Annotated in this window: 109 protein-coding genes and 3 pseudogenes (1 of these 112 only partly in view); 61 read left to right on the top strand and 51 right to left on the bottom strand. The window is 59.7% G+C overall.

Annotation, left to right across the window (positions count from 1 at the left end; translation table 11 throughout):
- From recB to HBO41_RS27260, 5 genes are all read left to right on the top strand, one after another.
- Positions 1 to 537, top strand: the 3' end of a protein-coding gene (gene recB / locus HBO41_RS27280; RefSeq protein WP_169988475.1) for an exodeoxyribonuclease V subunit beta. It extends 3,138 nt beyond the left edge of the window; the window shows 537 of its 3,675 coding nt (coding positions 3,139-3,675); the start codon falls outside the window, past its left edge; the stop codon is at positions 535 to 537.
- Positions 534 to 2,603 carry an exodeoxyribonuclease V subunit alpha gene (recD, locus tag HBO41_RS27275; RefSeq protein ID WP_169988473.1) on the top strand — a complete coding sequence of 690 codons (2,070 nt, stop codon included), beginning with the start codon at positions 534 to 536 and terminating at the stop codon, positions 2,601 to 2,603. The genes recB and recD overlap by 4 nt, the downstream gene beginning before the upstream one ends.
- Positions 2,604 to 2,745: 142 nt before the next feature.
- Positions 2,746 to 3,312: a YfiR family protein gene (locus HBO41_RS27270; protein WP_099549471.1), complete on the top strand. Its 567-nt coding sequence runs from the start codon at positions 2,746 to 2,748 to the stop codon at positions 3,310 to 3,312.
- Positions 3,309 to 4,571: a diguanylate cyclase domain-containing protein gene (locus tag HBO41_RS27265; protein ID WP_017137979.1), complete on the top strand. Its 1,263-nt coding sequence runs from the start codon at positions 3,309 to 3,311 to the stop codon at positions 4,569 to 4,571. The genes HBO41_RS27270 and HBO41_RS27265 overlap by 4 nt, the downstream gene beginning before the upstream one ends.
- Positions 4,572 to 4,575: 4 nt before the next feature.
- The gene (locus HBO41_RS27260) at positions 4,576 to 5,067 is read left to right on the top strand and encodes an OmpA family protein (protein ID WP_017137978.1); all 492 of its coding nucleotides are present in this window, start codon (positions 4,576 to 4,578) and stop codon (positions 5,065 to 5,067) included.
- Positions 5,068 to 5,360: 293 nt separating this feature from the next.
- Here the strand turns inward: HBO41_RS27260 and HBO41_RS27255 are convergent, their stop codons facing one another.
- The 3 genes from HBO41_RS27255 to HBO41_RS27245 all read right to left on the bottom strand — a co-directional run bounded on the left by HBO41_RS27255 (position 5,361) and on the right by HBO41_RS27245 (position 9,140).
- Positions 5,361 to 5,651 carry a DUF3077 domain-containing protein gene (locus tag HBO41_RS27255; RefSeq protein ID WP_138449622.1) on the bottom strand — a complete coding sequence of 97 codons (291 nt, stop codon included), beginning with the start codon at positions 5,649 to 5,651 and terminating at the stop codon, positions 5,361 to 5,363.
- Positions 5,652 to 6,278: 627 nt separating this feature from the next.
- Positions 6,279 to 8,075, bottom strand: a complete 1,797-nt coding sequence (locus HBO41_RS27250) for a glycosyl hydrolase family 28-related protein (RefSeq protein WP_169988471.1) — start codon at positions 8,073 to 8,075, stop codon at positions 6,279 to 6,281.
- A 117-nt stretch (positions 8,076 to 8,192) separates the two neighbouring features.
- On the bottom strand, positions 8,193 to 9,140 hold the full coding sequence (locus tag HBO41_RS27245) for a LysR family transcriptional regulator (protein WP_138449619.1): 948 nt from the start codon (positions 9,138 to 9,140) through the stop codon (positions 8,193 to 8,195).
- Between the two features lie 350 nt (positions 9,141 to 9,490).
- Between HBO41_RS27245 and HBO41_RS27240 the strand changes: the two genes are divergently transcribed.
- Complete coding sequence (locus HBO41_RS27240; protein WP_017137972.1) at positions 9,491 to 11,008, top strand: CoA-acylating methylmalonate-semialdehyde dehydrogenase; 1,518 nt, start codon at positions 9,491 to 9,493, stop codon at positions 11,006 to 11,008.
- Between the two features lie 15 nt (positions 11,009 to 11,023).
- Positions 11,024 to 11,911 carry a 3-hydroxyisobutyrate dehydrogenase gene (mmsB, locus tag HBO41_RS27235; RefSeq protein WP_169988469.1) on the top strand — a complete coding sequence of 296 codons (888 nt, stop codon included), beginning with the start codon at positions 11,024 to 11,026 and terminating at the stop codon, positions 11,909 to 11,911.
- Positions 11,912 to 11,959: 48 nt separating this feature from the next.
- Here the strand turns inward: mmsB and HBO41_RS27230 are convergent, their stop codons facing one another.
- Positions 11,960 to 13,210, bottom strand: a complete 1,251-nt coding sequence (locus HBO41_RS27230) for an OprD family porin (RefSeq protein WP_017137970.1) — start codon at positions 13,208 to 13,210, stop codon at positions 11,960 to 11,962.
- Positions 13,211 to 13,315: 105 nt separating this feature from the next.
- Positions 13,316 to 13,660, bottom strand: a complete 345-nt coding sequence (locus HBO41_RS27225) for a cupin domain-containing protein (protein ID WP_003230905.1) — start codon at positions 13,658 to 13,660, stop codon at positions 13,316 to 13,318.
- Positions 13,661 to 14,032: 372 nt separating this feature from the next.
- Here HBO41_RS27225 and kynB point away from each other — a divergent pair, with 372 nt between their 5' ends.
- Positions 14,033 to 14,683 (top strand): arylformamidase, encoded by a 651-nt coding sequence (kynB, locus tag HBO41_RS27220; protein ID WP_017137969.1) that lies wholly within the window; start codon positions 14,033 to 14,035, stop codon positions 14,681 to 14,683.
- Positions 14,680 to 15,537 carry a tryptophan 2,3-dioxygenase gene (kynA, locus tag HBO41_RS27215; RefSeq protein WP_017137968.1) on the top strand — a complete coding sequence of 286 codons (858 nt, stop codon included), beginning with the start codon at positions 14,680 to 14,682 and terminating at the stop codon, positions 15,535 to 15,537. The genes kynB and kynA overlap by 4 nt, the downstream gene beginning before the upstream one ends.
- Positions 15,538 to 15,714: 177 nt before the next feature.
- On the opposite strand, the gene HBO41_RS27210 is transcribed toward kynA, so the two are convergent.
- From HBO41_RS27210 to antA, 4 genes are all read right to left on the bottom strand, one after another.
- Positions 15,715 to 17,118, bottom strand: coding sequence for an amino acid permease (locus HBO41_RS27210; RefSeq protein ID WP_017137967.1), 1,404 nt, complete (start codon positions 17,116 to 17,118; stop codon positions 15,715 to 15,717).
- A gap of 71 nt (positions 17,119 to 17,189) precedes the next feature.
- Positions 17,190 to 18,197, bottom strand: coding sequence for an anthranilate 1,2-dioxygenase electron transfer component AntC (antC, locus tag HBO41_RS27205; protein WP_169988467.1), 1,008 nt, complete (start codon positions 18,195 to 18,197; stop codon positions 17,190 to 17,192).
- Between the two features lie 116 nt (positions 18,198 to 18,313).
- Positions 18,314 to 18,805, bottom strand: a complete 492-nt coding sequence (gene antB / locus HBO41_RS27200) for an anthranilate 1,2-dioxygenase small subunit (RefSeq protein WP_056858366.1) — start codon at positions 18,803 to 18,805, stop codon at positions 18,314 to 18,316.
- Positions 18,805 to 20,196: an anthranilate 1,2-dioxygenase large subunit gene (antA, locus tag HBO41_RS27195; RefSeq protein ID WP_099549424.1), complete on the bottom strand. Its 1,392-nt coding sequence runs from the start codon at positions 20,194 to 20,196 to the stop codon at positions 18,805 to 18,807. The genes antB and antA overlap by 1 nt, the downstream gene beginning before the upstream one ends.
- Positions 20,197 to 20,509: 313 nt before the next feature.
- Between antA and HBO41_RS27190 the strand changes: the two genes are divergently transcribed.
- Positions 20,510 to 21,502, top strand: a complete 993-nt coding sequence (locus HBO41_RS27190; RefSeq protein WP_017137963.1) for a helix-turn-helix domain-containing protein — start codon at positions 20,510 to 20,512, stop codon at positions 21,500 to 21,502.
- 133 nt (positions 21,503 to 21,635) lie between these two features.
- Here the strand turns inward: HBO41_RS27190 and HBO41_RS27185 are convergent, their stop codons facing one another.
- Positions 21,636 to 22,511, bottom strand: coding sequence for a LysR family transcriptional regulator (locus tag HBO41_RS27185; RefSeq protein ID WP_017137962.1), 876 nt, complete (start codon positions 22,509 to 22,511; stop codon positions 21,636 to 21,638).
- Between the two features lie 114 nt (positions 22,512 to 22,625).
- On the opposite strand from HBO41_RS27185, the gene HBO41_RS27180 reads away from it, so the two are divergent.
- Genes HBO41_RS27180 through catA form a run of 3 tightly spaced genes read left to right on the top strand, consistent with a single transcriptional unit; the run spans position 22,626 to position 25,027 of the window.
- Positions 22,626 to 23,753 carry a muconate cycloisomerase family protein gene (locus HBO41_RS27180; protein ID WP_169988465.1) on the top strand — a complete coding sequence of 376 codons (1,128 nt, stop codon included), beginning with the start codon at positions 22,626 to 22,628 and terminating at the stop codon, positions 23,751 to 23,753.
- A 12-nt stretch (positions 23,754 to 23,765) separates the two neighbouring features.
- Positions 23,766 to 24,056: a muconolactone Delta-isomerase gene (gene catC, locus HBO41_RS27175; RefSeq protein WP_169988463.1), complete on the top strand. Its 291-nt coding sequence runs from the start codon at positions 23,766 to 23,768 to the stop codon at positions 24,054 to 24,056.
- A gap of 41 nt (positions 24,057 to 24,097) precedes the next feature.
- Positions 24,098 to 25,027, top strand: coding sequence for a catechol 1,2-dioxygenase (catA, locus tag HBO41_RS27170; RefSeq protein WP_169988461.1), 930 nt, complete (start codon positions 24,098 to 24,100; stop codon positions 25,025 to 25,027).
- 109 nt (positions 25,028 to 25,136) lie between these two features.
- Here the strand turns inward: catA and HBO41_RS27165 are convergent, their stop codons facing one another.
- Entirely contained in the window at positions 25,137 to 25,610 is a 474-nt protein-coding gene (locus tag HBO41_RS27165) for an Lrp/AsnC family transcriptional regulator (RefSeq protein ID WP_003176072.1), read from the bottom strand.
- 145 nt (positions 25,611 to 25,755) lie between these two features.
- Between HBO41_RS27165 and kynU the strand changes: the two genes are divergently transcribed.
- Positions 25,756 to 27,006 carry a kynureninase gene (gene kynU, locus HBO41_RS27160; RefSeq protein WP_169988459.1) on the top strand — a complete coding sequence of 417 codons (1,251 nt, stop codon included), beginning with the start codon at positions 25,756 to 25,758 and terminating at the stop codon, positions 27,004 to 27,006.
- Positions 27,007 to 27,143: 137 nt separating this feature from the next.
- Positions 27,144 to 28,550: an amino acid permease gene (locus HBO41_RS27155; RefSeq protein WP_017137956.1), complete on the top strand. Its 1,407-nt coding sequence runs from the start codon at positions 27,144 to 27,146 to the stop codon at positions 28,548 to 28,550.
- Here HBO41_RS27155 and HBO41_RS27150 read toward each other — a convergent pair.
- The gene (locus HBO41_RS27150) at positions 28,496 to 29,386 is read right to left on the bottom strand and encodes a LysR substrate-binding domain-containing protein (protein ID WP_169988457.1); all 891 of its coding nucleotides are present in this window, start codon (positions 29,384 to 29,386) and stop codon (positions 28,496 to 28,498) included. The genes HBO41_RS27155 and HBO41_RS27150 overlap by 55 nt on opposite strands.
- A gap of 190 nt (positions 29,387 to 29,576) precedes the next feature.
- On the opposite strand from HBO41_RS27150, the gene HBO41_RS27145 reads away from it, so the two are divergent.
- From HBO41_RS27145 to HBO41_RS27130, 4 genes are all read left to right on the top strand, one after another.
- Complete coding sequence (locus HBO41_RS27145; RefSeq protein ID WP_169988455.1) at positions 29,577 to 30,341, top strand: sulfite exporter TauE/SafE family protein; 765 nt, start codon at positions 29,577 to 29,579, stop codon at positions 30,339 to 30,341.
- Between the two features lie 49 nt (positions 30,342 to 30,390).
- Entirely contained in the window at positions 30,391 to 31,287 is an 897-nt protein-coding gene (locus HBO41_RS27140) for a LysR family transcriptional regulator (RefSeq protein WP_169988453.1), read from the top strand.
- Between the two features lie 103 nt (positions 31,288 to 31,390).
- Positions 31,391 to 32,284 (top strand): NAD-dependent epimerase/dehydratase family protein, encoded by an 894-nt coding sequence (locus HBO41_RS27135; RefSeq protein WP_017137952.1) that lies wholly within the window; start codon positions 31,391 to 31,393, stop codon positions 32,282 to 32,284.
- Between the two features lie 197 nt (positions 32,285 to 32,481).
- On the top strand, positions 32,482 to 33,927 hold the full coding sequence (locus HBO41_RS27130; protein ID WP_169988451.1) for a SulP family inorganic anion transporter: 1,446 nt from the start codon (positions 32,482 to 32,484) through the stop codon (positions 33,925 to 33,927).
- Here the strand turns inward: HBO41_RS27130 and HBO41_RS27125 are convergent, their stop codons facing one another.
- A complete protein-coding gene (locus tag HBO41_RS27125) occupies positions 33,928 to 34,320 on the bottom strand; it encodes a lysozyme inhibitor LprI family protein (RefSeq protein WP_138450800.1) in 393 nt (130 codons plus the stop codon).
- A 247-nt stretch (positions 34,321 to 34,567) separates the two neighbouring features.
- Between HBO41_RS27125 and HBO41_RS27120 the strand changes: the two genes are divergently transcribed.
- From HBO41_RS27120 to HBO41_RS27105, 4 genes are read left to right on the top strand one after another with little or no spacing between them, the layout of a single operon-like run.
- Positions 34,568 to 35,917: a gluconate:H+ symporter gene (locus HBO41_RS27120; RefSeq protein ID WP_225933009.1), complete on the top strand. Its 1,350-nt coding sequence runs from the start codon at positions 34,568 to 34,570 to the stop codon at positions 35,915 to 35,917.
- Between the two features lie 26 nt (positions 35,918 to 35,943).
- Positions 35,944 to 36,804, top strand: a complete 861-nt coding sequence (locus tag HBO41_RS27115; RefSeq protein ID WP_169988449.1) for a MurR/RpiR family transcriptional regulator — start codon at positions 35,944 to 35,946, stop codon at positions 36,802 to 36,804.
- A gap of 1 nt (position 36,805) precedes the next feature.
- Positions 36,806 to 38,269: an amidohydrolase family protein gene (locus HBO41_RS27110; protein WP_169988447.1), complete on the top strand. Its 1,464-nt coding sequence runs from the start codon at positions 36,806 to 36,808 to the stop codon at positions 38,267 to 38,269.
- Between the two features lie 29 nt (positions 38,270 to 38,298).
- Entirely contained in the window at positions 38,299 to 38,667 is a 369-nt protein-coding gene (locus tag HBO41_RS27105) for a glyoxalase superfamily protein (RefSeq protein ID WP_017137946.1), read from the top strand.
- 204 nt (positions 38,668 to 38,871) lie between these two features.
- Here the strand turns inward: HBO41_RS27105 and HBO41_RS29940 are convergent.
- Together HBO41_RS29940 and HBO41_RS29935 are read right to left on the bottom strand one after the other, a co-directional pair.
- Positions 38,872 to 39,465, bottom strand: a pseudogene (locus HBO41_RS29940) (methyl-accepting chemotaxis protein); the annotation flags it as partial.
- Between the two features lie 309 nt (positions 39,466 to 39,774).
- Positions 39,775 to 40,791, bottom strand: a pseudogene (locus HBO41_RS29935) (methyl-accepting chemotaxis protein); the annotation flags it as partial.
- Positions 40,792 to 41,055: 264 nt separating this feature from the next.
- Here HBO41_RS29935 and HBO41_RS27095 point away from each other — a divergent pair.
- The gene (locus tag HBO41_RS27095; protein WP_017137944.1) at positions 41,056 to 41,673 is read left to right on the top strand and encodes an FKBP-type peptidyl-prolyl cis-trans isomerase; all 618 of its coding nucleotides are present in this window, start codon (positions 41,056 to 41,058) and stop codon (positions 41,671 to 41,673) included.
- Positions 41,674 to 41,864: 191 nt separating this feature from the next.
- On the opposite strand, the gene HBO41_RS27090 is transcribed toward HBO41_RS27095, so the two are convergent.
- The 3 genes from HBO41_RS27090 to HBO41_RS27080 form a co-directional block, all read right to left on the bottom strand.
- Positions 41,865 to 42,122, bottom strand: coding sequence for a hypothetical protein (locus tag HBO41_RS27090; protein WP_003194088.1), 258 nt, complete (start codon positions 42,120 to 42,122; stop codon positions 41,865 to 41,867).
- Between the two features lie 159 nt (positions 42,123 to 42,281).
- Positions 42,282 to 42,623, bottom strand: coding sequence for a zinc ribbon domain-containing protein YjdM (locus HBO41_RS27085; protein ID WP_003230858.1), 342 nt, complete (start codon positions 42,621 to 42,623; stop codon positions 42,282 to 42,284).
- Between the two features lie 211 nt (positions 42,624 to 42,834).
- Entirely contained in the window at positions 42,835 to 43,803 is a 969-nt protein-coding gene (locus tag HBO41_RS27080) for a polyprenyl synthetase family protein (protein WP_099549439.1), read from the bottom strand.
- 239 nt (positions 43,804 to 44,042) lie between these two features.
- On the opposite strand from HBO41_RS27080, the gene rplU reads away from it, so the two are divergent.
- The 7 genes from rplU to HBO41_RS27045 all read left to right on the top strand — a co-directional run bounded on the left by rplU (position 44,043) and on the right by HBO41_RS27045 (position 49,628).
- Entirely contained in the window at positions 44,043 to 44,357 is a 315-nt protein-coding gene (gene rplU / locus HBO41_RS27075) for a 50S ribosomal protein L21 (RefSeq protein WP_007950961.1), read from the top strand.
- A gap of 34 nt (positions 44,358 to 44,391) precedes the next feature.
- On the top strand, positions 44,392 to 44,649 hold the full coding sequence (gene rpmA / locus HBO41_RS27070; protein ID WP_003176049.1) for a 50S ribosomal protein L27: 258 nt from the start codon (positions 44,392 to 44,394) through the stop codon (positions 44,647 to 44,649).
- 193 nt (positions 44,650 to 44,842) lie between these two features.
- Entirely contained in the window at positions 44,843 to 46,066 is a 1,224-nt protein-coding gene (gene cgtA / locus HBO41_RS27065) for an Obg family GTPase CgtA (RefSeq protein WP_016976186.1), read from the top strand.
- A 109-nt stretch (positions 46,067 to 46,175) separates the two neighbouring features.
- A complete protein-coding gene (gene proB, locus HBO41_RS27060; RefSeq protein WP_026013771.1) occupies positions 46,176 to 47,294 on the top strand; it encodes a glutamate 5-kinase in 1,119 nt (372 codons plus the stop codon).
- A 16-nt stretch (positions 47,295 to 47,310) separates the two neighbouring features.
- The gene (locus HBO41_RS27055; protein WP_017137940.1) at positions 47,311 to 47,775 is read left to right on the top strand and encodes a CreA family protein; all 465 of its coding nucleotides are present in this window, start codon (positions 47,311 to 47,313) and stop codon (positions 47,773 to 47,775) included.
- Positions 47,776 to 47,876: 101 nt separating this feature from the next.
- Complete coding sequence (locus HBO41_RS27050) at positions 47,877 to 48,359, top strand: glutathione peroxidase (RefSeq protein WP_017137939.1); 483 nt, start codon at positions 47,877 to 47,879, stop codon at positions 48,357 to 48,359.
- Between the two features lie 165 nt (positions 48,360 to 48,524).
- Positions 48,525 to 49,628 (top strand): NADH:flavin oxidoreductase, encoded by a 1,104-nt coding sequence (locus tag HBO41_RS27045; RefSeq protein WP_017137938.1) that lies wholly within the window; start codon positions 48,525 to 48,527, stop codon positions 49,626 to 49,628.
- A 107-nt stretch (positions 49,629 to 49,735) separates the two neighbouring features.
- On the opposite strand, the gene HBO41_RS27040 is transcribed toward HBO41_RS27045, so the two are convergent.
- Both HBO41_RS27040 and cysZ read right to left on the bottom strand, forming a co-directional pair.
- Positions 49,736 to 50,914 (bottom strand): glycosyltransferase family 1 protein, encoded by a 1,179-nt coding sequence (locus tag HBO41_RS27040; RefSeq protein WP_099549440.1) that lies wholly within the window; start codon positions 50,912 to 50,914, stop codon positions 49,736 to 49,738.
- A 54-nt stretch (positions 50,915 to 50,968) separates the two neighbouring features.
- On the bottom strand, positions 50,969 to 51,733 hold the full coding sequence (cysZ, locus tag HBO41_RS27035; RefSeq protein ID WP_169988445.1) for a sulfate transporter CysZ: 765 nt from the start codon (positions 51,731 to 51,733) through the stop codon (positions 50,969 to 50,971).
- A 292-nt stretch (positions 51,734 to 52,025) separates the two neighbouring features.
- On the opposite strand from cysZ, the gene trxB reads away from it, so the two are divergent.
- The gene (gene trxB / locus HBO41_RS27030) at positions 52,026 to 52,988 is read left to right on the top strand and encodes a thioredoxin-disulfide reductase (RefSeq protein WP_017137935.1); all 963 of its coding nucleotides are present in this window, start codon (positions 52,026 to 52,028) and stop codon (positions 52,986 to 52,988) included.
- Positions 52,989 to 53,176: 188 nt separating this feature from the next.
- Here trxB and HBO41_RS27025 read toward each other — a convergent pair whose 3' ends face one another.
- The 6 genes from HBO41_RS27025 to HBO41_RS27000 are packed head-to-tail and all read right to left on the bottom strand — an operon-like array spanning position 53,177 to position 56,101.
- Entirely contained in the window at positions 53,177 to 53,515 is a 339-nt protein-coding gene (locus tag HBO41_RS27025) for a HopJ type III effector protein (protein WP_169988443.1), read from the bottom strand.
- Complete coding sequence (locus tag HBO41_RS27020) at positions 53,508 to 53,804, bottom strand: DUF1244 domain-containing protein (protein ID WP_017135092.1); 297 nt, start codon at positions 53,802 to 53,804, stop codon at positions 53,508 to 53,510. Before HBO41_RS27020 ends, HBO41_RS27025 begins: the two co-directional genes overlap by 8 nt.
- A 16-nt stretch (positions 53,805 to 53,820) precedes the next feature.
- On the bottom strand, positions 53,821 to 54,192 hold the full coding sequence (gene folX / locus HBO41_RS27015; RefSeq protein WP_017135091.1) for a dihydroneopterin triphosphate 2'-epimerase: 372 nt from the start codon (positions 54,190 to 54,192) through the stop codon (positions 53,821 to 53,823).
- Between the two features lie 2 nt (positions 54,193 to 54,194).
- Entirely contained in the window at positions 54,195 to 54,755 is a 561-nt protein-coding gene (folE, locus tag HBO41_RS27010; protein WP_017135090.1) for a GTP cyclohydrolase I FolE, read from the bottom strand.
- Positions 54,756 to 54,775: 20 nt separating this feature from the next.
- Entirely contained in the window at positions 54,776 to 55,486 is a 711-nt protein-coding gene (folM, locus tag HBO41_RS27005) for a dihydromonapterin reductase (protein ID WP_099549443.1), read from the bottom strand.
- Between the two features lie 57 nt (positions 55,487 to 55,543).
- Positions 55,544 to 56,101 carry an antibiotic biosynthesis monooxygenase gene (locus tag HBO41_RS27000; protein ID WP_138452468.1) on the bottom strand — a complete coding sequence of 186 codons (558 nt, stop codon included), beginning with the start codon at positions 56,099 to 56,101 and terminating at the stop codon, positions 55,544 to 55,546.
- A gap of 211 nt (positions 56,102 to 56,312) precedes the next feature.
- Between HBO41_RS27000 and HBO41_RS26995 the strand changes: the two genes are divergently transcribed.
- Positions 56,313 to 57,272, top strand: a complete 960-nt coding sequence (locus tag HBO41_RS26995) for a MerR family transcriptional regulator (protein ID WP_169988441.1) — start codon at positions 56,313 to 56,315, stop codon at positions 57,270 to 57,272.
- 2 nt (positions 57,273 to 57,274) lie between these two features.
- On the opposite strand, the gene HBO41_RS26990 is transcribed toward HBO41_RS26995, so the two are convergent.
- Positions 57,275 to 57,880, bottom strand: coding sequence for a hypothetical protein (locus HBO41_RS26990; RefSeq protein ID WP_017135086.1), 606 nt, complete (start codon positions 57,878 to 57,880; stop codon positions 57,275 to 57,277).
- 58 nt (positions 57,881 to 57,938) lie between these two features.
- Positions 57,939 to 58,406, bottom strand: coding sequence for a PAS domain-containing protein (locus HBO41_RS26985; RefSeq protein ID WP_017135085.1), 468 nt, complete (start codon positions 58,404 to 58,406; stop codon positions 57,939 to 57,941).
- Between the two features lie 129 nt (positions 58,407 to 58,535).
- Here HBO41_RS26985 and HBO41_RS26980 point away from each other — a divergent pair, with 129 nt between their 5' ends.
- The 7 genes from HBO41_RS26980 to HBO41_RS26950 all read left to right on the top strand — a co-directional run bounded on the left by HBO41_RS26980 (position 58,536) and on the right by HBO41_RS26950 (position 68,448).
- Entirely contained in the window at positions 58,536 to 58,991 is a 456-nt protein-coding gene (locus HBO41_RS26980) for a flavodoxin (RefSeq protein WP_099549446.1), read from the top strand.
- 276 nt (positions 58,992 to 59,267) lie between these two features.
- On the top strand, positions 59,268 to 60,050 hold the full coding sequence (locus HBO41_RS26975) for a class II aldolase/adducin family protein (protein WP_169988439.1): 783 nt from the start codon (positions 59,268 to 59,270) through the stop codon (positions 60,048 to 60,050).
- Positions 60,050 to 60,952, top strand: coding sequence for an alpha/beta fold hydrolase (locus tag HBO41_RS26970; protein ID WP_169988437.1), 903 nt, complete (start codon positions 60,050 to 60,052; stop codon positions 60,950 to 60,952). Before HBO41_RS26975 ends, HBO41_RS26970 begins: the two co-directional genes overlap by 1 nt.
- Positions 60,953 to 61,125: 173 nt before the next feature.
- Entirely contained in the window at positions 61,126 to 62,037 is a 912-nt protein-coding gene (locus HBO41_RS26965) for an SDR family oxidoreductase (RefSeq protein WP_017135080.1), read from the top strand.
- 482 nt (positions 62,038 to 62,519) lie between these two features.
- Positions 62,520 to 64,310, top strand: a complete 1,791-nt coding sequence (locus HBO41_RS26960; RefSeq protein WP_099549448.1) for a DUF1302 domain-containing protein — start codon at positions 62,520 to 62,522, stop codon at positions 64,308 to 64,310.
- Between the two features lie 26 nt (positions 64,311 to 64,336).
- Entirely contained in the window at positions 64,337 to 65,695 is a 1,359-nt protein-coding gene (locus tag HBO41_RS26955) for a DUF1329 domain-containing protein (protein WP_169988435.1), read from the top strand.
- A 257-nt stretch (positions 65,696 to 65,952) separates the two neighbouring features.
- Complete coding sequence (locus HBO41_RS26950) at positions 65,953 to 68,448, top strand: LuxR C-terminal-related transcriptional regulator (protein WP_169988433.1); 2,496 nt, start codon at positions 65,953 to 65,955, stop codon at positions 68,446 to 68,448.
- On the opposite strand, the gene HBO41_RS26945 is transcribed toward HBO41_RS26950, so the two are convergent.
- Complete coding sequence (locus HBO41_RS26945; protein ID WP_169988431.1) at positions 68,445 to 69,320, bottom strand: helix-turn-helix domain-containing protein; 876 nt, start codon at positions 69,318 to 69,320, stop codon at positions 68,445 to 68,447. The two genes, HBO41_RS26950 and HBO41_RS26945, sit on opposite strands and share 4 nt — an antisense overlap.
- Positions 69,321 to 69,457: 137 nt before the next feature.
- Between HBO41_RS26945 and HBO41_RS26940 the strand changes: the two genes are divergently transcribed.
- Positions 69,458 to 70,360 carry a DMT family transporter gene (locus tag HBO41_RS26940; RefSeq protein WP_017135075.1) on the top strand — a complete coding sequence of 301 codons (903 nt, stop codon included), beginning with the start codon at positions 69,458 to 69,460 and terminating at the stop codon, positions 70,358 to 70,360.
- 95 nt (positions 70,361 to 70,455) lie between these two features.
- Here HBO41_RS26940 and norR read toward each other — a convergent pair whose 3' ends face one another.
- A complete protein-coding gene (gene norR, locus HBO41_RS26935) occupies positions 70,456 to 72,000 on the bottom strand; it encodes a nitric oxide reductase transcriptional regulator NorR (protein WP_169988429.1) in 1,545 nt (514 codons plus the stop codon).
- Positions 72,001 to 72,147: 147 nt separating this feature from the next.
- Here norR and hmpA point away from each other — a divergent pair, with 147 nt between their 5' ends.
- The 8 genes from hmpA (at position 72,148) to queC (ending at position 80,462) form a co-directional block, all read left to right on the top strand.
- Positions 72,148 to 73,329, top strand: a complete 1,182-nt coding sequence (hmpA, locus tag HBO41_RS26930) for an NO-inducible flavohemoprotein (protein WP_169988427.1) — start codon at positions 72,148 to 72,150, stop codon at positions 73,327 to 73,329.
- 197 nt (positions 73,330 to 73,526) lie between these two features.
- Positions 73,527 to 74,033: a disulfide bond formation protein B gene (locus HBO41_RS26925; RefSeq protein WP_017135072.1), complete on the top strand. Its 507-nt coding sequence runs from the start codon at positions 73,527 to 73,529 to the stop codon at positions 74,031 to 74,033.
- 793 nt (positions 74,034 to 74,826) lie between these two features.
- A complete protein-coding gene (gene cyoA / locus HBO41_RS26920) occupies positions 74,827 to 75,768 on the top strand; it encodes a ubiquinol oxidase subunit II (RefSeq protein ID WP_026013527.1) in 942 nt (313 codons plus the stop codon).
- Positions 75,769 to 75,771: 3 nt separating this feature from the next.
- A complete protein-coding gene (gene cyoB, locus HBO41_RS26915; RefSeq protein WP_017135070.1) occupies positions 75,772 to 77,790 on the top strand; it encodes a cytochrome o ubiquinol oxidase subunit I in 2,019 nt (672 codons plus the stop codon).
- A 3-nt stretch (positions 77,791 to 77,793) separates the two neighbouring features.
- Positions 77,794 to 78,420 carry a cytochrome o ubiquinol oxidase subunit III gene (locus tag HBO41_RS26910; protein ID WP_010206435.1) on the top strand — a complete coding sequence of 209 codons (627 nt, stop codon included), beginning with the start codon at positions 77,794 to 77,796 and terminating at the stop codon, positions 78,418 to 78,420.
- Positions 78,420 to 78,761 carry a cytochrome o ubiquinol oxidase subunit IV gene (gene cyoD, locus HBO41_RS26905; protein WP_010206434.1) on the top strand — a complete coding sequence of 114 codons (342 nt, stop codon included), beginning with the start codon at positions 78,420 to 78,422 and terminating at the stop codon, positions 78,759 to 78,761. Before HBO41_RS26910 ends, cyoD begins: the two co-directional genes overlap by 1 nt.
- An 11-nt stretch (positions 78,762 to 78,772) precedes the next feature.
- Entirely contained in the window at positions 78,773 to 79,660 is an 888-nt protein-coding gene (cyoE, locus tag HBO41_RS26900) for a heme o synthase (RefSeq protein ID WP_017135069.1), read from the top strand.
- Positions 79,661 to 79,763: 103 nt separating this feature from the next.
- On the top strand, positions 79,764 to 80,462 hold the full coding sequence (queC, locus tag HBO41_RS26895; protein WP_017135068.1) for a 7-cyano-7-deazaguanine synthase QueC: 699 nt from the start codon (positions 79,764 to 79,766) through the stop codon (positions 80,460 to 80,462).
- A gap of 128 nt (positions 80,463 to 80,590) precedes the next feature.
- Here queC and HBO41_RS26890 read toward each other — a convergent pair whose 3' ends face one another.
- On the bottom strand, positions 80,591 to 81,469 hold the full coding sequence (locus HBO41_RS26890) for a queuosine precursor transporter (RefSeq protein ID WP_017135067.1): 879 nt from the start codon (positions 81,467 to 81,469) through the stop codon (positions 80,591 to 80,593).
- Positions 81,456 to 82,061, bottom strand: a complete 606-nt coding sequence (locus tag HBO41_RS26885) for a helix-turn-helix transcriptional regulator (protein ID WP_017135066.1) — start codon at positions 82,059 to 82,061, stop codon at positions 81,456 to 81,458. Before HBO41_RS26885 ends, HBO41_RS26890 begins: the two co-directional genes overlap by 14 nt.
- A 274-nt stretch (positions 82,062 to 82,335) precedes the next feature.
- On the opposite strand from HBO41_RS26885, the gene glyA reads away from it, so the two are divergent.
- Positions 82,336 to 83,691: a serine hydroxymethyltransferase gene (glyA, locus tag HBO41_RS26880; RefSeq protein WP_169988425.1), complete on the top strand. Its 1,356-nt coding sequence runs from the start codon at positions 82,336 to 82,338 to the stop codon at positions 83,689 to 83,691.
- A 96-nt stretch (positions 83,692 to 83,787) separates the two neighbouring features.
- Positions 83,788 to 84,867 (top strand): pyridoxal phosphate-dependent aminotransferase, encoded by a 1,080-nt coding sequence (locus HBO41_RS26875; protein WP_099549452.1) that lies wholly within the window; start codon positions 83,788 to 83,790, stop codon positions 84,865 to 84,867.
- A gap of 117 nt (positions 84,868 to 84,984) precedes the next feature.
- On the opposite strand, the gene HBO41_RS26870 is transcribed toward HBO41_RS26875, so the two are convergent.
- Both HBO41_RS26870 and HBO41_RS26865 read right to left on the bottom strand, forming a co-directional pair.
- The gene (locus HBO41_RS26870) at positions 84,985 to 85,704 is read right to left on the bottom strand and encodes a hypothetical protein (RefSeq protein WP_017135403.1); all 720 of its coding nucleotides are present in this window, start codon (positions 85,702 to 85,704) and stop codon (positions 84,985 to 84,987) included.
- Between the two features lie 71 nt (positions 85,705 to 85,775).
- The gene (locus HBO41_RS26865; protein WP_169988422.1) at positions 85,776 to 86,279 is read right to left on the bottom strand and encodes a DUF6622 family protein; all 504 of its coding nucleotides are present in this window, start codon (positions 86,277 to 86,279) and stop codon (positions 85,776 to 85,778) included.
- 199 nt (positions 86,280 to 86,478) lie between these two features.
- Here HBO41_RS26865 and HBO41_RS26860 point away from each other — a divergent pair, with 199 nt between their 5' ends.
- On the top strand, positions 86,479 to 88,494 hold the full coding sequence (locus HBO41_RS26860) for a c-type cytochrome (protein ID WP_169988420.1): 2,016 nt from the start codon (positions 86,479 to 86,481) through the stop codon (positions 88,492 to 88,494).
- Here the strand turns inward: HBO41_RS26860 and HBO41_RS26855 are convergent.
- The gene (locus tag HBO41_RS26855) at positions 88,491 to 89,741 is read right to left on the bottom strand and encodes an aspartate aminotransferase family protein (RefSeq protein WP_099549456.1); all 1,251 of its coding nucleotides are present in this window, start codon (positions 89,739 to 89,741) and stop codon (positions 88,491 to 88,493) included. The genes HBO41_RS26860 and HBO41_RS26855 overlap by 4 nt on opposite strands.
- 223 nt (positions 89,742 to 89,964) lie before the next feature.
- On the opposite strand from HBO41_RS26855, the gene HBO41_RS26850 reads away from it, so the two are divergent.
- The gene (locus HBO41_RS26850) at positions 89,965 to 90,981 is read left to right on the top strand and encodes an amino acid ABC transporter substrate-binding protein (protein WP_169988418.1); all 1,017 of its coding nucleotides are present in this window, start codon (positions 89,965 to 89,967) and stop codon (positions 90,979 to 90,981) included.
- A gap of 331 nt (positions 90,982 to 91,312) precedes the next feature.
- On the opposite strand, the gene HBO41_RS26845 is transcribed toward HBO41_RS26850, so the two are convergent.
- The 8 genes from HBO41_RS26845 to HBO41_RS26810 form a co-directional block, all read right to left on the bottom strand.
- Entirely contained in the window at positions 91,313 to 92,326 is a 1,014-nt protein-coding gene (locus HBO41_RS26845; RefSeq protein WP_099549457.1) for a sensor domain-containing diguanylate cyclase, read from the bottom strand.
- Between the two features lie 190 nt (positions 92,327 to 92,516).
- Positions 92,517 to 92,825 (bottom strand): XRE family transcriptional regulator, encoded by a 309-nt coding sequence (locus HBO41_RS26840; RefSeq protein ID WP_169988415.1) that lies wholly within the window; start codon positions 92,823 to 92,825, stop codon positions 92,517 to 92,519.
- A gap of 10 nt (positions 92,826 to 92,835) precedes the next feature.
- Positions 92,836 to 93,177, bottom strand: a complete 342-nt coding sequence (locus tag HBO41_RS26835) for a type II toxin-antitoxin system RelE/ParE family toxin (protein WP_017135409.1) — start codon at positions 93,175 to 93,177, stop codon at positions 92,836 to 92,838.
- A 191-nt stretch (positions 93,178 to 93,368) separates the two neighbouring features.
- Positions 93,369 to 95,267 (bottom strand): alkaline phosphatase D family protein, encoded by a 1,899-nt coding sequence (locus HBO41_RS26830; protein ID WP_169988413.1) that lies wholly within the window; start codon positions 95,265 to 95,267, stop codon positions 93,369 to 93,371.
- Positions 95,268 to 95,375: 108 nt separating this feature from the next.
- Positions 95,376 to 95,573 carry a hypothetical protein gene (locus HBO41_RS26825; RefSeq protein WP_017135411.1) on the bottom strand — a complete coding sequence of 66 codons (198 nt, stop codon included), beginning with the start codon at positions 95,571 to 95,573 and terminating at the stop codon, positions 95,376 to 95,378.
- A gap of 142 nt (positions 95,574 to 95,715) precedes the next feature.
- Entirely contained in the window at positions 95,716 to 97,944 is a 2,229-nt protein-coding gene (locus HBO41_RS26820; RefSeq protein ID WP_169988411.1) for an ATP-binding protein, read from the bottom strand.
- Positions 97,941 to 98,555, bottom strand: a complete 615-nt coding sequence (locus HBO41_RS26815) for a biliverdin-producing heme oxygenase (protein ID WP_169988409.1) — start codon at positions 98,553 to 98,555, stop codon at positions 97,941 to 97,943. The genes HBO41_RS26820 and HBO41_RS26815 overlap by 4 nt, the downstream gene beginning before the upstream one ends.
- 194 nt (positions 98,556 to 98,749) lie before the next feature.
- Complete coding sequence (locus tag HBO41_RS26810) at positions 98,750 to 99,130, bottom strand: response regulator (RefSeq protein WP_017135414.1); 381 nt, start codon at positions 99,128 to 99,130, stop codon at positions 98,750 to 98,752.
- A 181-nt stretch (positions 99,131 to 99,311) separates the two neighbouring features.
- On the opposite strand from HBO41_RS26810, the gene HBO41_RS26805 reads away from it, so the two are divergent.
- A complete protein-coding gene (locus tag HBO41_RS26805) occupies positions 99,312 to 99,686 on the top strand; it encodes a cytochrome c family protein (RefSeq protein ID WP_169988406.1) in 375 nt (124 codons plus the stop codon).
- Here the strand turns inward: HBO41_RS26805 and HBO41_RS26800 are convergent, their stop codons facing one another.
- The 3 genes from HBO41_RS26800 to HBO41_RS26790 all read right to left on the bottom strand — a co-directional run bounded on the left by HBO41_RS26800 (position 99,687) and on the right by HBO41_RS26790 (position 103,660).
- A complete protein-coding gene (locus tag HBO41_RS26800) occupies positions 99,687 to 101,708 on the bottom strand; it encodes an LTA synthase family protein (RefSeq protein ID WP_169988403.1) in 2,022 nt (673 codons plus the stop codon).
- A 72-nt stretch (positions 101,709 to 101,780) separates the two neighbouring features.
- Entirely contained in the window at positions 101,781 to 102,392 is a 612-nt protein-coding gene (locus HBO41_RS26795) for a hypothetical protein (protein WP_169988401.1), read from the bottom strand.
- A complete protein-coding gene (locus HBO41_RS26790; RefSeq protein WP_099549462.1) occupies positions 102,392 to 103,660 on the bottom strand; it encodes an exo-alpha-sialidase in 1,269 nt (422 codons plus the stop codon). Before HBO41_RS26790 ends, HBO41_RS26795 begins: the two co-directional genes overlap by 1 nt.
- A 218-nt stretch (positions 103,661 to 103,878) precedes the next feature.
- On the opposite strand from HBO41_RS26790, the gene HBO41_RS26785 reads away from it, so the two are divergent.
- The gene (locus HBO41_RS26785) at positions 103,879 to 104,541 is read left to right on the top strand and encodes a response regulator (protein WP_017135419.1); all 663 of its coding nucleotides are present in this window, start codon (positions 103,879 to 103,881) and stop codon (positions 104,539 to 104,541) included.
- Positions 104,538 to 105,911: an ATP-binding protein gene (locus HBO41_RS26780; RefSeq protein ID WP_099549463.1), complete on the top strand. Its 1,374-nt coding sequence runs from the start codon at positions 104,538 to 104,540 to the stop codon at positions 105,909 to 105,911. Before HBO41_RS26785 ends, HBO41_RS26780 begins: the two co-directional genes overlap by 4 nt.
- 197 nt (positions 105,912 to 106,108) lie before the next feature.
- Here the strand turns inward: HBO41_RS26780 and HBO41_RS26775 are convergent, their stop codons facing one another.
- Together HBO41_RS26775 and HBO41_RS26770 are read right to left on the bottom strand one after the other, a co-directional pair.
- Positions 106,109 to 106,366, bottom strand: a complete 258-nt coding sequence (locus tag HBO41_RS26775; RefSeq protein WP_169988399.1) for a colicin E3-like toxin immunity protein — start codon at positions 106,364 to 106,366, stop codon at positions 106,109 to 106,111.
- A 6-nt stretch (positions 106,367 to 106,372) separates the two neighbouring features.
- Positions 106,373 to 107,524, bottom strand: coding sequence for a colicin E3/pyocin S6 family cytotoxin (locus HBO41_RS26770; protein ID WP_099549465.1), 1,152 nt, complete (start codon positions 107,522 to 107,524; stop codon positions 106,373 to 106,375).
- A gap of 191 nt (positions 107,525 to 107,715) precedes the next feature.
- Here HBO41_RS26770 and HBO41_RS26765 point away from each other — a divergent pair, with 191 nt between their 5' ends.
- From HBO41_RS26765 to HBO41_RS26750, 4 genes are all read left to right on the top strand, one after another.
- Complete coding sequence (locus HBO41_RS26765; RefSeq protein WP_017135424.1) at positions 107,716 to 108,186, top strand: helix-turn-helix domain-containing protein; 471 nt, start codon at positions 107,716 to 107,718, stop codon at positions 108,184 to 108,186.
- Positions 108,183 to 108,758: a PIN domain-containing protein gene (locus HBO41_RS26760; RefSeq protein WP_099549466.1), complete on the top strand. Its 576-nt coding sequence runs from the start codon at positions 108,183 to 108,185 to the stop codon at positions 108,756 to 108,758. Before HBO41_RS26765 ends, HBO41_RS26760 begins: the two co-directional genes overlap by 4 nt.
- A gap of 474 nt (positions 108,759 to 109,232) precedes the next feature.
- Complete coding sequence (locus HBO41_RS26755; RefSeq protein ID WP_017135426.1) at positions 109,233 to 109,541, top strand: DUF3077 domain-containing protein; 309 nt, start codon at positions 109,233 to 109,235, stop codon at positions 109,539 to 109,541.
- 535 nt (positions 109,542 to 110,076) lie between these two features.
- The gene (locus tag HBO41_RS26750) at positions 110,077 to 110,712 is read left to right on the top strand and encodes a LysE family translocator (RefSeq protein ID WP_169988397.1); all 636 of its coding nucleotides are present in this window, start codon (positions 110,077 to 110,079) and stop codon (positions 110,710 to 110,712) included.
- Positions 110,713 to 110,718: 6 nt separating this feature from the next.
- On the opposite strand, the gene HBO41_RS26745 is transcribed toward HBO41_RS26750, so the two are convergent.
- Positions 110,719 to 111,342, bottom strand: coding sequence for an NBR1-Ig-like domain-containing protein (locus tag HBO41_RS26745; RefSeq protein WP_262380540.1), 624 nt, complete (start codon positions 111,340 to 111,342; stop codon positions 110,719 to 110,721).
- 203 nt (positions 111,343 to 111,545) lie between these two features.
- Between HBO41_RS26745 and HBO41_RS26740 the strand changes: the two genes are divergently transcribed.
- Entirely contained in the window at positions 111,546 to 112,193 is a 648-nt protein-coding gene (locus HBO41_RS26740) for a LysE/ArgO family amino acid transporter (protein ID WP_169988394.1), read from the top strand.
- Here the strand turns inward: HBO41_RS26740 and HBO41_RS26735 are convergent.
- The gene (locus HBO41_RS26735) at positions 112,143 to 112,472 is read right to left on the bottom strand and encodes a hypothetical protein (protein ID WP_017134664.1); all 330 of its coding nucleotides are present in this window, start codon (positions 112,470 to 112,472) and stop codon (positions 112,143 to 112,145) included. The two genes, HBO41_RS26740 and HBO41_RS26735, sit on opposite strands and share 51 nt — an antisense overlap.
- Before the next feature lie 299 nt (positions 112,473 to 112,771).
- Positions 112,772 to 113,022, bottom strand: a pseudogene (locus HBO41_RS29420) (hypothetical protein); the annotation flags it as partial.

Raw genomic sequence — 113,022 nt, 5'->3', positions numbered from 1 at the left:
CTCAGCAGCCTGCAGCACTACCAGATCGAAATGGAGTTCTGGTTCGCCAGCCACAAAGTCGACGTGCTGGCCCTCGACAAGCTAGTGTGCCAGCACACCCACAACGGCGTGTCCCGAGTGGCCGCCGAACCGGTGCTGCTCAACGGTATGTTCAAGGGTTTTATCGACCTGACGTTCGAACACGACGGCCGTTATTACGTGGCCGACTACAAATCCAACTGGCTCGGCCCTGACGATTCGGCCTACACGCAGGACGCCATGGAACAGTCGATCCTCGAGCATCGGTACGACCTGCAATACGTACTTTACCTGCTGGCCCTGCACCGCCAGTTGAAGGCACGCCTGCCGGATTACGACTATGACCGCCATGTCGGCGGTGCGCTGTACCTGTTCCTGCGGGGCACCCAGGCCACCAGCCAGGGCGCGTACTTCACCCGGCCGCCACGTGAGCTGATCGAAGGCTTGGACCTGCTGTTCCAGGGCAAACCCATACCGCCCAAGGTTGAGCCCGCCTGGGAACAAGGAGTGCTGCTATGAGCCTGTCGCCCTTACCGCTTGAGGAGTTGATGCCACTCAGTCGCGCCGCCGACCTGTTGCAGTTGTTGGAACGCTGGGTTGAGCGTGGCTGGCTGCGCGCATTGGACAAAGCCTTCGTCGGTTTCCTCCACGAACTCGACCCGCAGGCCGACCCGCTGGTATTGCTGGCCGCCGCACTGACCAGCCACCAATTGGGCCATGGCCACGTCTGCCTGGACTTGTTCGAAACCCTTAAAGCGCCAGACTTTGCCCTGTCATTGCCACCCGAAGGCGACCTGCAAACCGGCGCCATGTTGCTGCCCTCGCAATTGCTCGACGGCCTTGATGGCGCCCACTGGTGCCAGGCGCTGGCCGCCAGTCACTTGGTCGCGCTGGCTGTTGATGGCACTGAATCGGCCCAGAGCCGCCCGCTGGTGCTGTCCGGCAAACGCCTGTATTTGCGCCGCTACTGGACCTACGAACGGCGCATCGACACGGCGTTGCGCCTGCGCCTGGCCACCCAGGAAACCGTCGGCACTGACTTGCCGCAGCGCCTGAACACCTTGTTCGATCAACCGCCGCCGGACGGCGTGATCGACTGGCAAAAACTCGCCTGCGCCCTGGCCACACGCGGTGCCTTCAGCATCGTCACCGGCGGCCCCGGCACCGGCAAGACCACCACTGTAGTGCGCCTGCTCGCGCTGCTGCAGGCCCCGGCGGTAGAGGCCAACAGCCCATTGCGCATCCGCCTCGCGGCGCCCACGGGCAAAGCCGCCGCACGCCTCACCGAATCCATCAGCCAGCAAGTACTCTCGCTGAATGTGCCGGACAGCGTGCGGGAAAAAATCCCCACCCAGGTCACCACGGTTCACCGCCTGCTTGGCAGCCGCCCCGGCACGCGACATTTTCGGCATCACCTCGGCAACCCGTTGCCATTGGATGTGCTGGTGGTGGACGAAGCCTCGATGATCGACCTGGAAATGATGGCCAACCTGCTGGACGCGTTGCCGCCCCACGCACGCCTGGTATTGCTCGGGGACAAAGACCAACTCGCTTCGGTCGAAGCCGGCGCCGTGCTCGGCGACTTATGCCGTGATGCCGAAGCCGGCTGGTACAGCCCCGACACGCGCCAATGGCTGCAAGCGGTCAGCGGCGAAGACCTCAGTGCCAGCGGCCTGCAGGAAGATCTCGATGGCAGTCATCCGCTCGCCCAGCAAGTGGTCATGCTGCGCTATTCGCGACGCTTCGGCGAAGGCAGTGGCATCGGCCAACTGGCGCGTTGGGTTAACCAGCAAAATGCCGAAGAGGCGCGCAGACTGCTTGCCGCGCGCAGCCACAACGACCTGTTCTGCCTCAGCCTCAAGGGCGAACACGATCACGCGCTTGAGCGCCTGGTGCTGGACGGGCAGGGCGACGACGCCCAGGGTTATCGCTATTACCTCAACCTGCTGCACAGCGCGCGCCCGGCCCTCGACACAGCGCGCGAAGACGCCGCCTGGACCCACTGGGCGCAACAACTATTGCAAGCCTTCGACGCCTTCCAACTACTCTGCGCCGTGCGCAAAGGCCCATGGGGCGTGGAAGGTTTAAACCAGCGCATCACCGCCGCCTTGCGCAAAGTGCGGCTGATCGAAGGCGATGACCAATGGTACGAAGGCCGCCCGGTATTGATGACGCGCAACGACTACGGCCTGGGCTTGATGAACGGCGACATCGGCATCGCCCTCAAACTGCCCGAAAGCGACGGCGGCCCACAGGTGCTGCGTGTGGCTTTCCCACGCAACGATGGCCAGGGTGGGGTGCGTTTTGTACTGCCCAGCCGTCTGAATGATGTGGAAACCGTGTACGCCATGACCGTGCACAAATCCCAGGGCTCCGAATTCACTCACACGGCGCTGATCCTGCCCGATGCGCTGAACCCGGTGCTGACCAAAGAGCTGATCTACACCGGCATCACCCGCGCCAAACGCTGGTTCAGTTTGATCGAACCGCGAGGCGGGGTGTTTGAAGAAGCGGTGCGGCGCAAGGTCAAACGCCTGAGCGGGTTGATGCTGGAGTTGGATGCCGCCCTCGATAAAACTGACTGATTGGTCATTAAATATTTCTGGTTTAGTTGTCTGATTTTTCTGAAAATATAGCGGGCTTTGATAAACCCCCAGTTCGTGGGGTTTTCCGCCGCTGTGCTATCGTTGCGGCATCACCCTGTAAAATATTTGAGAGAATTGCTGCATGAACGTGGCTGTCTCGCCCACAGAGCGCAGTTTGAGCTGGAGACGCATGTTACTGGTGGCGGTGCTATGCCTGCTCGCCCCGCGTGTATTTGCGCAGACGCCCAGCCTGGCGGATCACCGCGCCCAGGCGGTCACCCAAGTGGTACTCGGCATCCTCAGTTATGCCCGTTGGCCGGTGGAGCCTGCACAACTGCGCTTGTGCATCGTCGGCCCCACCCAATACACCGACGACCTTGTCAAAGGCACCACCCAGGCCACTGGCCGCCCGGTGGTGGTGCAGCGCCTGCTGGCCGATAATCCCGATATCGTCAGTGCCTGCGACGCCATTTACATCGGCAAACTCACCGCCGATGAACGCAGCCGCCTGTTCACCTCATTGATCGGCCACCCGGTGCTCAGCATCAGCGAAGGCGGCGACCAATGCACCGTGGGCAGCCTGTTCTGCCTGCGCGTGGGCGATGAGCAAGTGTCGTTCGAGGTCAACCTGGATTCCGTCGCCCGTAGCGGCGTGCGCATCCACCCCAGTGTGTTGCAACTGTCCCGACGTCGAGCGCCAGCGCCATGAGAACCGCTAAAGCGCGGCCGACCTTGCGTTCGGTCATTGGCCGTGGGCATTTGATCCTGGCACTGGTGGCCGTGACCCTGGCCAGTGTATCGCTGACCCTGCTCGGTGTGCTGGCGCTGCGGGTGTATGCCGAACACAACCTGCACCTGATCGCGCGCTCCATCAACTACACCGTGGAAGCTGCGGTGGTGTTCGATGACAGTGCCGCCGCCACCGAAGCGCTGAGCCTGATTGCATCGACTGAAGAAGTGGCCCAGGCCGAAGTCTTCGACGCCAACGGCAAGCTGCTGGCGCAATGGGTACGGCCCGAAACCGGCATGCTCTCCAAGGTCGAGCTGGCGGTGGCGCACACCCTGCTCGAACAGCCTATCAGCCAGCCGGTCCTGCACCAGGGCCAGCCCGTCGGCAGCATTCACTTGGTCGGCCATGGCGGCAGCCTGCTGCGCTTTTTGCTCAGTGGCCTGGCCGGGATTCTGATTTGTACCGCGCTCAGCGCCTGGGTTGCGTTGTACCTGGCGCGGCGTCTGTTGCAAGGCATCACCCAACCGCTGCAAAGCCTTGCCGCCGTGGCCCACGCCGCCCGCAGCGAGCGCGATTTCGACCGCCGTGTGCCACCGGCGCAGATCGCCGAACTCGATAGCCTCGGCAGCGACTTCAACGCCTTGCTCGGTGAGATGGAAGCCTGGCAAAGCCACCTGCAAAGTGAAAATGAAACCCTCGCCCACCAAGCCAGCCACGACAGCCTCACCGGCTTGCCCAACCGCGCGTTCTTCGAAGGCCGCCTGATTCGCGCACTGCGCAGCGCCGCCAAGATCAATGAGAAAGTGGCGGTGTTGTTCCTCGACAGCGACCGCTTCAAAGACATCAACGACAACTTTGGCCACGCCGCCGGCGATGCCGTGCTGGTCGCCGTCGCCGAACGCGTGCGTGCGCAGCTGCGTGAGGATGACCTGGTGGCGCGCCTGGGCGGTGATGAATTCGCGATCCTGCTGGCGCCGCTGCACAAGGCCGAGGATGCCCAGCGCATTGCCGACAAGATCATTGCCAGCATGGACAAACCAATCCCGTTGCCCGGCAATACCCAGGTGCTGACCTCCCTCAGTATCGGCATCGCCATCTACCCCGATCATGGCGCCACTCCCGGCACCCTGCTTAATGCCGCCGACGCGGCCATGTACCAAGCCAAGCGGCTGTCTCAAGGCGGCCAGCAAACGGCGGAGGCGGAGCCTACCGCTGCCAACGTTCAACACAGGAGTTGATCCCTTGTTCTCGAAAACGCGTGTTCTGTTTATCACTTTACTGGTGGCCTTCCTGGCCCTCGGCGGCTGCCAGACGCCGCCGCCCAAAGGCCTGACCCCGGCGCAAGTCGCGGTCCTCAAACAACAAGGCTTTGAACTCACCGACGAAGGCTGGGCCTTCGGGTTATCCGGCAAAGTGCTGTTCGGCAGCGACGTCGAAAGCCTCAACAAAGCCAGCACCGACATCGTCGAACGCATCGGCAAAGCCCTGACGGGCGCCGGTATCGACCGCGTGCGCGTAGACGGCCACACCGACGCCTCGGGCAAAGAAACCTACAACCAGCAACTGTCCCTGCGCCGCGCCAAAAGCGTGGGCAAGGTGCTGACCAGCGTGGGCATGAAAGAAGAAAACATCCAACTGCGCGGCCTGGGCAGCAGCGAACCGGTGGCGTCAAACACCACCGTGGCAGGCCGCACCGAGAACCGGCGCGTGTCGATCGTCGTGATTGCCGACTAAGCACCACACTCAGTTCCAAAGTGGCAATGCGGACAACTGTGGGAGCTGGCTTGCCTGCGATAGCGGTGTATCAGCAGTAGATAAGCTGCCTGACCCACCGCCATCGCGGGCAAGCCAGCTCCCACACTTATTTGTGCCAGACCTGAATCCTGTGCCCGCCGTAGTTCAAGTGTGGGAGCGGGCTTGCCCGCGATGGCGGTGGTTCAGACAATGATTTACTCACTGACCCTCCGCTTTCGCGAGCAAGCCCGCTCCCACATTTTGTTTTGCAGTGTGCTTGCTGGCGTGTTCGCTTAGCTGCTCGGCGTCATCGCTTGCGTCAGGTCATCCACCACGGCTTTGCCCATCTCACACAGGTAGTGTGCGGCCCAGGCGTATTGTTCGCCGCGTACATCCATGGCGGCTTCCATGGCGAGTTTTTTGGAGTAGAACAGCAGGGTGGACGCATGTTCCAGGGCTTGCTCGATGGGCATGCCGGAGTTGACGCGGAACAGCGGTTTTTGGTTTTCGCCGTAGTCGCCGAAGGTGACAACGCCGAGGGTGGTGATAGAGGACAGCGGTGGATCGGGGACGATTTTTGACATGATGTTTCCCAAATTTGCAGTAGGGGTCACCACGGCATGTCGCTAAACATGAAGAGGTGGCAGCTGTACACGGGTTAGCGAACCGGTAAATTTGGGAACCCGGCAGACCCGAAGGTCTCCCGCGTACAGCCGCCATAAAACGGTAAAGACAGGCAAGAAGCCTGGCAATACTTTGGCATCACATCCCAACTAATCCGAGTCGCTAAACCCGATCGCTGATGAGCAGCGAAGTCAGGAGGCTAGTGACCCAAACGGTAAGGCGCAATAGGGTAGAGAGTCTCTAGGAAATGTCCTGCAAATTAAAGCGAATCTTCGCTGATGGCCTTTTAATCCGCAGGACCACAACCTCCGCGTTTCTTTGCTAAGCGACGCGTATTCCTACTTCGCTTGCTCTTCTCACCAAGCAGTATCACTATAGGCATAACCGCACCTTTTTGTGCGGTGACAGTGAGATCCACATCGTCCATTTTTTCTAAGAGAGTCTGATAGGTCGATGGTTAAATAAGCATGGTTGCCATCAGTTTGTTCCACCTTGCCCCTGAGTTCTTTCGAGCAGTTGCGCTTATGTCTATAAAAAAGCAAGCCAGCCCTCGAGGTTTTCAGGGGCAAGCCTATTGTCACTTGACCTTAAGTGGGAGAGGCACTCTTAAAACTCAATCGAGTAGAAGATACAAGTAAATCAAGTGCGGTGGATGTATCTTGGAATACTTGCATACTTACCTGGTCTCCTTTATTTAAAGAAAGTTCAACGGTTAAGCCGAGGTAAGTGTTGTTTCCACCTCCGGTAGCATTTTTAGATTCATTCATTACCTCCACGCCATTCACGTTGACTCTAATTAATCTTGTGCCAATTGAGTTGGCAGTAAAGTTGGCGTTGGCAGTTACCGTGTACCTATTGGTGATAGGGGCGGTGATGTAAGTTGCGTGTGTTGGATCGTGTAGGGCGCTTGGATCAAAAATGGCCGCAGTGAAATCGACATCGGTCAGCACGCCCTGAGTAATTGATTGCTTAGTATTTAGACCTATCACACAACTGAAGTGCTCTTGTTGTGGAATGGCTTCGATATCATCTTGGAAGAGGTTGCCTTCAGCGTGAAAGTTATAGGCGTTCATGTTGTCAAGGCCGAATTTAATATAAGGGCGGCCACTGGATGCAGCGTAATTCCCATACCCTTTAAAGCCAGATGAACGCACATTCAGCTTCTGCTTACCAGCAACAGAAGACGTGAACGTAGCAAAGATGTTAGTGATGGTGAAGTTTTTATCGCTGACTCTGTTGAATGAGCAAGAGTCTATATTGTGAACGCAATGGTTAGGGTTTAAAGTAGCATCCGGTGCATTGCTCGCGCTTACCCACACATCAGCAATACCATTGTTCTGCTCAAAGTAGACGCCGTTAAGGTTAGCACCTACGCCACCTTGCACACCGCAGTCCTGGAACAATAGGCCGAAACCTTTACCGTCTCCATCGATTCCGTTACCTTCTATATCCCCGCCGTAGAAGTTAATGCAAGAACCTTTAACAAAGGCGGCACCATACGTTTTATTGCCAGCAATTTGGCAGCCAATAAAGTCAAGTCCATTGGGGGCTGTACTATTGATAAGCCTAGGGCTACGCTGTTCAGCAATAAGCCCTCTGTTATTCCAATGGATAATAATTTTTTGAAATGAAGAGAAGTCCGCATCCAGAAGCTTTAAACCAAAATCCAGCAGGGTGAGTTCAATGTCTTGCATGAACATATGCTGGCAAGTGTCTTGGTAAAAGCCAATAGATCCAGATACCTGATTGCCCTTAATGGCGAATCCGGAAAATACTTGAAACATTTGCGATGGGATTGCTCCAGAACCGGTGCCGCCAGTAACCTTTATACAAGCGTCGGTGCCCGTAAATTCAAAGCGGCACGTTTGGATGCCGCTTCCGCGCATATCGATTTTGCGGGTGTCAGTGAATTCGGTGGAACCACTAAGATCAAAGTTTAGAGTTTTGCTAATAAGGTATTTGCCGGAAGGGATACGGATTTCAATACCGGCTGTTATTGCAGCGTTAATGCAGTTTTGAAATGCAACTGTATCGTCTGTTTTTCCATCACCTTTGCAACCGAACTGACGTGGATTGTAGAAAGGAAGACTCGACGCTTTCCACCGTCCACCATCGGTTGGATTAACCAGGATTGTTCCTCCATTATCAGCGGAAACAGTATCGGTTGGATCCAGTTGATAATCTACGCCACCGCCACCCGTAAAGGAAGTCGTACCATAGTCAAATGTACGAGCGTACGGTGCGCCGGTATTAGACAATTGGCGAATAGCAGTTGCGCTTTTACTGGGCAGAATGACATTTAGTGACTCTGAAGTTCCTGGGGTGCCTTGTGGTTCTAGGGAGCCTGGTTCTCCATTTGGAGAAAAAACAGATGAATCTGTCATGCTATACATCCTGTAGTAATTTGATATTGAATATAAAGCAACCTTTCTTGAGTAAACAAGAAGAAAGCTCGTTATGTGTCACCTATATATTGCTTCGAGCAAGATCAACTGCGCACCTCAGTCCGAAAACTTCATCTCCCTTGTCGTTCCCATCAACAACCCCGCGTTCTGCTCCGTCACTTCCCTGATGTAATCCCACAACAGCGTAATCCGCTTCAGCTTCCGCAAATCCTCCCGGCAATACATCCAAAACTGCCGCGTTATCGCAATCTGCTCGCCCAGCACCGGCAACAACCGTGGATCCTGCGCCGCCAGAAAGCACGGCAAAATAGCCATCGACCGGCCCTGCTGCGCCGCCACGTACTGCGCGATCACGCTGGTACTGCGCAAACTCGCGCTGGCGCCGGGCACCACGTTTGCCAGGTACAACAGCTCCGAACTGAACGCCAGATCATCCACATAGCTGATAAATGGATGCTCGGCCAAATCTGCCGGTTTGCGGATCGGCGGGTGTTGGTCGAGGTAGTCCTGGGTCGCGTACAGCTGCAGCTTGTAGTCGCACAGTTTGCAGCACACATACGGCCCGTGTTCCGGGCGTTCCAGGGCGATCACTATGTCGGCTTCGCGCTTGGACAGGCTGATGAAGTGGGGCAGGGGCAAAATATCCACCGAGATTGCCGGGTAAGTGTCGACAAAGTGGCTGAGCTGCGGCGTGACAAAAAAGCTGCCGAAACCTTCGGTGCAGCCCATGCGCACATGGCCGGACAGCGCCACGCCAGAGCCGGACACCTGCTCGCAGGCCATGTGCAGCGTGCTTTCGATGGACTCCGCATACCCCAGCAAACGCTGGCCTTCGGTGGTGAGCACGAAGCCGTTGGTCCGGGATTTTTCGAACAGCAATGTGCCGAGCGACACTTCCAACGAACTGATGCGCCGCGACACGGTGGTGTAGTCCACCGCCAGGCGCTTGGCGGCGACGCTGGCCTTGCGGGTGCGGGCCACTTCGAGGAAAAACTTCAGGTCATCCCAGTTCAGGGAGCCCAATGACGTGATGTTTTTTTGCATATTGGACCGGCTTTTATGTGCGTTCTTATTAGAGATTTGCACATCTATACTCCAAAAACAGTCCGAACGCCTCATTCTTCAAGGCGATAGGGGTGTGCTCTCAATAGATGGCGGATCGCGTTGGAGCTGTGATTGTGTCAGGCAAGGCGCGGGACGAAGAGGATGCTTCTGCCTCTTCAAGTCCCGCAACGCAGACTGGCGCGATCACAGCTCCAACCCGCAGGGCCAAGTCCCAAATGAAAGTGTTAGGGATGAACCGGATTTACGCTGGGACGCAGGCGCGACCGTCAGCTATTGAGAGCACACCCCTGGCCTTGGTTCTCTGCACAAATATAAGATTTGGAGACCACATGAACGCTTCTGCCAATATTTCCGTGCAACAGGTCAAGTTGCTGATCAAGGGTGAATGGGTCGAATCCAAGACCACCCACTGGCAAGACATCGTCAACCCGGCCACTCAAGAGGTGCTGGCCAAAGTCCCTTTCGCCACCGCCGATGAAGTCAACGCCGCCATCGACGCTGCCCATCAAGCTTTTCAAACCTGGAAGCTCACGCCGATCGGCGCACGCATGCGCATCATGCTCAAGCTGCAAGCCTTGATCCGCGAACATTCCAAGCGCATCGCCGTAGTCCTGAGCGCCGAGCAGGGTAAGACCATTGCCGACGCCGAAGGCGATATTTTCCGTGGCCTGGAAGTGGTCGAACACGCGTGTTCTATCGGCACCTTGCAGATGGGCGAGTTCGCTGAAAACGTCGCCGGTGGCGTCGACACCTACACCCTGCGCCAGCCGATCGGCGTGTGCGCAGGCATCACTCCGTTCAACTTCCCGGCGATGATTCCACTGTGGATGTTCCCGATGGCGATTGCCTGCGGTAACACTTTCGTGCTCAAACCGTCCGAACAAGACCCTCTGTCGACGATGCTGCTGGTAGAGCTGGCGCTGGAAGCCGGTGTGCCGGCCGGCGTGCTCAACGTGGTGCACGGCGGCAAGGATGTGGTGGATGCGCTGTGCACCCATAAAGATATCAAGGCAGTTTCTTTCGTCGGTTCGACCGCCGTTGGTACCCACGTGTACGACCTGGCCGGTAAACACGGCAAGCGCGTGCAGTCGATGATGGGCGCCAAGAACCACGCCGTGGTGCTGCCGGACGCCAACCGCGAACACACCTTGAATGCCCTGGTCGGTGCCGGTTTCGGCGCGGCAGGCCAGCGTTGCATGGCCACCTCGGTGGTGGTGCTGGTGGGCGCGGCCAAGCAGTGGCTGCCGGATTTGAAAGCGCTGGCGCAAAAACTCAAGGTTAACGCCGGCAGTGAAGCGGGCACGGATGTCGGCCCGGTGATCTCCAAACGCGCCAAGGCCCGCATTCTGGAACTGATCGAAAGCGGCGTGAAAGAAGGCGCCAAGCTGGAGCTGGACGGCCGCGACATCAAGGTGCCGGGCTTCGAACACGGCAACTTCGTCGGCCCGACCCTGTTCTCGGGCGTGACCACTGACATGCAGATCTACACCCAGGAAATCTTCGGCCCGGTGCTGGTGGTGCTGGAAGTCGCCACGCTGGATGAGGCCATCGCGCTGGTCAACGCCAACCCGTTCGGCAACGGCACTGGCCTGTTCACCCAAAGCGGTGCGGCCGCGCGTAAGTTCCAGAGCGAAATCGATGTAGGCCAGGTCGGTATCAACATCCCGATTCCGGTGCCAGTGCCGTTCTTCAGCTTCACCGGTTCGCGCGGTTCCAAGCTCGGCGACCTCGGCCCGTACGGCAAGCAAGTGGTGCAGTTCTACACCCAGACCAAAACCGTCACCAGCCGCTGGTTCGACGACGACACGGTCAACGATGGCGTCAACACCACCATCAACCTGCGCTGATTTGGGGATACGACCATGAAGATTGCATTTATCGGCCTGGGCAACATGGGCGCGCCCATGGCCCGCAACCTGATCAAGGCTGGCCATGCGCTGAACCTGTTTGATTTGAACCAGACAGTGCTCAAGGAGTTGGCCGAACTGGGCGGCACCATCAGCGACTCGCCGCGTGATGCGGCCAGCGGCGCGGAGCTGGTGATTACCATGCTGCCGGCCGCTGCCCATGTGCGCAGCGTGTGGCTGAATGAAGATGGCGTGCTTGCTGGCATCGGCAAAGGCGTGCCGGCGGTGGATTGCAGCACCATCGACCCGCAAACCATTCGCGATGTGTCTGCCGCGGCGGCAAAACAAGGCGTGGTGGTGGCCGACGCACCCGTCTCCGGCGGCACGGGTGGCGCGCAAGCCGGGACGCTGACCTTCATGGTCGGCGCCACCCCGGAACTGTTCGCCACCCTGCAACCGGTGCTGGCGCAGATGGGCCGCAATATCGTGCATTGCGGCGATGTCGGCACCGGCCAGATCGCCAAGATCTGCAACAACCTGTTGCTCGGCATCAGCATGGTCGGCGTCAGCGAGGCCATGGCCCTGGGCGATGCGCTGGGCATCGACACGCAAGTGCTGGCCGGGATTATCAACAGCTCCACCGGGCGCTGCTGGAGTTCCGACACTTACAACCCATGGCCGGGCGTGATTGAAACTGCGCCGTCGTCCCGTGGCTATACCGGTGGTTTCGGCGCCGACCTGATGCTCAAGGACCTGGGGCTGGCCACCGAAGCCGCACGCCAGGCCAAGCAACCGGTAATCCTCGGCGCCGTGGCCCAGCAGTTGTATCAATCGATGAGTCAGCGTGGGGAAGGGGGTAAAGACTTCTCGGCGATCATCAACAGCTATCGCAAACCCAAGTAGGGGCGTTTCCGAGAGCCCGCGTCGGGCGGGCTCTCGGGTTTTTGCCGGTTACCACAGTGGCTTTTCGTAGCTGACGATCAAGCGTGTTTCGTCTATATCGCTTTCAAAGTTGGAGCGCATCATTGCGTTGCGTAAGCGGACTTTGACGTTTTTCAGGGTCGGATTCTGGAAGGCATAGCTCACATCGATATCCCGTTCCCACTCACGCCCGTCCGAACGGCCCGGCCCTCGGTCGACGTTGCTGCCCGATGCATAGCGCGTGAACATGGAAAGGCCGGGAACGCCCAGCGCGGTGAAGTCGTAGTCGTAGCGTACTTGCCAGGATTTTTCATCCTTATTGGCGAAGTCGCTGTACTGCAGAAAATTCACCAGTGTGGGATAGCTTCCTCTTACAGCTGCGTGGCCTGTGTTGCCTGACATGGTTTGGTAGGCCCCACCCAATTTATGCGCCCCCCATGCGTAGGTCAGCATCGCACCCACTGCGGTGTTGTCGATGTTGGTTTGGCCGTTATCGAGAGAGCGCGTGTAACGCAATTCACTTTTCAGGCTTTGGTCCTCGGCAACTGGATAGGTATGTTGAAGGCTGCCCGCGTGCTGGGTGTAGAGGTTGTCCAGCGTGCTGTAGTAGTAGCTGGCGGTGAGTTGTTTGTTGACGGCGTAACTACCGCCTGCAAAGTCGAATGCATTCGATTGATTCTTCCCACGAACCACGATATTCCTGCGTGCGCCGGTGGCGACCGCCAACGCTTCATAGTTGGTTGAGTCGACCTGGTTGACGTGGGTAATTCTGCCCACGTCCAGCGTCAGGTCTTTGAGTTCCTGGGAGCGCAGGTGCGCGCCCTTGAAAAGCTGCGGCTGCAAGCGGCCGACGTTTTTTTCCAGTATCGGTAGCGCTGGTGGGGCCAGCGCACCGATTTTCAGCGTCGTTTGGGAAGCCCTGAATTTTGCCGTAAAAGCGGCTTCGCCATAGCTGTCTTCGGCTTTGCCGGATTGACGCACCGGCAATAAGCCGGAGCGGGTTCGGTCTGCACTTGAATCAAGCTTGAAGCCCGCCATGGCGAGGACATCGACGCCAACACCCACGGTGCCTTCGGTGTACCCGGACTCAATTTGCAACGCGAAACCTTGTGCCCATTCTTCGCGCTTGGACTGCGTGGCATTGGGCTCACGGTAGTCACGGTTGAAGTAAAAGTTCTTCAGCTCAAGCTTGCCGGTGCTGTCACTGATGAAGTCAGCGAGGGCAGAGGGTGCGAGAAAAACACAGATGTTTAACACACATACTTTGGTCAGGACGTTCAATTGGGCAGCCTGCGTGAGTGGGAAGACTCATCGCAGGGTGCTTTAAAGGGGCCGGACTCACGCTAGGGAAAAACTGAAGCAGGCCGAGGATTTATCTGATGCTGCTTATGCAAACACAAAATACTTACGCACGGTCTCGACCACTTCCCACGTGCCCTTCATACCGGGTTCCACCACAAAGATATCCCCAGCCCGCAAGTGAATCGGCTCCATGCCTTCTGGTGTGATCACGCAGTAGCCTTCCTGGAAGTGGCAATATTCCCACTTTACGTATTCCACGTACCACTTGCCCGGCGTGCAGATCCAGGTGCCCATGATCTTGCTGCCGTCTTCGCTGGTGTAGGCGTTGAGGTTGACGGTGTGCGGGTCGCCCTCGAGCTTTTCCCATTTGCAGGCATCCAGGACAGGTAGCGGGTGGGTGTCACGCAGTACGGTGATGGGCTTGGACATGATGGCTCCGAGGCAGGGAAGGGAAAGATGAACCCTAAGGCCTTGGGCGTTGTGTCAGTGGTCTGAACTCGACATCGGGATGCCCAGAAGCGCAGCCGAATGCGATCTCTCAGACACTGTGCAGTCCATGTGGGAGCGGGCTTGCCCGCGATAGCGGAGTGTCAGGTACTGGAGATGCAGCTGTGCCGCCGTCATCGCGGGCAAGCCCGGCTCCCACAGGGAAAGGAGGCGCTCTTGAGTGATAGGTTTGTGCGGTAAAGCGCTATTTCCCCGCAGTAACTGCGAAAAATTTCCCGTGTTGCGCAGGAATTAGCAAGAAAATGCACGGCTGGCCCTCGTATCATTCACCCAAGAACGAGTGAGAGCCTTGCAATGAACCCAATAAAAACGTGGTGGGATATCAGCCCGCCCTTGAGCACGGCGACGCCGACCTGGCCGGGCGATACGCCGTTCCAGGAAGAGCGCGTGTGGCAGTTTGGCCCGGAGTGCCCGGTGAATGTGGGCCGCGTGACGTTTTCGCCGCACACTGGCGCCCATGTGGACGCGCCGCTGCATTACAGCGCCGACGGTGCGCCGATCGGCGAGGTGTCGCTGGATGTGTACATGGGCCCGTGCCGGGTGTTGCATTGCCTGGGCAGCGGCGCGCTGGTGCAGCCGCATCAGTTGCAAGGGCGTGTGGATAACTTGCCTGAGCGTGTGCTACTGCGCACTTATCCACAAGCACCGCTGACCGAGTGGGACTCGAACTTCACCGCCATCGCACCACAAACCATTGAGCTGCTCGCCAGCCTGGGCGTGCGTCTGATCGGTATCGACACACCGTCCCTGGACCCGCAACAGTCCAAGACCATGGATTCGCACAACGCCGTGGCCCGCCATGGCATGGCGATTCTCGAAGGCATCGTGCTTGATGATGTACCGGAGGGCGACTATGAGTTGATCGCGCTGCCGTTGCGTTTTGCCAACCTGGACGCCAGCCCCGTCCGTGCCATTCTCCGCCCGCTCAAGGAGCCCACGCGATGAGCCAGTGTCCCTTTTCACCTGATTACCAGCCGCCGGAAGAATGGCATAACGCCGAACTGAATTTTTCCGAGTCCATGAGCTACGGCGACTACCTGGACCTGGGCAAAGTCCTCAGCGCCCAGCACCCGCTGTCGCCCGATCACAACGAAATGCTCTTTATCATCCAGCACCAGACTTCAGAGCTGTGGATGAAACTGATGCTCCACGAACTCAAGGCCGCCCGCGAGCACGTGCGCCTGGGCGAGTTGCCGCCGGCATTCAAGATGCTGGCGCGAGTGTCACGGATCTTCGATCAACTGGTGCATGCCTGGGCCGTGCTGGCGACCATGACGCCGTCGGAGTACAAGGCGATTCGCCCGTTTCTGGGGCAGTCGTCGGGGTTCCAGTCGTTCCAGTACCGTGAGATCGAATTTATCCTTGGCAATAAAAGCGCAGCGCTGTTGCGGCCGCACGCGCATCGGCCAGAATTGTTGAACGAGTTGAAAGTGGCGATTGCCACGCCGTCGCTGTACGACGAGGCGATTAATCTGATGGTTAAAGCCGGGTTGGCGATTGACCCCAAGCGCGCCGAACGCGACCCGACGGCGGCCACGGTTCACGATGAGTCCGTGGAGGCGGCGTGGCGCGAGGTGTATCGCGACCCGAGTCGGTATTGGGATTTGTATCAGTTGGCCGAGAAGTTTATCGACCTGGAAGACTCATTCCGCCAGTGGCGCTTTCGGCATGTGACCACGGTGGAGCGCATCATTGGCTTCCAGCCCGGCACCGGTGGCACCGAAGGCGTGGGTTACCTGCGCAAGATGCTCGACACGGTGCTGTTCCCCGAACTGTGGCGAGTGCGTTCCACGCTCTAAACAAAAAGCCCCGGAATCCCGGGGCTGATCGTTCCCACGCTCTGCGTGGGAATGCCGCTTTGGACGCTCTGCGTCCGCTTCATGTGGGAGCTGGCTTGCCTGCGATAGCGGTCTGTCAGCCAGCTCATCCACTGACTGACCCACCGCCATCGCGGGCAAGCCCGGCTCCCACAGGGATCACCGTGCGTTCACTACCGCGTTGCTTTTTCTAATCCGCAACCGGTAGGCAATGTAGATAATCCCCACCCAAACCGGCATCGCATACACCGAGTTGTTAATCCCCGGAATCGCCAGCATCACGCTGATGATCATCACCATGAACGCCAGGCACAGGTAGTTGCTGAACGGGAACCAGAAGGTCTTGAACGACGGCGTCACGCCTTGCTCGCCCATGGCCTTGCGGAACTTGATGTGGGTGAGGCTGATCAGTGCCCAGTTGATCATCAGCGAGGCAACCACCAGCGCAAACAGCAGTTCCAGCGCACTGTGCGGCGCGACGTAGTTGACCACCACGCACAGCATCGTCACCAGCGCCGAAATGGCCAGGGCGCGAATCGGCACGCCTTGTTTGTTGAGTTTCATCAGCGCTTTGGGCGCATCGCCTTGCTCGGCCAGGCCGAACAGCATGCGGCTGTTGCAGTACACGCCGCTGTTGTACACCGACAGCGCCGCGGTCAGCACCACGAAGTTGAGAATGTGCGCGGCGGTGTCGTTACCGATCAGCGAGAAGATCTGTACAAACGGGCTGCCGCTGTAGGCATCGCCCGACGCGCCGAGTGTTTGCAGCAGTTGGTCCCACGGGTACAGCGACAGCAGCACGGTCAGCGCGCCGACGTAGAAAATCAGGATGCGGTAGACCACCTGGTTGATCGCCTTGGGGATCACTTTGCGCGGCTCGCTGGCCTCGGCTGCGGTGATACCCACCAGCTCCAGGCCGCCGAACGAGAACATGATGAACGCCATCGACATCAACAGCCCCATGCCGCCATTGGGGAAGAACCCGCCGTGGCTCCACAGGTTGCTCACCGAGGCTTGCGGGCCACCGGTGCCGCTGAACAGCAGGTAACAACCGAGCACGATCATGCCGACAATCGCCACCACCTTGATGATCGCGAACCAGAACTCGGCTTCACCGAAGAACTTCACGTTGAGGGTGTTGATCAGGTTGACCGCGACAAAGAACACCAGCGCGCTGACCCAGGTCGGAATCTCCGGCCACCAGAACTGGATGTATTTGCCCACGGCTGTCAGTTCGGCCATGCCCACCAGCACGTAGAGCACCCAGTAGTTCCAGCCCGCGAGGAAACCTGCGTAACCGCCCCAGTATTTGTGGGCGAAGTGGCTGAAGGAGCCGGCCACCGGCTCTTCGACGATCATCTCGCCAAGCTGGCGCATGATCAGGAACGCGATGAAACCGGCAATCGCGTAGCCCAGGATCATGGACGGCCCCGCCGACTTGAGCACCCCGGCCGAGCCAAGGAACAACCCTGTGCCAATCGCCCCTCCCAAGGCGATCAGCTGAATGTGCCGGTTCTTCAGGCCACGCTTGAGGCCCACCGGGTTAACCATGTCATCCGCCATTAACATTCCCTTCTACTTGTTTTTCTTGAGGGTGAGTGCACGCCGCATCAGCCCCTCAGAACTGCTGAGGGTCAGATATTACTCTGCGTAAACTTTTCGTAATACAGCTGAACGCCATCAAGTGTCTGATCCGCCAGCCATTGTTGGATGGATTCGACCATTGGAGGGGGGCCGCATACGTACATATCGGCCGAACTGTCCCGCAATTCGGCCAGGTCGAAATGTTCGGTGAGGTAACCGCGTTTGCCAGGCCACTCGGGTGACGGGGCGCTGAGCACTTCGGTGTAGCGAAAGTCGGGGATTGTCGAGGTGTAGGCTTCGATGCGTTGTGCTTCGCACAAGTCCTCGGCCCCGCGCACGCCGTAATACAAGTGGACCGGCTGGTTGCAGCCGTTGGCAGCCAGCTCATCGAGCATACCCAGCAAGGCCGACAAGCCAGTGCCGCCGGCCACCAGTATCAGCGGCCGGGTGACATGCCTGAGGTAGAAGGCACCCAATGGCGCCTCCATCAGCACTTGATCACCGACCTGGCAGCGCTCGCGCAGGTAGTTGCTCATGACACCATCGGGCAGCAGGCGCACCAGAAACTGCAGTTGATTACCCGGCCGGTTGGCGAAGGAGTACGAACGCCAACTGTCGGTGCCGGGCACCGCCAGGCGGGCGTATTGGCCGGGCAGGAAGTCCAGCGGGTTGTCCAGGGTCACCTGCAAAATCGCGGTGCTGGCCGACACCTGCTGCACTTCGCTGACCTTGCCGCGCACGTGTACCGGCCCCGGCGCGTTGCACAGGCTCGAATCAAAATCGAAGTAGAACGTAGCGTCGGACTGCACCCGCGTCTGGCAACTGAGCATCTTCCGTTGCTTGAGGTCGAGGCTGGAGAGGGCTTCGTCGTCGACATAATCCTGGGTGTAATCGCCGGACTCGCAACGACCCTGGCAGGTGCCGCACACGCCTTCGCGGCAATCGAGCGGGATCTTGATGCCGTTGCGCAATGCCGCATCCAGCAGGATTTCATTCGCGCCTACCGGGAAAAACAGGGTCTTGCCGTCGGCAAAACTGAAGGCCACTTTGTGATTCATATGTTGTTCTCCGCGCGCATAACCTGTGGCGAGGGAGCTTGCTCCCGCTGCGCACTGGAGCGCCAGCCCGGTCAACCGGGAGCAAGCTCCCTCGCCACAGTGGGTGGTGTGTTGTATTAGAGGTGATAGAAATCCAGCACCGAGTTGATGGTGTCGTTGAGCAACAGTGCGTGCTTGCGGGTGATCAGCCAGCTGTCCCCATCCGGCTTGAGGTGGTAAGTGGCAGGCCCGTAAAACTGCTCTGAGGTGGCCAGGCGATAGAACAGCGTGTGCCAGTTCAGCTTCACCTCCAGCGTGCCGTCTGCCTGCTCGGCGATCCGCACGTTATTGATCAAGTGCAAGGTGCGCGGCATCGGCGTGGCCGACGCCGCCTTGCCGGTGCGCAAACGGAACACGCGGTCTTCCAGGCCCGAACGGTTGGCGTAGTAGATCAGCGACATTTCGCGTTTGGGGTCGCGGGTGTACACGTGCTCCGAGTCCCATTGCGGCAAGTGAAACTCGCTCTGCGGGTCGAACAGCTGCACATAGGCGTCCCAGTCCTGGGCGTCGCACAGCTCGGATTTGCGGTAGAAGAATTGCTCGATCCGGTACTGCAATTGGGCATCCATCACTTCACCTCCCGCAGTGTCAGCGCTTGCTGGTCCAGGCCTTTGAGCAGAAATTGCTGCCAGTTGCGATGCTGGTTCACATACAGGCCTTCGTGGGTGAATTCGGTGCCGGTCATGGCCGGTTGAATGCCGATGGCTTCGCTGTTCGGCGTAGGGCCGGTTTCCCAGCGATGGCTGCCCCGTGAGATATCGCTCCAGCGCTCCAGGCGGCCCTGGAAACCGCGCTGGGCTTCGCGAAACTCCACCAGATCATCCGGCGTGCCCATGCCCGATACGTTGAAGAAATCCTCAAACTGGCGAATGCGGTTTTCGCGGTCGGCATCCGACTCGTTTTTCACGCCCAGGCACTGGCTGATGATCTCCGTCTTGTTCCACGCCACCGGGCGGATGATGCGCAGCTGCGAGCTGATCTGGTCGAGAAAGAACAGGCTAGGGTAGATGTTCAGGTTGCGCAGGCGGTGCATCATCCACTCGGCTTTCTGCTGGCCGTGTTCTTCCACCAGGCGCGGCATGATGGTGGCGTAGCCCGAGCGCACGCTGGGGTTGGGCATGTCGCTGAACAGCACGCTGTGGCCGTTGTTGAAGGCGAACCAGCCGTCATCGGTATTCGCGTCGCCGGCGCCGAGTTTGCTGTAGTCCAGTGTGCTGGCGGACGCGCTGCCGTTTTCGGTATTCACCTGCTGGCGATGCTGCACCGTGGCCACGTAGTTGTAGTGCACGGTGCTGACGTGATAACCGTCCAGGCCGTTTTCGTTTTGCAGTTTCCAGTTGCCGTCGTAGGTGTAGGCGGATTTGCCCGGCAACACTTCCAGCTCACCGGTGGCCGACTGCGCGACCATCATGTCGAAGAACACTTTGGCGTCACCGAGGAAGTCTTCCAGGCTGTCGGTGCCTTGCACGTTGAGGCTGATGAACACAAAGCCCTTGTAGCTTTCGATACGGGCTTTTTTCAGGCCGCGTGTGGCGTTGTCGAAACCTTCCGGGTACTCGCCCGGCGCCTTGACCTTCACCAGCCGGCCGTCGCTCTTGTAGCACCACGCGTGGAACGGGCAGGTAAAGGTCGATTGGTTGCCCTTGCCGACGCGGGTCAGTGTGGTGCCACGATGCTGGCAGGCGTTGATCAGCGCATTGAGTTGGCCTTCGCCGTCGCGGGTGATGATCATCGGCTGGCGCCCGGCGCGCATGGTCACGAAGTCGTGGTTATTGGCCAGTTCGCTTTCGTGGCAGGCGTAGATCCAGTTTTTTTCGAAGATCAGTTCCATCTCCAGGTCGAACAGTTCGGGCTCGGTGAACATGTCGCGGGCGATGCGAAACACTTCATCCACCGGCCGAAAGTCCAGGCAACCTTCGATAAACGTTTTCCACTGCTCGACGCTTCTTGCACCACTCATGGGAGGCACCTTTTTAGATAGGGGCTAATCGGTGGGTTATTAGAGGCAGTGGGGCAGGGCGCGGGCTATCCGCTTAATGGGTGAAGGCAGGCCGCAAAATTGGGCAGCAAATACCCAGTTCAGTGCGCCCAGGTGACGCCATGCGCTACTGTCATACCAAAGGAAGGTCGCAAATGCCTGCGGCTTATCCACATAGTCGACGCTTGCTATCCACCCGGTTGCATTCAGGCGGGCGTGGCGTAGAACTTGCTGTCGATTGCCAACGACGCGCCGCCAGAGCGCGCAACCGCCTAACCGCCGTGGGTGCACCCTGATGAGTAGCCATACACGCGAGATCCATATTCAACGCTTCGACCTGGAGGGCGCCTGCAGCTGGATGTCCGGCATCTGCGGGCCGCACCGCCTGGCGACAAGCACGCCCGAGCGCCTGCGTTTTCACCACAGCGCCAATGTGTTCAAGTCCCGCGCCACTACCTTGGGCGTGATCGAGTACGGCACCGATGTGACCATTGATATCGAAGACGCCGAGCACTTCAGCAGCTACAGCCTGAGCCTGCCGTTGGTGGGCGAGCAGGAATTGAGCAAGAACGGCGAGCGCCTGAGTTCCAACCGTGACCAAGGCGTGATTTTGTCGCCTAACGAGCATCAGGTGCTGGCGATTTCCGGTGATTGTCGCAAGTTGCAGGTGGTGATTACGCGGGCGGCGATGAGTGAGTCGCTGGAAGGGTTGCTGCAACGGCCGATTGAAGCGCCACTGCGGTTTGAGTCGGTGATGGATGCGGTGGACGGTGCTTCGGCATCGTGGTGGCGCATGGCGCGCTACTTTATTGCGGAGCTTGAGTGCAGCAGCGAGTTGTATGAGCAGGCGGCGTTTACGCGGGATCTGGAAAGCTCGTTGATCAAGGGTTTGATCCTGGCCCAGCCGAACAACTATTCAGAAGAATTGCGCGACGTGCTCGGCGTGAAGCTGCCGCATTACCTGATTCGGGCGCGGCAATACATCCACGACAACGCCCGCGAGGCGATCCATTTGGAAGACCTGGAAGCGGCTGCGGGTGTGTCGCGGTTCAAGCTGTTCGATGCGTTTCGTAAATACTTTGCGCTGTCGCCGATGGCGTATTTGAAGAAGTACCGACTGGGTGTCGTGCGCCAGGAAATCCTCGAGCATGGTTCAATCCGCACCATCTCCGAGATCGCGCTGGGCTGGGGCTTTACCCACTTGGGACGGTTTTCGGCGGAGTACCGCAAACTCTTCGATGAATCCCCCAGCCAGACCCTGCAGCGCAAACGCCTGCGCAGTCTCTGAACTGTATGAAGATCAAACTGTGGGAGCTGGCTTGCCTGCGATAGCGGTGGACCCGTTGGCATCCTGGTTAACTGACCCACCGCTATCGCAGGCAAGCCAGCTCCCACAGGGGAATTGCGGTGTTTGGAGGGTTTCAGATCAACTCCTCAACCAACTGCAAACAATGACTCAGCCCTGGCGACTGATCATTCACTCGCCTGCTCAGGATAATCGGCGAGGTCGCAGTGGCTTCCACAATCGGCGTGTAGCCGATATCCGCCCGGTGCAACACCTGCACCGAGGCCGGCACCAGCGTCACGCCCATTCCCGCGCCCACCAGCCCGATGGCCGTCTGCAACTCGTTGGTCCACTGCACCACCTTGAGGCTCAAGCCATGGGCGTCGAACAGCGCGATCACATGGTCGGCATAGCTGGGGCGCGGGTTGCCGGGGTAGAGCACAAACGGCTCTGCGGCCAATTGCGCGAGGGTGGCGGGCGCGCCCAGCAGCGAGTGGCCGGCGGGCAATACGGCCACCAGTCGATCTTCCACCAGCACGCGCTGGACGATGGCCGGGTCGTCGATGCGAATGCGCCCGAAACCCACATCAATGCGCCCGGCCTTGAGCGCCTCGACTTGCTGCAGGGTGGTCATCTCCGACAAGCCCAATTCCAGCTCCAGCGCCTCATGGTTGCGCAGCCGCCGTATCAACTCCGGCAGCACGCCATACAGGGTCGATGGCGCAAAGCCGATGCCCAGCCAGGTCTTTTCGCCCTGGCCGATGCGCCGCGTGGTATCGCAAACCTTGGCCAGTTGTTCCAGCAGCACATTGGCGTGCTCATAGAAAAATCGCCCGGCTTCGGTCAGCCGCAACGGGCGGCCGCGTTCCAGCAACATCACGCCCAGTTCATCTTCCAGTTGCTGGATCTGCCGGCTCAATGGCGGCTGGGCGATGTGCAGGCGTTCGGCTGCGCGGGTGAAGTTGAGGGTTTCACCCAGCACCTGGAAATAGCGAAGATGACGCAGTTCCATGACGGTTCCTTTTATACCTTGAGGGTATCGTGCGAGACCCATTCTATATTGGAAGCCTTTAAAGATACGGCACAGAATCGGCTCAAATCTATAAAGAACCCAACGGGTATAGCCATGCCGATTTGCGCCATCGAGTCGATCGAGACCATCATCGTCGACCTTCCCACCATTCGCCCGCACAAGCTGGCGATGCACACCATGCAAAACCAGACGTTGGTGATCATCCGCCTGCGCTGCGCCGACGGCATTGAAGGCATCGGCGAGTCCACCACCATCGGCGGTTTGAGCTATGGCAACGAAAGCCCGGACAGCATCAAGGTCAACATTGACCGTCACTTCGCGCCGCTGCTGATCGGCCAGGACGCAAGCAATATCAACGCGGCCATGTTGCGCCTGGAGCGCAGCATTCGCGGCAATACCTTTGCCAAATCCGGCATCGAAAGCGCCTTGCTCGATGCACTGGGCAAACGCCTGAACCTGCCGGTAAGCGAGCTGCTCGGCGGGCGTGTGCGCGATGCGTTGCCGGTGGCCTGGACCTTGGCCAGCGGCAACACCGAACAGGACATTGCCGAGGCCGAAAAGATGCTCGACCTGCGCCGCCACCGTATCTTCAAGTTGAAGATCGGCGCCGGTGAGGTCAGCCGCGACCTGGCCCATGTGATCGCGATCAAAAAAGCCCTGGGCGAGCGCGCCAGCGTGCGTGTCGACGTCAACCAGGCCTGGGACGAGGCCGTGGCCCTGCGCGCCTGCAAGGTGCTGGGCGATAACGGCATCGACCTGATCGAGCAGCCTATTTCGCGCAATAACCGTGGCGGCATGGCCCGGCTCAACCTGTCGAGCCCGGCGCCGATCATGGCCGATGAATCCATTGAATGTGTCGAAGACGCCTTCAACCTGGCCCGCGAAGGCGCGGCTTCGGTGTTCGCGCTCAAGATAGCCAAAAACGGCGGCCCACGGGCGGTGTTGCGCACCGCCGCGATTGCCGAGGCGGCGGGCATCGGCTTGTACGGCGGCACCATGCTCGAAGGCGGCATCGGCACATTGGCGTCGGCGCATGCCTTTCTCACGCTGAACACGCTGGTGTGGGGCACCGAATTGTTCGGCCCACTGCTGCTCACCGAAGACATTCTCACCGAACCGCCGGTTTACCGCGATTTCGAGCTGCATGTCTCCACCGCACCGGGCCTGGGCCTGGCCATCGATGAAGAGCGCTTGGCGTTCTTGCGTCGTGACACACACTAAGAGGCGCCTGCCATGTTGTTCCACGTAAAAATGACCGTGAATCTGCCGCTGGACATGAACCCCGAGCGCGCCGCCAGCCTCAAGGCCGAGGAGAAAGCCCTGGCACAGCGCCTGCAACAAGAAGGCCAATGGCGCCACCTGTGGCGCATCGCCGGGCACTACGCCAACTACAGCGTGTTCGATGTCGACAGCGTACAAGACCTGCACGACCTGCTGATGCAACTGCCGCTTTTCCCCTACATGGCCATCGAAGTGAACGCCCTGTGCCGCCACCCTTCGTCGATCCATGAGGACGACCGTTGAGCCTGCTTTGCACCCAATAATTACAAGATGAGGATTGCACCATGTCCATCCGACTGTCCCAGACTGCCCATGCCCAGGCGTTTCTCGAAGAAGCCAGTGGCAACCATAACGACGGCGGCAACCCGCGCGCCAAGGCGCTGATCTACCGGATCCTGCGCGATACGGTAAACATCATCGAAGACCTGGAAGTGACCCCGGAAGAGTTCTGGAAGGCGGTCAATTACCTCAATGAATTGGGTAAAAGTCAGGAAGCGGGTTTGCTGGCTGCCGGCTTGGGCCTGGAGCATTACCTGGACTTGCTGATGGACGCTGCGGACGAAGAGGCCGGTAAATCCGGCGGTACGCCCCGCACCATCGAAGGCCCGCTGTACGTGGCCGGCGCGCCGCTGAGCCAATACGAAGCGCGGCTGGACGATGGCAAGGACGACGCAGTGCCGCTGTTTATGCGCGGGCAAGTGCGCGACACCGACGGCAAGCCGTTGGCGGGTGCGATTGTGGATGTGTGGCAGGCCAACACGGGTGGCACCTATTCGTGGTTTGACCCAACGCAATCGGAGTTCAACCTGCGTCGGCGCATTGAGACCGATGCCCAGGGCAACTATCGTTTTCGTAGCATCGTGCCGTCCGGTTATGGCTGCCCGCCGACCGGGCCGACTCAACAACTGCTCGACCAGTTGGGTCGCCACGGACAGCGGCCGGCGCATATTCACTTCTTCATCTCGGCGCCGGGGCACCGGCACCTGACCACGCAGATCAACCTGTCGGACGACCCGTACCTGCATGATGATTTTGCCTACGCGACGCGCGATGAGTTGATCGCCGAGATTCGCTTTAGTGACGATCAGCAATTGGCGCGCGAGTTTGGGGTGCAAGGGCGGTTTGCGCAGATTGATTTTGACTTTGAGTTGCAGTCGTCTGCTGCGCCGCAAGAGCAGCAACGTATGCAGCGCGTTCGTGCCCTCGAAGACTGATTAAACGCGGTCAAAAAAATGTGGGAGCTGGCTTGCCTGCGATAGCAATGGTGAATGCACCACCGCTATCGCAGGCAAGCCAGCTCCCACAGGTTTTGTAGTGTTGCGGTTATTTGCGCACCACCAGATCCAACACCTCATCCCGGTCCTTGATCTTCTGCAACACAATCTCCGAACGAATATCCATCACCCCGGCCGTGCGGTTCAGGTGGTTCACGATAAAGTCGGAAAAGTGCTTGAGGTTGCGCGCCTGCACACGCAACACATAGTTGCTTGCACCCGTAATTACATAGGCACTGGCCACCTCCGGCCAGCCTTGCACCTTCTTGATAAACGTCTCGTGCCAGTCCTCCACATCCTGGCGCAACGACAGGTGCACGATGGCCTCAAGCTCAATCCCCAGCTGCTCGGCATTCAACACGGCGCGGTAGCCGCTGATGATTCCTTCGCTCTCCAGCAGGCGCAAACGGCGCAGGCAGGCGGAGGGCGAGAGGGCGACTTTTTCCGCCAGTTCCTGGTTGCTGATGCGGCCATCCTGTTGCAAAAAATGCAGGAGGCGCAGGTCGGTGGCGTCGAGAATCATGGTTAGAATAAATCCGCGTATTTGGGGGTTAAATTCGAATTTCCTACAGCTTAATTAGCCTGTTACCCACCACTTTGCACGAAAATTCTCTAAAACTTCGTTCATTATTTGGTCCATCTTTACTTATAAAAAATCAGGACAACCCATGACCACCCGAAGCCACTGCCAAGCCCTCGATGCCCAGGACCCGCTGGCGCCACTGCGTCAGCAGTTTGCCTTGCCTGCGGGCGTGATCTACCTCGATGGCAACTCTCTGGGCGCCCGCCCGGTGGCGGCGATGGCGCGCGCCCAGCAGGTGATTGCCGAGGAGTGGGGCAATGGCTTGATTCGCAGCTGGAACAGCGCCGGTTGGGCGGATTTGTCCCAACGCCTGGGCAACCGCCTGGCGCCGCTGATCGGCGCGCGTGACGGTGAAGTGGTGATTACCGATACCACCTCGATCAACCTGTTCAAGGTGCTCAGCGCTGCCTTGAGCGTGCAGCGCCAACGCGAGCCTGCGCGCAAGGTGATTGTCAGCGAAGCGAGTAACTTTCCCACCGATTTGTACATCGCCGAAGGCCTGACCGAGTTGTTGCAACAGGGCTATTCCCTGCGGTTGGTCAACAGCCCGGACGAGCTGCCCCAAGCCATCGACCATGACGTGGCGGTGGTGATGCTTACCCACGTCAATTACAAGACCGGCTACATGTACGACATGCAGGCGCTCACCGCCTTGAGCCACGAATGTGGCGCGCTGAGCATCTGGGACCTGGCGCATTCGGCGGGCGCGGTGCCCATCGACCTGAACAAGGCCGGTGCCGATTATGCGATTGGCTGCACCTACAAATACCTGAATGGCGGGCCGGGCTCGCAGGCGTTTGTGTGGGTCAACCCGGCCTTGGTGGATGTGGTGCGCCAGCCGCTATCGGGTTGGTTTGGCCACACGCGCCAGTTCGCCATGGAAGCTCAGTACGCGCCAAGCGCCGGTATCGCGCGCTACCTGTGCGGCACACAACCGATCACGTCGTTGGCAATGGTCGAATGCGGCCTGGAGATTTTTGCCCAGACCGACATGGCCAGCCTGCGCAGCAAATCCCTGGCCTTGACCGACCTGTTTATCGCGCTGGTCGAAGCCCGTTGCGCCGCCCACGGCCTGGAGCTGATTACGCCGCGTGAGCATGCCCGGCGCGGAAGCCACGTGAGTTTCGAACACCCTGAAGGTTATGCGGTGATCCAGGCCTTGATCGCCCGTGGCGTGATCGGCGATTACCGCGAGCCGCGCATCATGCGCTTTGGGTTTACGCCGTTGTACACAAGCTTTACCGAGGTATTTGATGCTGTAGAGATTCTGGGCGAAATCCTCGATAACTCCACTTGGGACCAGCCGCAATTCAAAGTGCGCAACAGCGTCACTTAAGGACAACACCTATCAACTGTGGGAGCTGGCTTGCCTGCGATAGCAATAGTGAATGCACCACCGCCATCGCAGGCAAGCCAGCTCCCACAAGGTTCAGCGCCAGCCATAACAATCACAATAATAAAGGGGCACACCACGTGACCACGCCAGACAACGGCTTTGCAGAGATCACCCATCGCGAACTGGGCCTGAGGCGCCAGCTCACTTCCGGCCAGATGAGCATGATCGCCATCGGTGGCGCCATCGGCACCGGGCTGTTCATGGGCAGCGCCTACGCCATCGGTTATGCCGGGCCGAGTGTGCTGGTGAGTTACGCCATCGGTGCGTTGATCACCTTGCTGTTGATGGGCTGCCTGGCGGAGATGACCGTGGCGCACTCCACCTCGGGCTCGTTCGGCGCCTATGCGGAGTTTTACATCAGCCCGCTGGCCGGCTTTCTGGTGCGTTATGCGTACTGGGCGGCGATTGTGCTGGCAGTGGGCGCCGAGGTCACGGCGGTGGCGATGTACATGAAGTACTGGTTCGCCAACGTGCCGGAGTGGGTGTGGATCGTGTCGTTTTCCAGTGTGCTGATTTTGCTCAATGCCATCAGCGTAAAGACCTTCGGCAACTTCGAATACTGGTTCTCGACCATCAAGATCACCGCAATCGTCGGCTTCATCATCCTCGCGGTGTACGTGGTGTTCGGCTCCGGTAATCCTGATTATGGCGTGCAGAACTACACGGCCCACGACGGGTTTTTCCCCCATGGGCTGAGCGGCATGTGGATCGCAGTGATCGTGTCGATCTTCAGCTATCTGAGCGTAGAAATGATTGCCGTGGCCGCCGGTGAAGCCGCCGACCCGGAGCAGGCGGTGAAGAAGGCCTTTCGCGCCACCATCGTGCGGTTGGTGGTGTTCTACCTGCTGACTCTGGCATTGATGCTCGCCATCGTGCCGTGGAACCAGGCCGGCCAGACCCAGAGCCCGTTTGTTACGGTAATGCAGACCATTGGTATTCCCGGTGCCACCGGGGTGATGAATTTCGTGATCCTGATCGCCGCGTTGTCGGCGATGAACAGCCAGCTCTATATCACCACACGCATGATGTTCAGCCTGTCGCGTGCAGGTTTTGCGCCCAAGTCCATGGGCGCCTTGAGCAAGAGCGGCATTCCGCTGAACGCCTTGCTGCTGTCCAGCTCCGGCATTGCCCTGGCGACCTTGTTGAACGTGGTGTACCCGGAAAGCTCGTTCACCTTGATGATGGCGATTTCGATGTTTGGCGCGATCTTCACCTGGTTCATGATCTTCCTCACGCACCTGTTTTTTCGCCGTTATCGCAAGCGTCATGGCGGGCCGAAGCTGTCGTTCCAGCTGCGCCTGTTTCCCTACAGCACATTGCTGGGCCTGGTGCTGATGGGGGCGGTGATGATCACCACGTACTTCACCGAGGCCTTCAAGATGACGCTGGTGTTTGGCGTGCCATTCCTGATGATTCTGTCGGCGGTGTATTACGGGTTTTTCCGCAAGGGCAGGGCCAGGGCGTCGAACAAGGCTTTGGCGTAACCGGGCAATTGCTCGAAGGAGCGGGCGCATAACAGTAGTTTGCGACAGGCCCAGTCTTCGCTTAATGGCTGGGCTTTAATGCGCTTTTCTGTCGGCCAACGTTCCAATGCAGCCAGGGGTACGATGCCCAGGCCGGCGCCGCCGGCGACCATGCGGATCAACCCATCAAACCCCTCGGCGCGAATGCGTGTTTGCAGGCGAAAGCCTGCGTGCAATGCCTGTTCTTCCAGGTATACCGAAAGCGCGCTGCTGGCGGTCAGGCCTACATAATCGTATTGCAGGCTGTCGATGAAATTCGCCGTCGCCAACGGATGATCGAGGGGCATGATCAGCACCAGTGGGTCATCGCGAAACGGCAGGGTCTGCAAGCCGTGGGTGTCCACCGCATCGGAGATAATCCCCAGGTCTGCTGTGCCCTGGCGCAAGGCTTGGGTAATGCGCAGGCTGGGCAACTCCTGCAAGTCGATATCGAGGTTGGGGTGTTGGCGCAAAAAATCTGCCAGCAGTTCCGGCAGGTATTCGCTCAGGGCGGTGGTGTTGCACAGCAGGCGCACCTGGCCTTTGATGCCCTGGGCGTATTCGGCCAGGTCCTGTTGCAGGTGCTCGGCCTGTTGCAACAGCAGGCGGGCGTGGCGGGCCAGGGCTTTGCCGGCGGGTGTTGGGGTGACGCCACGGCGGCCGCGTTCAAGAAACTCGATGCCCAATGACGCTTCCATCGCACGGATACGCGCGCTGGCGGCGGCCAGGGACAAATGGCTTCGGGCGGCGCCGGCAGTGATGTTGCCGGTGTCGAGGGTGTGCAGGTAGAGGCGCAGGTCGATCAGGTCAAAGTGCATGGCTGAGGTTTCTCGAGTGACTTCACTGGCCTTGTCGCAGGCAAGCCAGCTCCCACCTTTTGCTTTGTGAACACAGTCCAATGTGGGAGCTGGCTTGCCTGCGATAGCTATTTAAGCCTCATGCAAAACAAGAGGCTACCTCAGTATATGGCGAATTTTCGACCTCAACGAAATCCTGCAAAATCGCCCCATGACTACCTTCCTCGCGTTCTACCAAAACCTCGGCCCGGCCTTGACCCTGCTGGTGATCGGCACCTTCCTGCTGGCCGGCACCGTCAAGGGCGTGATCGGCCTGGGCCTGCCCACCGTCGCCATGGGTATGCTCGGCCTGGCTATGTTACCGGCGCAGGCTGCGGCCTTGCTGATCATTCCATCCACAGTCACCAACCTCTGGCAACTGGCGTTCGGTGGCCACTTGAGCGCCTTGCTCAAGCGCCTGTGGCCAATGCTGCTGCTGATTTTTCTCGGCACCGGGCTTGGCACGTTGTGGCTGGGCACGGACGGCGGGCATTGGGTAGTTCGCGCGCTGGGTGGCGCCTTGCTGGTGTATGCGTTAAGTGGCTTGTTTTTGCCGACCTTCAAGGTGAAACCTAAAACCGAGCGCTGGCTTGGCCCGTTGTGCGGTCTGGTCACCGGCCTTATCACTTCGGCGACGGGCGTGTTCGTGATTCCGGCCGTGCCCTATCTGCAAGCCCTGGGTTTGAACCGCGATCAATTGGTGCAGGCGCTGGGGCTGGCGTTCACCGCTTCCACGTTGGCGTTGGCCGCAGCGCTGACCTGGCGTGGCACCCTGGGCGGTGGCGAAGTCAGCGCCTCGCTGTTGGCGCTGATACCCGCGTTGTTGGGGATGTGGCTGGGCCAAGTGTTGCGCCAGCGCATCAGCGCGGTGCTGTTCAAACGGGTGTTTTTCGTCGGCATGGCGATGTTGGGGGGCCATCTACTGATCAGCGGCTGAGTGGCTGTTCACGGTGTAAGCTGTCGCGAACCGATTGAGAGGACACCCCGTGAAAGCCCGATCCGATGAGCTACAGATCTTCGTCAGCGTGATTGAGTGCGGCTCGATTTCGGCGGCTGCGGAGCAGGTCGGGCAGACGCCTTCGGCCGTCAGCCGCACCTTGTCGCGCCTGGAAGCCAAGCTCGACACCACGCTGATCAACCGCACCACGCGGCGCATGGACCTGACCGAGGAGGGCAAGTACTTTTTCGAGCAGGCCAAGCTGATCCTGGCGCAGATGGACGAGCTGGAAGAGCGCCTGTCGTCGCGCCAGAAGAACCCCGCCGGGCGTCTGCGCATCAATGCGGCCGTGCCGTTCATGCTGCATGGGATCGTGCCGTACATTGCCGAGTTTCGCAGCCTCTACCCGGATATCCAGCTGGAGCTGAACAGTGACGACCTGATCATCGACCTGCTGGAGCAGAGCACCGACATTGCCATCCGCATCGGTGCCCTGGCCGACTCGACCCTGCATGCGCGCTCGTTGGGTTGTACGCCGCTGCATATCCTCGCCAGCCCCGACTACCTCAAGCAGTTCGGCACGCCGAAGACGGTGGCCGAGTTGGCCGACCATACGCTGCTGGGCTTCACCCAGACCGAAACCCTCAACCACTGGCCGCTGCGCCACGTGGAAGGCGACCGCTGGCTGATCCAGCCAAGCATTGCCGCCTCCAGCGGCGAAACCGTGCGCCAGCTGGCGCTGGAAGGCCAGGGCATTTGCTGCCTGTCGAACTTCATGACCAACGCCGACATCGATGCCGGGCGCCTGGTACCGGTGCTGGAAGCCTTCAACAGCGGCTATCGCCAGCCGATCCACGCGGTGTTCTACCGTAACTCGCAGTTGGCGCTGCGCATCCAGTGCTTCCTGGACTTCATTCAAACCAAGCTTGCGCGGTATGCCTGCTGATTCGTGACCTGTGCGCAAGATTGAATTGGGCAGCATGGGCTTATTCGGCAGGAATGAGTCCTTGATACTGGGCCTATCACTTACCCAGTCAGGAGCAACCTCCATGAACGTATTCGTCACCGGCGCAGCAGGGTTTATCGGCGGCTCCATCGCCACCGGCCTGGTCAAGGCCGGCCACACGGTCACCGGCCTGGTGCGCAGCGCCGAGCAAGCGGCTGAAATGACCGCCCTGGGCATCACGCCCGTGATCGGCACGCTGGATGACGCCGCCGTGTTGACCGCACAGGCTTCTAAAGCTGATGCGGTGATCAATGCCGCGAGCAGCGACCATCGCGCTGCCGTGGAAACCTTGCTGGCCGCCTTGAAAGGTTCAAATAAGCCGTTCCTGCACACCAGCGGTTCGAGCATTGTCGGTGATGCTTCGGGCGGTAAATCCAGCGATGTCATCTACGTTGAAGACAACCTGCCGGAGCCGACCGTCGACAAGGCCGCGCGCGTGGCCATCGACAACCTGATCCTGGCGGCGGCCAAAGAGGGCGTGAACTCGGCGGTGATCTGCAACACCCTGATCTACGGCCACAGCCTGGGCGTGAAGCGTGACAGCGTGCAATTGCCACGACTGCTCAAGCAAGCGCGCAAAAGTGGTGTGGTGCGCCATGTGGGCACTGGCCAGAACATTTGGTCCAACGTACACATTGAAGACGTGGTGGCCCTGTATCTGCTGGCGCTGACCAAAAACGTTCCGGGCACGTTCTACTTTGTGGAAAGCAGCGAAGCGGCGTTTGTCGACATGACCACCGCAATTGCCCAAGCCCTGAACCTGGGCGAGCCGCAGGATTGGCCGTTGGCTGAGGCTGAGGCTGAGTGGGGCTATGAAATGGCCAACTATGGCCTGGGTTCCAACAGTCGGGTGCGTGGCAAACATGCGCGTGAGTTGCTGGGCTGGGCGCCGACGCGCACGTCGGTGGTGGAGTGGATTCGCAACGAGATGGTGTGATGTCCGCTTAGTACCGCGGCGTTGCCATCGCAGGCAAGCCAGCTCCCACACTTGAATGTATTCGCAATTCAAAATGTGGGAGCTGGCTTGCCTGCGATGAAGGCGACTCGGTTCATGTGTTGTTACACATTACTGGCCCCACCGACCGCAATTCCGTACCATCCCCCGCCATATCCCTCGCTACTCCCTGGTACCTCATGAACCTCACCCGTCTGCGCGCCGATGCCCTGGCCGGCCTCACCACGTCTTTCGCACTGCTGCCCGAATGCATCGCCTTTGCCCTGGTGGCTCACCTCAACCCGCTGATGGGCCTCTACGGCGCCTTTATTATCTGCACGCTCACGGCCTTGTTTGGCGGCCGGCCGGGCATGGTCTCGGGCGCGGCGGGTTCGATGGCGGTGGTGATCGTGGCGCTGGTGGTGCAACACGGCGTGGAGTATTTGCTCGCGACGGTGCTGCTGGGCGGTCTGATCATGGTCGCGTTTGGCCTGTTACGGCTGGGCAAACTGGTGCGCATGGTGCCGCATTCGGTGATGCTCGGGTTCGTCAACGGCCTGGCGATCATCATTGCGCTGGCACAGCTGGAGCATTTCAAAAGCGGTGAAACCTGGCTGAGCGGCACGCCGTTGTATGTGATGAGCGGGCTGGTGGTGGCAACCATGGCGATTGTTTACCTGCTGCCACGCCTGACCCGCGCCGTGCCGCCCGCGCTGGTGGCGATTTTGGGCGTCGGCCTGGCTGTTTACCTGCTTGGTCTGCCAACCCGCACGTTGGGCGACATGGCCCACATCGCCGGCGGCCTGCCAACCTTCGCGTTGCCGCAAATCCCGTGGACCCTGGAAACCCTCGGCATCATTGCGCCTTACGCGTTCCTGATGGCGATGGTCGGCCTGCTGGAAACCCTGCTGACCCTGAACCTCACCGACGAAATCACCGAAACCCGTGGCTACCCCGACCGCGAAAGCGTGGCCCTGGGCGCGGCGAATATGGTCTCGGGCCTGTTTGGCGGCATGGGCGGTTGCGCGATGATCGGGCAAACCGTGATCAACTTAAGCTCTGGCGGGCGCGGGCGTTTCTCCGGGGTGTTCGCCGGGGTGATGATCCTGTTGTTTATTCTGTTTTTGTCGCCGCTGATTGAGCGTATTCCGCTCGCGGCTTTGGTCGGCGTGATGTTCGTGGTGTCCCAGCAGACCTTTGCCTGGGCGTCGCTGCGGGTGATCAACAAGGTACCGGTCAACGACGTGTTGGTGATTATTGCGGTAACGGTGATTACCGTGTTCACCGACCTGGCCACCGCCGTGCTCTGCGGTATCGTGATTGCGGCGCTGAACTTCGCCTGGCAACAGGCGCGGGAACTGTATGCCGATGAGCACCTGGAAGCCGACGGCAGCAAGCTGTATCGCCTGCACGGCACGCTGTTCTTTGCCTCGACCACGCCATTTTTGAACCAGTTCGACCCGGCCAACGACCCGGCCCAGGTGACGCTCGATTGTCGTCACCTGAGCTTTGTCGACTATTCAGCGACTGCAGCGCTGATGACTTTGCGCGAGCGCTACACCAAGGCCGGCAAGCATTTGCGCGTGCTGCATTTGTCGGAGCGCTGCAAGAAGCTGCTCAAGCGCGCCCGCGTGCATCACGACTGATTACAGCGGCAGCATATTTTCCAGTTCCTGGGCGCGGGTGCGGGTCATGTCCAGCATGCAGCCGATGCCATTGACCTGATCGATGGTGCCACCAGTCGCTGAGCCGATGAAGCCGCAGTTGGCGTCTCGGTACTTGATCCACAGGCGCTGTACGTCCTGCAGTTGCTGCTTCTGTTTGCCTTCCTGAAGCGCAAGGACGTCTTTGTAGGCCTTGTTCAGGCGCGCGTCCTGGATCTTGGCTTCGGTGGCGTTGCAGCTGACCATGTCCGCCGTGGTGTTGGCGCCATCCAGGCATTTTTTCAACGCCGGGCTGTCATCGGCCCAAGCGCTGCCGCAAAAGGCCAGCAGCAGTGCGCTGGCGGCGAAAGGAACAAGCAGGGTCTTGCGATTCATTGTTGGTTTTCCTGGTTGTGGGTAGGCCTGTCATCTGAGACTCGGCCCTGGCAACTGAGTTTCCGCACGCAAAAAACTTCATGTAAGAACACTCCCCGGATTTTCATCGGCTGGCGTTGGGCATGTCCCAAAGCGACAGCGCTTATCTGTGGGCGAAAATTACTTTCATAAAAATTGAAAATTACACCCGGTAATGATTTATGAGTTTCACAACCAATTCGACGTGACCCTTTCCAAGGAGTACCGCATGGCCGCACCACTGGGCTTTGGGCTGTTGGCATACGCTGCCATCGCCATCATTGCATTGATCGTGCTGATTGCACGCTACCGACTCAACCCGTTTATCGTCATCACGTTGGTGTCTATCGGCCTGGCCTTGATGGCCGGCATGCCGGCCGACACGATCATGGGCTCGTACGAGGCGGGCGTCGGCAAGACCCTTGGGCATATCGCCCTGGTGGTGGCGTTGGGCACCATGCTTGGCAAGATGATGGCCGAATCCGGCGGTGCCGAGCAGGTGGCGCGCACGCTGATCAACCGTTTCGGCGAGCGCAACGCGCATTGGGCGATGGTGTGTATTGCGTTTCTGGTGGGGCTGCCGCTGTTTTTCGAGGTCGGTTTTGTGTTGCTGGTGCCGATCGCCTTTACCGTGGCGCGGCGTGTGGGCGTGTCGATCCTGATGGTCGGCTTGCCGATGGTCGCCGGTCTGTCGGTGGTGCACGCATTGGTGCCGCCACACCCGGCGGCGATGATGGCGGTGCTGGCCTATAACGCGTCGGTGGGGCAGACCGTGCTGTACGCGATTCTGATCGGCATTCCCACGGCGATCATCGCCGGCCCCGTGTATGCCAAGTTCATCGTGCCGCGCATCCACTTGCCGGCGGAAAACCCGTTGGAACGCCAGTTTATCGAGCGCGAGCCGCGTACACGTTTGCCAAGTTTCGCCCTGACCATGGGCACCATCTTGCTTCCGGTGGTGCTGATGATGATCGGCGGTTGGGCCAACGTGATTTCCACTCCGGGCACTGGTTTCAATCAATTCCTGCTGTTTATCGGCAACTCGGTGATTGCGCTGCTGGTCGCCACGCTGGTGAGCTTCTGGACCTTGGGCCTGGCCCAGGGCTTCAACCGCGAATCGATCCTCAAGTTCACCAATGAATGCCTGGCGCCGACCGCCAGCATCACCTTGCTGGTGGGCGCAGGCGGCGGTTTGAACCGCATCCTGGTGGACGCGGGCGTGACCAATGAGATTCTTGGTCTGGCGCATGCCTTCCACCTGTCGCCGCTGGTGATGGGCTGGTTGTTTGCCGCATTGATGCGCATCGCTACCGGCTCGGCCACCGTGGCCATGACCACGGCCTCCGGTGTGGTCGCGCCCGTCGCCATGGGCCTGGGTTATCCACACCCTGAATTGTTGGTGCTGGCGACCGGTGCGGGTTCGGTGATCTTTTCCCACGTCAACGACGGCGGCTTCTGGCTGATCAAGGAATACTTCAATATGACGGTGATCCAGACCTTCAAGACCTGGACCGTGCTGGAGACTTTGATTTCGGTGGTTGCATTCGGTCTCACCTATGGCCTGTCTCTTGTTTTATAAGCCTCATTTTGTAAGCCGGAGCCGTCATGGACATCCTCTACCAGATCCGCGCCCGCCAGGATTCGTTCAGCGCCGGCGAGGGCCGTATCGCCAAGCTGATGCTCGATGACGTGGGCTTTGCCGCGTCGGCCAGCCTGGAAGCGTTGTCGCAACGGGCCGAGGTCAGCACGGCAACCTTGTCGCGTTTTGCCCGCAGCGTCGGTTGCCGCGATTTACGTGATTTGCGCCTGCAACTGGCCCAGGCCAGTGGCGTGGGCAGTCGCTTCCTCGACCCGGCCGGGTTGCCGGAGCAGTCGGCCTTTCACCGGCAGATTCTGGGGGATATCGAAGCGACGTTGCGTCAGCACCTGTCGGGGTTTAACCAGGCCAGTTTTGTTGATGCGGTCGGCCTGTTGGGCAAGGCGCGGATGATTCACGCGTTTGGCATGGGCGGCCCATCGAGCCTGTGCAGTGACGAATTGCAAGTGCGCCTGGTACGCCTGGGCTACCCGATTGCCGCCAGCCATGACCCGGTGATGATGCGGGTCACGGCGGCCACTTTAGGCCCGGAGCAGGCGCTGATCGTGTGCTCGCTCACCGGGCTGACGCCAGAACTGTTGGACGTCGTGAAGCTTGCGCGTAGCTACGATGCCCCCATCATCGCCATCACCCTGGCCGACTCACCCCTGGCCGAATTGGCGGATGTATTACTGCCGCTGCAACCGGCCGAAACCAGTTTTATCTACAAGCCCACCGCGGCGCGCTACGGCATGCTGTTGGCCATCGACCTGCTCGCCACCGAACTGGCGCTGGCCCTGCCGGACGACAACCAGGAACGCCTGCGCCGGATCAAGCTGGCCCTCGACGATTATCGCGGCGGCCCCGACAGCCTGCCGCTTGGAGACTGATATGAAGTACGACACGCTGATCCGCCAGGCGCTGATCATTGATGGCAGCAACACGCCGGGCTATGTCGCCGATGTGGGGCTGCGCGCCGGGCGCATCGAGACGATCGGCGACTTGTCGAGCGCAACCGGCGAGCATGAAGTCGACGCCAGTGGCCGCGTGTTGGCGCCGGGTTTTATCGACGTGCACACCCACGATGACACGGTGGTGATCCGCCACCCGCAGATGCTGCCCAAGCTCAGCCAGGGCGTGACCACAGTGATTGTCGGCAACTGCGGCATCAGCGCATCGCCGGTGAGTTTACGTAGCGACCCACCGGACCCGATGAACCTGCTGGGGGCGCGTGAGGCATTCGCTTATCCACGTTTTGCCGACTATCGTGCTGCCGTGGAAAGTGCTCATCCGGCAGTCAACGTTGCCGCTTTGATCGGCCACACCGCCTTGCGCAGCAACCATATGGACGACCTGCACCGCACCGCCACGCCCAGTGAAATTGCCGCCATGCGTGTGCAGTTGCAGGAGAGTCTGCAGGCGGGTGCCCTCGGTTTATCCACAGGCCTGGCCTACGCCAGCGCGTTCAATGCCGAGACCGATGAAGTGCTGCAGCTCAGTGAAGAACTCACGGCGTTTGGTGCGGTGTACACCACGCATTTGCGCAGCGAATTCGAACCGGTACTGGAGGCGATGGACGAGGCGTTTGTGATTGGCCGACATGCGCAGGCACCGGTGATCATTTCCCACCTCAAGTGCGCCGGTGCGGGCAATTGGGGGCGCAGTCCGCAACTGTTGGCATCGTTGGAATTGGCAGCGCAAACCCATCCGGTCGGGTGTGATTGCTATCCCTATGCCGCCAGCTCGTCGACGCTGGATTTGAAGCAGGTCACCGACGCGTTTCGTATCACTATTACCTGGTCAACACCGCACCCGGAGGTCGGCGGGCGCGACTTGCAGGACATCGCGGCGCAGTGGGAGGTTTCGCTGATGGATGCGGCACGTCGCCTGCAACCGGCAGGGGCCGTGTACTACGGGATGGATGAGGCGGATGTACGGCGTATTCTTGCGCATCCGTTGTCGATGGTGGGTTCGGATGGTTTGCCGGAAGACCCGTTTCCCCATCCACGTTTGTGGGGCGCGTTTCCACGGGTGCTGGGGCACTTCAGCCGGGATGTGGGGTTGTTTCCACTGCACACGGCGGTGCACAAGATGACCGGGTTGTCGGCGGCGCGTTTTGGGCTGGCCGAGCGTGGAGAAATTCGTGAAGGGCACTGGGCCGACCTGGTGTTGTTCGACCCGTTGCGCGTGCGTGATGTGGCGGATTTCAAAGAACCGCAACGCGCTGCCGAGGGGATTGATGGCGTGTGGGTCAATGGCGTGCTGAGTTATAGCGATGGGCAGGCCAATGGTCATCGGCCGGGGCGATTCCTTGCGCGCAATGGGGATTTGCGTGGCGGGTTTTCGTCCCTATAGTGGGTGCCTTCATACACGGAGCGGTTGCCATGCACTTAGGAAAAGTCACCCCGATTTTGCGGATCTTCGACGAGGCCAAGGCGTTGGAGTTCTACGTCGACTTCCTGGGGTTCAAGGTTGACTGGCAGCACCGTTTCGAGGCGAATTTCCCGTTGTATCTGCAAGTGTCGCTGGGCGAGTGCGTGCTGCATTTGTCCGAGCACCATGGCGATGCTTCGCCGGGCTCGGCGGTGCGGATTCAGGCGCAAGGCGTGGACGGCTACCAGCAGCAGTTGCTGGCCAAGGACTACCGGTATGCCAAGCCTGGGGTTGAAGAAACGCCTTGGGGCTCGCGGGAGATGAGCATCAAGGACCCGTTTGGGAATCGACTGGTGTTTGTTGAGGAAGGCGAGGGCTGAGAGCCAAGGGACTCAAGGCAAGCCGAGTATGTCTAAGTTTGCCTGTGGCGAGGGAGCTTGCTCCCGTTGGGCTGCGCAGCAGCCCCAAGGCATTCACTGCGCTCCCAACTTAAAATATCGATCAACTTCAGTAGGGGCCGCTGCGCGACCCAGCGGGAGCAAGCTCCCTCGCCACAGAGTTTGTGCGTAGTCAGCGTTGGGTTTTTACACCCGGAAATGACTGACCATCTGCTGCAACTGGCTGCCCAAACGCGCCAGTTCCACGCTCGATTTAGCCGTCTCGTCACTCGCAGTAGCCGTTTGCTCCGACACATCGCGCACGTTCACAATGCTGCGGCTGATCTCTTCAGCCACGGCGCTCTGCTGCTCGGCGGCCGCTGCAATCTGCTGGTTCATCGACTGGATATTCGACACGGTACGCGTGATGTTCTCCAGCGACACACCGGCCTTGCGCGTCAGCTCGACGCTGCTGTCGGTGAGGCTGCGGCTGTTATTCATCACCGTGGCCACTTGCTGGGTGCCGTTCTGCAAACCGGCGACCAGGCCTTCGATTTCTTCGGTGGATTTTTGTGTGCGCTGGGCCAGGCCGCGCACTTCGTCAGCCACCACGGCAAAACCACGACCGGCTTCACCGGCACGCGCCGCTTCAATCGCCGCGTTGAGCGCCAACAGGTTGGTCTGCTCGGCCACGGCCTTGATCACGTCCATCACGCTGCCGATCTTGTTGCTCTCTTGTTGCAGGTGCGTCATTGCGTCAGTAGAGCGCGCCACTTCGGCGGCCAGGCGTTCGATCTGGGCGATGGCCTCGGCCACCACTTTGTCGCCGGCGCGGGCTTGGCCATCGGCATCGGCGGCGGCCAGCGACGCTTGCTCGGCGTTGCGCGCGACTTCCTGCACGGTGGCGGTCATCTCATGCATCGCGGTGGCGACTTGATCGGTTTCGATTTTCTGGCTGTTCACGCCGGCACTGGTCTGCTCGGTCACGGCCGAGAGTTCTTCGGCGGCGCTGGCGATCTGGGTTACGCCGTCACGAATGCCGCTGATCAGCTCGCGCAGGGTGGTGCCCATGCGCTGGATACCTTGCTGCAATACGCCGAGCTCATCGCGGCGGGTCACCTGGATGTTGTGGCTCAGGTCACCGGAAGCGATGCGTTCCACCACGGCCAGGGTGTCCTGGATCGGGCGAGTGATCTGGCGGGTAATGACCAGCGCCGCGATGATGCCGACCAGCAACGCCAGCAAGGTGCTGATCAATTGCAGGCTGCGGGCCTGGGTGCTTTCGGCGTCGCGGCGATCGAGCTGGATGTCGTACAGCTTGTCGCTGATGGTGACGATGTCGGCGCCCTGGGTGGTCATTTCGGCACGGGCGCTGACGATGTTGGCGTTGGCGGCCTTGTAGCTCTGTACGGCGCTGCGATAGGCACCGAGTGCGGTTTCCAGCGACGTCAGTGCGCTTTGTTGGCTGGTGCCAAACGCGGCGCTGAGGCTTTTCAAACCGGCGATGGCTTTTTCGATTTGTGCAGCGGCGCGGGCTTCGGTTTCTGCGCTGGGGGAGTTGGTGTAGCCGCGCACTTCATAGCGCGCCAGGTGGAACTCTTCCTTGGCGTGCGTCACGGCCTGGTACTGGGTGAAGCGTTCCGGGCTGTCGGGCGCTTGCTGCACGCTGGCTTCCAGTGCGTCGATCTGCCCGTTGGCGATATCGGCCTTGTCGCCCATCACTTGGCGCGCGGCATTGCCGTTACGGTAGGCCTCACGCATTTTGTTCAGCGACTGCTGGTAAGCCGTGATGACGGCTTTCTGCTCGGTGAGCAGCTTGCGGTTTTCCGGGCTCTTGAAGCTGTCCAGCAGTTTCTGTTGCTGGGCGGCGAAGGCGTCGAGGCTGGTCTGGACGTTCTGTGCCACGGCTTCGTCGCCATTGGCGAGCATGTATTGCAGGCGCACGATGCGCAGCTTGGTCAGGGACGCGTTGAGCTGGGTGATGTCGCTCATCCAGTTGCTACGGTCAATCAAGCCGCCCAGGCTGGTCCAGCCGGTCAGGGCCAGGATCGAGGTGAGGACCAGCACCAGGCCAAAGCCCAGGCCGAGTTTGAGGTTGACGCTGATGTTGCCGAACCAGCTATTCATCGAATGCTCCGCAAGAATGATGTGTGTCTGCTGGACGGTGTTGTTGTTTGAGCCAGCCAAAGTTTGTACGGGGGTATCGGCGGCAGGCGATGATTCTGAAATACATTTCTTACGGGTGCGACGAAGGGTCGCTGTTGCAAGGTTGGATCCTCTGAAGGTGGCAGCCAGGGGGCTGATCAGAGGCGGGTCTTGTGTGCTAGTCTGCGGGCCCTTTTAGTTTTGGATGGCGCGGGAAACCGTGCTGTCCTACAGCGGAGCCTCTTCATGTCCGAAGTTAATCTGTCCACCGACGAAACCCGCGTCAGCTACGGTATCGGCCGTCAGTTGGGCGACCAACTGCGCGACAACCCGCCACCGGGCGTGAGCATCGACGCCATCCTGGCCGGCCTGACCGACGCGTTCGACGGCAAAGCAAGCCGCGTTGACCAAGAGCAAATGGCGGCGAGCTTCAAAGTGATCCGTGAAATCATGCAAGCCGAAGCGGCTGCCAAGGCAGAAGCGGCTGCTGGCGCTGGCCTGGCGTTCCTGGCTGAAAACGCCAAGCGTGATGGCATCACCACCCTGGCTTCCGGCCTGCAATTTGAAGTGCTGACTGCAGGTGACGGCGCCAAGCCGACCCGTGAAGACCAAGTGCGTACTCACTACCACGGCACCCTGATCGACGGCACTGTGTTCGACAGCTCCTACGAGCGCGGCCAGCCTGCAGAATTCCCGGTTGGCGGCGTGATCGCCGGCTGGACCGAAGCCCTGCAACTGATGAATGCCGGCAGCAAATGGCGTCTGTACGTGCCGAGCGAACTGGCTTACGGCGCTCAAGGCGTTGGCAGCATTCCGCCGCACAGCGTTCTGGTGTTCGACGTTGAGTTGCTCGACGTTCTGTAAGACCTGTTGATGGTTGCGCCGGGTCCTATGTGGGAGCCGGGATTGATGTGGCGAGCAAGCTTGCTTGCGCTGGGGTGCGAAGCGCCCCTAAAGGCCTGCGACTGCTGCGCAGCCGAGCGGGAGCAAGCTCCCTCGCCACAACAAATCCAGCTCCCACATAGAGCCGGTGCATTCAGGTTTTGCGCGGTGGTTCATGGATGGAACTTGCCATTGAGCTCTGTCGCCGGGCGCAACGCTCGGGCATAGCAGAACAGAAACAGATTACGCACCACCTCCTTCAGCACCCCAGGCTCACTGGAACTCAGGCCGTTGACGTCCAGGTCGCCTTGATCCTGCAGTTCATTCAGCGCTTCTTCTTCCAACACCGCACAGACTTCGCCGGTTTCCCGATGCAGGATCCGCAGGTATGGGTGTGGGCGGTCCAGCCAGGCATCTATCAAATAAGTCATGGTCGTTCTCCTTGATGAGTTTCAATGAGAATAATTCTTATTCGTGGAATAGCAAGTGCCTATTGGCGGTTTCCTGGTTTTTCTGTGTGGATGTTGAGGCAGGTCAGCGCAGAGGGCAAAACGCCATCCCGCGGCTGGCGCGGGATGGATGCAGCAGGTTCAGACTTTGCGCACGAACTCGGACTTGAGTTTCATCGGGCCGATACCGTCGATCTTGCAATCGATATCGTGATCGCCGTCGCACAGGCGGATGTTCTTGACCTTGGTGCCGACCTTGACCACCAGGGACGTGCCCTTGACCTTGAGGTCCTTGATCACGGTGATGGTGTCGCCGTCTTGCAGGACATTGCCCACAGAGTCTTTCTTCACGGTTTCGTCGCCCGCCACTTCGGCCTCGCCATTGGCGGACCACTCATGGGCGCATTCCGGGCAGATCAGCTGGGCGCCGTCTTCGTAGGTGTACTCGGAATTGCATTTCGGGCAGGGTGGCAACGTGCTCACTAAAGCTCCTTGAAAGTCAGGATGGCTAAAAGTCGCACATTATATAGGGTTTATTGCAGGTTGGGGTGGGCGCCTCGGAACCTTGTGGGAGCCGGGCTTGCCCGCGATGCAGGCACCGCGGTGTGTCAGCTATACCGAGGTGATGCTATCGCAGGCAAGCCAGCTCCCACACAAGCCAGCTCCCACACAAGCCTGCGCTCGCAGATATTGCTCAGTGCGTGCGGGCTACCGCAAACTCACTCAGCTCAACCAGGGCATCCCGGTACTCGCTGGGTGGCAGGGCTTCCAGGCACTGGATGGCACGGGCCGCATAGTCACGCGCCAACTGCGCGGTGTACTCCAGGGAACCCGAGGCTTCTACCGCTGCACGGATAGCTTCGAGGTCTTCAATCCCGCCTTTCTGGATCGCCTTGCGCACCAGAGCGGCCTGTTCCGGCGTGCCTTCGCGCATGGTGTAGATCAACGGCAAGGTCGGCTTGCCCTCGGCCAGGTCGTCACCGACGTTCTTGCCCAGGGTTTCGGCGTCGCCACGGTAGTCGAGCAGGTCGTCCACCAGTTGGAACGCCACGCCCAGGTGATCACCAAAGGTGCGCAGGGCTTCGGCCTGTTCGGTCGTTGCGCCACACAGGACGGCGGCGCTGTGGGTCGAGGCCTCGAAGAGCATCGCGGTTTTGCCGCGAATCACTTCCATGTAGGTTTCTTCAGTGGTGCTGGCGTCGCGGACCTTGGACAGCTGCAGTACTTCGCCTTCGGCGATGATGCGCGTGGCTTGTGAAAGAATCTTCATCACCGGCATCGAGCCCAGTTCGACCATCATTTCAAACGAGCGCGAATACAGGAAGTCGCCCACCAATACGCTGGGGGCATTGCCCCACATTGCATTGGCCGTCTCGCGGCCACGGCGCATGCCGGACATGTCGACCACGTCGTCATGCAGCAGGGTCGCGGTGTGCAGGAATTCGATGGTCGCGGCCAGCAGGCGCAGGTCATCGCCTTCGCGGCCCAGAGCCTTGCCACACAGCAACACTAATAAAGGTCGCAGGCGTTTACCGCCCGCCGACGTAATGTAGTCGCCAATTTTGGAGACCAGCGGCACTTTAGACGTGAGCTGCTGCTTGATGATGCCGTCGACGGCGCTAAAATCGTCCGCGACCGCGCGGTAGAAAGCTTGGGGTTGCATCAGCGACAGTCGCTCCAGAAGGGTTGCGCGGCATGCTAGGACCCTGACCCGGCAGTGTCAAGGCGCGATAGACGGCCCCTTGCATCACCCATTTACCTTGCGTACAATCGCGCACCCTGAACTTCCTGGGCAGCACCTGCCTTACGCAATTGCATTCGGGACGTCCATCCCATGCAGCCATGCCAGCCAATACCTTTTCTTATAAAGCGCTGGGTGAGCAGGATTATCGGAGAAATACCATGTCGTACGCAGTAATTGTTACTGGTGGCAAGCAATACAAGGTCGCCCCAGGTGAATACCTGAAGATCGAAAAACTGGAAGTCGCTACTGGCGAATCCGTTACCTTTGATCGCGTTCTGTTGGTCGCTAATGGCGATGACGTGAACATCGGCGCTCCAGTTGTTGCTGGCGCTACCGTTGTGGCTGAAGTGATCTCCCAAGGTCGTCACGATAAAGTCCGCATCATCAAGTTCCGTCGTCGTAAGCACCACATGAAGCGTATGGGCCACCGCCAGTGGTACACCGAGATCAAAATCACCGGTATTCAGGCTTAATTTCAGCCTAATTCCTCACTAGGAGAATTGACTCATGGCACACAAAAAAGCTGGTGGTAGTACCCGTAACGGTCGCGACTCAGAAGCCAAACGCCTTGGCGTTAAGATGTATGGCGGCCAGAAAATCATTCCGGGCAACATCATCGTGCGTCAGCGCGGCACCCAATTCCACGCCGGTTACGGTGTTGGCATGGGTAAAGATCACACCCTCTTCGCTAAAATCGAAGGCGTGATCAAGTTTGAAGTAAAAGGCGCGTTCAACCGCCGTTACGTGAGCGTTGTCGCCGCTTAATTGCGCGATCGCTGGAAAAGCCCTGTCTCGCGACGGGGCTTTTTCGTTTGTGGAGTGAGTCTCTTGCAAAGCTGTTTGTGATGGGCTCAGGCGCTGGATGTGCGGTCGTTTTCTGAGGTCGCTGCGCTCATTTTTGCAAGAGTCTTATGTCTTGGTTTCTTAAGCTCGTCCGTGCGACGAGAGGCGTTTTGTTATGAAGTTCGTTGATGAAGTTTCCATCCGAGTAAAAGCAGGCGACGGCGGTAACGGTTGCATGAGTTTCCGTCGCGAAAAATTCATCGAAAACGGTGGTCCAAACGGCGGTGACGGCGGTGACGGCGGTTCCATCTACATGATGGCCGACGAAAACCTCAACACCCTGGTCGACTACCGTTACACCCGGCACTTCGATGCCGAGCGTGGCTCCAACGGCGGCAGCACCGACTGCACCGGTAAAAAAGGCGAAGACCTGGTACTGCGCGTACCGGTCGGCACCACGATCATCGATTCCGCGACCCAGGAAGTGATTGGCGACCTGACCAAGGCCGGCCAGAAGCTGATGGTTGTGCAGGGCGGCTGGCACGGTCTGGGTAACACCCGATTCAAGTCCAGTACCAACCGCGCGCCACGCCAGACCACGCCGGGCAAGCCGGGCGAGCAGCGTGACCTGAAGCTGGAGATGAAAGTACTGGCAGACGTGGGCCTGTTGGGCTTGCCGAACGCCGGTAAAAGTACCTTCATCCGCTCGGTCTCGGCCGCCAAGCCGAAAGTCGCCGACTACCCGTTCACCACCCTGGTGCCAAACCTGGGCGTGGTCAGCGTAGACCGCTGGAAAAGCTTCGTGATCGCCGACATTCCTGGCTTGATCGAAGGTGCTTCCGACGGTGCAGGCCTTGGGATTCGCTTCCTCAAGCACTTGTCGCGCACCCGTTTGCTGCTGCACCTCGTCGACATGGCGCCGCTGGATGACACCAGCGCACCAGACGCCGCCGAAGTGATCGTCAGCGAGCTGACCAAGTTCAGCCCGGCCCTGGCCGAGCGTGACCGCTGGCTGGTACTGAACAAGTGCGACCAGATCCTCGAAGAAGAGCACGAAGAACGCGTCAAGGAGATCGTTGATCGCCTGGAGTGGGAAGGCCCGGTCTACGTGATCTCGGCCATCGCCAAAGAAGGCACCGAGCGCCTGACCCGCGACATCATGCGCTACCTCGAAGACCGTGCCGACCGCCTGGCGGCCGACCCGGTATTCAAGGCAGAACTGGCAGAACTCGACCAGCAGATCGAAGACGAAGCCCGCGCCCAGTTGCAAGCTCTGGACGACCAGCGTGCCCTGCGCCGCAGCGGCGTGAAGTCGGTCCATGACATCGGCGACGACGATTGGGACGAAGAAGACGTGGATGATGAAGACGGTCCGGAAATCATTTACGTGCGCGACTGATAGGTTGCGATAAACTCAAACGCCGCTCCCAGGAGCGGCGTTTTGGTATCCGGGTATAACGTTATGGGCCGCGCTGGGTCGCGGGGCCCTCAATCTAAGGTTGAAGATGATGCGGAGCAAAGTGACAGGTGCGCAGCGCTGGGTCGTAAAGATCGGAAGTGCGCTGCTGACGGCGGATGGCAAAGGTCTGGATCGCGCAGCGATGAGCGTCTGGGTCGAGCAGATGGTGGCCTTGCATGAGGCCGGTGTCGAGTTGGTGTTGGTCTCGTCCGGGGCCGTTGCCGCCGGGATGAGCCGCCTCGGCTGGACCGCGCGACCCAGCGCGATGCACGAACTGCAAGCCGCCGCCGCCATCGGCCAGATGGGCTTGGTGCAAGCCTGGGAATCCAGCTTTGCCGAGCATGGCCGCCATACAGCGCAGATCCTGCTGACCCACGACGACCTGTCCGACCGCAAACGTTACCTCAACGCTCGCAGCACCCTGCGCGCACTGGTTGAGCTCAAGGTCATCCCGGTGATCAACGAGAACGACACGGTGGTCACCGACGAAATCCGCTTCGGTGATAACGACACCCTGGCCGCGCTGGTCGCCAACCTGGTGGAAGCCGACCTGCTGGTGATCCTCACCGACCGCGACGGCATGTTCGACGCCGACCCGCGTAACAACCCCGACGCCCAGCTTATCTACGAAGCCCGCGCCGATGACCCGGCGCTGGACGCCGTGGCCGGCAGTGTAGGCGGTGCATTGGGCCGTGGCGGCATGCAGACCAAACTGCGTGCGGCGCGGCTGGCCGCACGTTCCGGCGCGCACACCATCATCGTCGGTGGGCGCCTGGAGCGTGTGCTGGATCGCCTCAAGGCCGGTGAGCGCATCGGTACGCTGCTGTCGCCGGAACGCGGCATGCTGGCGGCGCGCAAACAATGGCTGGCCGGTCATCTGCAAACCCGTGGCACGCTGGTTCTGGACGACGGTGCTGTGTCAGCCTTGTCCCAGGGCAACAAGAGCCTGCTGCCGGTCGGCGTCAAGTTGGTGCAGGGCAGCTTCCGCCGTGGCGAGATGGTGGTGTGTGTGGCGCCCGATGGTCGCGAGATCGCCCGTGGCCTGGCCAACTACAGCGCCCTTGAAGCACAGAAGATTATTGGACAATCGTCCGACGCGATTGTCGGACTCTTGGGTTACATGGCCGAACCGGAACTGGTTCACCGCGATAACCTGATCCTGGTCTGAATAAAGGAAATACACGATGCGTGTCATGAAAGGATTACTCGGCCTGCTGCTGGCCATGCCGTTGCTGGCCTCGGCCGAAGAAATCGGCCAGGTGTCGACGGTGTTCAAGTTTGTCGGCCCCAACGACCGTATTGTGGTCGAGGCGTTTGATGACCCGAAGGTCGACGGCGTGACCTGCTACCTGTCGCGTGCCAAGACCGGCGGCGTCAAAGGCGGCCTGGGCCTGGCCGAAGACCGCGCTGAAGCGTCGATTGCCTGCCGTCAGGTTGGCCCGATTCACTTCAAGGGCGAGCTCAAGGATGGCGACGAAGTGTTCAAGGAGCGCACCTCGCTGGTGTTCAAGACCATGCAGGTGGTGCGCTTCCTCGACAAGAAGCGCAATACCTTGGTGTACCTGGTCTACAGCGACCGTCTGATCGAAGGCAGCCCGCAGAATGCGGTCACCGCGATTCCGATTTTGCCCTGGCCGACCGCGCAGTAACCGGCGGGCGAGTTTTTCAATCGGCGTCTATGATTGCAGGCTTGTGGTCTGTAATCTCGAACAGCCGCAACGCGAAGAACATGGGATATCTGGAGTTCGTCATGAGTGCTTTCCACGACCTGAAACTCAAAGCTTTGGACGGACAAGAGCTGCCGCTGGCGCCTTTCAAGGGGCAAGTGGTGCTGGTGGTCAACGTGGCCTCCAAATGTGGTTTGACCCCGCAATACGCCGCCCTGGAAAACCTTTACCAGCAGTATAAGGGCCAGGGATTTACCGTACTCGGCCTGCCGTGCAACCAGTTTGCAGGCCAGGAACCGGGCTCCGAGGAAGAAATCCAGGCGTTCTGCAGCCTGAACTACGGCGTGACCTTTCCGTTGGGCAGCAAGCTTGACGTCAATGGTCACGATCGCCATCAGCTGTATCGCTTGTTGGCGGGCGAGGGCGCTGAGTTTCCTGGGGATATCACCTGGAATTTCGAGAAGTTCCTGCTCGGCAAGGATGGGCGAGTACTGGCGCGATTCTCGCCGCGCACGGCGCCGGATGATCCGACGATCGTACAGGCCATCGAAAAAGCCCTGAGCTGAATCGTTCCTGCACTGTGGCGAGGGAGCTTGCTCCCGCTGGGCTGCGCAGCAGCCCTAAACCCTCATCACTTTTACCCCTTAATCACCCAGATCAATAGTGCTACCCAGCACGTTGCGCGGCCCATATTATCCACATCATAAATCCCTCTTATGTGGAGTGCTCCCATGCCCGTCCAGGCTTTGTTCAAACCTTTCCAGCTCGGTGCACTGCAACTGTCCACCCGTGTGGTCATGGCGCCCATGACCCGTTCGTTCTCGCCGGGTGGCGTACCCAATTCCAAGGTCATTGAGTACTACCGCCGCCGCGCCGCTGCGGGCGTGGGCCTGATCATCACCGAAGGCACGGTGGTCGGCCATCAGGCCTCCAATGGCTACCCGAACGTCCCGCACTTTTACGGTGAGGCCGCGTTGGCCGGCTGGAAGAAGGTGGTGGACGCGGTACACGCCGAAGGCGGCAAGATCGTCCCGCAGCTGTGGCACGTGGGCAGCGTGCGCCGTATCGGCACCGAGCCTGACGCCAGCGTGCCGGCCTACGGCCCGATGGAGAAACTCAAGGACGGCAACGTCGTCGTCCATGGCATGACCCAACAAGACATCAAGGACGTGATCAACGCCTTCGCCCAGGCCGCCAAGGATGCCCAGCGCATCGGCATGGATGGCGTGGAGATCCACGGCGCCCACGGCTATCTGGTCGATCAGTTCTTCTGGGAGGGCAGCAACCAGCGCACTGACGAATACGGCGGCAGCCTGGCCAACCGTTCGCGTTTTGCCATTGAATTGATCCAGGCCACCCGCGCCGCCGTCGGCCCGGACTTCCCGATCATCTTGCGCTTCTCTCAATGGAAGCAGCAGGACTACACCGCACGCCTGGTGCAAACCCCCGAGGCGCTGGGTGAGTTTCTTAAGCCGTTATCCGACGCCGGTGTGGACATTTTCCACTGCTCCACGCGTCGGTTCTGGGAACCGGAATTCGAAGGCTCCGACCTCAACCTGGCCGGCTGGACCCGCCAGCTCACCGGCAAGCCGACCATCACTGTCGGTAGTGTGGGTCTGGACGGCGAGTTCCTGCAGTTCATGGTCAACACCGACAAGGTCGCCCAACCGGCCAGCCTGGAAAAGCTGCTGGAACGTCTGAACAACGATGAGTTTGATCTGGTCGCGGTGGGCCGTGCCCTGCTGGTGGACCCGGATTGGGCCGTGAAGGTGCGCGAAGGTCGTGAGGGCGACATTCTGCCGTTCAGTCGTGAGGCGTTAACCAGCCTGGTGTAGCGTCTGCTCCGACGCCATCGCGGGCAAGCCCGGCTCCCACAGGAAAATGCGTTCCAATGTGGGAGCCGGGCTTGCCCGCGATAGCGATCTAACGGCCAACACAGGCATCAGATCAACCGCGACTGCCCTGCAATCACTGTCCGCTCGCCGCACACCCCGCGCAATTGGCGCTCAAACTGTTCGATAATCGCCGGCCAGCCCTGGCGGCTCGCATGCTGACGAGCATTCAAGCGCATGCGGCGCAAACTCTCCGCATCTTCCAGCAGCCAATTGGCAGCGTCACAAAACGCGCCCTCATCCCCTGGCATCGCCAGCACGCCATTGTAGCCATGGCGAATATGCTGGGTGGCGGCCGCCTGGTCGTAAGCCACCACACCCAGGCCGGAGGCCATGGCTTCCAGCACCACATTGCCGAAAGTTTCGGTCAGGCTGGGGAACAGGAACACATCGCCGGACGCGTAATGCCGTGCCAGTTCTTCGCCGCGCAAGGTGCCGCAGAACACTGCCTCGGGCAGTTCCTTTTCCAGCGTCGCCCGTTGCGGGCCGTCGCCGACGATGATCAGTTTCATCTGGCGCAGTGGGTAGGTGTCCTGCAAGGTTTCAAAGCAGCGCTTGAGCAGCCCCAGGTTTTTTTCCTGTGCCAGTCGGCCTACATGCAGTACGGCGATTTGATCGTTATTCAGCGCCCAGCTTTCACGCAACGCGTTATCGCGTTTGGCGGGGTGGAACAACTGGCTGTCGACGCCGCGTGACAACATGCCCAGGCGCTCGAAGTGGCGACGTTCCAACTCCAGGCGCTGGCTCGCGCTGGGCACCAGGGTCAGGGTCGAGCGGTTGTGAAACCAGCGCAAGTAATGGGTCACCATGCGGCTGAGCAGGCTCAAGCCATATTGATTGGAGTACTGCTGGAAGTTGGTGTGAAACCCGCTGACCACGCTGATCCCCAGGCGCCGCGCCGCACGTAGTGCCGACAGCCCCAGCGGCCCCTCAGTGGCGATGTACAGCACGTCCGGGCGCTGGCGTGTCCAGCGCCGCAGCAACTTGTGCATCGACGACTGGCCCCATTGCAGCCCCGGGTACCCCGGCAGTGGCCAGCCGCGACACAGCAGCAATCCATCGTCGCTAGGCCGGCTTTGATCGGTGCCCTGGCGGGGGCGCACCAACTCGACCTGATGGCCGCGCGCGCGCAAACCCTCGCACAGGCGGCCAAGGGTATTGGCCACCCCATTGATCTCCGGCGGGAAGGTTTCGGTAATCAGGGTGATGTGGAGCGAGGCTGTCGTCATGACCCACAGTGTCACCGTGGGCCATGTCGTCATTGTGACTCTAGGATGATGGATTTATGACTTGGCTATCGCCTGCCGTGCCATCGCCTCGGCCCCTTGCTCACGCACCCAGAACAGCGTAGCCCCGGCCACGGCCGCCGGCATCATCAGCAGGTTGACCACCGGCACCAGCAGCACCAGATAAACAATGCCGCCAAAGCTCATGCTCTGCCAACGCTTCTGACGCAGCCAGGCGAGCATTTCGTTCCAGCCCAGCTTGTGGTTGTCCGCCGGGTAGTCGATGTACTGGATCGCCATCATCCACACACCGAACAGCAGCCACAGCGGCGCGGCGATCAGGTTGACCACCGGAATGAACGACAGGATAAACAGGCCGATGGCCCGTGGCAGGAAGTAACCCAGTTTGCGCATTTCCCGCGCCAGGGTGCGCGGGACCATGGCCATCAACTCGCCCCAGCTGAAGGCGGGGAAGTCGTCTGTGCCGCGCACCACTACCTCGACTTTCTCCGAGAGAAAACCGTTGAATGGCGCGGCGATGATATTGGCGAGTATGGTGAAGGTGAAAAACACCATCAACACCACCAGCACCACAAACAAGGGCCACAGGATGTAGCTGAGGAAACTCAGCCAGCCAGGCAGCGTCGGCATCAAAGTGTCGACCCACAGGCTGAACTGATGGCCGGCGAAATAGATCAAGCCGACGAACAGCACCAGGTTGATCGCCAACGGCAGCAGCACAAACAGGCGCAGGCCAGGGCTCAACACCAGTTTGAGGCCTTCACGCAGGTATTGCGGGCCAGAAAGAGCAGGGGCAGGCATGGAGAACTCCGAGCAAGAAGACGAACGCGCCGACCTTACCGGCTTTGCTTCTTCGGCGAAAGCGGCGACATCAGCGGTAACATCTAGGCAACCAGGGTGTCGATTAATCGCGGCGACTGCATAGAGACCACCTATGAGCTGGATTGTTATTCCGTATTTCCTTAATCTTGCCCCCCTCTATACGCTGCACCCATTATTTTCAGGGCCTGCGAGTTCAAGCCTTCCCCAAGTGCTTCGCGGTCCTTTTTTATTCCAGCTGCCTTGTGGTCCGGGCGGTCGATAGGAGTGAGTCATGTCTGATACCCGTCATTCGCGAGTGATTATTCTCGGTTCCGGCCCTGCCGGTTACAGCGCTGCCGTCTACGCTGCCCGGGCCAACCTCAAGCCGCTGCTGATTACCGGCATGCAGGCAGGCGGTCAGTTGACCACCACCACGGAAGTCGACAACTGGCCGGGCGACGTCCACGGCCTGACCGGCCCGGTGCTGATGGAGCGTATGAAAGAGCACGCCGAGCGCTTTGAAACCGAGATCGTGTTCGACCACATCAACCAAGTCGACTTCTCGAAAAAGCCTTACAGCCTGACCGGCGACAGCGGTGTCTATACCTGTGACGCGCTGATCATCGCTACCGGCGCCAGCGCCCGTTACCTGGGCCTGCCATCGGAAGAAGCGTTCATGGGCAAAGGCGTCTCCGCCTGCGCGACCTGCGACGGTTTCTTCTACCGCAACAAGCCGGTCGCTGTGGTCGGTGGCGGCAACACCGCCGTGGAAGAAGCGCTGTACCTGGCCAACATTGCCAGCACCGTGACCCTGGTTCACCGCCGCGAGACCTTCCGCGCCGAGAAGATCCTGATCGACAAACTGCACGCCCGTGTGGCTGAAGGCAAGATCATCCTCAAGCTCAACGCCACCCTGGATGAAGTTCTGGGCGACAACATGGGCGTGACCGGTGCTCGCCTGAAAAACAACGACGGCAGCTTCGACGAGCTGAAAGTCGACGGCGTGTTCATCGCCATCGGCCACACCCCGAACACCTCGCTGTTCGAAGGCGTGCTCGAAGCCAAAGATGGCTACCTGGTTGTGCAAGGCGGCCGTGAAGGCAACGCCACTGCGACCAACATCGAAGGCATCTTTGCCGCCGGTGACGTGGCTGACCACGTGTACCGCCAGGCCATCACCTCGGCCGGCGCCGGTTGCATGGCGGCCTTGGACGCAGAGCGTTACCTCGACGGTTTGAAGGACGCTGCGTTCTAAACCCGTTGAAATGAAAAAACCGGCTGAGAGGCCGGTTTTTTTATGCGCACGATTCAAGCCGCACCACAGTGCTGATGTGCCAACCCGATTCAATGTGGGAGCTGGCTTGCCTGCGATGGCGGTGTGTCAGTCAACACCGCCATCGCAGGCAAGCCAGCTCCCACCTTAAACCGGGGTGGCAGATTAAATCAGCGGCGGGTCAGGGGTGGTGCGGTGAACTTCACGCCGGCCAAGCCATGCACAATCAACGCGCGGATATTGCCGTGATCACTGCCCTCTGGCGTTGCCACCACCGAACGGTAATGCTCACCAAACGCCATCAGCGCTTCCTGGTCGCTCAAGCCTTCCAGCAGCGCCAAGCCCAAGGTCTTGCATGAACCTTCGTTCTGACCAGCAGCATTTTCTACGCCGCCATTGGTAAAAGCCTGCGGCTGGTAGTCGTAACCGGCAGCTACAAAAGCCAGGGTGTCGGCAAAAACATGTTCGCCGCTGTTGAGGCTGGCGCGCAGGGTGTTCAGATCAGTCATGGGGTTTTCCTTTGGCGAACGCCGCCTGTTGGTCGGCGCTGGCTTCTTGCTGGTATTGGGCTTTCCACTCGGCATACGGCATGCCGTACACCACTTCGCGGGCATCATCGAGGCTCAGCTCGATGTGGCGCTCGTCGGCCTCGGCCTTGTACCACTTGGATAAGCAGTTGCGGCAAAAGCCCGAGAGGTTCATCAGGTCGATGTTCTGCACATCCTTGCGGCTGTCCAGGTGGGCCACCAACCGGCGGAAGGCGGCGGCTTCGAGTTCGAGGCGTTGTTGATCGTTCATAAGGCTCACTTAACTATCAGCGGCTGGCTGCGAGGGTTATCGACACCGACTCGGCAAAGCGCAGCGCATGGGGCTTGTCCACTTCGACTTCGGCGTACAGCACGGACTCATTGCTCATCACCAGGTCCAGCAACTCTTGCGTCAGGCGTTCGAGCAGCGCAAAGCGATTGCCTTCGACGTGGGCAATAATCGCCTTGGTGATGGTGCGGTAATTCAGCGCGTGGTCGATGTCATTGTCGCGCACGGCTTCCTGGGCGGCATACAGGATAGTCAGGTTGATCAGCACGTCCTGCTTGTTGTTGATCTCATCTTCATTGATGCCAATAAAGGTGCGCAGGCACAGGTCCTTGACCCGGATGCGCGCCATGCCTGGTTGAAGTTGTGGCATTGCTACTTGCTCCGTCCGATCAGTTGCAGGAACTCCATACGCGTGGTGTTCGACTCGCGGAACGCGCCGAGCATCACTGAGGTGTTCATGGTTGAATTCTGTTTTTCCACGCCGCGCATCATCATGCACATGTGCTTGGCTTCAATTACCACCGCCACGCCTGCGGCTTGGGTGACCTGCTGGATAGCGTCGGCGATCTGCCGCGTGAGGTTTTCCTGGATCTGCAGGCGCCGCGCGTACATGTCGACAATGCGCGCCAGCTTCGACAGGCCCAGCACCTTGCCGGTCGGTATATAGGCCACATGGGCCTTGCCGATAAAGGGCAGCAAATGGTGCTCGCACAGCGAATACAACTCGATGTCCTTGAGGATCACCATCTCGTCGTTATCGGAGGCGAACAATGCGCCGTTGACGATGGTTTCCAGGTCCTGCTCATAGCCATGACACAGGTACTGCATGGCCTTGGCGGCGCGCTTGGGGGTGTCGAGCAAGCCTTCGCGCTCCGGGTCTTCGCCCAGGCCTTTGAGGATCTCGCGGTAGTGTTGGGGCAGGGACAAGGTCATACAACATCCTCACAAACGGCTTACTTGATATGCCGCCCGCCGTTGACGGTCAGGGTGGTTCCGGTGACATACGGGTTGTCCAGCAGGTAACGCACACTCTGGTAGATCACCGCAGGCCCAGGCTCGATGCCCAGCGCTGACTTGGCCAGCACCTTGGCGCGGTACGCCGCATCATCGCCTGCGTTGAACATCACCATCGCCGGCGCGATGCCGTTGACCTTGATCAGCGGCGCAAACTGCGCAGCGAACGAAAGTGTAAGGCTGTCGAGACCGGCTTTTGTGGCGCAGTAGGCGATGTGCTGGCGGCTGCCCTTGCGCACCACGTCATCGCTGATGTGCACGATATCGGCGGGTGTCGAGCGTTGCAGCAAAGGTGAACAATGCAGGTTGATCAGATACGGCGCAAGCATGTGCACGCTGAACATGTCGGTAAAGGCGCGGCTTTCGTCGCCAGGTGTTTCGGCAACCCACGCCGACGCGTTGTGGATGATCGCACGCAGGCTGTCGGTATGGGTTTTCAGTTCGGCGATAAAGGCCAGAATCCCGGCCTCAGTGGAGAAGTCGGCAAACACGCCGAGCGCGCCACGCGCGCGCAAGGCCTCAACGCCTGGGCGTTCGCTGCGGTAGCTGAAAATCACCGCGTGGCCTTCGTCGAGCAGGCGCTCGGCACAATAAAGGCCGACACGCTGGCCGGCACCGGTGATCAGGATCGGGGCGTTGGTTACCGTCATGGGAGGCTCGAGTCGCTGGCAGGTTGAAACTATATCAGCGACCGGCCACGCCTGTACTCAAGCAGCGGCTTGGGTAGCCTTGGGCGTTGGTGTTGGATGCAACCAGCTCGCGAGCAGATGGGTCGATAGAGGAATAAATAAGTAAACCATCAGCGGCGTGAGTGCCAGGGTACTGACCAGCACACGCGGGAACATGTCCAACTCGCTGAGCAGCGGCCCCAGGCCGAAGTTGAACAGCAGCGACACCGGGAAAAATGCCAGCCAGATCGCCACCGCCTGTTTCCAGCGCGGTGGTCGTGCACCCACGGCACCGAACCAGCCATCGATGCCACTGACGCGATGCTCGGACGGGTCGGCAAACAGTTCGCTGCCACGGCTTAGCCAGGCGCTGCGCGAGGCGGAGAACTCCCAGGCATGCAGGGTTTTTTCATCGGCGAAGCGGAAGATGATCTGAAACTCATCATCATTGGGCGGCGGCGCAAGCACGCCGGAACCCAGGTAGCCGGGGAAGTCAGTGGCCAATTGCTCGCCTTCGCGCAGCCAGGCCATCAATTCTTCATAGCGCCCTTTGGCCACGCGGCGCGCAACCATCAAGGTGACGGGAGAGGTAGACATTGTGTATCTCCAAGTAATCAGGTGCGCCAAGCCGGGTAGGTGGCGCACTAAGGTGGCGGTCGGGTAAGACCATCACCAAAAAGCATGCAAGGATTATTCCTGTTTTGAAGAAATACGCCAGCGGCAGTGGTCCGAAAAGTAACGGCCTTGAAAAGGACAGGTAGAAAGGCGTTAAATGGGACCCCAAATAACGTTGGCTTTTTGGCTCAAAATGCCCGTGATTAATGTGCCCATTGATAGCATTTCGCAACTGGATTCAACCGTCTCAGATGAGCTGTTTCCGATCCGTGAAGTGTCAAGACTGACAGGTGTGAACCCGGTCACACTGCGAGCCTGGGAGCGGCGGTATGGCCTGATCCAGCCAACGCGCACCGAAAGCGGGCATCGGCTCTACTCCAGCGCCGATATTGTGACCGTCAATCGTATTCTCGACTGGATTGAACGCGGCGTGGCCGTGAGCAAGGTCGGTAAGATCCTCGCCCGTGACGATCAGCAGGCTGAGACCATTCGTGCCGAGGGCGATAAGGTCGACGAGAGTGAGTGGTCACAGTGGCGACTGCGGTTGCTGCTGGCAGTCAAAGCCTTTGACGATCGCCAATTGGAAAGCCTGTACGGTCAGGTTTTCGCGACTTACCCGCTGAACGTTGCGTTCCAGGACATCCTGATGCCCCTCTGGAGCGATCTGATGCGCCACCAGGGGCATTTTGGCCAGGCCAGTGAATGGCTTTTTTACGACACCTTCCTGCGCATGCGTACCTTTGAGCGCTTGCAGCTTGCCAGTGCCCCACTCGCGCCGCGGGTGTTGCTGGCGGCCATGCCTGGCGAATGCCGTAAATTGGAACTGCTGGTAGCGGCGCTGATGCTCAGTCACGAAGACACGCCGGTGAAAGTGCTGGGCATGGGCCAGCCCTTTGATGAACTGACATTGGTGTGTGAAAAGATCCGGCCCAAGGCGCTGGTGATTTTCTCCAACCATTGGCATAACCATGATCTGGCAGCGCGCCTGAACCGTCTGGCGTTGACCCTGGATTGCCCACTGTTCCTGGCCGGTGCCGCTGCGGACCTGGCCGAGGGTGATCTGGCCGGTTCGTCTATCGGCTGCCTGGGCAGCGAAGGGCGCCAGATGCAGAGCCGTTTGCAGCAGTTTCTTGCAGGCCAGTTGGATAGTTGATTTCAGGCGTGTACGTGCGGATGGACCAACCGGTGCTGATGCAGGATGAACTGGCGTAACCGTTCGATCTCATTCGCGTCACTCTGGCTCAGGCGATAAGCGAACAGACCCCGCGCGGTTTCCCGTTCCAGCGTGCCGCGCAAGGCAATACGCTCGTAACCGGACGGGCTGAACCACAGGGAAAAGGTTTTCGGCGGTTTGACCCGTCCGCGAATTTCCACCAGTACGCCCTTGAATGACACCTCATGCACCCATAGCGCGGCAGGGTTGCCCCTGACGTTTTCCATCGCCACGGGGGCTTCAAGCGCCAGGCGCCATGGACGGATCATCGGCCCATCTTCAAAAATGCTCGGCACGCCCAAGCGCAGATGCACCGCATGAAACTCGTCTTCCACCAAATGCAGCGGGAAGGTCAGTTGCTGGTTGTCGAACTGTGCCTGGATGGTGACGTGGTCGTGAGCGGCCAGGCGCGTGAGCAAATCGCGAATCTGCGCACCGCCATTAACGGTCAGGCTCGACCAGGCATCCCGCAGGTTGAGTTGCGGGTTGTGCTGCATGTCCTGGATAAAATCCAGCTCGTCCTGCGTCAATAGCGCGTCGCGTTGCATTGATGTAGCTCAAGGGTGAGGCATTAAAAAGCCATTATCGCTCTAAAGACCGCATTTTTTACACTTTGTTAATTCCGCTCGTCGCCTTGAGTGCCGCCAGCTCATCTTTAAGCTCGGCCACTTGGGCTTCCAACTGAGCGATGCGTTGCTGCGCTTTCACCTGAACCGTAACGTCTTTTTGCACACCGACAAAATACGTTTGCTTGTCGGCCTTGTTGTAAACCGTGGAAAGCGACAGCTCATTCCAGAAGTGCGTGCCGTCCTTGCGGTAATTGCGCAGTATCTCCCGGCAGGCGCCACCGCTGTCGAGGGCTTCACGAATGGCCATCAGCGCCGGTTGGTCACGGTCACCCGCCTGCAGGAAGCGGCAATCCTGATACAGGATGTCGTCCAGGGTGTAACCGGTCAAACGCTCGAACGCCGGGTTCACGTAGATCAGCGGCTTGTCCTGGCCTTCACGTTCGGCGACGACGATACCGTCGTTAGAAGCGTTGATCACCAGTTGCATCAGGTTGGCGTTGATCATTGAGCAATCCATCGCATGTTTTTAAAGCCTGAATTCTATGGCAACTTTTGAATGTTGCACGGTGTGCACTGAAATATTTGTGTCAGCTGCTAATATCCCACGCTTTCGCTCAACTACAGGATCAGATTGATGAAAGTCGCCATCCTTTCCGGCTCGGTCTACGGCACAGCTGAAGAAGTCGCCCGCCACGCCGCCGGTATCCTCAACGCCGCCGGTTTTGAAGCCTGGCACAACCCACGCGCCACCTTGGCCGACGTGCAAGCCTTTGCCCCCGAGGCATTCCTGGCGGTCACATCGACCACCGGCATGGGTGAACTTCCCGACAACCTGCAACCGCTGTATTCGACCATTCGTGACCAACTGCCAGCCGCCTGGCGCGACCTGCCCGGTGCGGTGATCGGCCTGGGCGACGCCAGCTATGGCGACACGTTCTGCGGTGGCGGCGAGCAAATGCGCGAACTGTTCGCCGAACTGGGCGTACGCGAAGTGCTGCCGATGCTGCGCCTGGACGCCAGCGAAAGCGTGACCCCGGAAGCCGACGCCGAGCCTTGGCTGGCCGAATTGGTCACGGCACTGCGCGCTTGACCGGGAATTCACGCAGCAAGGCCCGCCACGCCAGATAAAGGCAATGCCCCAGCGCAAGCTGATGCCGGTGTTCTGGCTCGTGCTGACGGGCTTGCTCAACCTGTTCGCCGTGCCTTTATTGACGGCACTTCTCTGACACCGTTTGTACTATTCTCATGACTGACTCGCTCAGTCATCAAGCTGGCTGCCAAGGCAACTCCTTGCGTCACCGCGCCTGACTAGACTGGCTCCTCATCCAGAAAAATAATAAGAACGCGAACCAAGGAGGTTGTTGCCGTGAGCCTAGCCCCTGTTCTATCGCCACAGAATGTCAAAGACCAGGTCAGCGCTGCCGAATGGCAGACCCGCGTCGACCTCGCGGCCTGCTATCGCCTGGTGGCGCTGCATGGCTGGGACGACCTGATCTTCACGCATATTTCCGCCAAGGTGCCGGGCACCGACGATTTCCTGATCAACCCTTATGGCTTGATGTTTCATGAGATAACGGCGTCGAGCCTGGTCAAGGTTGATCAGGCCGGCAACAAGCTGATGGACAGCCCTTACGAGATCAACCCCGCCGGCTACACCATCCACAGTGCCATCCATGAAGTGCGCCACGACGTGGTCTGTGTGCTGCACACCCACACCGCCGCGGGCGTTGCGGTGTCGGCGCAGAAGCAGGGCGTGCTGCCGATCAGCCAGCAATCCACCTTCGTCTTGTCCAGTCTGGCCTATCACGCCTATGAAGGCGTGGCGCTCAACCGTGAAGAAAAAGCCCGCTTACAGGCGGACCTGAGCGACAACAATTTCCTCATGCTGCACAACCACGGTCTGTTGACCTGCGCTGGTTCGATCGCCGACACGTTTTTAATGATGTTCACCTTTCAACGCGCCTGCGACATCCAGGTGCTGGCGCAAAACGGCGGCGCCGAATTAATTGCCATTGAGCCGCAGATTCTGGCGGGTGCCAAGGCGATGGTGGCGGTTGTCACAAAGAGCGCGCAAGGTATGGGGGGTGCACTGGCGTGGCCGGCGCTGTTGCGTAAATTGGACCTGCAAGATCCCGGGTATAAAAGCTGATGCCGCTCGCCGAGATACCGCTCAGAGCCTGGCGCAAACGTGGCCAGGAATTTCTCTTTCGTGGCCACATGATCCGTTACTGGGTGGCGGGGCAGGGCGAGCCGTTGCTATTGATTCATGGCTTTCCCACCGCCAGTTGGGACTGGCACTACCTGTGGCAGCCCCTGGCCCAGCGTAACTTGGTGATCGCCTGCGACATGCTTGGGTTTGGCGATTCGGCCAAGCCGCTGAACCACGATTATTGCCTGCTGGAGCAGGCGGACCTGCAACAGGCGCTGCTCGAACACCTGCGTGTGGAGCGGCCGGTGCATGTGTTGGCCCATGACTATGGCGACAGCGTGGCCCAGGAATTACTGGCGCGCCATTACGACGGCCGCTTCCTGATGGCCAGCTGCGTGTTCCTCAATGGTGGGCTGTTTCCCGAGACCCATCGCCCGGCATTGGTGCAGAAACTCTTGCTCAGCCCACTCGGCTGGATGATCGGCCGTGCCTTTGGGCGCAACGCTTTGTCGAACAGTTTCAGCCAGATTTTCGGCCCGAACACGCGGCCCAGTGAAAGTGCACTGGATGACTTCTGGAGCTTGATCAACTGCAATGACGGCCCGCGTATCCTGCATAAGTTGATTGCCTACATTCCCCAGCGCCGCCGTCTGCGTGAACGCTGGGTGGCGGTGATGCAACGCAATGAAGTGCCGCTGCGGGTAATCGACGGCGAAGTCGATCCCATTTCCGGTGCGCATATGGTGGAGCGTTATCGCCAGTTGGTGCCCAATGCCGACTCGGTATTACTGACCAATATCGGCCACTACCCGCAGATCGAAGCGCCGGTGCTGGTGCTCAAGCATTATTTGGCGTTTCGCGAACGTATCGGTCAGCCGGCGCCGCGAGTGGCCTACTCCTGAGGCCAATCCCGGGCTGCTGCGCAGCCCAGCGGGAGCAAGCTCCCTCGCCACAACAGCCGGTTGATCATCGCGCTGTCTTATTGAGCACCATTCAGCCTCGGCCGTGTTTATTGTGACCAAAGGCTGCGTGCGTGACACTCAACCCATTGCCAATGTCGCCAACGGAGTTCGGTATGAGTGAGTCAGTGCAGTTCCAGGATAAGGTCGTGATCGTCACCGGTGCCGGCGGCGGGCTGGGCCGTGCCCATGCGCTGCTGTTTGCCAGGCACGGGGCCAAAGTGCTGGTCAACGACCTCGGCGGCTCGACCCAGGGCGAAGGCGCGAATGCCTCGGCCGCCGACCGTGTAGTGGCGGAGATTCGCGAGGCGGGCGGTACTGCCGAGGCCAACCATGACTCCGTAACCGAGGGGGACAAGATCGTCCAGCACGCACTCGACGTGTTCGGCCGTGTCGACGTGGTGGTCAACAACGCCGGCATCCTGCGCGACAAGACCTTCCACAAAATGGACGACAGTGACTGGGACCTGGTGTACCGCGTGCATGTCGAAGGTGCCTACAAAGTTACCCGCGCCGCCTGGCCGCACATGCGCGAGCAGGGTTATGGCCGCGTGATCTTTACCGCGTCCACCTCGGGCATCTATGGCAACTTCGGCCAGTCCAACTACGGCATGGCCAAGCTGGGCCTCTACGGTTTGACCCGCACCCTGGCGCTGGAAGGGCGCAAGAACAACATCCTGGTCAATGCCATCGCCCCCACCGGCGGCACGCGCATGACCGAAGGCCTGATCCCGCCGCAGGTGTTCGAACGCCTCAAGCCGGAACTGGTCAGCCCGTTGGTGGTGTACCTGGGCAGCGAGGCGTGCCAGGACACCTCGGGCTTGTTTGAAGTCGGCGGCGGCTGGATCGGCAAAACCCGCTGGGAGCGCAGCCTGGGCGTGGGGTTTGACCCTGAGGCCGGGTTCTCACCCGACGATGTGGCGGCGCACTGGGCGCAGATCTGCGACTTCGAAGGCGCTGCGCACCCCAAGGACAACATCGAAGCGTTGAAAGAGATGATGGCCAATTTGCAGAAGTTCAGCCTCTGATCGTTGCTTGAACACAGTTGAATAAAACGGGGCGCTAAAGGCGCCCCGTTTTATTTTGGGTATAAAAAAGGCCGCTGCAAACGCAGCGGCCGAAGTAAGACGTTGGATCAAGGAGCGACAAATCAACGTCAGTGAACAGCGGTAATAGATTGAAACATTAGGCCAATCTATTGGAATCAGACTTTTCCTGGATTTACCCAAGCGGGCCATCTGCCCTGAAAGTGCGTTAAGAATAGTCGGTTGTAACAAAATGAGTAATAGCAGTTCAGGACAAGGACTGTTGCAATTTCAGTAATGATCGCCAGCGCGCTATCCATCCTCCTGATAATCCGCCATCTGCCTAATCCATGGTGGCGCCCAAACCGCGGCCAGAGCGCCTGTTCATCCTTTCGAGCGACACCACGAATACCCCTTTGGTGCGCTTATCGCTCCCGAGGGGCGGCAGTAGGGTGGGGCCTTCTGTCACTCACCGGGGAAGACGCATGACAAAAACAACAATGCGCGCCATCTTCACGCCACAGGCGCTGGCCACGGCGGTTGCGCTGGGTTTCTGCGCTCAGGCGCAGGCTGTTTCATTCAACATCGGCGAGATCGAAGGGCAATTCGATTCCTCGCTGTCGGTCGGCGCCAGTTGGGGCATGCGCGATGCTGACAAGAAGCTGGTGGGCATTCCCAACGGCGGCACGGGGCAGGCGTCCACCGGTGATGACGGGCGGCTGAACTTCAAGAAGGGTGAGACCTTCTCCAAGATTTTCAAGGGCATTCACGACCTGGAGCTTAAGTACGGCGACAGCGGCATCTTTGTGCGCGGCAAGTACTGGTACGACTTCGAACTGCAGGACGAAAACCGCGAGTTCAAGCAAATCAGCAACAACCACCGCGACGAAGGTGCGCGCTCGTCCGGCTACGAGCTGCTGGATGCTTTTGTGTATCACAACTATTCCATCGGCGATTTGCCGGGCGCCGTGCGGGTCGGCAAACAGGTGGTGAGCTGGGGTGAAAGTACGTTTATCGGTAACTCGATCAACAGCATCAACCCCATCGACGTCTCGGCGTTCCGCCGCCCAGGCGCCGAGATCAAGGAAGGCCTGATTCCGGTCAACATGCTGTTCGCGTCCCAAAGCCTGACTAACCAGCTGTCGGTGGAAGGTTTTTACCAACTCAACTGGGAAAACACCGTGGTGGATAACTGCGGCACCTTCTTCGGTAACGATGTAGTGGCTCACGGCTGCAATGGCAACTACACGGTCGGCAGCCCGGCGATTGCGCCGTTGCAACCGGTGGCCGCAGCCTTTGGCCAGGGCTTTCAGGTGACGCGCGAAGGCGTGGTGGTGCAGCGCGCCAACGACCGCGAAGCGCGCGATGGCGGCCAGTTCGGTGCGGCCTTGCGCTGGCTGGGCGATGACACCGAGTACGGCCTCTACTTCATGAACTACCACAGCCGCACGCCAACGGTGGGCACGATTACCGCCAACACCAACCTGGCCACCATCGGCCGTATCGTCAGCACTGCCAACGCCATCGCGCCCGGCAGTGGTTCGGGCCTGGCCCAGAGCACCATGCTCGGGCGTGGCCAGTATTACCTCGATTACCCGGAAGACATCCGCCTGTACGGTGCCAGCTTCTCCACCACCTTGCCCACCGGCACGGCCTGGACCGGCGAAATCAGCTACCGGCCGAATGCGCCGGTGCAACTCAACACCACCGACCTGACCCTGGCGCTGGTCAACCCGATTGCCGGCCAAACCGCCTCGCCGATCCGCAGTTCGTTCGGCTCGGACAACTCAGGTTACCGCCGCAAGGAAATCACCCAGATCCAGAGCACCATGACCCAGTTCTTCGACCAGGTGTTGGGCGCCGAACGCCTGACGCTGGTGGGCGAGGCGGCCTATGTGCACGTCGGCGGGCTGGAAGCCAAGACCAAACTGCGTTATGGCCGCGATTCGGTGTATGGCGCCTATGGTTTCGGCGGCGACACCGACGGCTTCGTCACCGCGAACTCCTGGGGTTACCGCGCCCGCGCGATCCTCGACTACAACAACGTGTTCGCCGGGGTGAACCTCAAGCCCAACCTGTCCTGGTCCCATGACGTCAGCGGCTACGGCCCCAACGGCATTTTCAACGAAGGCGCCAAGGCGATCAGCGTCGGCGTGGATGCGGACTACCGCAACACCTACACCGCGAGCCTGAGCTACACCGACTTTTTCGGCGGTGACTACAACACCCTCACCGACCGCGACTTTATCGCCCTCAGCTTCGGCGTGAACTTCTGACTTGGTTTAAGGAAGGACAACAACCTATGCGTAAGCTATTTGCAGTGATGGCCCTGAGTGTACTGGCCGCCCACGTCATGGCCGCCGTCTCGCCCGAAGAGGCCGCCAAGCTCGGCACCACCCTGACGCCGGTCGGCGCCGAAAAAGCCGGCAACGCCGACGGTTCGATCCCGGCCTGGACCGGCGGCATCCCGAAAAACGCTGGCGCGGTGGACAGCAAAGGCTTTCTGGCCGACCCGTTCGCCAATGAAAAACCGCTGTTCGTGATCACTGCCGCCACGGTCGACAAGTACAAAGACAAGCTCTCCGACGGCCAGGTGGCGATGTTCAAGCGTTACCCCGAGACCTACAAGATCCCGGTGTACCCGACCCATCGCACGGTCAACCTGCCGCCGGATATCTACGAGTCGATCAAGCGCAGCGCGCTGAACGTGCACGCGATTAACGACGGTAATGGCCTGGAAAACTTCACCGGCAACCGTTACTACGCGTTCCCGATCCCGAAAAATGGCGTGGAAGTGTTGTGGAACCACATCACCCGTTATCACGGCGGTAACCTCAAGCGCATCATCACCCAGGCCACCCCGCAAACGAATGGCAGCTACACGCCGATTCGCTTCGAAGAAGAAGTGGCGGTGCCGCAAGCCATCCCGGACATCGACCAGGCCAAGGCGGCCAACGTGCTGAGCTTCTTCAAGCAATCGGTCACGGCGCCCGCACGCCTGGCGGGCAACGTGCTGCTGGTGCATGAAACCCTCGACCAGGTGAAGGAGCCGCGTCTGGCCTGGATCTACAATGCCGGCCAACGCCGCGTGCGCCGTGCACCGCAAGTCTCGTATGACGGCCCGGGCACCGCCTCCGATGGCCTGCGCACCACCGACAACTTCGACATGTTCTCCGGCGCGCCCGACCGCTACGACTGGAAACTGGTCGGCAAAAAAGAGATGTACATCCCCTACAACAGCTACAAGCTCGATTCGCCGACCCTCAAGTACGACGACATCATCAAGGCCGGGCACATCAACCAGGACCTCACCCGCTACGAGCTGCACCGCGTGTGGGAAGTGGTCGGCATGGTCAAGCCGAGCGAGCGGCACATCTACGCCAAGCGCCACATGTACATCGACGAAGACAGCTGGCAGGTCGCGCTGGTGGACCACTACGACGGGCGAGGCCAACTGTGGCGCGTTGCTGAAGGCCATGCGCAGTTCTATTACGACCACCAAGTGCCGGCCTACACCGTGGAAACCCTGTACGACATCATTGCCGGGCGCTACATCGCGCTCGGCATGAAGAATGAGGAAAAGCGCAGTTTCGTGTTCGGCTTCGCGGCCAAGGCGGCGGATTACACGCCAGCAGCGCTGCGTTCCGAGGGCGTTCGCTGACTCAGATATAAAACATGGGAGCGAGCTTGTGTGGGAGCTGGCTTGCCTGCGATAGCATCACCTCGGTATGGCTGTTAGACCGAGGTGTCTGCATCGCAGGCAAGCCAGCTCCCACACAAGCTCGCTCCCACAGTTGTCTGCATTCTGCCTTTAATTAATGCCCTTCAATCACCCTGCTGAATACTTCTTCAACAACCGCCAACCACAGGACTAGGGTGGCGTCAGGTTGCATAACAATAAAAACGCAGGATGCAGCAATGACCGCCATGACCCGCTGCCTGGACCGTCCTGGATTCATGCCACGGCTGTCCGCCCATCACCTGTTACGCCCGCAATTGACCGAGCCGTTGCTCGCAGCAACCGTGAGGGTGAAGTTGCTGTGCGCGCCGGGTGGCAGTGGCAAAAGCGCGTTACTGGCCGAGTGTGCCTTGCAGGCGCCCAAGGGTTGCCAGGTCTATTGGCTGCCACTCAATGGTGCGGCTTTGAGCCCCGATGAGTTGTGCCAACGCTTGGCGCACAACCTGGGGCTGGCGTTTGTCGATGAAGCTACCTTGTTGCTTGACCTCAGCCGCTGGCAGCCCACGGCGTGGTTGTTCCTGGATGATTACTGCCGCCTGCCCGCGCCCGAGCTGGATGCTTTGCTCGACCGCCTGCTCAGTGTCGCCAGCCCGGCGCTGACCTGGTGGCTGGGCGCGCGGCGGCGACCGGCATGCAACTGGCCGCGGTTGTTGCTCGACGATGAACTGTTGGTGTGCAGCGAGCTGAACTTCAGCCCGGCGCAAGTCCAGCAACTGCTCGGCGGCGGGCAAAGCTTCGACAGCGTGATGCAGTTCAGCGGCGGTTGGTGCGCCGGTGTACGCATTGCCTTGCTCGGTGATGGTCACCCGGACAAAACCTTGCTCGACTACCTGCAACACGAACTGCTGCGCACCTTGCCGGTCGAGTTGGCTGAGGCCTGGCGGGTATTGGCGCACCTGCCGCGCTTCAACCCGGGCCTGTGTGAGCACCTGTTCGGCGCTGGCGACGGCGCCGACTACCTGCGGGAGTTGCAGGCATTGGGCGCCTTTATCCAGCCCTGGGAAGACACCACCGATTGGCTGCAGGTCTTTGCGCCGCTCGCACGCTTGCTGCGCGATGAGCCCTGGCCGGCCAAGCGCGCCTGGCATCGGCGTGCCTGCCAATGGTTTACCGCCGAGTGCGATTGGCAAGCCGCGTTTGAACAGGCCTTGCTGGCCGAAGCGTTTGAGATGGCGGTGAGCCTGTTGCAACACTTCAGTTTTGAAGACTTGTTCCGTCAGCAGAATGCGCAGCTGTTGCTGCGTCTGCATGAGCAACATGGCGATGAATTGATGCTTGGCTCCGCACAACTGGTGGGGCTGGTGACGGCCGCATTGTTGTTCGCCGGGCGCTTTGAGCAAGCCGGTGTGTGCATCGACCAGCTTGCCCGGTTTGCACCACAGCCGACGGCGGCGAAACAGCGGCATTTACTGGCGCGCTGGCAGGCGCAATGGGGCTGGTTGTTGCACCTCAATGGGGATGCCGAGCGCTCCCGCGAGCATTTTCTGGAGGCTTTGCAAGCGTTGCCCGACAGCGCCTGGACTTCCCGGCTGATGTGCCTTTCGGGCCTGACCCAGCAAGCCTTGCTGCGCGGCGAGCTGGAGGTGGGCCAAGCCTTGAACCGCGAAGCGCTGTGCCTGGCGCGTGCCCATGGTTCATTGGTGCTGGAAGCGCTGCTGGAACTGGATCATGCGCAATTGCTGGAGCAACGCGGTGCACCGTATCGGGCGCAAAGTCTGCTGGAAAATGTGCAGGCGATGCTGGCGCGCCAGCGCCTCAAGGCGGGGCCACTGGTAGGGCGCATCGCCCTGCGGCGCGGGCATCTGGCGTTGCGCCAAGGCCAGGACACGCTCGCCGGTGAATGTTTCGAGAGCGGTTTGAGCCTGTGCCTGCACAGTCAGGACAAGCGCGTGCTCTATGGGTTTCTCGGCCTGGCGTTGCTGGCGGCCAACCATGGCGATTACGCCCAGGCGTTTGCCCAGCTGCGCGAAGCGGAGCGCTTGATGCAGCAACGCCATGTGCCGGACTCGGTATACCGCGCGGTGCTGCTGTTGGTCAGTGGGCACTTCTGGTTGCAGCAGGGCCGTGCCGAACTGACCGTGGAAGCAGTGCGCCGGGTGCTGCGCCACTTCCGTGGGCCACAGGCCCGGCAAGCACCGCCGGCTACGCTGGAACTGATTCCACGGCTGGAGTACTTGCTGGTGCTGGCCGAGGTGAAGCTGGGTGTGGCCGTTCAGCCTATGGAGCGCCTGTATGCCTTGCTCGACACCACCCAACAACGCGGCATGCTCTGCCTGGAAACCGAGCTGCACCTGGTGCTGGGCGAAGTGGCCTGGCAGTTGGGCGACTCAGCCGTGGCCCGGCGCGCCCTGCAAACCGGGCTGGAGCTGGCGCAACGCTGCCAGGTGCAGCAGGCGATTCGCGAGCTGCGTTTGCGTGCGCCGGGGCTATTGATTGAGCTGGGCCTGGAAACCCCGGCGGCGCCCAGTGGCGTGGTGGAAAACCCGCTGAGCCAACGCGAACTGGAAGTGCTGCAGCTGATCGCCCAAGGCAACTCCAACCTGGAAATCGCCGACCGGCTGTTTATCTCGCTGCACACCGTCAAGACTCACGCGCGGCGTATCCACAGCAAGCTCGGCGTGGAGCGACGCACCCAAGCGGTGGCCAAGGCCAAGACATTGGGCTTGATGGTTTAGGCGCAGAACGCCTGGCGGTATTCCCCGGGCGTGGCGCCCATGGCCTGGCGAAAACGGTGGGTAAAGTGGCTGGCGCTGGAGAAGCCACACCGCCACGCAATCTCGCCAAGGGGCAGGGCGCCGCCACGCAACAGGGCTTGCGCACGCGCCAGGCGACGTGCCAACAGGTACTGGTGGGGCGGCAGGCCGAAGCTTTGGCGGAACATTCGCGCAAAATGGTATTCCGACAGCGCGCACAGGCCGGCCAGTTGCCCGAGGCTGATCGGGTCTTCCAGGTGGTGGTCGATAAACTCCACCAGCAGCCGGCGCTGATGCGCCGCCAACCCGCCTTTCAAGCGCAGGCCGTCGCGTGCGCCGACTTGGCTGAGCAAGGTGTGGCTGAGCATCTCGTGGGCCAGGCTGCTGGTCAGCAGGCGCTCGGCGGGCTCTTGCCAGTTAAGGGCGATCAGTTGGTGAAAGCGCTGGGCCTGGCTGGCGTCTTCGAGGAAGGTGCTTTCGCGCAATTGCAATTCACGCGGCTCGCGGTCAAGCAGCGTGACGCAACCGAGGGCAAATTGCTCCGGGCTGAAATACACATGTGCCAGGCGAATCTCACCGTTGATCACCCAGGCCGACTGGTGCTCGGCGGGCAGGATGCAGAGTTTGTCCGGGCCGCCCTTGGTGCCTGGCTGATCGCGCCGAAACGTGCCGGTGCCACCGCCGATGTAGCAGGACAAGGTGTGATGGGTCGGCGCCTGGTAATCCTGCGAGTCGTGATGGTTGCTCCACAAGGCCGCAGACAAGCCGTCACCGAGCTCGGCGCAGGCTTCCAGGCGTGCGTTGGGCGAGCTGTTAAGGGCTTGAAAGACTTGCAGGGATTCCAGATCTGGCATGGTTGTGCTCTCCGACGCCTTGCATCCTACTCCCGCCGGCGATAGCTGTGATCCCTGCGCCCGACAAAAGCGCAAGAATGTGCAAGAGCGCCGGCCGGCTGCCAAGGGACACTGTGCCTCAATCGACGGAGCCCGCTATGAACCTTTTCCTGTATTTACTCACCGTGCTGATCTGGGGCACCACCTGGATCGCCCTCAAATGGCAATTGGGCGTCGTGGCGATTCCCGTGTCGATCGTCTACCGCTTCGGCCTGGCGGCGCTGGTGCTGTTTGCGCTGTTGCTGCTCAGCCGCAAGTTGCAGGTGATGAACCGGCGCGGGCATTTGATCTGCCTGGCGCAGGGGCTGTGCCTGTTCTGCGTCAACTTCATGTGCTTCCTGACCGCCAGCCAATGGATCCCGAGCGGTCTGGTGGCAGTGGTGTTTTCTACCGCCACGTTGTGGAACGCCCTCAATGCCCGGGTGTTTTTTGGCCAGCGCGTAGCACGTAACGTGTTGATGGGCGGCGCGCTGGGGTTGCTGGGGCTGGGCTTTCTATTCTGGCCGGAACTGGCAGGGCATACCGCCAGCCCGCAGACCTTGCTCGGCCTGGGGTTGGCATTGTTGGGGACGATGTGTTTCTCGGCGGGCAATATGCTCTCGAGCCTGCAACAGAAGGCCGGGCTCAAGCCGCTGACCACCAATGCATGGGGCATGGCCTATGGCGCGACGATGCTGGCGACTTACTGTGCGGTGCGCGGCATTCCTTTCGACATGGACTGGAGTGCGCGGTATATCGGCGCTCTCTGGTATTTGGTGATTCCGGGTTCGGTGATCGGCTTTACTGCGTACCTCACCCTGGTTGGGCGCATGGGGCCGGAGCGGGCGGCGTATTGCACGGTGCTGTTTCCGGTGGTGGCGCTGAACGTGTCGGCGTTTGCCGAGGGATACCAGTGGACCGCCCCGGCGCTGATGGGGCTGGTGTTGGTGATGTTGGGGAATGTGCTGGTGTTTCGTAAGCCTAAGTTGGTTCAACCGGTCTTGCAGGCGAAGGCTATCTAATGTGGGAGCTGGCTTGCCTGCGATGGCGGTGGGTCAGTCAAAGTTGAGCTAGCTGACCCACCGCCATCGCAGGCAAGCCAGCTCCCACAGTTGCCCTATTTGAGGCCCAGGCGCTTGGCCATGCGGCCGAGGTTGGCGCGGTCCAGGCCGAGTTCGCGGGCGGTGCTGGCCCAGTTGTGCTGATGGCGTTCCAGGCAAGCGCTGATGATTTGGCGCTGGTAGTGCTCGGTGGCCTGGCGCAGGTCGCCGGTCGCGGCCAGCGGCGCTTGCAGCGGTGCTTCGATAGCCGGCGCGCTGACGTCCGGCAGGTCCAGGTCCTGGGCGCTCAGGCTCAGAATCTTCGGCCGCTCGCGGCAGTTACCCAGGGCTTTGAGCGCGCTGCGCCCGATCAAATGTTCCAGCTCCCGCACATTGCCTGGCCAGTTATAGGCCAGCAGCGCGGCCTGGGCGTCGCTGGTCAGGCGCAGGCTGCCCAGGCCCATGCGCGAACGGTTCTGCTCCAGGAAGTACCCCGCCAGCAGCAACACATCCCGCCCGCGCTCGCGCAGCGCCGGCACTTGCAGCGGGTACACGCTCAGGCGGTGGTAGAAGTCGGCGCGGTAGCGGCCATTGCGCACTTCTTCGGCGAGGTCGCGGTTGGTGGCGGCAATCAGGCGTACATCCACCTGGTGTTCCTTGTCCGAACCCAAGCGCTGCAACTGGCCGCTTTGCAGCACGCGCAGTAATTTGGCCTGCACGGTCAGCGACAACTCGCCCACTTCATCCAGGAATAGGGTGCCGCCATTGGCCAGCTCGAACTTGCCACGGCGTTCATTCAACGCGCCGGTAAAGGCGCCGCGCACGTGGCCGAACAGTTCGCTTTCCACCAGGGTTTCCGGCAGCGCGGCGCAGTTGAGGCTGATCATCGGCTTGTCCGCACGCGGGGACGCGGCGTGGATGGCTTGGGCGACCAGCTCCTTGCCGACCCCGGTTTCGCCGGTAATCAGCACGGTCAGGTCGCTGCCGCCCACCAGCTTGATCTCCTCGACCAGACGCTTGTGCGCCTTGCTCTGGCCGATCATTTCCTTGTGCTGTTGGCCGCTGGCCTGGCGGTAGATCTCGGCGCGCTGATGTTCGTCTTCGGCGCGTATTGCCAGGCGCTCGATGCGTTCGGCGACATTGACCGTGGCCGCCGCCAGGCTGGCAAAGGCTTGCAAAGCATCCAGCTCAACGCGTTCGAAACGCTCGGTGTCCAGCGCGTCGAGGGTCAGCAGGCCCCAGGGCTGGTCGTCGATAAACAGCGGGCAGCCCATGCAGTCGTGCACTTCCAGGTGCCCGTGCAGGCCGTCGACCAAGCCGTCGTAGGGGTCGGGCAGTTCGCTGTCGCTGTCAAACCGGGTAGGGCCAGCGCTGCTCAGCAACACTTCAAAGCGCGGGTGTTCGCTGACCTTGAAGCGACGGCCAAGGGTATCGGCGCTCAAACCATCCACTGCCAGCGGCACCAGCCACTCACCGTCCAGGCGTAACAACGCGGCGGCATCGCACGGCAACAGTGCGCGCATGGCTTGCAACAGGCGTCGATAGCGCTCGCCCTCGGGCAGTTCGCGGGACAGGTCGGCGACCAGGGGCAGCAGGGTGGTGAGCAGCGATTGTGCAGTCATAATGACTCCTTGTAGTCCTTGTGACTATAAGGTGTAGGGAGTCATACTGACTACATTATAATTAACTTATTGAATTATAACGATTAATTAGTTGGCACGAATGCTGAGTAGGTAAAAGTAATCAGTAAAGAGACCCAGGAGTCTGCCATGCTTAGTGCCCAAGACCGTGCCATCGTCAAATCCACTGTGCCCCTGCTGGAGAGCGGCGGCGAAGCGCTGATCACGCATTTTTACCGCATGATGCTCAGCGAATACCCAGAAGTTCGCCCGCTGTTCAACCAGGCCCACCAGGCCAGCGGTGACCAGCCCCGCGCGCTGGCCAATGGCGTGCTGATGTATGCGCGGCACATCGATCAGCTGGACCAACTGGGTGACCTGGTGGCCAAGATCATTAACAAACATGTGGCCTTGCAGATCCTGCCGGAACACTACCCGATTGTGGGCGCCTGCCTGCTGCGCGCCATCTCTGAAGTGCTCGGCAGCGAGATCGCCACGCCTGAGGTGATGAATGCCTGGGGCGCGGCCTACGGCCAGTTGGCCGACATCCTGATTGGCGCCGAAGCGGCCATCTACGATGAAAAAGCCCAGGCGCCGGGCGGCTGGCGCGGTGCGCGGCCATTCCTGTTGGTCAAGCGTGTGGAGGAGAGCGACGAGATCATCTCCTTCTACTTTGCCCCTGTGGACAACGGCCCGATCCTGCAAGCCGCACCGGGCCAGTACATTGGGATGAGGCTGGTGCTGGACGGCGAAGAAGTGCGCCGCAACTATTCCCTGTCGGCCCTGAGCGATGCGGGCCTGTACCGCATCAGCGTCAAACGCGAGGCCGGTGGGCGGGTGTCCAACTACCTGCATGACCAGATGCATGTCGGTGCAACCATCGACCTGTTCCCGCCATCGGGTGAGTTCACGCTGGCGGCCAGCGATAAACCGCTGGTGCTGATCAGCGGCGGGGTAGGCATCACCCCCACATTGCCCATGCTTGAAGCGGCCCTGGCAACCGAGCGCCCGGTGCACTTTATCCACTGCGCCCGCAACGGCGGCGTGCATGCGTTCCGTGATTGGGTCGATGCCCTGGCGGCCAGGCACCCGCAGCTCAAACGCTTTTACTGCTATGCCGAGGACGACGGCGTGAGCCCTGCGGCGGACAAGGTGGGGCTGTTGAGCCAGGAGCAATTGGCGGCGTGGTTACCCGAGGAACGTGACCTGGATGCGTACTTCCTGGGGCCTAAAGGCTTTATGGCGGCGATCAAACGCCATCTGAAGGCGTTGGGTGTGCCGGAGCAGCAGGCGCGCTACGAGTTCTTCGGCCCGGCGGCGGCGCTGGAATAAGTACATCTACCCTCGCCACAAGAAGCCCGGCTCTCACATTGGAATGCGATTCCCTGTGGGAGCCGGGCTTGCCCGCGATGGCGTCCGCTCAGCCACAACATTTATCCCGATTAATCCGCAGTTAACCGCCCTCTGTTTTAACCATGCTCTGTGTGTAAACTTGCCGGCATTGGCACAACGACAAAGGGAAAACGGGGATGAGTGACGAATTGCGTTTAGGCAGGGAGCGGCGCTTTCTGGTGTTGCTGGGCATCATCTGCCTGGCGCTGATTGGCGGTGCGCTGTATATGCAAGTGGTGTTGGGCGAGGCGCCGTGCCCGCTGTGTATCCTGCAGCGCTACGCATTGCTGTTGATTGCGATCTTTGCCTTTATCGGCGCCGCCATGCGCCGCAAAGGTGCGGTCACTGTGTTTGAAGGGCTGGTAGTCCTCAGTGCCGTGGGCGGCGTCGCAGTTGCAGGCCACCACGTCTACACCCAGTTCTTCCCGGAGGTCAGTTGCGGCGTCGATGTGCTGCAGCCGATTGTCGATGAACTGCCACTGGCCAAGGTGTTCCCACTGGGCTTCCAGGTCGACGGCTTCTGCAGCACGCCGTACCCGCCCATCCTTGGCTTGTCCCTGGCGCAATGGGCGCTGGTGGCGTTCGTGCTGACGGTGATTCTGGTGCCGCTGGGCATCTATCGCAATCGCCAACGCCAGGCCTGAGTCTGCTCGCCAAAACGCCCCGGTCTTCCTTGAAGGAAGTCCGGGGCGTTTTTGGTTGTAGGGATTTGTGAAAGGGCCGTGAGGAGGGGCAACAATAGGTGTGCGCAGCGTGCGACATGTTGTCACACGGACGTTGCCGCAGGACGTTTCTGACCCATCAAACCGCCGCCTGAATTTGCACCCGATGGCTAAATTGTGCTGTCAGTTCATCGTTTGGGCGATGCCGCAAATGTCACGCCGTGCGAGCCATTGGGTGATGTCCGAATGCCTTGTTTTATGGGGGCTTGGATCCGTTTTGCAAGCCCTTACAAGGTGTAAGGGAAGTGGCGTTGTGCCCAATAACACGGCAATTTTTGTGGTTTTTGTTGGGAATCGAACACGATAAGATCGCGAACCTTTGCAGGATTAGTGAAGGATTGTTGCTGTAATCGATAAAAATTATTTCTTTATAAGACATGGTTTATACATCGCTAGCTAACTACAATCGCCCGCACTGAATGTCCGGTGCTGTTCAATATTTGAGCACTGGAGCGGTCGAGGGGCAGATGGACGGCTCTGTGCGACCCCAAGGTTCCGGCAGCCTTTCAACTATCCGCACCAAATGGAATTGGTCTGTAACAAGGCCTTTAACCACGAAATCGAATAAGAACTCACCGCAGGTCCGTGAAACGTACAGTTATGGCGTGACGGGCAGGCTCTTATTCAATCGAAGAGAAATGCCAACCCTTGGCAGGGTGAAGTGTTGGCGATCAAAACCCAACTGCATTGCGCAAGCTGCTTTAGAGGTCGTGAGATGAGTAAAAACAGGTACCCCCGATTACTAGGCTTTTTGCCGCTGATTGGCATGCTGTTAATGCTGGGAGGCTGCAAGTGGACCTTGATGGACCCAAAAGGACAGATCGGTCTGGATCAACGAAACCTGATCATCACCGCTACCCTGCTGATGCTGCTGGTCGTGGTCCCTGTGATCATCATGACCTTCGCCTTCGCCTGGAAATACCGCGCGTCGAACACCAGCGCTACCTACGCGCCTAAGTGGTCGCACTCCACCAAGATCGAAATCGCCGTGTGGCTGGTGCCGGTCCTCATCATCATCGCCCTGGGTTACATCACCTATAAGTCGACCCACGAGCTGGACCCGTACCGTCCGCTGGAATCCAACGTCAAGCCGATCAATATCGAAGTGGTTGCGCTGGACTGGAAGTGGCTGTTCATCTACCCGGACCTGGGTATCGCCACGGTCAACGAGATCCAGTTCCCGGAGAACACTCCGCTTAATTTCCGGATCACCTCCGATGCCGTGATGAACTCGTTCTTCATCCCTGCACTGGGCGGCCAGATCTACGCGATGGCGGGCATGCAGACTCGCCTGCACCTGATCGCCAACGAAAAAGCTGAAATGGAAGGCATCTCCGCGAACTACAGCGGCGCTGGCTTCACCGGCATGAAATTCAAAGCGATCTCGACGAGCCAGGAAGACTTCAACGCCTGGGTAGCCGCAGTCAAGGCCGCACCTAAACAGCTTGATCAAGCTGAATACGACGCCCTGACCAAACCAAGCCAGAACAACCCAGTCGCTCTGTACTCCGCGTTTGAGCCGGACCTGTTTCAGAAAATCGTCGATAAGTACGAAGGTATGAAGCCAGGCAAGCCGGTCAAGCACGAGAAGAAAGAAGTGGCCGTGGTTGAAGGTTCTGACACGGGCTCGCATTCAACTGCTGGGGCAGAGGAGTAAACGATGTTTGGTAAATTAAGTTGGGATGCGGTCCCGTTCCACGAGCCGATCGTGATGGTGACCATCGCCATGATCGCGCTGGGTGGTCTGGCACTGTTTGCTGCAATCACGTATTTCAAGAAGTGGACCTACCTGTGGACCGAGTGGCTGACGTCTGTCGACCACAAGAAAATCGGTGTCATGTACGTCATCGTTGCCATGGTCATGCTGCTGCGTGGTTTTGCCGACGCCATCATGATGCGTACCCAGTTGGCCATGGCCACCGAGGGTTCGCCTGGCTACCTGCCGCCTGAACACTATGACCAGATCTTCACCGCTCACGGTGTGATCATGATCATCTTCATGGCGATGCCATTCTTCACCGGCTTGATGAACCTGGCCTTGCCGCTGCAGATCGGTGCGCGTGACGTTGCCTACCCGTTCCTGAACTCCCTGAGCTTCTGGCTGCTGGTTTCCGGCGTGGTGCTGATCAACCTGTCCCTGGGCGTCGGCGAATTCGCCAAGACCGGCTGGGTTGCGTATCCGCCGTTGTCGGGCATTCAGTACAGTCCGGGCGTGGGTGTGGACTACTACATCTGGGCACTACAGTTATCAGGACTCGGGACGACACTGACGGGGGTCAACTTCCTGGCCACCGTCCTGAAAATGCGCGCCCCTGGCATGAAACTGATGGACATGCCGATCTTCACCTGGACCTGCACCTGGGCCAACGTCCTGATCGTGGCTTCGTTCCCGATCCTGGCCGCTACCATGGCGCTGCTGTCGCTTGACCGTTACCTGGATTTCCACATTTTCACCAATGAACTTGGTGGCAATCCAATGATGTACGTGAACCTGTTCTGGGCATGGGGTCACCCTGAGGTGTACATCCTGATCCTGCCAGCGTTCGGTATCTTCTCTGAAGTGATCTCGACCTTTACCGGCAAGCGCCTGTTCGGTCACCACTCGATGGTTTATGCATCGGGCGCAATCTCTGTACTGGGCTTCATGGTGTGGCTGCACCACTTCTTCACCATGGGTTCGGGGGCCAGCGTCAACGCCTTCTTCGGCCTGGCGACGATGTTGATTTCGATCCCGACGGGGGTGAAGCTATTCAACTGGCTATTCACCATCTACCACGGCCGTCTGCGTATCACCAGCCAGGTTCTGTGGACCCTGGGCTTCATGGTGACCTTCGCCATCGGCGGCATGACCGGCGTACTGCTGGCCATTCCGGGTGCTGACTTCGTACTGCACAACAGCCTGTTCGTGATCGCGCACTTCCACAACGTGATCATCGGTGGTGCTGTATTCGGCTACATCGCAGGTTTCAGCTTCTACTTCCCGAAAGCGTTCGGCTTCAAGCTGCACGAAGGTTGGGGCAAGGCTGCATTCTGGTTCTGGATCTCGGGCTTCTTCGTCGCGTTCATGCCGCTCTACGCGCTGGGCTTCATGGGCATGACCCGTCGTCTGAACGCCACTACCAACCCTGAGTGGGTGCCGTACCTGTACGTCGCCATGTTCGGTGCGTTGATGATTGCTGCCGGTATTGCCTGCCAGCTGATCCAGCTGTACGTGAGCATCCGTGACCGTAAGCAGAACGCTTGCGACTCCGGTGACCCATGGAATGGCCACACCCTGGAATGGTCGACCTCGTCGCCACCGCCGTTCTACAACTTCGCTGTGATCCCTACTGCGAACACCATTGATGCGTTCACCGAAGCCAAGGAAGACGGTACTGCGTACCAGCGTCCTAAGCACTACGAGCCGATCCACATGCCGAACAACACCGCCACTGGCGTGGTGATGGGCGCGCTGTTGACCGTGTTCGGTTTCGCGATGATCTGGCACATCTGGTGGCTGGCAATCGTGGGCCTGGTAGGCACTATCGGTTACTTCATCATTCACGCTGCCCGTGATGATCAAGGCTACATGGTGCCGGTCGAGACGATCGAACGCATCGAAGCCGAGCAGCACGCTCGCCTGGTAGCCGAGAAGAAAATCCCGGCCAACCGTGTAGAAACCTCGTTGGAACAGGCTTAAACCATGTCGAACTTAGTGACCAATGCTGGACACGCCCATGTCGATGACCATGGGCACGATGACCATCACCACGACTCGGGGCCAATGACCGTATTCGGTTTCTGGCTCTACCTGATGACCGACTGCATCTTGTTTGCGTCGATCTTCGCGGTGTACGCGGTACTGGTAAACAACGTAGCGGGTGGCCCGTCGGGCCACGACATCTTCGAACTGCCTTACGTGCTCGGCGAAACCGCCTTGCTGTTGTTCAGTTCGATCACCTACGGCTTCGCCATGTTGGCCTTCTACAAGGGCAACAAGAAAGGCGTACTGAGCTGGTTGGCACTGACCTTCCTGTTCGGCCTGGGCTTCATCGGCATGGAGATCAACGAGTTCCACCTGCTGATCTCCGAAGGCTACGGCCCGCACCGTTCCGGCTTCCTGTCCGCGTTCTTCACGCTGGTAGGCACCCACGGTCTGCACGTAACTGCCGGCCTGCTGTGGATGGCGGTGATGATGTATCAGGTCAATAAGCACGGCCTGACCAACACCAACAAGACTCGCCTGAGCTGCCTGAGCCTGTTCTGGCACTTCCTGGACGTGGTCTGGATCTGCGTATTCACCGTCGTTTACTTGATGGGGACTCTGTAATGGCTAATGCACACTCCCATGACCACGACAGCCATGATGCGAGCCACGGCAGCGTAAAGTCTTACGCTATCGGCTTCATCCTGTCGGTCATCCTGACCCTGATCCCGTTCGGCCTGGTGATGTACCCAACCTTGCCGAAGTCGATCACCTTGATGATCGTCCTGGCGTTCGCGGTGATTCAGGTTCTGGTTCACCTGGTGTACTTCCTGCACCTGGATCGCTCGAAAGAGCAGCGCGATAACGTGATTGCGTTCGTGTTCGCAGGTCTTGTGATCCTGCTGCTGGTTGGCCTGTCGATATGGATCATGTTCAGCATCCATACGTTCATGATGGCGAAGTGAGGTAAGACCCGATGTCGCTTAAGCACTTTATCCAAATCACCAAACCGGGGATCATTTTCGGTAACGTGCTTTCTGTGGCAGGCGGTTTCTTCCTGGCCTCCAAGGGGCATGTCGATCTGGCCATTTTCTTGGCTGCGATGATCGGCACGTCCCTGGTGGTAGCTTCCGGTTGTGTGTTCAACAACTGCATCGACCGTGACATCGACTTGAAGATGGAACGCACCAAGAATCGTGTGCTGGTGCAGGGCCTTATCTCCCTGAAACTGGCACTGATCTACGCGACCGTCCTGGGTGTTGCCGGTGTAGCCCTGTTGTACAAGGTGGCCAACCCGTTGGCGGCGCTGTTTGCCGTGATCGGTTTTGTTATCTACGTCGGCCTTTACAGCCTGTACCTCAAGCGCAAGTCGGTTCACGGCACGCTGGTGGGCAGTCTGTCGGGGGCGATGCCGCCGGTGATTGGTTATGTGGCTGTAACCAATAGCTTCGACATGGCTGCGCTGGTGCTGCTGGTGATGTTCAGCCTGTGGCAGATGCCGCACTCCTATGCCATCGCGATCTTCCGCTTCAATGACTACCTGGCTGCGTCGATTCCGGTTCTGCCGGTTAAGCGTGGCATTCAGGTGGCCAAGAAACACATCCTGCTCTACATCCTGGCCTTCCTCGTGGCGACCTTGATGTTGACCTTCAGTGGCTATGCCGGCATGAGCTACCTCGCCGTCGCCGCCGCCATGGGCATGTACTGGTTGTACATGGCCTGGACCGGCTACAAGGCGGTGGATGACACCGTCTGGGCGCGCAAGTTGTTCGTGTTCTCGATCTTCACCATCACCGCGCTCAGCGTGATGATGTCCCTGGATTTCCAAGTGCCGAAAGAGCTGTTGCTGACCTACGCACACTGAGTCACCGAGCAACAAAAAGCCCCGCCTTCGCAAGAAGCGCGGGGCTTTTTATTGAGTGGCCTTTAAACTATTCCCACATTCTACAAATGCAGGAAGCAACGTGATGACTAAAAAAGCCGTGATGGTATTCAGTGGCGGGCAGGACTCGACCACCTGCCTGATCCAGGCGCTGGGGCAGTATGACGAAGTGCACTGCATTACCTTCGATTATGGCCAGCGCCATGTGGCCGAAGTTGAAGTCGCGCAGAAGTTGGCCAAGCAGTTGGGCGCCACCGTTCACAAAGTGATGGACGTGTCGCTGCTCAACGAGCTGGCGATCAGCAGCCTGACCCGCGACAACATTCCGGTGCCGACCGTGAACAGCTCGGGCGAAAGCCTGCCGAGTACTTTTGTGCCGGGGCGCAATATTCTGTTTCTGACCCTGGCGGCGATCTACGCCTATCAGGTCAAAGCTGAAAGCGTGATTACCGGTGTCTGCGAGACCGACTTCTCGGGTTACCCCGATTGCCGCGATGACTTTGTCAAAGCGCTGAACACGGCGCTTGAACTGGGCATGGATTACAAGCTGCGCCTGGACACGCCGTTGATGTGGCTGAACAAGGCTGAGACCTGGGCTTTGGCAGATTACCACCAGCAACTGGACCTGGTTCAGCACCAGACCCTGACTTGCTACAACGGCATCATCGGCACCGGCTGCGGTAATTGTGATGCATGCAACCTGCGGGCTCGGGGCTTGAATGAGTATTTGCAGGACAAGGCGGGTGTGATGAGCAGCCTGAAGCAGAAGTTGCAACTGAGCTAGGGATTAGGGACCGTACTCGGTCTACTGTGGGAGCTGGCTTGCCTGCGATAGCATCAACTGAATGTCACTGACATACCGAGTTGTCTGCATCGCAGGCAAGCCAGCTCCCACATTTAGAGCGCATTACATCAGGCTGCGCTACCGGTAATCCAGCGTTTGAACAACGCACGCGCGCCATAGGCCGGCAGGATATTAAAAAACGCAAAGCCGACTTTGATCGCGATCTGCACGTAGATCATGCTCAAGATGTCGCTGGTCTGCATCGCGCCATAGAACGCAATAAAGCAGAACAGGAAACTGTCGATAATCACCGCAAAGAACGTACTGAGGAAAATCCGCAGGTACAGGTATTTGGAGTTGGTCAGTTCCTTGATCTTGCACAGCAAGTAGGAGTTTATGTTCTCCGACACCAGGAACGAGACCGAGGACGCGACCAGTACCGAGGACACCTGAATGATCACATCGTTGTAAGGGCCATCGAGTTTCCAGCCTGGCAGCCCTGGCAGAAACGTCGAGCCGTAGAGCAGGATGATGATCATCGCGTTACTGGCGAACGCAAACAAAATGGCACGTCTGGCCAGCCGCAGGCCGAATTGCTCGTTGAGCAAATCCACGATCAAAAACGTCAGCGGGTACAGAAACGTGCCTGGCGTGACGATGATGCCCATCGACTCCAGGTAAATAGGCTTGGTCGCGGCAATGCTGGTGAAGATATAAAACGTGAACAGCAACAGGTTCAGGATGATGTAGATCATCCAGGAGTTTTCGTTGCGGTCGTTTATATCGTAGGCCGTCAGCGTCCCTCCCTGTGAATAAAACTTCTTGTACATGTTCTTAACTTCCATTTTATTGAGGTTGTCCATTATTTCGCTGTTGATGACTTCACTCAGCTTCATCTTGATGACCTTGCCGGTGGCGATCACCATGATTACCGCCAGGCGCTTGTCATTCTCAAAGCCCAGCAGTTTGTATTTGCTGTTTTCGATGCCCGCTTCATACGTTGTCATTGAAGCGCTCCTCAATGATGTCGCCGATTACACACAGGCGCTCTGAGCCAGCGCAGGCTTCAAGGGTGATAAACATCTTTTGGATGGCCCGGTCGTACACCAGCTTTTCTTTGCCCAGCGTTGACGTGCCTTTTTGCACGATGAGCAAATCGCCCGGCTCGTTGATACCGGGAATGCCACGTTCCAGGCGCACACCGATCAGGTTGTAGGAAGAGCCGAAGTAGTAGGTCAGCGGATACAGGGTGGCCAACTCGCCAATGCGCTTGTCCAGGTTCTGGATCACCAGGCTTTCCTTGAGCACCGGCACGGCGGCCGGGTTCATGTTGCCCTGTGGGGAAACACTGCTCTCGATGATTTCCTTGGCTTCAAAATCAAGGGTCTCGATTTCATCGTAGGAAACACCGAAGAAGTCCGAGATCTTGCGGACAGTGGACTGCTGCACGTTGACGACCTTGCCTTCCAGGATGTTGTAGATGGTGGTCCTGGTCAGGCCGGCGGCATTGGATAGGGACAGCTGCGTCTCGCCGCGGCTTTTGATCAAGTACTTGATGTTGCTCTTCAAGTGCTCGGTTTTTTCGCGTCTGTGTATCACGTGCTCACCACTTCCTTTTAGTCGTTAACGTCCGTTGTTTGCGCAACCACAACAGGGAGCGCCCGTTCCGGGGGCGCTTGTGGTTTTGCGGCGGCGGGAGTGTTGCATGCGTCGGGCCTAACAATAAAGTCCGGATGCGCTGCGGGCGTGCTTTTGATGGGGCTGGAGTCTGGAAAATGAACATTTGATTTGGAAAATGTTTAATTTCCTGTTTAATTGATCCTCTCGGTTCAGGACGGACCGGCACGCAACGCCCAGGAAGGGACCCGCACTGATGGCATTCAATACCGTACCTCTGAAAGACCAGGCCGACCTGCTGCGTCGTGGCCTGGCGGATCTGCGCGCAGAAGACTTCGAACTCGCCAGCCTGCTGGATGCTGAAGTCACTCGCCAGCATCGCACCCTCTCATTGGTGGCTTCTTCCTGCGCGGTCAAGCCCCGCACTCTGGTGGCCTGCGCCTCTGCACTGGTCAACGTGAGCGCCGAAGGCACGCCCGGCAAACGCTATCGCACCGGCTGCGAAAATGTCGATTTAGTGGAGTCCCTGGCCATCCGCAGGGCGCGGGAGTTGTTCGATGCACATTACGCCGGCGTGCAGCCTCATTCGGCGTCCAATGCCATATCCCAAGTGCTTTCGGCGCTGCTTGAGCCGGGCGATACGCTACTGGGCATGGCCCACGACCATGGCGGCGAACTCACCCATGGCAGCCCGGCGGTGTTTACCGGGGCCTATTACAAGGCTATCCGCTACGGCACCACCGTCGATGGCCTTATCGATTATGAGCAAGTGCGCAGCCTGGCCCTGGCCCATCGCCCACGCATCATTATTTGCGGTGCGGGTGCGTACTCAAGGGTGGTGGATTTTGAGCGGTTTCGCGCAATTGCCGACGAGGCGGGCGCCATCCTCTTGGCGGATATTTCCGCTATCGCCGGGTTGGTGGTGACGGGGCGCCACCCGAGCCCGATCAACGCCGCCCACGTCACCATCACCTGCACGCACAAGCAATTGGGCGGCCCACGGGGCGGGTTGATCCTGTGCGGCCGCGACGCCGAGGCCAAGGTGCCTGGCCTGCGGTCGACGTTCAGCCGTGTGCTGGACCAAGCCGTGTTCCCGCGTATGCAAGGGGCGCCGGCGGTGAATATGATCGCGGCAAAAGCGGCTGCCTTCGGGTACGCGAAGTCAGCAGAGTTTGATGCCTGTATGGGGCGTGGCCGTGCGCTTGCCGATGAGGTGGCCAGTGCGTTTGCGGCCCAGGGTTACGACGTGGTGGGCGGGCGCAGTGACAACCATACGGTACTGATCCGGTTGCCGGGCGCCATGACCGGCGCCATCGCCGAGGCGGCCCTTGAGTCTTGCGCCATTGTGGTGAGCAAGCACCGCGTACCAGGCGAGACACGCTCGAAGTTGGTCACCAGCGGTTTGTGTATTGGCACCGGCTGCATGGCGCAACGCGAACTCGACGCCGAGGGTTGCCGCCAGGTGATTGCGCTGGTGTGCCGGGTGTTGGAAAACGTCACCCCGCTGGGCGAACAGGACTATCGGCTTGAGCCTGAGGTGCGCGAGCAGGTGCGCACAGCGGTAGAGGCCCTGTGCATGAACTACCCGATCGCCGACTACCTGGAGGGTTGATCACGGCGCAGGTGGCTAAATCAGCCGAGCGCCTTCTCGTCATACTTCTTTGTACGAACCGTGAGAAACCATCACCCGTCTACAAGGAGTCGCGCCATGTTCAGCGTAAGTCGTCGGTCTCTTCTCGCCTTTGGCGCGGCCCTGCCGGTGCTGGGCCGCCTGGATTGGGCGGTCGCCAGCCAGCCAGCGGCTCCGGCGGACACGGTGCGGCTTAATTACAACGAAAGCCCCTACGGTCCCTCGGACTCCGCCCGCGAGGCGATGCAGCGTGGCATCGGCCTCTCCGGGCTGTACCCCTATGGTTACATGTACGGCTTGGCCGAGCAGTTCGCCAAGGCGCACGGGCTTGTCGAAGAACAGGTCGCTGTATTTGCCGGCTCCATGGCCGCCTTGCGCTACGCGGTGCTGGCGTTTACCAGCCAGACTCGTGGTCTGGTGATGGCCACGCCGTCCTATGAAGTACCGCGTCAGGCCGCCGAAGCCTGGCAGGCGCCGGTGCACGAAGTGAGCCTTAATGCCAACCACGCCCATGACGTGCCGGCCATGCTCGCCGCCGACCCTCACGCGGGCATGCTGTACCTGTGCAACCCCAACAACCCGACCGGCACCCTGACGCCCACCGCAGCGATCCGTCAGGCGCTTGCGAACAAACCCAAAGGCTGCGTGCTGGTGGTGGACGAGGCCTACATCGACTTCTGCGATGCCCCAAGCTGCGTGAGTTGGGTCAAGGACCACGACGATTTGCTGGTGCTGCGCACTTTCTCGAAAATCTACGGCATGGCCGGCGCGCGCCTGGGCTTGGCGGTAGGCCACCCAGCGTTGCTGGAACGCCTGGCAGTGTTTGGTGGCGACAATGTGCCGGCGGCGTCCACGTTACTCGGAGCCCGGGCAAGCCTGGACGACCTCAAGCTGGTGCCGCAACGCAAGGCGCTCAATGCCCAACTGCGTGACGAAACCGTGGCCTGGCTCAAGGCGCGGGATTTTACCTGCACCGCGTCGCAAAGCAATTGCTTCATGATTAACGTGAAACAACCTGCAGAACAGGTGATCGAGAAGCTGGCTGCACAGGGCGTATTGGTCGGGCGGGTGTGGGAGGATTGGCCGCAGTGGGTGCGGGTGACGGTGGGCAACAAACAGGAGATGGCGCGGTTTCGCGAGGTGTTCGCGAGTCTTTAAAGCAACACAAAACCCATGTGGGAGCTGGCTTGCCTGCGATAGCAGCACCTCGGTCTATCAGGCAAACCGAGGTGATGCTATCGCAGGCAAGCCAGCTCCCACCTTTTGAGCAATGCGTTACTGCTGCTGCGCGATGCTGTACCCATCAAACGCCGTCTGCTGCTGCAGCGCAGTAATCACACTCTTGCGGCTCAACGGCTGCTCGGCGCCGGCGTTATCCACAAAGCTCTCGGTTTCAAGCTCAGCCTCATCACCTTCACCCACAAAGCTGAAGCCTAAAAACTCGAATGCCTCACGGTCAACGTTGAGCTTGGAGCGCGGCGTGCGCAGCGGCAGGGTGACGCTGATGCCATCCTTGCTGATCACAAACACTTCGGCTTCTTTCTTGGCCCGTGCAGCCTTGCCCTTACCGGCGCTTGGGTTGCTGATGGCCTGGTGAGACTGGTTCAGCACCTTGAGGGCCAGGCCGTAGACCAGCTCCTGGAACTCGGGGTCGTCCTTGAAACTGGAGAGGATGCGGCTGATCGAGAACTTACTGCTCAAGTCTTCCAGGGCGATGTTGTCGGCCGCTTCGGCATCCTTGAGTTGCTTGAGCTGGCCCATCAGGTCGTAGGCCTTGTCGTCGTCGAAGGCGTCATGGGCCTGACGGATGGCCACGCGCAGTTCGCGAATCTGGTCGCTTTCCTTGGAGGTGTGGAACGCGTCCAGCACCATCTCGCTGATGATCTTGGCCGCAGGCACATGCTGTGAAAGATTGATGGCGTTTTCGTATTCGGCCTTCGAGTGCAGGGCGACTACGGATTCTTCGGCGGCGTGTTCGGTGTAAGAATCAGGCATTGAAATTTCACTACTTCAGTAAACGGGGGACAAAAAAGCGTCGCGCATTTTCGGCGGCATGGGAGATCAGGTCAAGGCAGCACACTGCCCTTATCGCCGCGTAATGCGCTCAGCGCCCGCTGCAAGCGCACGGCCCGCCCGCAGAACAGACCAACGGTAAACCCCGATACACCGCCCACGGCCAGCAACATTTCAGGTGTACTTAACAGCAGCGGATGCACGGCCTGCTGATAGCCGAAGTAGTACTTCACCGCAAAGAACAGCTGCGAGATCAGCAGGGTTTTCCAGGTGCCCGCCAGCACCAGCGTTTCGCCATTGGCATCGAGCCGGGCGCCGTCGGCGTTGAACAGCAACATCCCCAGCAGGCTGCCCGCGAGCGCACCCGCGACCCAGGCGCCGCTCGACAGGATCGAGGGCGCCAGCGACATCAGCGACCACACCACCAGCACCACCGGCAAAATCAGCAGCGAGCGGCGATTCTCACGCCCGCCCATGCAGGCCTTGATGCCGTAATAACAAATCCACAGGTAGATGGCGTACACCCACAGGGGCGTGCCTTGGAGGATATCGAGCATGGGTGCTTCCTTGCGGGGTTTGGTGGCGCTGATAGTCGTTGAGCCATCATCGTTTTGTCCATCGATTTGGCGCTGACCCACATCAACACCCTCCAGCGCAAAACCCGTTACAACACAGCGGCCTGATGAACCCATAAAAACAACCGCTGGCCTGCGCCGAGGGGACTACTCCACGCCAGGTTATTAAAGGATTAATGCAATGGCCTTTTCATTGTCCCGCCTGGCCTTGCTGGGGGCGACGCTGTGTCTTGCGCTACCTCTGCACGCCGCCCCAACCCAAATCGAGCAGGGTCAATACGTGGCCCAACTGGGCGACTGCATCGCCTGCCATACCGCCAGGCAAGGTCAGGTGATGGCCGGCGGGCTGGAGCTGAGCACGCCGATGGGCACGATTTATTCGAGCAACATCACACCGGACCGCGACACCGGTATCGGCAACTACAGTTTCGAGCAGTTCGACAAGGTGATGCGCGAAGGCGTGACGCCGGCGGGCATCAACCTTTACCCGGCGATGCCGTATCCGTCCTACGCGAAGATGAGTGAAGGGGATATGCGCGCCCTGTACGCCTACCTGATGCAAGGCGTCGAGCCGGTGCGACAGGCCAACCTTGAGGCGGACATGGGCTTCCCGTTCAATCAGCGCTGGGGCCTGGCGCTGTGGAATGTTGCCTTTCTCGACAAGCAGCCGTTCCAACCCGACCCGCAGCGTAGCGCGGTGCTCAACCGTGGTGCCTACCTGGTCCAGGGCCTGGGGCATTGCGGCTCGTGCCACACGCCACGGGGCATCGCCTTCCAGGAAAAAGCCATGAGCGATACGGGCCGCAGCGGCCGGCATTACCTGGCCGGTGAAACCGTCGAGCACTGGCGCGCCCTGAGCCTGCGCAACCTTTGGACGGTGCCAGACACCGTGCAACTGCTCAAGACCGGGCAGAACCGCTTTGCCACGGTCGCTGGCAACATGGCCGATGTGATCCACCACAGCACCCAGCACTTCAGTGTTGACGACCTCACGGCCATCGCCAGTTACCTCAAATCCCTGCCGCCCGGTAAAGATGATCTGCCAATGCCAGCGGTCGCCCAAGCACCGGCCGCACCGCCAGCCGACCTGTTCACCAGCCGTGGCGGCCTGGGCTATATGCAGTTTTGCAGTGATTGCCACCGCAGTGACGGCGCTGGCGTAAAAGGCCTGTTTCCACCTTTGGCCGGTAACCCGAGCATTGCCTCGAACAACCCGACTTCGCTGTTGCATATCACCCTGACCGGCTGGGAAACCGCGCAAACCGCCGCCCACCCAAGGGTCTACACCATGCCCGGTTTCAGCCGACTGGCCGATCAGGAAATCGCCGAAATTCTCACTTTCGTACGCACCCGTTGGGGCAACGAAGGCACGCCAATCAATGCGGGCCAAGTGAAGAAACTGCGTGACCAACTCAACCCTGACACCACCGATTCGTCAGCCTTCGAAACCCCAAGGCTGGCGAATTTGCTCGCCGCACCCAACGCCGACCAGGTTATTCGCGGCATGCGCCTGCACCTGCAAACCAAGGCGCTGCTGCCGGATAACGTCGGCAATTCGCTCAACTGCGCTAGTTGCCATCTCAACGCCGGCACCGTGGCGGATGGTTCGCCGTTTGTGGGTGTGTCGGCGTTCTTCCCCAGTTACGCGCCGCGTGCGGGCAAGGTGGTGACGCTGGAGGAGCGCATCAATGGCTGTTTCCGCCGTTCCATGAACGGCAAGCCGCTGGCGCCGCAGTCGGCGGATATGCAGGCGATGGTCGCCTACTTTGACTGGATGAAAAACAACACCCGCCCTGAAGATAAAGTCGCCGGGCGCGGCGTGGGCAAGATCGACCCGGCGATCAAGCCGGATCTGGTCAACGGCAAGCAGGTGTATACCAAGCAATGCGCGGTGTGCCATGGCGATAACGGCCAAGGCCTGGTGCGTTCCGACGGCGAGCTGGTGTACCCGCCATTGTGGGGCGAGCAGTCGTTCAACATCGGCGCCGGTATGGCACGGCCTTACACCGCGGCGGCGTTTGTGAAACGCAACATGCCGATCGGCTTCCACGAAAAATTCCCGTTGGGGCAGGGCGGTTTGTCGGACCAGGAAGCTGTGGACGTGGCGGCGTACTTCTCCGGCCAACCGCGCCCGGATTTCCCGGACAAGGTCAGAGACTGGCCCAACGGCGGCAAGCCCGTGGATGCGCGCTACTAGTTCAACTGCTTAAGGCAGGTCTCGAGAATATCCAGGCCTTGCTCCAGCACCGCAGGCTCAGTGGTCAGCGGTGCCAGCAGGCGGATGATATGCCGCGATTTGCCGCTGGGCATCAGCAGCAAGCCGGCATCGCGTGCCAGGCTGAGCAGTTGGGTCAGTTGCTGGGGAGCGGGCGTGCCGTCGGCATGGGCCAGCTCGATGCCGCGCATGGCACCCACGCCGGTCAGGCGGCCCAGATAGGGCGACAGCTGTTGCTCGCGCCAGGCGGCATAACGGCGAACGATGGCGGCTTCCTGCTGTGACCCCCAGGTTTTCAATTGCGCGTCGGTCATCGCATCCAATGTTGCCAAAGCAGCCGCGCAGGCAATTGGGTTTCCGGAATAGGTGCCACCGAGGCCGCCTTTGGGCAAGTTGTCGAGCAGCGCCTTGCGCCCGACCACCGCGCCCAATGGCACGCCACCGGCGATGCTTTTGCCGAGCAGGATCAGATCCGGCTCGATGCCCAGGCGCGAGAACGCAAAACGCTGGCCGGTACGCCCGAAGCCGGACTGGATTTCATCGGCAATCAGCAGGATGTTTTTATCATCACAGAAGCGGCGCAGGGCCTGGGCGAACTCGATGTCCAGGGCCAGAAAGCCGCCTTCGCCCTGCACCGGCTCGATGATGAAACAGGCCACATCGTTGACGTCGATTTCCACGCTGAACAGACGGTCCATGGCCTTCAGGGCTTCGGCGCAGGTCACACCGTTATCGGCGCTGGGGTAGGGCAGGTGATACACCGGGCCGGGTAGCACGCCGACCTTTTGCTTGTAGGGCGCCACCTTGCCATTGAGGTTGAGGGTGGCCAGGGTGCGGCCGTGGAAGGCGCCGTCAAAGGCGATCACCGCCGTGCGGCCGGTGGCGCCGCGCACGATTTTCAAGGCGTTTTCCGCCGCTTCCGCGCCGCTGTTGGTGAGCATGCCGCTTACCGCGTAATCCACCGGGATAAACGCACAAAGGCGATCCATCAGCTCGATGTAGGGCGCATGCGGCGCGGCGTTGAAGGCATAGTGGGTGAGCCGGGTGGCTTGTTCGCGAATCGCTTCCACCACGCCTGGGTGACAGTGCCCGAGGTTGAGCACGCCAATGCCACCGACAAAATCGATATAGCGCTTGCCCGTGGTGTCCCAAACCTCGGCGTTCTTGCCGTGGCTGAGGCTGATGGGGTGAACGATGGAAATCGACTGGCTGATGCTTTCGCGGCTCATGAATCGGGGACTCGGCAGTGGCGGGCGTGTATTTATCTAAGCCGCGCGCCCGGCTTTGCCGCAAACGAAATAAAGTCGCCGGGTCATTCCAAATCGGAAGGAGCTGTTGCCTAAAGGTCGTTTGTGGCCACGCTGCAAACCTGACAATACTGCCGGGCAACCTCAGAAACCGGCGCGGGCAGTGCGGCGCCGAATAATAAAAGACTCACAGGGAGTGCCTCGCATGAACCACCTCAAAACCCTTATCGCTGCCACGGCCGTGGCGCTTGCCGGCAGTGCCCACGCGGGCGTGACCCTGGACGCGATCCAGAAAAAAGGCTTTATCCAGTGCGGCGTCAGTGACGGCCTGCCGGGCTTCGGTGTGCCCGACAGCCAGGGCAAGATGACCGGCATCGATGTTGATGTGTGCCACGCCGTCGCCGCCGCCGTGTTCGGTGATGCGTCAAAAGTGAAGTTCACCCAGTTGACCGCCAAGGAGCGACTCACCGCGCTGCAATCGGGCGAAATCGATCTGATTTCGCGCAACACCACCTGGACCAGTTCCCGCGATTCCGGCATGGGCCTGGTGTTTACCGGCGTGACCTATTACGACGGCATCGGCTTTCTGGTCAACAACAAGTTGGGCGTGACCGCCGCCAAGCAACTCGATGGCGCGACCGTCTGCATCCAGGCCGGCACCACCACCGAACTCAACGTTTCCGATTATTTTCGTACCCACGGCATGAAGTACACGCCGATCACCTTCGACACCGCCGACGAGAGCGCCAAGGGCCTGGAAGCCGGGCGTTGCGACGTGCTCACCACCGACCAGTCGGGCCTGTATGCCCAGCGCATCAAGATGGCCCACCCGGATGAGTTCGTGGTGCTGCCCGAGGTGATCTCCAAAGAGCCGTTGGGGCCGCTGGTGCGCAAGGGCGACGATGAGTGGTTCAGCATCGTCAAGTGGACCCTGTTTGCCATGCTCAATGCCGAAGAAATGGGCATCACCTCGCAGAATGTCGAGGCGCAGGCCAAGTCCACTCAGAACCCCGACGTTGCGCGGCTGCTCGGGGCCGACGGCGATTACGGCAAAGACCTGAAGCTGCGCAAGGATTGGGTGGTGCAGATCGTCAAGCAAGTAGGCAACTACGATGAGGTGTTCGAACGCAATATCGGCCAGGGCAGCGTGCTGAAGATCAAGCGCGGGCTCAATGCGTTGTGGAGCAATGGCGGCATCCAGTACGCACCGCCGGTGCGTTGACTGAACACTGCCTCAGGTGGGAGCTGGCTTGCCTGCGATGGCCACAGGTATCTCCACAACTTTCTAAGGCCGCCACATTCCTCTGTGGCGAGCGGGCTTGCCCGCGTTGGGCTGCGCAGCAGCCCCAGTGCGGGTACCGTGATACTCCTGAAAGAACTCTGCGTCTGTTTTTTGGGGCTGCTGCGCAGCCCAACGCAGGACAAGCCTGCTCGCCACAACAGCCCACTTGTCACAGACGTGGTATGTGTAGATATCTATGCTGCGATGACGGCCTACCTGTGAGTGCATCGGTTACTGACACACGGCTAGCGCAGGCAAGCCAGCTCCCACATCACTCCGAGGCCACATCCTTGCCGGCGGCTTTGGACCGGTACAGTGCTTGATCGGCACGTGCCATCAAGGCGGCGGGCGTTTCGCCCATTCGCCGCTCCACCACGCCCAGGCTCAGGGTGACTTTGAAGTCGCCCACGGCGGGCATCTCGGCGATGGCCTGACGGATACGTTCGGCCAATTGCCTGGCGGTGTCCAAGCTGCTTTTGGGCAGGATCACCATAAACTCATCGCCACCCCAGCGTGCGAGCAAGTCGCCTTGGCGCATACAGGTTTCCAGGCTGTCTACCACGCTCACCAGGGTCTGGTCGCCGACGCCATGACCATGTTTGTCGTTGATCGGCTTGAAGTCGTCGATATCCATGGCCACCAAGGCCAGCGGTACGCGGAAGCGCTCGGCACGGTCGCACTCCTCCAGCAACACCTTTTCCAGGCGATAACGGTTGGCGATGCGTGTCAGGGCATCCTGTTCGGCCAGGGAGCGGTTCTCGTCCAACTGCATTTGCAGTTGCTGATTGACTCGTGACAACTCAAGGGTGCGTTCGGCCACCAGCGCTTCCAGCGACTGGTTGCGCTTTTGCAGCTGTTCGATGGAGATTTTGCGTGTATGGATATCGCGGTGTGCGCCGACCATGCGTGCCACTGAATTGTCGGGGTTACGTGCAATGACGTAGCCACGGTCCTCGATCCACAAGTAAGTGCCGTCAGCCTTGCGGCAACGATACTCGGCCTGGTAATGGGGCGCGCGTTGGCTGATGTAGTCATCAAATACGGCCATGACGCGTGGATAATCTTCGGAGTGGATCACGTTCTCCCAGGTGAACACGCTGTTCTCCAGGGAGTGGCGGGGGTAGCCAAGCATCATGTACCAGCCGGGGCTGCGGTACACGAAACCCGTGTTGGCATTCCAGTCCCAGATGCCGTCGCTGACCAGTTCCATCACCGCATGCAACATGTCGGCGTTGAGTTCGGAAAAGTTATTGCGCAGCGGTTTATTGCCGGATGTCTCGTTCATCTGTGCACTTCCCTGCCTGTGCTGGCTTCCAAGGCCAGTCTTCATTGACGCCGGTACACCGTGGCTGAGGTTACTCTACATCGCGGCTTGCGCGCTTTGAATAGGATGAGTGTGCTGCTTTAGTGGTGTGGCGATAGGCCATTAATCAGCAGGTGGGGCGACATACGTTGTGCTCGCCTGGCACGAGCTTTCACGCCCTGGCGGGCCTTGCTTGCGTGTTCGGTACCAGGCGTACTTCGACATGTTGATCCAAAGCCCTTGCCGCACTGGCCAGGGTGGACAGCGTCATGCCCGCGTCGTTTTGGTCCAGCGCTCGATCGACGGCGGTGCGGCTGGTATGCATACGTTCGGCCAGCGCTTTCTTGCTGACCTTCTGCACCTTCATCGCCTCTGCCAATTGCCAGGCAATAACACGCTTCAACGCTCCGGCAGAGACTTCTTCTATGAGCCCATCATCGCTGAGAAAATCATCAAAGTTGGAGCCGATATGCTTATTCATGGAATGTTCCTCAGAGCTTGTTTTTGCGATGCCTGGCGGTGTTCAGGTCGACTGAAGGCGTTTTCTGACTCTTTTTAATAAAGCCGTGCAGCAAAATCATCTGGCTGGCGACCAAGGTAAAAATGACGCGTGCAGCATTTTCACCAAGATCGGTTCGGACCTCCCAAAGGCGATGCTCCAGCTTCCTAACCAACGGCATCCCTTGCGGCCATCCGAGTTGGACCGATTTTATGTCAGTGCCTATAAGCTTTTTTGATTCCCTGGGCAGTTCCATCAGCCATTCACGCACGGGCTCGTTGCCAGCCTCGGTTCGGTAAAATGCGACGTTCAACACGAGAGGTAGGTCGTTCACAGAGAGTGCACCAAAATAGGTTCATAAGGCAATCAGCGATTGAAGGGTCTTTTCGCGAAGATTGGTCAGAGCCTGGCACTTATTTTGTGAGTGGCTGAGGTTGAAGCGTTTCAAAAAAAATCAGTAAAAATAAAGAGTTGTGAGTTTTCTGAATGGTATGTGCGAGATTGGTTTGCCAGGCGTAAGAAAACTCACTTCGGCGCCACCATGCGCGTTCGCGGCTTGCCATCCGCGTTGTGCTGGTAAATCCCCTCCGGCTGGCCCTGCGCATTGAAAAACACTTGGCCGATGCCCGCCGAATTCCACAGCCGTTCACCCGCCTCGGCGTGTTCCGGGATATGCGGCACTACCTGCATGGTGCGCCGGCGCGTGAAACCGTTGAGGGGCGAGCGCGGTGAGTAGAGCCAGCGGTTGAGGCGGTCGAACCATTCCAGCAAACGCGCCGGGAACTGGTTCTTGATGCCGCTGCTGGTGATCTGCCAGATTTTTGGGCCGGCGCTGCGGTGGCGGATCAGCACTTCATAGACGAACGAGTAGTGCACATCGCCCGACAGGATCACGTAGTTCCCCGGCGTGCGCGAGTGGCGAAAGATATTCAGGATCACCTGGGCGGCGCCGCGATGGGCCATCCAGTTTTCCGCGTCTACCAGCAGTGGGTAGCCACACCAGCTGAAGACCTTCTGCACCGTCTCGATCAGCTTGACGCCGAAGATCGGCGCGGGCGACACGATGATGGCCGACGGGTGGTCCAGCAGGGCCTGCTGCAGTTCGCTCAACGCTTCCCAGTCCAGCAGGCCGGAAGGTTGCTTGAGCGCAAACTCACTGCGCCAGCGCCGGGTGCGAGTGTCGAGCACCACCAGTGCGGGCGTGGTGGGCAGCACGTAATGCCAGTGCTGGAATTTCAGCAGGGTTTGCACTAATTCATCGTGGGCACTGGCGTGCAAGTGGTTGTCTTGAACGTTGGCGGTCAGCGCCTGGGTGTGTTCCAACAGTTTGCCAAACACATCCGGCTGGTTGCCCCAGCCCTGGCACAGCATATAAGCGAGCAGGGCATTGCCGATGATGCGCTTGGAGAATGGATGGCCGTAGGCGGTGGCCTCCCATTGCGCGCTGAGGTTCCAGTCGTCGGTGATGTCGTGATCGTCAAAAATCATCAGCGTCGACAGGTGCGCGAAGACCCGCGCAACGCCGGGCAGGCCATCACGGAACCGATCGACCTGCACTTGCTCGTGGTCGTAGCGCAGGTGTTCCGGCGTGCTTAATGATGGCGGCTGTGGCGTGATCAACGTCCAGGGCGTGGGCGACCACACCAACAGGTACATCGCCAGTACTTCGGCAAAGGTCACCAGGTGGTTGTCGGCGGTGCTGCTGGTAAAGATCGGTTTTTTCACACCGCCGAAAAACCGTTCGCGCAGGGTCTCGTTGCTGTCCAGTGCGGGCAGCAGATCTGCGCGGTGGTAATAGCTGGCGCGATGCCCGTAGAGGCTGGCGCTGTCATCCACCACGGCGCCTTCCAGGTATTCGTCGAACAACGCCAGGCGTGCGATAAGCGCATGAATCGCGCGCAGCATGGGGCCGGCCACATCATCGGCGTAGACCTGGTCACCGCTCATCATCAGCAGCGCCGGGCGCTCGGCCGGTGTGCGCGCGTCAGCCAGCAGGCGGTCGACGCACAGCAAACCGTCATCGGCGTGGTGATGAGGTTTGCGGCAGGAACCATGCACCAACTGGTGGATGCGGCTATGCACTACGAAATTCGCCGATGGAGCATCGGCATACAGCAGGTGCGGCGCCCATTGCGCAATGCCACAGCCGTCGACCAGCAGGTCGTAGTCGATGCTCACGTCCAGCGGCAGGGCTTCGCTCAGGGTAACGTCGATCAGGTGGATAAAGGCGTGGCGCCCAACGGGCACGACTTGGCACTGCTGGGTGTCCAGATCGATCGTCAGCGTTTGGCCTTGAGGCACTTGCAGCTTTAAGCACAATGGCAGGACACGGCTGCCCACCAGCCAGATCACCAGACGCTGGGGTTCCAGGCGCCTGAGCAGTGGGCCGGCAATGACGGCGGGCAGTGTGTCGGATGGCGGCATGAAGCAAGCAGCTCATACAAGGTAGGACTTAAAAGGGTAACGCAGAGGATGTCAGCGTTTTGTTAAAGGCGTGCCGCAGATACCTTGCAGCCGATTACCCTTGTTGTGTTAGAGCAGATGGCCTTGTCCCAGGGATTCCAGGGACGTTCGATAAGGCTTGGGCTTGGGCGGTGCGTTTTGCATCATGGGGTTACTGTCAGGACGTGAGGGCTTTTCAGCGGACCGGGTGGCGATTTCAGCCATTTGGTTGGCCAGTTGGAAAGCTATGTTGAACTGAAAGCCGGGCAGCATGTGGACGATACTCATGGGAAAAACCTCTTGCTCAATTGGAGGGATGTTCTCGCATCAATACTCCCTTTGACTGCGCACCCACTCAGTGGCGCTGGCCGGGTTAACGTTCCCGGCCATGGGTTTCTGCATGTTTAATATCCGTAGGACTGAATGCGTTTCAGACAGACTTGGGTACCGTAAACCTGAACTCACTGCCACGCCCCAACTCACTCTCAGCCTCAATCCGCCCGCCGTGGGCCTGCACGATACCTTGGGTGATATACAGCCCCAAGCCGCTGCCGGTGGGGTTGTTTTCGGTCTGGGTCCAGTAGCGATCAAACACATGGGGCAACTGCTCAGGCGCAATGCCTTCGCCGGAGTCGCGCACCGAAAACACGATATCTTCACCATTGCTCATGGCGCTGATGCCGATATTGCCCTGGCGCGGGGTGAACTTGATGGCATTGCCGATCAGGTTCGACAGCACCTGGAACAGGCGCTCCGGGTCGGCATGGATCAGCAGGCCGGGCTCGGCGTTGAACGACAAGTCGATGCCTTTCTCCATCGCCAACGGTGCGAGCAGCGAATAGGCCTCTTCGAACATCTGGCTGACGTCCAACGACACCGGCTTGACCACATAACGCCCGGCCTCGATTTTCGAGGTGTCGAGCAGGTCTTCCAGCAGCACATTCATACGCCCGGCGGCCTGTTGCATGGTGTCGATGGCCGAGGAAATTCGCCGTGAGGTATGTGGGCCGTCGGAGCTGAAGGCTTTCTGCATCATGCCGCAGAGCATCGAGATGACCGTCATCGGGTTGCGCAGGTCGTGGGACACCACCGCCACCAGTTCATCACGGGCGCGCACGGCTTGCTGCTCGCGCAACACTTGGCGGGCCAGGTCATTTTCCAGGGCGGAACGGCGCAGGTCGTTGGCGGCAAACCGGTCGCCGTGGCTCCACTTGGTGGAGATACCGGCCATCTCGACTTTCCAGATTTCAAACGAGGTGCGTGGGCGCAGGCGCAAACCGGCGTCGGAGGTTTCCAGGTTCAGCGGCTTGTTCGGGTCACCGCTCCAGTTGATGTTCTCTTTGACTTCCGGGCGAAACCACAACACGCCGTTATCCACAGGCTTGGGCAGGCTCATGGCCAGAACGCCACTGGCCACTTGCTGGAACTCGGCGGCAGGCGGGTATACCGAGGCCAGGTTGTGACTGGAAAACACCGGCTCGTCGCTTTCTTGCAGCCATTTGTGCAGCGCACGGATCTGCGCAGGCTCGGGGCAATTGCCGTAACGGTGCAGTTGTTTGTCTTCGATGATCGCCACGCCGCCCGACAGGGTCAGGTCCATCAGCACCTGCGGCTGCTGGGCCAGGCCATCGAAGACGTTTTGCTCCGAGGCTTTCATCGCGCGGTCCAGCAATGCCAGGGCTTCGACTTTTTCTTCGCGCTGGCGGCTCAAGTCCAGGGCTTCCATGGCGCTGATCTGCAGCGACAGCACCTGGCCGATGGTCTGGCAAGCAACACGCAGGTCGTTGGGCACCAGCAAGGGCTCGCGGTTGCCGCAACTGATCAAGCCCCATAGCTTGTCGCCGGCCATCAACGAGATGCTCATGGACGACAGCACGCCCATGTTCTGCATGTATTGGCAGTGAATCGGCGACACGCTGCGCAAGGTGGCAAAGCTCAAGTCCAGCGGCTGGTCAGTGCCCGGACGCAGCTTGGGCAGCAGCGGCACCGGCTCGTAGGCAGCATTCGGGATGATGCGCAGCCAGTTGGTGCGGTACAGCTCGCGGGCCTGCTCGGGAATGTCGGACGCGGGGAAGAACAGCCCGTTGAACAGCTCCATGGACGGCGCCGACGCTTCGGCAATTACCTGGCCGTGGCCTTCTTCTTCGAAGCGATAGATCAGCACCCGGTCGTAACCGGTCATGGCCTGGATTTCAGTCACGCTGATCTCGTACAGCGCTTGCAGGGTTTTCGCCGACTGCAAGCGTTGCAGCATCTTGCCCAGGTCACTGGTGCGACCATTCAGGGCGCGAGGTTTGAAATCTTCAAGGCGCGGCTCAAATTCCAGCACCAGCACGTTTTGATGGCGATGCAGCAAGCCTTCAAATGGCGCACCATTGAGCGTGACATGCAGCGCCGGCGCGTCGAGAAACGCGTTGTTTTCGGCGATCGATTGCACGGCTTGGGCAGGTTCAACGCCAATTAACTGGTGCAGCGGTTGGCCCAACAGCGCTTCGGGTGCGTGGCCGAACAGGCTGGCCACGTTGGCGCTGACCTGAGTGATGCGCAGCTCAGGCTCCGACAACGTCAACAGCACACCGTGGGGCTGGATCGCGCCCGGGAAGCGAATCGGTTCGTCGGCACAGTTGGCAAGCAGCTCTTCAAAATCGTCGGGTTTCATAGCAGTACCTCCTGGCGGGCGAGCCAATGCTCGAAGCCACTGAATGTGGAGCGGGCCGCATCGACCGCGCGCTGTTTTGCGTCAGCATCCAGCGGCAGGCGGCCCAGGTAATCGAGAAAGTCTTTCCAGCGTCGACCGGTTTCGGCGCCGTATACATCAAGGAACGCTCCGCCGTTATCGGCGTGTATGTCCAGGCGCCGGGCCATTTCCCGGCGCAGCACTTGGCCGCCCAGGGTGGCGCCTTCCAGTACATACAGGGCACCGAGGCAGGCCGCGGGGGTGTCGAAGGTCGGGTGTTCGGTGCAGCGGGGCAAGGCGTTGATGGCGTTATCATTCAAGCCAAGGGCGCGCAAATCGCCCAGCAGTGTGGGGGTTTTCACACGCAGTACAGCGTCATACCCGTCGGGGATCAAGCCACTGGCGTACAGCGCTGCTTCCATCGGCCCATAAAACCCGTAGTACGCCTGGAGCAAGCGCCGATACCCGCCAGCATCCAACTGATCGGAGAAAAACGGCAAGCGCTTTTCCAACGCCACATGCAGCAAACCCGTGCCTGTGCGCAACGCTTCCAGCAATGAGGGCGCACTAACGTCATGGGCCTGTGAATGCATTCAATAAGCTCGAACTGTGGGCCTTAAGGCCATGAATGACGCGTGAAATGGGCGACGATTCTACACAAGTCATTGCCGTCAACTGTACGCACAAGGCGAAAAGCCTGACCGGCGGATCAGAAAAGTCGCTCCTTGCGTAATAAATGACCACAGGGCACTGCAGCAAGTTCGGTTTAAGTGATGTCGCGACGCTATTAGTGCATGGAGGCGCCTTGCTGGGTCAGTGCGGTTTGCACGCACTCAACCAAGTGCTCTGCACTCCAGGGCTTGGGTAAAAAACGTACAGAGCCGCCGAGTTGCGCCGCCAGCTTGGTATTGCCCGAGGTCAGCACCACCGGCACCGACGGCCAGCGATGCGCGACCACTTTGCTCAAGTCATAGCCATTGAGTAACCCCGGCATCTGGATATCACTGACGATCAGGTCTACCGGATCATCGCCGCGCTCCAGGTAAATCATGCCTTCATCCGCCGAAGGAAACGACGTCACATGAGCCCCGAAGTCCTCCAATACATCCACCATTAACGCACGAATGATTTCGTCGTCTTCCAATACCAAAATCGATGGCTGAGCCATGATCCTTACTCCACCATCAGGGTTCAGTAGGGTGGAGTAGGCGCTGGCTGAATAGGTTCGATTGGATGTTTTTTAAACGATGGGTGGTCGTTTTAGAGCGGTCGCGTGGGGTTGTCCGCAGCGGCACGGCAAGGTGGATACAGGCATAATTGGCGCACCGTTGCCTGCTGTGGAGACTTGCATGAAGTACACCTTACTGACCCTCGCCCTGGTCCTCAACACCACCCCGGCCTTGGCGGCCGGCGATGCCGAGGCGGGCGGCAAACTGTTCAGTAAAACCTGCGGCGGCTGCCACAGCATCGGTGAAGGCGCACGCGGTGGCTTCGGGCCTGAGCTTAACGGCATCATCGGTCGACCTGCCGGCACCACCACGGACTATCAGTACTCCGACGCAATGAAAAACTCCGGCGTGGTCTGGACCCGCGACAAACTCGCGGCCTATATCGAAGCGCCGAAGAAGGTGGTGAGCGGTACGCGCATGATCTTCTGGGGTATCAGCGACCCGGAAAAGATCGAAAACATCCTGGCCTACCTGGAAACCTTCCAACCCAAGTAATCATTCGCGTACGTTCCTGAACAGCATCAACCGCGCACTTTCATGCAGCCCACGGGTCAGCCCCTGCAGGCGCTGAAACTCTTCGGGATGCTGCTCGGCTACATCTTCGCGCGGTGTTTGCGAAGCCAGGTCGTGCAGGGTTGGTGAGCCGCCGTCGTGCTGCATTTGCAACAGGAAGTGCTGGGTTACACCGCCGATAATCGGGAAGGTGCCTTCGTGTAGCACCAGTGGCACCACACGTTCGCCTTCCGGCGCCGGCTGCTGGATATCGCGGCCCATCGCGCCGTTGCGAAACGGCACGCCCGCCATGCCGGCCACGGTTGGCAGTAAGTCCGCCAACCCCACGGCCTCGTCAATAACGCGTGGCTCAAGCCCCGGCGCGTGGATCAGCAGTGGCACGTTGTTGCTTTCCAGGCCCAGTTGCTCAAAAGCTGGCGCCATGTGCGGGATCTGGCTGATGCGTGTGTTGTGGTCGCCGAAGAACACAAAAATGCTGTTGTCGTACCAGCCACCGGCCTTGGCGATGTCCATCAGGCGGCCGATGTTGTAATCCAGCAGGCGCACTGCGTTGTATTGCTCGACACTGCGCGAACCGGCAGCCTGGACTTGTTCCAGAGTTACGTTGTTGAGTTGGAAACCATCATTTTGCTTGGGAATGGTGAACGGCCGATGGTTGCCGGAAGTTTGCAGGTAGGCAAAGAACGGCTGGCCGTTGGGCACGGCGCGCAGCAGTTGGTCGCCTTCCTTGAACAGGTCCAGGTCAGAGATGCCCCACACGTCCACGCGGGGCGAACGCCAGTGGCTTTCGTCAAACAGCTGCACGCCGTCGATGCTCTGGCGGATCAGCGCGTTGATATTCGCCCAGCCAGCGTTGCCGCCGATCATGTAGAACTTCTGGTAACCCTCGAAGGCGTTGATCAACGTGTGTTGCCGCGTGATCAGCGGGTTGCGCGTGGCGGTCTCCTGGCGGGTCACGTCGGGCACGCCGGTGATGCTCGCCCACACGGTTTTGGCGGTACCGGTGACGGGCACATAGAAGTGTTTGAAGAACCAGCTTTGCGTCGCCAGCTTGTCCAGGTTTGGCGTGGGGTTCAGCGGGTTGCCATAGGCGCCGACCGCACTGGTGCCCAGGGATTCGAGCATGACGAAGACCACGTTGGGCGGGCGCTGGCCTGCCAGCTTGTAGGGCTGCACGCCTTGTTCGCGGATGAAGTTCAGCTGTTGCGCGTCAGGCTGGTCAACGCCCAAGTACTCGGCCACTTGCGGGTAATGCGTGCGCACCTGGGTTTCATCGAATTGCGACTGGCCAACCTTGAGCGTGTCGTACAAAAACAGCACCGGGTTCAGGCCCACGGCGGCGACCTGGCTGTTGCCGGAGAAGAACGCATCGCTCCAGCGCAACGGCACCGGGTTTTCCAGGTTGAGATTGGCCACGCGGCCGAGCAAGGCCAGCAGCACGGCGATCACGCCAATCACGGACACTAAAGCCGCTGTGGGTGTGCCGATGCTTTTGGGGGCGCGATCCAGAGTCAATCGCTCCAGGCACACCAGTGCCCACACCCACACAACCACCGCCGCCAACCAACAGGCAGTTATCCACAGCACCGGGTAGGTTTCCCACACCATCTGTTGAGAAATCTGCGCGTCTTGCAGATAGCGCAGCACCGTCGCGTTGATGCGCACGCCGAGGTAGGCGTAGTGGCCGAAGTCGATGATGTAGATGAGACCCACCACCGCCAGTGCAATCACCAGATAGCCGCGTGCCAGCCAGCGCAGGGCGGGCAGGGTGATAAGGTTCCAGCGCGGTAGCCAGGCGAGCACGGCCACGGGTAGCAGGAGCAACACCGCCAGGCGCAGGTCGAAACGCAGACCGATGCCGAGGGTTTCCAGCAAGCCCTCGGTATTTAAATCCAGGCCGGAAAAGCTGATTAGAAACACCAGCCGCAACGCCGCCAGCAACACAAACACCAACCCGATCGCGCCCACGCCGTAGCGCAGGCGGCGTGATTGCAACGCAGTCATCATTAACCTTCCCAATTTCGAAAAACGACGCAGACCCACTGTGGGAGCTGGCTTGCCTGCGATAGCGGTGTGTCAGTGCCCGATGTGCTGCCTGAGGCGGCGCATTCGCAGGCAAGCCAGCTCCCACAGTTTGAGTTGCATTAATCCAGCTACCAGGCAGTAGCCCATCAACAGCGGGTCGACCAGGTAATCCCAATAGTTCTCCGATGCCTTGAGCCGCAGCGCAAACGCCAACGTGCCCACCGCCAGCATCCACACCGCCAACCTGTTACGCAGGGCCAGCATCAACAGCGTCAATGCGCCTATCAACACAATCATCGGCCGAGGGTTAAACCCCCAGCGGTACGGGTCGAAATACGTCAGCCCCATCGCCGCCGGGTACAACAGCAGGCACAGCCCGCCAAACAGCACCAGCAGTTGCAGCTGATGTGCCCGGCCAAGCGGCTGCACCAGCCCCAACCGGCACACCGCCACCCACGCCAACAACACCAAGGTGCTGATCGCCAGGTCATCGGTAAAGCTGCGCACATACGCCGCCAACGGCAGTTCATTCACCGGAATAAAGCTCAACGCCACCAACACCGGCAGCAGCCATGGCCGCCACGGGGCGGTGAACCGGAACGTGCTGAGCAGCACAAACCCCAGCAATACAAAACTCAAATGGGCTTGCCACAACGCCATCATCACAAGCGCTCCGCCAGCCAGGCTTCGTTGAAGCTGACATGTTTGATAAAGGTGTTATTCCACGAGTAGACCAAGTGGTACATGCCGTCCGGGCTGCGGCTGAAGTACGGGTATTCGTATTCGAAATCACAGCCACGGGGTTTGCACACGCGGTAATCCAGGTTGCTCAGAAAGCGCTGTTCCAGTGGCAGGCGCTTGGCGCCGCTGGAGGCGCGGAAGCCTTCGCCGATGATTTCTTTATAAGCCTCTGGAGAGAACGGTTGGCCGAGCGGGTCCGGCGACTGGTCCAATTGCACCAACGTGCGCCATTGCGTCATTTGCGCGTCGGTGCCGTAGAGGCTGAGCTTGAAGCGGCCGTCTTGCAGGTCGTTGAGGGCGACGAGTAGACCATCGTCTTCAGTCCCTACGGCCGCCAGCGAAGAATTGGGGTTGGCCGGTTCCAGCGGGAACGGCTCGCTCCAGGTTTGCCCGGCATCCTCGGTGCGGCTGGCGAGCACGCGGTGATGGGTTTCACCGGCGTAGCGCAGCATCGCCACGGCCCGCTGGCCGTCTTGCGCCACGATGGTTGGCTGCAGCGAATGTTTGCCGCGGCTGATACGGAATTTGTCGATCACCGCGCCGTCGGCACTCAAGTACAGGTACTCGGCAAACTTGCCCATGAACTCGTGATACACCGGCAGGCCAATCGAGCCGTCGGCATGGAACACCGGCGCGGCGCGTACCAAGGTGCTGATATTGAAAAACGGCGAGGTCACCAATTGCCGAGGCGCCGACCAGTTCGCGCCGAGGTCATCGGAGACCATCACGTTGATCGCACTGGTGGCCCAGCCGCCGACCGACACCGACACATAAAACATCCACAGGCGTTTATCCGGCCCCAGGGCAATGACCGGGTTGCCCAGTTTGCGAATGTAACGCTGGGTGCCGTCGCGTGTGCTTTCCCGCGTGGCCAACACCTGCTCGCCGCCCCATTCGCCACTGCGTGCATCAAACCGCGCCGTGCGCACCTGCACATCGGCAGCGCCTTCGCGGGAGCCGGCAAACCACACGGCCATCAAGTCACCGCCGGGCAGGGCGGTCACGGAGGAGGAGTGCACAAAGTCGGTGAGCTGTGAGGACACAAAACGGCTGGTGTATTGCGGGGCTGCCGCCACCTTCGCCGGGCTCGGGTTCGCCTGGGCAAACGGTGCCAGCACGTGGGGCGGATGGCTCAGCCAGGCGGCGATAAAGACGCCTAGCAGGCTGAAGATCAGTAGGGCGCAGCGCATAGGGAACCTGTGAGAAGAAAGGATGACGGCGCACGTTCACCCGGCAGGCGCTTCCTGCGGCCGGTGAGCGTGCATAACGACAGGTGGTCCCGTACCTGCCGGCACAGTGCAAAACCAACCTTAGCGCAACCTTAGTTGGCAACGAGCCGTAACATCTTTGCCCGAATAGCCCTGCGTAGAACCGGCATGATTTCGCCGTTTCCTACAGAGATTTCGCTATGCGCCTACTCCTTGTCGAAGATGATCGCGCCCTCGGCCAAGGCATTCGCGTGGCATTGGGCGCCGAAGGCTACACCCTGGATTGGCTGCAAGACGGCCTCAGCGCCTTGCACGCCCTGCGCACCGAAAGTTTTGATCTGCTGCTGCTCGACCTCGGCCTGCCGCGCCTCGATGGTCTCGACCTGTTGCAGCAACTGCGCGCCGGGCAGCATGACCTGCCGGTGCTGATCCTCACCGCCCGCGATGGCACCGCCGAACGCATCGCTGGCCTGGATGCCGGCGCCGACGACTACCTGATCAAACCCTTCGACGTCGAGGAACTCAAAGCCCGCGTGCGCGCGCTGTTGCGCCGCAGCCAGGGCCGCGCCCAACCCATGCTCGAACACGCCGGCGTCAGCCTCGACCCGGCCACCCAGCAAGTGCGCTACCAGGGCGATGAGATCATCGTCACCCCGATGGAATACCAACTGCTGCACCAACTGATGGTGCGCCCCGGTAAAGTTGTGACCCGCGAGCGGCTGTCTCGCGCCCTGTATGGCTGGCAGGACCGGGTGGAAAGCAATACGTTGGAGGTGTTGATCCATAACCTGCGCAAGAAGTTATCCACAGAGCTGATCCGCACTGTGCGCGGCGTGGGCTATGTGCTGGCGCTCAAACCATGAGTTCGGTACGCGCACGCATCATTATTCCGGTGCTGGTCCTGATCCTGCTCGGCGACGCCCTGATCAGCTGGCTGGTGCTGCGCGACAGCCACCACGAAATCGAAGAAGTCTACGACGCCCAACTCGCCCAAAGTGCCCGCCTGCTGCAAGGCGTACTGCGCCAGCGCGAACCTGGCGACGCAGACTGGGGCCGCTTGTACGAGGCGTTCGACCAGGCCATGAGCCGCGTGGGCGAGGAGGGCGTGGCCCATCCTTATGAGACCCGGCTGACCTTCCAGGTCTGGCGCAGCGACGGGCAACTGCTCATGCGTTCTGCCGAAGCCCCTGTCCTCACTGCACCGCCCACTACGCTCGGCGCCCATGACCTGATGGACAGCGGCAACGACTGGTGCGCCTTCCTCCTCGCCGACCCGCAACAAGGCCTGCTGATATGGGTGGGCGAACGTGACGACGTTCGCCAGAGTGTGATCGAGCGTATCGTGCGCCACACCCTCTGGCCTACCGTGATAGGCGTGCCGCTGCTGACCGTACTGATCTGGTTGGCCATTGGCTGGGGGCTGACGCCCTTGCGCACCATGGCCCGCAAGCTGCGCGGGCGTAACACCAACGCCTTGCAACCGCTGCACGTGAACCCACTGCCGAGCGAGCTGGAGCCGATGCAAACCGCACTCAACCGGCTGCTGGTGCAGATGGACGACCTGCTGGAACGCGAACGCCGCTTCATCGCCGACGCCGCCCACGAGTTGCGCACACCGTTGGCGATCCTGCGCATCCACGCGCAAAACGCCCAAAGCGCTGCCACCGAAGAACAACGGCGCGAAGCCCTGGACTTTCTGGTAAACGGCGTCGACCGCGCAACACGCATTGGCAGCCAACTGCTGACCATGGCCCGCATCGAGCCACAACTGAGCAACCCCGTGCGCAAGCCCGTGCAACTGACGGAACTGGTGCGTGAAGAACTCGCCGAGCTGACGCCCCTGGCCATGGAGAAAGGCGTGGAACTGGTGCTGGAAGGCGATGAAGAATGTTGGGTGCAAACCGAGCCGGTGGCCTTGGCGATTGCGCTGCAAAACTTGGTGACCAATGCGCTTAACTTTTCGCCGGTGGGTGGCGAGGTACGGGTGGTGATCGGCGTTAATGGTTTGCGCGTGGAGGACCAAGGGCCGGGGATTGATGAGGCGCAGGTGGGGCGCTTGTTTGAGCGGTTTTACAGCCGGGATAACGCCAATGGCGCCGGGTTGGGGTTGGCGATTGTGGAGATGATTGTGGGGAAGATTGGCAGTACGTTGAGCCTGCGAAATTTGGAGCAGGGCGGCTTGTGCGCGCAGTTGGTTTTTGACCAGAAAGTGCCGCGTAACATAACCGATTAATGATCCCCACCTGTTACGAGCCAACGGCCTCGTTGTGGCGAGCAGGCTTGCCCTGCGTTGGGCTGCGAAGCAGCCCCAAAGATAGAACTGCTGCACGTCCATCTCGACCGTGAGTACCCTCAGGTATTCAGAGACGGGCGGAGTTTCTTGTTTATCAGCGAACCACTGCGCATGGGATCTAGTTTTTCCGAGTGAGCTCACATTTGTGCAGCTTCGTAATCGAGAGCAATGAAATAGTCGCTTTTCGAAAGAACGATTTCATGAACGAAGAATGGTTGCACATGCGTTAGCCAATCCCGGCGTAGTTCAAACATACCGTTATTCACGGCCTCTCCCTTCGAGAGCCCAAGCTTTGTAACGACGGAGTAGTCCTCGCCCAAGTCCTTTGAGTCTTCCGTGCCACACGCGTATTCCGTGGTTTTGTCGAACCATTCCAATCTCACTTTAAGTCCCATGCGGCCTCACAAGTATTTTTTGATGTTTCGCTTTTTCTTTGCCGGCTTTAGCTGTTCGCCGGTTATATGACTGAAAGCCCCGAGGTGGCTTCCGTCACTTGCCAGATAGGCTTCCAGCTCGCCGTGTTGTGAGTCCCATTCATAAATCGTTCGTCCTTTTTCATCAATCCAGCGCTCTCTTAACCCGCCACCTCCCTGTTTTGGAGTTTTAGGCTTTGTTTTTATCAGGTTTAGAAAGCCGCTTATTTGCTCCTCTTTAGGCGGCTTGTGGTATTTGTGATCCCCAGCCCGAACACTCACCACTACATACAGCGGCCGAACCCCCGACTCCACCGGGAACACCAGAATAAAATCCCGATACTGCGGTGGGTAAATCGGGTTCACCAGAATCTGTGCCGCCTTCTCCGTCGGCGGATAAATCCAGATCACCGGCGCTTGCGGCGCAGCCTCCAAGGCGGGAATCCCCAGCGTGTCGCGCGGATCAACCGCTGGCGTCCAGATCAGCTCCACGCCCTCACCCAAATCCGCCACAAACTGATCGCCACGGCTTTGGAACTGCACCACATCGATCATCTGCCAATCGGGGTTGTTGCCCGTGTAAAACCCATATCCCTTGAGTGTGCCGTCCTCACGCTGCTCGACAAAACGCATCTGCGACCGTGCCCGTTGCAGCGAGCGTAATTGCTCCTCGCTGTAGAGCGCGCTATCGCCCAGCGCCGATGGCCATAACAACGCGACCAACCCACTCAACAGCCCACCGGCGACAGTGCCAACAGCAGTCGCTGCCGACTCCACTGCCGCCGATCGCAACGCCAATTGCCCCAAGCCGACAGGCAGGGCACTGCCGCTGATCTTGCGCAAGGCAACCGCGCCACGGCTGTCTACCTCGTGGCCACCCAACAGGCTGAAATGGCCGTAGTCCTTGATCAACTCCAGCGGTACGTAACCGGTGGGGTCGTTGTAGCGAATGATGCCGTTGGGCAGTTGGCAGGGTTTTGTGAAGACGCAGCCTGGCGGTTTGGCGGGTGTTGGCGCTGGGGTGGGAGGCGGCTCAAATAAATCAATCGGCGGTGAATAAGGCGCGCGCTTCGGCTGCGGCGTCAGGATCCGCCGTTTGAGTTGTTCTTCTTCGGTAATGGGGTACGAGCGTTCTGACATGACTGGCTCACTTCCTTGTGTGGGAGTGAGCCTATGAGGTGGGAGCGGAGGCTTATGTCGGCTTCGTTCGATGGTTGGTGTGGGAAAAGGAGACTGGCGTATGGTTAGCCAGGACTGTTTCGATTATTGCGATTTTCGTTTGTTTCGTTTAGCTTTGATTCAACCGAATTGCGTAACACCGGAGCTGCATCATGATCACCAATCAACTCCCCAAAACGATCCTGCCGCTGGAAAAGGAAGTCGAAGCCGCCGTGCAAGGCCAGCGAGAACTGGCATCTTTGCTTTCGACCAAATTTGAAACCCAGCGCATCGACATCTTCGACAAAGAAGATAAACCCCACACACTTGTACTCCCGACCTCAGCCCTGCGCCTGTTGGTCGATATCCTGGGCGAATTGGCTATCGGTAACGCCGTCAAGGTCGTGCCGGTGCATGCCGAATTGACCTCTCAGGAGGCCGCCGACCTGCTCAACGTTTCGCGCCCGCACCTGGTCAAGATGCTGGAGGAGGGCGCCATTCCTTTTACAAAAACGGGCCGGCATCGGCGAATCCGGTTTTCGGATCTGATGGCGTTCAAGCAGCGCCGTGATGAAGAAAGCCAAGAGGCAATGGAAGCGCTGGCGCAACAAGCTCAGGCGTTGGGAATGGGGTATGACGGATGAGGTGTTCGCCGTTTACTGCGGTATACGATGCGTGTGTTCTCTACCCGGCGGCACTCCGGGATTTGCTGATGTGGCTTGGTTTGTCGGGACTGTATCGAGCTCGATGGACGAGCCAGATCCATGAGGAGTGGAAGCGCAACGTTCTCAAAAACCGACCGGATCTTACGGCTGAGCAAGTCAATTGCACGTCGGCGCTGATGGATAAGGCGATACCCGATGCATTGGTGACGGGGTACGAGGATCTGTGTTCAAGTTTGGATTTGCCTGATCCTGATGACCGTCATGTGCTGGCGGCGGCGATTCGAAGCAAGGCTGAAGTTATCGTGACCTTCAATTTGAAAGATTTCCCGGCGCATATCCTGGCTGCCTATGACATTGAGCCTATGCATCCGGATGACTTTATTTCGGATCTGTGGGATTTGGATCAGGCGGCGGTGTTGGGGGCGGCGCAGAAGCAAAGGCGAACGTTGAAGCGGCCGCCGATGGAGGCTGGGAGTTATCTTGAGATGTTGATGCGCCAGGGGTTGGTGCAGACGAGTAAGGTGCTTGGGCCATATGGGGTGATGTTGTAGGTTCGAATGAGCGGGCCTATTTGCTGGGCATCACTCTGGTTGGCTTGCTTATCTTTGGCCTCCTCGAAAGAACAGGCATTTACCCCCGTACCAGCCTCATGACATTTTTCGTCACAAGGCTCGGCTTTGATCATCTGTTTTTTAAAGCTAAGTTCTCGCTCGTCGCTGCGAATCAGCGACCGGGCCTGGAAACCCGTGGGTATAGGCGCATAGGCGCCACCATTTATCACGACCGCTGGTGCCATTTTTGTGCCAGCATATGCGTGTTATGGCGGCTGTGCGTGGGAGACTTTCGAGTCTGCCGGGTTTGCCTATTCCCCCGGTTTCCAGCCTGCGCACAGCTGCCACCCATTCGCCTGGAAACGAATGGGGCAGCTCTCTATAAAGAATGGGAGCTATACCAATGATCATTTCTGAAAGGTTTTATCCTTGTAATACTGCAACCCACACCACCGCCCAGCCCGGAGGTGCCCAATGATCAATCCACCTCTCAACAAAACCCTCGGCATCATCACCTTCTCCACCTGCGGCAAACAGCCCAACCTGCACCGTCTATTCCGCGTCAATGCTGGCGTGCCCATTCGTGACGCCCTGGAGCATGCTTCCGAGTTGCTGCACTGTTCCAAAATGCTCGCATTGGATGCGGCCATGGACAAAGGCGCGGACCGTTATGCCTGGGCGGCGCATTATTTGGGGGAGATGGCGAAGGCTGTGGTGGATGATTTGGCGAATGGGATGTTGCCCAATGGGGTGATGGAGGAGGGGGACGCTGTTTCGGTGTAAGTGGGTGGTTTGAGGGTGTGGCGGCTGGCGTCATCGCAGCATAGGTATCTACACAACTTTTGAAGGCCGCCACTTTCTCCTGTGGCGAGCAGGCTTGTCCTGCGTTGGGCCGCGAAGCGGCCCCAAACCCTGACACTGAGTACTTTCAGGAAAATTGCAGTGCCTTTACTGGGGCCGCTTCGCAGCCCAACGCAGGACAAGCCTGCTCGCCACAACAGCCCACCTACCACAGACTTCGTTTTAACCGGTTGTGTAGATACCTATGGTCATCGCAGGCAAGCCAGCTCACACATCGGTCGGTGTACATCTGTTGAAGCAGCGTTAGCAGTAAAAAAGACCTTGGGACGCCAGGGTCTTTTTTTGCCTGCAGAATCCAGATCAAACGTGCGCGATGTTTGTGTACGGCAGCGAGGCGAAGTCGATCATGTACCTTACCGTGAGCGGTGTATGACGTTTTGCTCGCGGATCTGTATCTAACGCCCTGCTTTTCAACGCCCTACCATGGCACCCAGCACAATACTGCAGGAGCGACACCATGCCCGAACTGTCCAGCTGGCTTGCTTATGGCCTGATCTCCCTCGGTATGGTGCTGACGCCCGGGCCGAATATGATTTACCTCATTTCCCGCTCGATCTGCCAGGGGCGCACGGCCGGGTTGATTTCCCTCGGTGGCGTTGCCTTGGGTTTCCTCGTTTATATGTTCTGCGCGGCGCTGGGGATTACCGCATTGGTGATGGCGGTGCCGTTTGCCTACGACGCGTTGCGGCTCGGTGGCGCGATGTACCTGGTGTACCTGGCCTGGCAGGCGGTGAAGCCGGGTGGCCGGTCGCCGTTTCAAGTGCGGGACTTGCCCCAGGACAGCCCACGCAAGTTGTTCATGATGGGCTTGGTGACCAACCTGCTGAACCCCAAAGTGGCGGTGATGTATTTGTCGTTGTTGCCGCAGTTTATTGACCCGAATGGGCATGGCAGTGTGCTGATGCAATCACTGATCCTGGGTTTTACGCAGATTGCCATCAGCGTGAGCGTCAATGCGGTGATTGCAATGATGGCGGGCTCCATCGCCGTGTTCTTCGTCACCCGTCCAGGCTGGCAGGCGGTTCAGCGTTGGGTGATGGGTTCGGTACTGATGGGCTTGGCTGTGCGGATGGCGGTTGAAGGGCGGCGGTGAGGTCATTCAGCGCGCCATGACGTTGACGATTACATGCAGGATGAACGCGGGGCCGTAACAGGGCTGGCCGTGTTCGTCCTCGATCCGCCATATGGAAGCGACTGTACACGTCTCCTTGGGCGCGGCGAATTCCACCGTGATACGCACCGGCTGGCCGGGCAGTGTTTCTGCAATAGGGATTTCGCTGCTCAGGCTGCGTAGGTGTGTGTCCATCACCACTTCCAACGGCGCGCCCGTGGCGGTGCGTCGGGCGATGACGTATTCGCCGTCCACGCGCACCAACTTTCGACCGCGCCAGGGGCGGGTGCCGAGGTTTTGAAGCTCCCAGGTTTTTTGAAAGATTTCACCGGGCAGCACAACGGTTTGGTCGGGGGTGGTTACGTCTGCATTGAAGACGGCAATGTCACTCGTGTCACGCAGGCCGATTGCTCGGTTGGTGATGGCCATTGAGTTGGCGTCCGTCGGCGCGCCTGCCAGGTCAGCGAAGTAGCGGAACAACAGCAGCGGTGAAACCTTTAGCGCTTTGGCCAGCTTGATTAGCGTCCGTACCGAGGGATCTTGTGAAGCGCCGCCCGCCAACCCGTAGAGGTAAGTTCTGGAGATGCCGGCTTCCTTGGCCAATGTGGTCATGGGTTTGCCCAGTTCTCAGCTGCGTCGGGTAATCAACGCCCTCAGAGTGTCCCTTGTTCTGACCGTCATGCTTCACCTTTGTACGCCAAAAAAGACAACCTGTTCACCGCTGCGTTTAGCAAGGTATGCACACTACACGGCGCGCCTGTTCTTGGAGTTCCGGCGTGTGTTGCATTCCTTTTCAGCGGATTTGAAAGGTAACTATGACGCCTTACTTTATTGAGGGGTTGCTGCTTGGTATTGGGCTTTTTGTTGCTCCTGGGCCGAAAGATACGTTAGTCATTCGTCAGGCTGTCAGCCGTGGCCCTCTCTGGGGAGTGGTTGCCATCTGCGTGTTCGCCGACATCCTTCTCATTGCTTTTGGCATTTCAGGATTAGGTTCGTTGTTGGGACGTCGCCCAGTGATAATGGCGTTTCTACTGCTATCAGGCGCCGCTTATCTGCTGTGGTTCGGTACCCAGCGCTTACGAGCGTGCATCCGCAATCAATCTATGCCGGACACGCAAGGTGGCAATTCGCAACGCGGACTTTTACGCACAGCGATAGTCCTTGGTTTTGCCAACCCCTACGCCTGGCTCGACACAGTGGTGCTGATCGGCTCTATCGGCGCAGCCAAGCCCGCAGGCCAACAAGCACTGTTCGCGACAGGTGCCATGACGGCGTCATTAATCTGGTTTGTGCTGTTGGCGCTGGGATGTCAGCAGCTGGCGTGGCTGTTTCGCACGCCCGTGGTCTGGCGATGCCTGGACGCTGGCGTAGCCGTATTGATGGTGTACCTGGCCGGTATGTTGATCACCGACTCACTGGATATCTTTCAGATAGTCTTTGAGGGTAATCAGCGGGGTACTTAGCTCATCAAGGCTGCTGGCCTGTTGCACATCTGTAAACAGTTTGAGCAGTTCACGGCCCAGCACTGTGTCGGCGCCGCCTAGTGCATTCAAGGCCTGGGCAATGCACTCATTGAGCTTGCGTTGAATCGTCGCCAAATCCCCCTGGCGCACCAACAACCCAAACACTTCGCGCTCATACCCATCCATCACCAGGTCATCGCGCAGCAACGGGCTCGCGCCGTCCGTCTCATGCACCAGCTTGAGAGCAAAAAGCGCAACAGCTTCCAGCGTCAATTCCATGGTTCCGATTCCTCATGTCTGCGTTCGCCCGCACATACTCACGTTTCTGCGGGCGAAAAAAAAGCCCTTGAATTTCAATGGCTTTCTTTCGGACCTGTGTAAAAGCGGGTGAGAGCCGGTTTGATAGTCAGGGGCTGAAGGTGCATTGCGCGCCTACGCAAATGTCAGGTCTGCTGATTCGCCGGCTTTCCTCGCCGCCGATTGCAAACCGTAACGCCTGGGCGAGGTGGCGCGTTTGCCATGAGCCGCGCTGTCAGGCGATCGAACACTCTATATAGCTGCAACCGTGGCACTGTGGATTAATCGAAAAGAATTTCAGGAAGGGGGTTGACCACATATTTGAATACTGTACTATTCGCCTCCCGCTGACGAGCAGCTTGAAGCCGGTTCTGGTTCAAGTAGTTGATTTTGATAAAGAAATCGCTTGACAGCAAATGAGGCTGCTGTAGAATGCGCGCCTCGGTTGAGACGAAAGATCTTAACCAACCGCTCTTTAACAACTGAATCAAGCAATTCGTGTGGGTGCTTGTGGAGTCAGACTGATAGTCAA

This window comes from Pseudomonas sp. WS 5146 (genome assembly GCF_012985495.1).
Taxonomy (GTDB): domain Bacteria; phylum Pseudomonadota; class Gammaproteobacteria; order Pseudomonadales; family Pseudomonadaceae; genus Aquipseudomonas; species Aquipseudomonas edaphica.
Note: the sequence above shows the minus strand (reverse complement) of the source record. Positions and strands in the feature narration are given on the sequence as shown.

Coding starts and splice junctions, on each gene's coding strand:
- recD (WP_169988473.1), top strand. CDS start 534: ATGAGCCTGTCGCCCTTACCGCTTGAGGAGTTGATGCCACTCAGTCGC.
- HBO41_RS27270 (WP_099549471.1), top strand. CDS start 2,746: ATGAACGTGGCTGTCTCGCCCACAGAGCGCAGTTTGAGCTGGAGACGC.
- HBO41_RS27265 (WP_017137979.1), top strand. CDS start 3,309: ATGAGAACCGCTAAAGCGCGGCCGACCTTGCGTTCGGTCATTGGCCGT.
- HBO41_RS27255 (WP_138449622.1), bottom strand. CDS start 5,651: ATGTCAAAAATCGTCCCCGATCCACCGCTGTCCTCTATCACCACCCTC.
- HBO41_RS27250 (WP_169988471.1), bottom strand. CDS start 8,075: ATGACAGATTCATCTGTTTTTTCTCCAAATGGAGAACCAGGCTCCCTA.
- HBO41_RS27245 (WP_138449619.1), bottom strand. CDS start 9,140: ATGCAAAAAAACATCACGTCATTGGGCTCCCTGAACTGGGATGACCTG.
- HBO41_RS27240 (WP_017137972.1), top strand. CDS start 9,491: ATGAACGCTTCTGCCAATATTTCCGTGCAACAGGTCAAGTTGCTGATC.
- mmsB (WP_169988469.1), top strand. CDS start 11,024: ATGAAGATTGCATTTATCGGCCTGGGCAACATGGGCGCGCCCATGGCC.
- HBO41_RS27225 (WP_003230905.1), bottom strand. CDS start 13,660: ATGTCCAAGCCCATCACCGTACTGCGTGACACCCACCCGCTACCTGTC.
- kynB (WP_017137969.1), top strand. CDS start 14,033: ATGAACCCAATAAAAACGTGGTGGGATATCAGCCCGCCCTTGAGCACG.
- kynA (WP_017137968.1), top strand. CDS start 14,680: ATGAGCCAGTGTCCCTTTTCACCTGATTACCAGCCGCCGGAAGAATGG.
- HBO41_RS27210 (WP_017137967.1), bottom strand. CDS start 17,118: ATGGCGGATGACATGGTTAACCCGGTGGGCCTCAAGCGTGGCCTGAAG.
- antC (WP_169988467.1), bottom strand. CDS start 18,197: ATGAATCACAAAGTGGCCTTCAGTTTTGCCGACGGCAAGACCCTGTTT.
- antB (WP_056858366.1), bottom strand. CDS start 18,805: ATGGATGCCCAATTGCAGTACCGGATCGAGCAATTCTTCTACCGCAAA.
- antA (WP_099549424.1), bottom strand. CDS start 20,196: ATGAGTGGTGCAAGAAGCGTCGAGCAGTGGAAAACGTTTATCGAAGGT.
- HBO41_RS27190 (WP_017137963.1), top strand. CDS start 20,510: ATGAGTAGCCATACACGCGAGATCCATATTCAACGCTTCGACCTGGAG.
- HBO41_RS27185 (WP_017137962.1), bottom strand. CDS start 22,511: ATGGAACTGCGTCATCTTCGCTATTTCCAGGTGCTGGGTGAAACCCTC.
- HBO41_RS27180 (WP_169988465.1), top strand. CDS start 22,626: ATGCCGATTTGCGCCATCGAGTCGATCGAGACCATCATCGTCGACCTT.
- catC (WP_169988463.1), top strand. CDS start 23,766: ATGTTGTTCCACGTAAAAATGACCGTGAATCTGCCGCTGGACATGAAC.
- catA (WP_169988461.1), top strand. CDS start 24,098: ATGTCCATCCGACTGTCCCAGACTGCCCATGCCCAGGCGTTTCTCGAA.
- HBO41_RS27165 (WP_003176072.1), bottom strand. CDS start 25,610: ATGATTCTCGACGCCACCGACCTGCGCCTCCTGCATTTTTTGCAACAG.
- kynU (WP_169988459.1), top strand. CDS start 25,756: ATGACCACCCGAAGCCACTGCCAAGCCCTCGATGCCCAGGACCCGCTG.
- HBO41_RS27150 (WP_169988457.1), bottom strand. CDS start 29,386: ATGCACTTTGACCTGATCGACCTGCGCCTCTACCTGCACACCCTCGAC.
- HBO41_RS27145 (WP_169988455.1), top strand. CDS start 29,577: ATGACTACCTTCCTCGCGTTCTACCAAAACCTCGGCCCGGCCTTGACC.
- HBO41_RS27135 (WP_017137952.1), top strand. CDS start 31,391: ATGAACGTATTCGTCACCGGCGCAGCAGGGTTTATCGGCGGCTCCATC.
- HBO41_RS27130 (WP_169988451.1), top strand. CDS start 32,482: ATGAACCTCACCCGTCTGCGCGCCGATGCCCTGGCCGGCCTCACCACG.
- HBO41_RS27125 (WP_138450800.1), bottom strand. CDS start 34,320: ATGAATCGCAAGACCCTGCTTGTTCCTTTCGCCGCCAGCGCACTGCTG.
- HBO41_RS27120 (WP_225933009.1), top strand. CDS start 34,568: ATGGCCGCACCACTGGGCTTTGGGCTGTTGGCATACGCTGCCATCGCC.
- HBO41_RS27115 (WP_169988449.1), top strand. CDS start 35,944: ATGGACATCCTCTACCAGATCCGCGCCCGCCAGGATTCGTTCAGCGCC.
- HBO41_RS27110 (WP_169988447.1), top strand. CDS start 36,806: ATGAAGTACGACACGCTGATCCGCCAGGCGCTGATCATTGATGGCAGC.
- HBO41_RS27105 (WP_017137946.1), top strand. CDS start 38,299: ATGCACTTAGGAAAAGTCACCCCGATTTTGCGGATCTTCGACGAGGCC.
- HBO41_RS27095 (WP_017137944.1), top strand. CDS start 41,056: ATGTCCGAAGTTAATCTGTCCACCGACGAAACCCGCGTCAGCTACGGT.
- HBO41_RS27090 (WP_003194088.1), bottom strand. CDS start 42,122: ATGACTTATTTGATAGATGCCTGGCTGGACCGCCCACACCCATACCTG.
- HBO41_RS27080 (WP_099549439.1), bottom strand. CDS start 43,803: ATGCAACCCCAAGCTTTCTACCGCGCGGTCGCGGACGATTTTAGCGCC.
- rplU (WP_007950961.1), top strand. CDS start 44,043: ATGTCGTACGCAGTAATTGTTACTGGTGGCAAGCAATACAAGGTCGCC.
- rpmA (WP_003176049.1), top strand. CDS start 44,392: ATGGCACACAAAAAAGCTGGTGGTAGTACCCGTAACGGTCGCGACTCA.
- cgtA (WP_016976186.1), top strand. CDS start 44,843: ATGAAGTTCGTTGATGAAGTTTCCATCCGAGTAAAAGCAGGCGACGGC.
- proB (WP_026013771.1), top strand. CDS start 46,176: ATGCGGAGCAAAGTGACAGGTGCGCAGCGCTGGGTCGTAAAGATCGGA.
- HBO41_RS27055 (WP_017137940.1), top strand. CDS start 47,311: ATGCGTGTCATGAAAGGATTACTCGGCCTGCTGCTGGCCATGCCGTTG.
- HBO41_RS27050 (WP_017137939.1), top strand. CDS start 47,877: ATGAGTGCTTTCCACGACCTGAAACTCAAAGCTTTGGACGGACAAGAG.
- HBO41_RS27045 (WP_017137938.1), top strand. CDS start 48,525: ATGCCCGTCCAGGCTTTGTTCAAACCTTTCCAGCTCGGTGCACTGCAA.
- HBO41_RS27040 (WP_099549440.1), bottom strand. CDS start 50,914: ATGACGACAGCCTCGCTCCACATCACCCTGATTACCGAAACCTTCCCG.
- cysZ (WP_169988445.1), bottom strand. CDS start 51,733: ATGCCTGCCCCTGCTCTTTCTGGCCCGCAATACCTGCGTGAAGGCCTC.
- trxB (WP_017137935.1), top strand. CDS start 52,026: ATGTCTGATACCCGTCATTCGCGAGTGATTATTCTCGGTTCCGGCCCT.
- HBO41_RS27025 (WP_169988443.1), bottom strand. CDS start 53,515: ATGACTGATCTGAACACCCTGCGCGCCAGCCTCAACAGCGGCGAACAT.
- HBO41_RS27020 (WP_017135092.1), bottom strand. CDS start 53,804: ATGAACGATCAACAACGCCTCGAACTCGAAGCCGCCGCCTTCCGCCGG.
- folX (WP_017135091.1), bottom strand. CDS start 54,192: ATGCCACAACTTCAACCAGGCATGGCGCGCATCCGGGTCAAGGACCTG.
- folE (WP_017135090.1), bottom strand. CDS start 54,755: ATGACCTTGTCCCTGCCCCAACACTACCGCGAGATCCTCAAAGGCCTG.
- folM (WP_099549443.1), bottom strand. CDS start 55,486: ATGACGGTAACCAACGCCCCGATCCTGATCACCGGTGCCGGCCAGCGT.
- HBO41_RS27000 (WP_138452468.1), bottom strand. CDS start 56,101: ATGTCTACCTCTCCCGTCACCTTGATGGTTGCGCGCCGCGTGGCCAAA.
- HBO41_RS26995 (WP_169988441.1), top strand. CDS start 56,313: ATGCCCGTGATTAATGTGCCCATTGATAGCATTTCGCAACTGGATTCA.
- HBO41_RS26990 (WP_017135086.1), bottom strand. CDS start 57,880: ATGCAACGCGACGCGCTATTGACGCAGGACGAGCTGGATTTTATCCAG.
- HBO41_RS26985 (WP_017135085.1), bottom strand. CDS start 58,406: ATGATCAACGCCAACCTGATGCAACTGGTGATCAACGCTTCTAACGAC.
- HBO41_RS26980 (WP_099549446.1), top strand. CDS start 58,536: ATGAAAGTCGCCATCCTTTCCGGCTCGGTCTACGGCACAGCTGAAGAA.
- HBO41_RS26970 (WP_169988437.1), top strand. CDS start 60,050: ATGCCGCTCGCCGAGATACCGCTCAGAGCCTGGCGCAAACGTGGCCAG.
- HBO41_RS26965 (WP_017135080.1), top strand. CDS start 61,126: ATGAGTGAGTCAGTGCAGTTCCAGGATAAGGTCGTGATCGTCACCGGT.
- HBO41_RS26960 (WP_099549448.1), top strand. CDS start 62,520: ATGACAAAAACAACAATGCGCGCCATCTTCACGCCACAGGCGCTGGCC.
- HBO41_RS26955 (WP_169988435.1), top strand. CDS start 64,337: ATGCGTAAGCTATTTGCAGTGATGGCCCTGAGTGTACTGGCCGCCCAC.
- HBO41_RS26950 (WP_169988433.1), top strand. CDS start 65,953: ATGACCGCCATGACCCGCTGCCTGGACCGTCCTGGATTCATGCCACGG.
- HBO41_RS26945 (WP_169988431.1), bottom strand. CDS start 69,320: ATGCCAGATCTGGAATCCCTGCAAGTCTTTCAAGCCCTTAACAGCTCG.
- HBO41_RS26940 (WP_017135075.1), top strand. CDS start 69,458: ATGAACCTTTTCCTGTATTTACTCACCGTGCTGATCTGGGGCACCACC.
- norR (WP_169988429.1), bottom strand. CDS start 72,000: ATGACTGCACAATCGCTGCTCACCACCCTGCTGCCCCTGGTCGCCGAC.
- hmpA (WP_169988427.1), top strand. CDS start 72,148: ATGCTTAGTGCCCAAGACCGTGCCATCGTCAAATCCACTGTGCCCCTG.
- HBO41_RS26925 (WP_017135072.1), top strand. CDS start 73,527: ATGAGTGACGAATTGCGTTTAGGCAGGGAGCGGCGCTTTCTGGTGTTG.
- cyoA (WP_026013527.1), top strand. CDS start 74,827: ATGAGTAAAAACAGGTACCCCCGATTACTAGGCTTTTTGCCGCTGATT.
- cyoB (WP_017135070.1), top strand. CDS start 75,772: ATGTTTGGTAAATTAAGTTGGGATGCGGTCCCGTTCCACGAGCCGATC.
- HBO41_RS26910 (WP_010206435.1), top strand. CDS start 77,794: ATGTCGAACTTAGTGACCAATGCTGGACACGCCCATGTCGATGACCAT.
- cyoD (WP_010206434.1), top strand. CDS start 78,420: ATGGCTAATGCACACTCCCATGACCACGACAGCCATGATGCGAGCCAC.
- cyoE (WP_017135069.1), top strand. CDS start 78,773: ATGTCGCTTAAGCACTTTATCCAAATCACCAAACCGGGGATCATTTTC.
- queC (WP_017135068.1), top strand. CDS start 79,764: ATGACTAAAAAAGCCGTGATGGTATTCAGTGGCGGGCAGGACTCGACC.
- HBO41_RS26890 (WP_017135067.1), bottom strand. CDS start 81,469: ATGACAACGTATGAAGCGGGCATCGAAAACAGCAAATACAAACTGCTG.
- glyA (WP_169988425.1), top strand. CDS start 82,336: ATGGCATTCAATACCGTACCTCTGAAAGACCAGGCCGACCTGCTGCGT.
- HBO41_RS26875 (WP_099549452.1), top strand. CDS start 83,788: ATGTTCAGCGTAAGTCGTCGGTCTCTTCTCGCCTTTGGCGCGGCCCTG.
- HBO41_RS26870 (WP_017135403.1), bottom strand. CDS start 85,704: ATGCCTGATTCTTACACCGAACACGCCGCCGAAGAATCCGTAGTCGCC.
- HBO41_RS26865 (WP_169988422.1), bottom strand. CDS start 86,279: ATGCTCGATATCCTCCAAGGCACGCCCCTGTGGGTGTACGCCATCTAC.
- HBO41_RS26860 (WP_169988420.1), top strand. CDS start 86,479: ATGGCCTTTTCATTGTCCCGCCTGGCCTTGCTGGGGGCGACGCTGTGT.
- HBO41_RS26855 (WP_099549456.1), bottom strand. CDS start 89,741: ATGAGCCGCGAAAGCATCAGCCAGTCGATTTCCATCGTTCACCCCATC.
- HBO41_RS26850 (WP_169988418.1), top strand. CDS start 89,965: ATGAACCACCTCAAAACCCTTATCGCTGCCACGGCCGTGGCGCTTGCC.
- HBO41_RS26845 (WP_099549457.1), bottom strand. CDS start 92,326: ATGAACGAGACATCCGGCAATAAACCGCTGCGCAATAACTTTTCCGAA.
- HBO41_RS26840 (WP_169988415.1), bottom strand. CDS start 92,825: ATGAATAAGCATATCGGCTCCAACTTTGATGATTTTCTCAGCGATGAT.
- HBO41_RS26830 (WP_169988413.1), bottom strand. CDS start 95,267: ATGCCGCCATCCGACACACTGCCCGCCGTCATTGCCGGCCCACTGCTC.
- HBO41_RS26825 (WP_017135411.1), bottom strand. CDS start 95,573: ATGAGTATCGTCCACATGCTGCCCGGCTTTCAGTTCAACATAGCTTTC.
- HBO41_RS26820 (WP_169988411.1), bottom strand. CDS start 97,944: ATGAAACCCGACGATTTTGAAGAGCTGCTTGCCAACTGTGCCGACGAA.
- HBO41_RS26815 (WP_169988409.1), bottom strand. CDS start 98,555: ATGCATTCACAGGCCCATGACGTTAGTGCGCCCTCATTGCTGGAAGCG.
- HBO41_RS26810 (WP_017135414.1), bottom strand. CDS start 99,130: ATGGCTCAGCCATCGATTTTGGTATTGGAAGACGACGAAATCATTCGT.
- HBO41_RS26805 (WP_169988406.1), top strand. CDS start 99,312: ATGAAGTACACCTTACTGACCCTCGCCCTGGTCCTCAACACCACCCCG.
- HBO41_RS26800 (WP_169988403.1), bottom strand. CDS start 101,708: ATGACTGCGTTGCAATCACGCCGCCTGCGCTACGGCGTGGGCGCGATC.
- HBO41_RS26795 (WP_169988401.1), bottom strand. CDS start 102,392: ATGATGGCGTTGTGGCAAGCCCATTTGAGTTTTGTATTGCTGGGGTTT.
- HBO41_RS26790 (WP_099549462.1), bottom strand. CDS start 103,660: ATGCGCTGCGCCCTACTGATCTTCAGCCTGCTAGGCGTCTTTATCGCC.
- HBO41_RS26785 (WP_017135419.1), top strand. CDS start 103,879: ATGCGCCTACTCCTTGTCGAAGATGATCGCGCCCTCGGCCAAGGCATT.
- HBO41_RS26780 (WP_099549463.1), top strand. CDS start 104,538: ATGAGTTCGGTACGCGCACGCATCATTATTCCGGTGCTGGTCCTGATC.
- HBO41_RS26775 (WP_169988399.1), bottom strand. CDS start 106,366: ATGGGACTTAAAGTGAGATTGGAATGGTTCGACAAAACCACGGAATAC.
- HBO41_RS26770 (WP_099549465.1), bottom strand. CDS start 107,524: ATGTCAGAACGCTCGTACCCCATTACCGAAGAAGAACAACTCAAACGG.
- HBO41_RS26765 (WP_017135424.1), top strand. CDS start 107,716: ATGATCACCAATCAACTCCCCAAAACGATCCTGCCGCTGGAAAAGGAA.
- HBO41_RS26760 (WP_099549466.1), top strand. CDS start 108,183: ATGAGGTGTTCGCCGTTTACTGCGGTATACGATGCGTGTGTTCTCTAC.
- HBO41_RS26755 (WP_017135426.1), top strand. CDS start 109,233: ATGATCAATCCACCTCTCAACAAAACCCTCGGCATCATCACCTTCTCC.
- HBO41_RS26750 (WP_169988397.1), top strand. CDS start 110,077: ATGCCCGAACTGTCCAGCTGGCTTGCTTATGGCCTGATCTCCCTCGGT.
- HBO41_RS26745 (WP_262380540.1), bottom strand. CDS start 111,342: ATGACCACATTGGCCAAGGAAGCCGGCATCTCCAGAACTTACCTCTAC.
- HBO41_RS26740 (WP_169988394.1), top strand. CDS start 111,546: ATGACGCCTTACTTTATTGAGGGGTTGCTGCTTGGTATTGGGCTTTTT.
- HBO41_RS26735 (WP_017134664.1), bottom strand. CDS start 112,472: ATGGAATTGACGCTGGAAGCTGTTGCGCTTTTTGCTCTCAAGCTGGTG.